The sequence below is a fragment of the Acidovorax sp. FG27 genome, from assembly GCF_040365715.1.
In the GTDB taxonomy this organism is placed as follows: Bacteria; Pseudomonadota; Gammaproteobacteria; order Burkholderiales; family Burkholderiaceae_C; genus Paracidovorax.
In genome coordinates this window covers 1-109,386 of the sequence record NZ_BAABVY010000004.1, presented here as the reverse complement: position 1 = coordinate 109,386, position 109,386 = coordinate 1, and the positions used below count along the sequence as shown (strand labels likewise).

Here is a 109,386-nt window from a genome sequence, read left to right as displayed (position 1 = left end):
CGCCGCAGGCCGGGGCCGATCCGCCGCCGGCCCCTGGCCCGGGCGATGTCAGCGCACCGGCTGGGTGACGACGCCAGCGGCGGGCGCGGGCTGCGCCGCCGGCAGCGGTGCCAGCGGCGCGGACTGCACGCCGGCGGCTGAGGGCGCGGTGGCGGCCGGCGGATAGCTGGCGGCGGCCGGGTCCTGCACCACCGGGGCGGGCTGCTGCTGCGCCCTGACCGCCGCACGCGCCAGTTCCTCTTCCGACACGATCTCGAACACGCGCACCACCTTGCGCACGCCGTTCACACTGCGGGCGATGTCGGTGGCGCGGGTGGCCTCGCGCTGCGTGACGCGGCCCATCAGGTAGACGATCTCGCGCTCGGTGACCACCTTGAAGGCGTTGGCCACCAGGTCCTTGGCATCCACCAGGCTGGCGCGCACCTTGCCGGTGATGAAGGTGTCGTTGGAGCGCTGCGTGAGCGAGGACGGCGCACCGATGCCCACCTCGTTCACCACCGACCGCACGTTTTCGACGCCCAGGGCGATCTGCTCCAGGCGCTGGCGGTCCTCGGCGCGCGGCGCCTCGCCGGTCAGCAGCACCTGGCGATTGAAGCTGGTGACGTTGACGTGCACGCGGTCGCCTAGGGTGTCGCGGATGCGGTTGGCGGTGCGCAGCTCGATCCCTTCGTCTTCCACCTGCGCGCCGGTGGTGCGCCGGTCCGTGGCCACCATCGCGCCCACGACGGCGCCGCCGCCGATCAAAATGGGCGCGCAGGCCGACAGGCTGGCCGCCACGGCGGCGGTGGCGCAGAGCACGCAGGTGGTGCGGCGCAAGGTCTTGAAAGTCATAGCGGTATCTCCTGTTCACCAAGTAACTGGGCGTCCACCCCGTCGCAGAGGCAATGCAGCACCAGGGCGTGGACTTCACGCACCCGGGCGGCGCGGTCATGGGGCACGGCGATCTGCACGTCGGTCTCGCGCAGCACCGCCGCCAGGGTGCCGCCGGTCCGGCCGCAGAGCGCGATCACCGTCATGTCCCGCTCGTGCGCGGCCTGCACGGCCTCCAGCACCACGGCGTCTTCCCCGCTGACGGAGAGCGCCACCAGCACGTCGCCCGCCTGGCCGAGGGCGCGCACCTGGCGCGCGAGCGCCGCGGCGTCGGGCTCGCCCGGGCCGGCGCCCATCCAGGCGTTGCCCGGCACCAGCGCCAGCGCGGCCAGTTCGGGCCGTTCGCGTTCGAACCCGCCCACGCACAGCGCGGCGAAGAGTTGGGCATCGGCAGCGGAAGGCCCGCTGCCGCAGGCCAGCACCTTGGCCCCGCTGGTCACGCAGGCGAGGATGGCCTGGATGGCGGAACCGATGGGATGGCTGAGCGCCTGGGCGGCCTGGTATTTCAGGTCGGCGCTGTCGATGAAGTGCTGTTGGATGCGTTGCTCGAGCATGGGGCGTGGATGATACCCAACGGTGTAGCGGGCGGTTCGAGAGGCCATTTCACCCCAACCCGGCACGCCGCCGCCGAAAGACCTGGGGCGGGTGCTTGGAATTTTGTAGCAAAGGGTTGCGCTGGCGCCGGGCCCGCCACGGGATCGGCTCGGCAGGGCACCGCCATCCGCCGCGGTTCATTCAACCGGCGTCGAAGGCGCCGCGCAGCCATTCGATGGATGCGCCGCCGCCCACGCCCTCCACCAGCACCGCGTCGAACCGGCAGGGCGGCGGCGCGGGCCAGCGCATCAGGTAGTGGCGTGCCGCGAGCACGACGCGTTGCTGCTTGATGGCGCCGATGCTGCCGCCCGCGCCGCCGAAGCCCCGGCCGGCGCGGCTGCGCACTTCGACGAACACCAGCGTGCCGTCGCGCTCGCGCATGATCAGGTCGATTTCGCCGCCGCCGCGGCCCGGCGTCCGATAATTGCGCTCCACCAGCATCAGCCGGGCGGCCAGCAGATGCGCAAGCGCCCGGTCTTCCGCCGCGTTGCCCTGGTCCCGCGTGGTGCGCGCCGCCTTCTTCGCCGGCCCGTCCGCCGTGGCGGCCCGGTCCGCCCCCCTACCGAAGTTCTTGCCAAGGAATCCCATTGAGCGCCTCTTTCGCTTCAGCCCTGAGTGCCGCGCGCGATGCGGCGGCCAGCCAGCATTATCCGCAGGGCACGCTCTACGTCGTCGCCACGCCCATCGGCAACCTGGCCGACATCACCCTGCGCGCGCTGCACGTGCTGCAACTGGCGGACACCATCGCCTGCGAGGACACCCGCCACACGCAGTCGCTGCTGCGCGCCTACGGCATCGACAAGGCCGGAGCCCAGCTGCTGGCCGTGCACCAGCACAACGAGGCCGAGGCGTCGGACGGGGTGGTGGAGCGGCTGCGCGCCGGCCAGCGGGTGGCCTATGTCAGCGACGCCGGCACGCCGGGCGTGAGCGACCCGGGCGCCCGCCTGGCCCACGCCGTCGCCGCCGCCGGCCTGCGCTGCCTGCCCCTGCCCGGGGCCAGCAGCGTGACCACCGCGCTGAGCGCGGCGGGCGCGGTGGCCCATGCCCCTGGCGCCGGCGGGTTTCTGTTCGCGGGCTTTCTGCCGACCCGGGGTGCGGAGCGCTCCGCCGCGGTGCAGGCGCTGGCGCTCGAGCCGCGCTGCGTGGTGCTGCTGGAGGCCCCCCACCGCATCGAGGAACTGGGCCGGGCGCTGGCGGTGCTGGGCGAGCGGCCCGTGACGCTGGCGCGTGAGCTCACCAAGCAGTTCGAGGAGATTACCACCCACCCGGCCAGCGCGCTGGCGCAATGGCTGGGCGGCAACCCGCAGCGCGCCCGTGGCGAATTCGTGGTGCTGGTGCACCCGGCGCAGGCGATGGAAAGCGACGGCGACGCCGAAGGCCGGCGGGTGCTGCGGCTGCTGCTGGCCGAGCTGCCGCTCAAGACCGCCGTCAAGGTGGCGGCCGACCTGACCGGCCAGCCGCGCAACGCGCTCTACGAACTCGCGCTGCAACTGCGGCGGGAGGGGGACGGCGCGGACGACACCGATCAGTAGGCAGGCTGTCGGCTGTCGGCTGTCGGCTAGTGGCTGGGAGTCGGGGGATCGGGGGTCGGGGGTCGGGTCTCCGCCCTGCACCTTCTCAGATGATTTCATGCCCTCGCGCCCGCCGCACCAGGGCCTAATGCTATAAATCCAATAGCAAGGACCCACTTCCCGCGGAACGCATGCATGGCGCCCCCGGCACCGCACGCTTCAGCCCCGGCTGTAGGCCAGCCCCGTCGCCACGCCGCCGAACAGGTCGCCTTCGACCTGCGGCACGCCAGGAAGCGCCTGCGCCAGCACCTCGCGCAGCGGCCGCAACGCGGACGATCCACCGGTCAGGTAGATCGCGCCGATGTCCTGCTGCCGCAGCCCGGCGGCTCCCACGCAGGCCACCGCGCAGCCGGCCACCTGGCGCAGCAAGCCGTCCAGATGCCGTGCCAGGTCGTCGGGCGTGACCGCTGCGGTCAGCTCCCGTTCCAGCCAGTCCAGTGCGATGGTCGCCGTGGCATCCGAGCGCGAGGCGCCGATCTTGGCCTGCTCCACCGCATTCGCGAGCCGGTGCCCCCAGCGCTCGTTCAGCACCGTCATCAGCCGGTCGTGCAACTGCAAGTCGGCGTAGTCGGAACGCAGCTGCTGGGCCTCGCGCACCGACTTCTGGGCGTATTGCCACTGGATCAGATGCCAGGTCGACAGGTCGAAGAACACGCGGCTCGGCACCTCGCGCCCGCGGGGGCCGATGTGGCGAAAGCCCAGGTAACCCATGACCTGCTCGAGGTTCAGGCGGCGGTCGAAGTCGGTGCCGCCGATGTGCACGCCGGTGGTCGCCAGCACGTCGCCGCTGCGGTCGGCCGCCTCGCGGCGCCCGGGCCCCAGCCGCACGACGGTGAAGTCGGAGGTGCCGCCGCCGACGTCGACCACCAGTACCAGGGACTCCCCGGCCATGCGCTGCTCGTAGTCCAGCGCGGCGGCGATCGGCTCGAACTGGAAGGTCACCTGGGTGAAGCCGGCATCCGCGGCGGCCCGGCCCAGGGCTTCCTCGGCCATGCGGTCGCGCGCGGGGTCGTCGTCGACGAAGTGCACCGGCCGGCCCAGTACCACGCGCTCGGGCATCTCGCCGTGGAGGGCGCTGCGCACTTGCACGGCGATGTGGCGCATGAACATCCCGATGATGTCCTGGTAGCTCACCAACGTGTCGTGCACCGAGGTCTTGTCCTGCAGCAGCGTGCTGCCCAGCAGGCTCTTGAGCGAGCGCATCAGCCGCCCCTCGGCCCCGTCGAGGTATTGGTGCATCGCGTCGCGCCCGTAGTGGGTGGTGCGGTCTTCCGTGTTGAAGAAGAGCGCCGTGGGCATGATGGTGGCGCCCTGGCCGTCGAGCGGAATCAGCCGCGCGCCGCTCGAATCCGCCGTCTGCAGGGAGGCCGCGGAATTGGAAGTGCCGAAGTCGATACCGAGGATGGAGCCGGGGAGAGTCGCCATGGAAAAACGGAAAGGATCTGGTGGTGAACGAAGGTGGATCGGCCGGGACGGGAGGGGCCATCAGGGCCGCCGTCGATGCAGGGCCGACCAAGGGGCACCAGGGCTCGCGGCATCGCCCGGACGCCGGTGCAAGTTCCGCATCCGCTCATGGCTGCGCAATGCCTCCCGCGATGGCTCGGCGCATTCCAGGAATGCGTCACCCCAACCCCGTCGCGGCAGAACCGCGGCAACGGCCGGTAGCGGCATGCGCGCCACGGATGCTCCTTGAGCATCCTGATCTGCTCAACTACCAGTGCCCGAGGCCGCCATCGGCAAAAACAAAAACGCCCACTGAAGAGTGGGCGTTTTCGTCGTGGTAGCAAACTACCGATGTTGGTTGCGCGAGAAGGATTTGAACCTCCGACCTTTGGGTTATGAGCCCAACGAGCTACCAGACTGCTCCATCGCGCGGCAAGATTGAATTATAGCTTACTTTGCGGCTTCTGCGGAAGAATCTGCATTTTCTTCTGCAGCACGTTCCACAAGCTCGACGAATGCCATCGGGGCGTTGTCGCCCACGCGGAAGCCCATCTTCAGAATGCGGGTGTAGCCGCCTGGACGCGCCTTGAAGCGGGGGCCCAGGTCGTTAAACAGCTTGGTCACGCTGTCACGGTCGCGCAGGCGGTTGAAGGCCAGGCGGCGGTTGGCCAGGGTGTCTTCCTTGGCGAGGGTGATCATGGGCTCGATCACGCGGCGCAGTTCCTTGGCCTTGGGCAGAGTGGTCTTGATGGCCTCGTGCTCGATGAGCGAGTTCATCATGTTCTGCAGCATCGCCAGGCGGTGCGAAGAAGTGCGGTTGAGTTTGCGAAGGCCGTGTCCGTGACGCATGGTGCTGTTTCCTTGTCTGTAATTAAAACGGGCAGCCGTATCAGGTACTGCCCGGTGCACTGCTCTTTTCTTGAAAGAGCCAAAAATTATAACTTAACGCTTGTCCAGGCCGGCTGGCGGCCAGTTTTCCAGCTTCATGCCCAGCGTCAAGCCGCGCGAAGCCAGGACTTCCTTGATCTCGTTGAGCGACTTGCGACCCAGGTTGGGGGTCTTGAGCAGTTCGTTCTCGGTACGTTGGATCAGGTCGCCGATGTAGTAGATGTTCTCGGCCTTCAGGCAGTTGGCCGAGCGCACGGTCAGTTCCAGCTCGTCCACCGGACGCAGCAGGATCGGATCGAACGTGGCATTGCCGCGTGGGCCGGCCGGCGCATCGAAGGCCGCCAGTTCGCCGCCTTCCAGCTGTGCGAACACCGCCAGTTGCTCGACGAGGATCTTGGCCGAGGCACGCACCGCATCTTCCGCGGTGATGGCGCCGTTGGTTTCGATCTCGACCACCAGCTTGTCCAGGTCGGTACGCTGTTCCACACGGGCGCTTTCGACCGTGTAGCTCACGCGCTTGACCGGCGAGAACGAAGCGTCCAGCACGATGCGGCCGATCGACTTGGTCGATTCATCGGCATAGCGGCGCAGGTTGCCGGGCACGTAGCCACGGCCCTTTTCGACCTTGATCTGCATGTCGAGCTTGCCGCCGGCGGACAGGTGAGCGATCACGTGGTCCGGATTGACGATCTCGACGTCGTGCGGCGTCTGGATGTCGCGTGCGGTCACGACGCCTTCGCCGTCCTTGCGCAGGCTCAGGGTCACTTCGTCACGGTTGTGGAGCTTGAACACCACGCCCTTGAGGTTCAGAAGGATGTTGACCACGTCTTCTTGAACGCCGTCGATCGACGAGTACTCATGCAGGACCCCTGCAATCGTGACTTCAGTTGCTGCGTAACCCACCATGGACGACAGCAGCACACGGCGGATGGCGTTACCCAACGTGTGGCCGTAGCCCCGTTCGAACGGCTCCAGTGCGACCTTGGCACGGTTGTGGCCAAGCTGCTCGACATTGATTGCTTTGGGCTTCAGCAAATTGGTTTGCATGCAAACTTCCTCTCAATACCCCCAGCTCGTTACACCGGTAAGGCTGTGAAGCGCCTAAACCGCGATGCCTCGCGGTTCAGGAACGGATTTCTCGAAATCGGAGATCAGTGCGGATTAACGCGAGTACAACTCGACGATCAGCGATTCGTTGATGTCGGCGCCGAATTCATCACGATCCGGCACCTTCTTGAAGACGCCTTCTGCCTTGTCGGCATTGACTTCCACCCAGGCGGGCAGGCCGACTTGCTGTGCCAGCTGCAGGGCTTCGACGATGCGGTTCTGCTTCTTGGACTTTTCGCGCACGGCCACGACGTCGCCGGTCTTGACCAGGTACGACGCGATGTTGACCGACTGGCCGTTCACGGTGATCGCCTTGTGCGACACCAGCTGGCGTGCTTCGGCGCGCGTGGAGCCGAAGCCCATGCGGTACACGACGTTGTCCAGGCGCGATTCCAGCAGCGACAGCAGGTTGGCGCCGGTGTTGCCCTTGCGGCGGTCGGCGGCTTCGAAGTAGCGGCGGAATTGCTTTTCCAGCACGCCATACATGCGCTTGACCTTCTGCTTTTCGCGCAGTTGCAGACCGTAGTCGGAGGTACGCTGACCTGAGGTGCGGCCGTGCTGGCCTGGCTTGGAGTCGAACTTCGACTTGTCCGCGATGGAGCGGCGCGCGCTCTTCAGGAACAGGTCGGTGCCTTCACGACGGGAGAGTTTGGCCTTGGGGCCGAGGTAACGTGCCACTTGAGCTTCCTTGTGTCATCTTCCGCAACAGCATTGCGGGAGCCACCGCGGCGCCAGGCCTGCGGTGGCGGTGGGCTTCAGAGAAAAGACTTAGATACGACGGCGCTTCTGAGGGCGGCAGCCGTTGTGGGGAACCGGGGTCACGTCGGAGATGGACGTGATGCGGATGCCCAGCGCGCCCAGGGCGCGAACCGACGATTCGCGGCCAGGACCGGGGCCCTTGATCTCGACGTCGAGGTTCTTGATGCCCTGTTCGATCGCAGCGCGACCGGCGACTTCCGATGCCACCTGGGCTGCGAAAGGCGTCGACTTGCGCGAGCCCTTGAAGCCTTGGCCACCGGAGGAAGCCCAGGACAGTGCGTTGCCCTGGCGATCGGTGATTGTGATGATGGTGTTGTTGAACGAAGCATGCACGTGGGCGATGCCGTCCGACACGTTCTTGCGAACCTTTTTGCGAACACGCTGTGCAGCGTTATTGGCAGGAGACTTGGCCATAGTGATCTCTCAGTCTTTACTTCTTGAGTGCCGCTGCGCCCTTGCGCGGACCCTTGCGGGTGCGGGCGTTGGTACGCGTGCGCTGGCCGCGCATCGGCAGGCCGCGACGATGGCGGAAGCCGCGATAGCAGCCGATGTCCATCAGGCGCTTGATGTTCATCGTCGTTTCGCGACGCAGGTCGCCTTCGATCGTGAACTGAGCGATCTGATCGCGAATTTTTTCCAGGTCGCTGTCCGTCAGATCCTTGATCTTCTTGGAGTAAGCGATGTCGCATGCTTCGCAGATCTTGCGAGCACGGGTGCGACCGATGCCAAAGATGGCGGTCAAGCCGATTTCAGCATGCTGATGCGGCGGAATGTTGATGCCAGCGATACGTGCCATGTGCGTCCTCTAATACTTTCCAGTCAACCTTGGCGCTGCTTGTGACGCAGATCCGTGCAGATCACGCGCACCACACCCTTGCGGCGGATGATCTTGCAGTTGCGGCAGATTTTCTTGACCGAAGCCGAAACTCTCATTTCATTCTCCTAAAACTTGCCATTCGTCCCGGCCACAGCGCGGAACACAAAAATTTTGCGCCCGCGATGATCGAAGGCATCAATAACCGTAACTTGCTCAGGCGAACCCGCGACTATAGCGCAGTTCTCTGAAACACCCCAGACTCACGTTCCGGGCGTCGCTTTGAAGTTCGCCTTTTTGAGGAGCGATTCGTACTGCTGCGACATCATGTAGTTCTGGACCTGGGCCATGAAGTCCATGGTCACCACCACAATGATCAGGAGCGACGTGCCACCGAAATAGAACGGAACGTTGTATTTCAGGATCAGGAACTCCGGCAGCAGGCAGACGAACGTGATGTACACGGCGCCCGCCAACGTGAGGCGAACCAGAATCTTGTCGATGTAGCGGGCGGTCTGTTCGCCAGGACGGATCCCGGGGATGAACGCGCCACTCTTCTTCAGGTTGTCGGCGGTCTCGCGGCTGTTGAACACGAGGGCCGTGTAGAAGAAGCAGAAGAACACGATGGCCGCGGCGTAGAACATCACGTACACCGGCTGACCGGGGGTCAGGGCGCTCGAGATGTCGCGCAGCCAGCGCATCGACTCGCCCGCGCTGAACCAGTTCACCACCGTTGCGGGCAGCAGGATGATCGACGACGCGAAGATCGGCGGAATCACGCCAGCCATGTTCAGCTTCAGGGGCAGGTGCGACGACTGACCGCCGTAGACCTTGTTGCCGACCTGGCGCCGCGCATAGTTCACGAGGATCTTGCGCTGTCCACGCTCCACGAACACCACGAAGTACGTCACCAGACCGACCACGATCACGATGAAGATGGCAGCCAGGATGCTCATCGCACCGGTACGCACCAACTCCAGCAGGCCACCGATCGAGCTGGGCAAGCCAGCGGCGATGCCCGCAAAGATCAGGATCGAGATGCCGTTTCCCAGGCCGCGTTCGGTGATCTGCTCGCCCAGCCACATGAGGAACATGGTGCCGGCCGTCAGGCTCACCATCGCCGTCATGCGGAAGCCGAAACCTGGAGAGAGCACCAGGCCGGCCGAGCTTTCCAGCGCCACGGCGATGCCGAGCGACTGGAAGATCGCCAGGCCCAGCGTGCCGTAGCGGGTGTACTGCGTGATCTTCCTGCGGCCCGACTCGCCTTCCTTCTTCAACTGCTCGAACGTCGGAATGACGTAGGTCATCAGCTGCATGATGATCGATGCCGAGATGTACGGCATGATCCCCAGAGCGAAGACCGTGAAGCGCGAGAGCGCCCCACCCGAGAACATGTTGAACAGATTCAGGATGCCGCCTTGCTGGCCACTGAAAAGCTGCTGCAGCTGCGCCGGATCGATGCCGGGCACTGGGATGTGCGCGCCAATGCGATACACGACCAACGCCAGCAGCAGAAAAACCAGCCGGCGACGCAGGTCGCCGAACTTACCGGTTTTCGCAATTTGAGCTGCGTTCGTAGCCACGGGTGCCTTCCTTCAGAACCGAATCAGGCCAGGCTGCCGCCGGAGGCTTCGATCGCCGTCTTGGCAGCGGCGGTCGCGCCGATGCCCGTCAGCTTCACAGCCTTCGTCAGGGAACCGGTGTTGATCACCTTCACGACCTTGGCGCGTTGGCCCACCAGACCGGCGCTCTTGAGCGCCAGCAGGTCGACTTCGGCCAGGCCGAGCTGTTCCAGGGCGGCCAGCGTCACTTCTGCATTGAACTTCAGCAGGTGCGACTTGAAACCCCGCTTAGGCAGACGGCGCTGCAGAGGCATTTGACCGCCTTCGAAGCCCACCTTGTGGTAGCCGCCCGAACGCGACTTCTGACCCTTGTGACCACGACCGGCGGTCTTGCCCAGACCGGAGCCGATGCCACGGCCGACGCGGCGCTTGGCGTGCTTGGCTCCAGCTGCGGGCTTGATGCTATTGAGTTCCATCATCAACCTCTCAGAGGACCTTGACCAGATAGCTGATCTTGTTAATCATGCCGCGCACTTCGGGGCTGTCCTGCAGTTCGCTGACGCTGTTCAGCTTGCGCAGGCCCAGGCCGCGCACGGTGGCACGGTGCGATTCCTTGGTGCCGATGGGGCTGCGCACCAGTTGAATCTTGACGGTTTGTTGGGTAGTCATTCCAGCTTCCTATCAGGCGAAGATGTCTTCGACCGTTTTGCCGCGCTTGGCCGCCACGTCCGCAGGAGTGGTCGACTTGATGAGCGCGTCAAAGGTCGCACGGACCATGTTGTAGGGGTTCGACGAACCATGGCTCTTGGCCACGATGTCGGTGATGCCCACCACTTCGAACACAGCGCGCATCGGGCCGCCAGCGATGATGCCGGTACCCTTGGGAGCTGGGTGCAGTTCCACCGATGCAGCGCCGTGATGGCCCTTCACCGAGTGGTGGATGGAGCCGCTCTTGAGCGAGACCTTCACCAGGTTGCGACGGCACTCTTCCATCGCCTTTTGCACGGCTGCCGGCACTTCCTTCGACTTGCCCTTGCCCATGCCCACGCGGCCGTCACCGTCGCCGACCACCGTCAGTGCAGCGAAGCCGAGGATACGGCCGCCCTTCACGACTTTGGTCACGCGGTTGACCGCGATCATCTTCTCGCGCATTCCGTCGTCTTGGCCTTCGGTCTGCACTTTGGGTTGAAATTTAGCCATTTTGTGTATCGCTCCGCTTAGAACTGCAGGCCGGCTTCACGAGCGGCGTCGGCCAGAGCCTTGACGCGGCCGTGGTAGGCAAAGCCTGCACGATCGAATGCAACCTTCTCGACGCCGGCGGCCTTCGCCTTTTCAGCGATGCGCTTGCCGATGGCCTGGGCCGCGGCGGCATTGCCACCCTTGCCCGAGCCGCCCAGTTCCTTGCGCACGTCGGCTTCGGCCGTGGAAGCGCTGGCCAGCACCTTGGTGCCGTCGCCGGAGATCACAGTGGCGTAGATGTGGAGGTTCGTACGGTTCACGGTCAGACGCGCGATGCCTTGCTGGGCAATGCGGATGCGGGTCTGGCGGGCACGACGAAGACGCTGCTCTTTCTTGGTCAACATGTTGCAGCTCCTTATTTCTTCTTGGTCTCTTTGATCGTGACTTTTTCGTCCGCATAGCGGATGCCCTTGCCCTTGTAGGGCTCGGGAGGACGAACGGCACGGATCTCAGCAGCCAATTGGCCGACGCGCTGGCGGTCGGCACCCTTCACCACGATTTCGGTCGGGGTGGGGGTAACGACGGTGATGCCAGCAGGCATCTCGAAGTTCACGGGGTGCGAGTAGCCGACGTTCAGGTTCAGCTTGGCGCCGGAAGCCGCCGCCTTGTAACCCACGCCGATCAGGCTCAGCTTCTTCTCGAAGCCCTTGCTCACGCCCACCACCATGTTGTTCACCAGCTGACGGATGGTGCCGCTCATGGCGTTGGCTTCACGCGATTCATTGGCAGGCTCGAAAGCGAGCTTGCCGTCGTTGTTGGTGACCTTGACCAAGGCGTTCTGGGTCAGGGACAGCGTGCCGCCCGAGCCCTTCACGTTGATCTGGTCGCCATTGATGGACACATCCACGCCAGCGGGGATGGTCACCGGCATTTTTCCTACGCGGGACATTTCAGTTTCTCCTCGATGCCACGGTTAAGCGACGTAGCAAAGCACTTCGCCGCCGACACCGACAGCGCGCGCCTTGCGATCAGTCATCACGCCTTGCGGGGTCGTGACGATGGCAACGCCCAGGCCGTTCATGACCTGCGGGATGGAGTCGCGACCCTTGTACACGCGCAGGCCAGGACGGCTCACGCGCTCGATGCGCTCGATCACCGGACGACCGGCGTAGTACTTCAGTGCGATTTCAAGTTCGGACTTGTTGCCTTCGGTCTTCACTTCGAAGCCGTCGATATAACCTTCGTCCTTCAGCACTTGTGCGATGGCAATCTTCACCTTGGAAGAAGGCACCAGCACGGTGGCCTTGGAGACCATCTGCGCGTTACGGATGCGGGTCAGCAAGTCAGCGATGGGATCACTCATGCTCATGTTGTATCTCTCCTGCCTGCTTACCAGCTGGCCTTGGTGACACCAGGGATGTCGCCGGCAAAAGCCAGTTCACGGATCTTCGCGCGAGCCAGACCGAACTGGCGGAACGTGCCACGTGGACGGCCGGTGATTTCGCAACGGTTGCGCTGACGCGTGGGGTTCGCATTGCGTGGGAGCTTCTGCAGGCCCAGGCGGGCTGCATCACGCTCTTCGTCGCTACGCTTGGCATCGCCAGCGATAGCCTTCAGCTCCGTGTACTTGGCAGCGTACTTGGCGGCCAGTTTTTCGCGCTTCAGTTCGCGCTGGATCAAAGCTACTTTAGCCATACGCCGCCTCAGTTCTTGAACGGGAAACGGAAGCCAGCGAGAAGCGCCTTGGCTTCTTCGTCGGTCTTGGCCGTCGTGGTGATGCTGATGTTGAGACCGCGCAAGGCGTCGACCTTGTCGTACTCGATCTCAGGGAAGATGATCTGCTCTTTGACGCCGATGTTGTAGTTGCCACGGCCATCGAAGGCGCGGCCGGAAATACCACGGAAGTCACGGACGCGGGGCAGGGCCACGGTCACGAAACGGTCCAGGAATTCGTACATCTGAACGCCACGCAGCGTGACCATGCAGCCGATGGCCTGGCCTTCGCGGATCTTGAAACCGGCGATGGCCTTCTTGGCCTTGGTGACCACGGGCTTCTGGCCGGCGATCTTGGTCAGGTCGGCCACGGCGTTGTCCATGACCTTCTTGTCGGAGACGGCTTCGCTCACACCCATGTTCAGGGTGATCTTCGTCAGGCGAGGAACTTCCATCGTCGACGTGTAGCCGAACTGCTTGGTCAGCTCGGGAACGATCTTGTCGCGGTATTGTTGTTGCAGTCGTGCCATGTTGACTCCTTACGCCGCCTTGATTTCAGCGCCGCTGGACTTGAACACGCGAACGCGCGAACCATCCGCCTGCACCTTGATACCAACGCGATCGGCCTTGCCGGTGGCCGCATTGAAGATGGCCACGTTCGATTGGTGGATCGGCATGGACTTTTCCACGATGCCGCCGGTCGAACCCTTCATGGGGTTCGGCTTGACGTGCTTCTTGACCGTGTTGATGCCGTCGATGACCACATGCGAGTCATCGTGGCGCAGCGTCACAGTGCCGCGCTTGCCCTTGTCGCGCCCGGTGAGCACGATCACTTCATCGCCCTTGCGAATCTTGTTCATCGCGAGTCCTTAGAGAACTTCAGGAGCCAGGGACACGATCTTCATGAACTTCTCGGTACGCAGTTCACGCGTCACGGGCCCGAAGATGCGGGTGCCGATGGGCTCCAGCTTTGCATTCAGCAACACTGCAGCGTTGCCATCGAATTTGACGAGCGAGCCGTCGCCGCGGCGAATGCCCTTCGCCGTGCGCACCACAACCGCGCTGTAGACCTCGCCCTTCTTGACGCGGCCACGGGGAGCGGCTTCCTTGACGCTCACCTTGATGATGTCGCCCACGCTAGCGTAGCGACGCTTCGAGCCACCCAGCACCTTGATGCACAGGACGGACTTCGCGCCGGTGTTATCGGCGACGTCTAACCGAGTTTCTGTCTGGATCATTTCAATATTCCCAACTTGCACCAGCAAAAGCGACAGCCCCAGAGAACCTCTCAAGGGCTGAAATCAGCCAGTCAGTCTTGGGCCCGTCGTCCATGCCGCAAACCATTTGCAGCACTTCCGTCTGGGCAGAAACTTCACGCTAATTAACGCGAAGCCCTCGATTGTCGAAGAATTCGGCAGCCGAGTCAAGCGCCCCGTCAGGCGGGAACGGTGGCGTACTGTTGCGCCAGCGCCAAGAAGGCCTCCAGCTGCGGGTCGGCGCCCAGTTCCTCGCGCAGCAGCGCGGCGACGGCGGGCGCCACCTTCGCGGCCAGGCGCGCGTCGAGGAACAGCAGACGGCAGCGGCGCGCCAGCACGTCTTCCACGGTGCGGGCGTACTCGTGGCGGATGGCGAAGCGGACCATGGCCTCGGTCAACCCCGGCGCCAGCTCCACGCCCGCCCCCGGCAACGCTGCGACCGCGGCCGCCTCGGTGCCATAGGAATGCAGCCCCTGGGGGTCGCACAGGCGATGCTGCACGCCGGCTGCGGGAGCGCCCACCACCGGCAGGTCGCTCGTCCTGGACCGGGTGCCGCCAGCCAGCAAGCCCTCGCCGATGCATTTCTGCAGCACGTCCTCGGCCATGGCGCGGTAGGTCGTCCATTTGCCGCCCGTCACCGTGACCAACCCGCTGCGGCCCACCGCCACGGTGTGCTCCCGACTGATGGCCTTGGTGTTGCCGTCGTCGTCCTGCGGCTTGACCAGGGGGCGCAGGCCGACCCAGATGCTGCGCACGTCCGCCGCCGTCGGCGCACGGCGCAGGTAGCGCGCCGACTCTTCCAGGATGAAAGCCACCTCTTCGCGCAGCGCCAGCGGCTCGCGCGCCAGGTCCTGCCGGGGGCTGTCGGTCGTGCCCAGGATGAGCTTGCCCAGCCACGGCACCGCGAACAGCACACGGCCGTCCGCCGTCTTGGGCACCATCAGGGCGTGGTCGGACGGCAGGAACTCGCGGTCCACCACCACGTGCACGCCCTGGCTGGGCGCCACCATGGCCCGCACCGGGTGGCCGGTGGCCTCGCCGTCCTGCTGGCGCAGGCCGTCCACCCAGACCCCGGTGGCGTTGACCACGCAACGGGCGCGAATCTCGAAGCGCCGGCCCGTTTCCGAGTCCTCGCAGACCAGGCCAGCGACCTTGCCGCCCTCGTGGATCAGTTCGCGGGCCGGGCAGTAGTTGACCAGCAGCGCGCCCTGGAGAGCGGAGGTGCGCGCCAGCGCCAGCGCCAGGCGGGCATCGTCGAACTGCCCGTCCCAATATTTCACGCCGCCCTTCAGGCCGTCGGGCCGGGCGGTGGGCAGGCAACGCAAGGCTTCCGTGCGGCCCAGGAACTGGGTGGAGCCCAGGCCGGCCTTGCCGGCGAGGGCGTCGTACATCTTCAGTCCCACGCCGTAGAACGGCGTTTCCCACAACTTGTAGGAAGGCATGACGAAGGCCAGCGGCTGCGCCAGATGGGGGGCGTTGTGCAGCAGCGTCGTGCGTTCATGCAGCGCTTCGCGCACCAGGGCGATGTTGCCCTGGGCCAGGTAGCGCACGCCGCCATGCACCAGCTTGGTCGCGCGCGACGAGGTGCCCTTGGCAAAGTCGTGCGATTCGACCAGCACCACGCGATAGCCGCGCGCCGCCGCGTCCAGTGCCACGCCCAGCCCCGTCGCCCCGCCACCGATCACCGCAAGGTCGTAGGTCACCGGCTCGGCAAGGCGGGCAAGCAGATCGGCGCGGAGGGTGGGCTGTGGGGCGGCAGATACGGTCGTCATGGCGTGCTTTCGAAAAGTGCAGGCAGGCACCGGGCGGTAGGCCTGGCTTTGAATAAGTTCGATTGTGATCTTTTTGATTCCTTTTTGCTCGTTTTTCTGCGCACGGCCACCACTGCCGCGGTGGCTTGCGCAAAAGTAGGCCCTTCCGCCGACGCCCCAGGGTTAGTACCGAGACCCGAAAACGACACCTCCCCTCCCCCGCGCTTTACCTTCAGAAACAACCCGCTTAGGCTCACGACCGATCCGAAAGCCTTCTGGCGCCGCCTGATTCCGGACCGAGCCGGACCGGACCGGCATTGCCGCGAACCTCCCTTGAAAGACCCGTTATGAAGAAAATGCGCACGCTGTCCCTCGCCGCCCTCGGCAGTCTGTCGACCCTTGCCATGGCCCAGACGGCCATGGGCGGCAGCAGTGTCACGATGTACGGCCTGATGGACCTGGGCGTGGCCCACGTGACCGGCCTGCCCGGCGGCAGCCTCACCAGCCTGACGAGCGGCAACATGGAAGGTTCGCGCCTGGGCTTCAAGGGCAATGAAGACCTGGGTGGCGGCTACCGCGCCATCTTCACGATGGAAGCGCGGATCGAGGCCGACAACGGCACGCTCAGCAACCGTCCGCCCTCGCAGGGCCGGCTGCCCGACCGCCTGAGCACGGCGACGTCGCTGGGCCTGCCCGCGGCCCTGCAGCCCGCCGTGTCGGCCGTGGCGGCGCAGATCGGCTCGTCGGTGGGCGTGAACCTGGGCAACAACTTCTTCGACCGGCAGATCTTCACCGGCCTGGTGACGCCCTTCGGCGCCTTCACCGTGGGCCGCCAGTACACGCCCGGATACCTGGCCACCGCCAGCTTCGACGTGATGAAGACCGAGTCCAGCCTGTCCCTGGGCCAGCTGGTGGCGATTCCCGCCTCGTTCGACATCCGCGTCAGCAACTCGCTGCAGTACGGCCTGCAGAAGGACGGCATCACGGCCACCGCGATGTACGCCGCCGGCGAAGTCGCCGGCCGCCCGAGCGCGCGCCGCCTGTGGGGCCTGATGGCCATGTACAAAGGCAACGGCTACTCGTTCGGCGGCGGCTACAACACCCGCAACAACGAGCTGGGTCAGAAGTCGCTGACCAACGCCATCGTCGGCGCGACCGTGGATGTCGGCCCCGGCACTCTGTCGGGCCAGTACGCCACCATCAAGGACGACCACCCCACCGACCTGTCCAGCATCGGCGCGGCCCTGTCGGCCAACCCGGCCACTGCCCCCGTCGCCGGGCTGGTACAGAACGCGTTCATCCAGGGCTTCCGGCAGGACGCGCGGCTCTTCCAGGTGGGCTACCGCATCACCAGCGGCGCGCACACCGTGGCGGTGGCCTACAACAACATGAACGACCGCCGGCCGTTCAACGCCGACCGTTACTCCTACGGCGCGGCCTATACCTATGCGCTGTCCAAGCGCACCGACCTGAACGCCGTGCTGACGCACCTGGAGAACAAGAACACCTCGCAGGACGCGCTGGGCGGCAACGGCTACATCGGCGGCGTGGCCGCGGCGCCGGGCAAGGACGTCAACAGCCTCGCGCTGTCGATCCGCCACCGCTTCTGACCCGGCTTGGCGCCCGGGCCACACGGCCAACCCCCTCCCCCGCAAGGGGGATTTTTTTTGCCCGCCGGAGGTCACAGGGTTACCGTGCCCGGTTCGTTTCTTTTCGCTTTAGAGTCGGAACGTTGCGGCGACAGGCCGCCGTGAACCCGCACCGCCCTGAAGGACCCCGACCCCGTGAACACCAACCCCCGCCAGTTGCGCCTGCTCGATGAAGTGCGCACGCGCCAGTCCGCCACGGTCGAGGACCTGGCCGAGACGCTCGGCGTGGCGCTGCAGACCGTGCGGCGCGACGTGCAGCGGCTGGCCGAGCTGGGCCTGGTGCGGCGCTTCCACGGCGGCGTGCGCATGCCGGTGTCCACCGTCGAGAACATCGCCCACACCCAGCGCGAGACGCTGCATGCCGACGGCAAGGCCCGCATCGCCCGCGCCGTGGCCAGCCAGGTGCCCAACGACTGCTCGCTGATCCTCAACATCGGCACCACCACCGAGGCCATCGCCCGGGCGCTGCTGCAGCACCGGGGGCTGCGCGTCATCACCAACCACCTGAACGTGGCCGCCATCCTGAGCGGCAATCCCGACTTCGAGGTCATCGTGGCCGGCGGCGTGGTGCGCTCGCGCGACCGGGGCATCGTGGGCGAGGCGGCGGTGGACTTCATCCGCCAGTTCAAGGTGGACATCGCGCTCATCGGCATCTCCGGCATCGAGGCGGACGGCACGCTGCGCGACTTCGACTACCGCGAGGTGAAGGTCGCGCAGACCATCATCGCCCAGGCCCGCGAGGTGTGGCTGGCCGCCGACCACAGCAAGTTCAGCCGCGCCGCCATGGTGCAGGCCGCCACGCTGTCGCAGATCCATCGCCTGTTCACCGACGCGCCACCGCCCGAGCCCTTCCCTGCGCTGCTGCGCGACGCCGGCGTGGACTGCATGATTGCATGTACATCCCCCTGAGGCGCTGCGCGCCTTCCCCCTTCTCTCGCCGGGCTGCGCCCGGCGGGAAGGGGGACACCGCCAGCGCGGCGGGGCGGCCCTTGCGCGGCGGTTGCTGGCATTGCGCCGCGCGTGTATCCAGCGCGGCGCCCCATGCCAGCAGTACAACGCAAATCCAACACCTTCTCTCACCATGACCTACCTTCTCGCACTCGACCAAGGCACCTCCAGCTCCCGCAGCATCGTCTTCGACGAACGCGGCCACATCGTGGCGCAGGCGCAGCAGGAGCTGCAGCAGATCTACCCGCAGCCCGGCTGGGTGGAGCACGACCCGCATGAGATCTGGCGCACGCAGCTGGCCACGGCCCGGCAGGCGCTGGCCGACGCCGGCATCCACGCCCGCGAAGTGCACGCCCTGGGCATCACCAACCAGCGCGAGACCACGGTGCTCTGGAACCGCCGCACCGGCCAGCCCGTGCACCACGCCATCGTCTGGCAGGACCGCCGGGCAGAGCCCGCCTGCGCGCAGCTGCGCGAGCAGGGGCATGAAGCCACCATCCACGGCAAGACCGGCCTGCGCGTGGACGCCTACTTCTCGGCCACCAAGCTGCAATGGCTGCTGGACCACGTGCCCGGCGCCCGCGAGCAGGCCGAGCGCGGCGACCTGGCCTTCGGCACGGTGGACAGCTGGCTGATCTGGCAGCTGACCCATGGCCAGGTGCATGCGACCGACGTGACCAACGCCGCGCGCACCATGCTCTTCAACATCCACACCAACCAGTGGGACGACGAGCTGCTGGCCCTGCTGCGCATCCCGCGCGCGCTGATGCCCGCCGTGCAGCCCTCGGCCAGCCACTTCTGCGACGTGGCGCCCGACCTGCTGGGCCATGCCATCCGCGTGGGCGGCGTGGCGGGCGACCAGCAGAGCGCCCTCTTCGGCCAGGCCTGCTTCTCCGCCGGCATGGCCAAGAACACCTACGGCACCGGCTGCTTTTTGCTGATGCACACGGGCGATCGCTTCCAGGCCTCGGCCAACGGGCTCATCACCACGTCGGCCGCCCAGCCCGGCGACCGGCCCGAATACGCCATGGAAGGCAGCGTGTTCGTGGGCGGCGCCGTGGTGCAGTGGCTGCGCGACGGGCTGCGCGCCATTGCGTCGAGCAACGAGGTGCAGTCGCTGGCCGAAAGCGTGCCCGACTCCGGCGGCGTGATGATGGTGCCCGCCTTCACCGGCCTGGGCGCGCCCTACTGGAAGCCCGACGCGCGCGGCACCATCACGGGCCTGACGCGCGGCACCACCCTGGCGCACATCGCCCGCGCATCGCTGGAAAGCATCGCCTACCAGAGCGCCGCACTGCTGCAGGCCATGAGCCGCGACGCCGTGGCCGCCGGCGGCGCGCCGGTGAGCGAGCTGCGCGTGGACGGCGGCGCCTGCGTGAACGACCTGTTGATGCAGTTCCAGGCCGACCTGCTGGGCATTCCGGTGGTGCGGCCGGCCGTGGTGGAAACCACCGCCCTGGGCGCGGCCTACCTGGCGGGCCTGTCCAGCGGCGTCTATGGCGGCACGGGCGACCTGTCGGCGCTCTGGCGTGCCGAGCGGCGCTTCATCCCCACGCTGGGCCAGGCGCGGGCGCAGGAACTGATGGCGCGCTGGGACCACGCCGTGCGCCAGGCCACGCTGGACTGACGAGGCCGACCGGGGGGCGAAGGCTGGCGCTACCATCCGGCGTCTTCCTCCAACCCACCGCAGCGCACCATGACCGACTCCCGCTCCGCAGCCCCATCCACCCACCCCGCCATCGCCTTCATCGGTGGCGGCAACATGGCCAGCGCCATCATCGGCGGGCTGATCCGCCAGGGCGTGCCGGCCGACCGCATCGACGTGGTGGAGCCTTGGGACCAGGCCCGCGCCGCGCTGCTGCAGCACCACGGCATCACCGCGCTGGAACAGGCCGGCGCGGCGCTGGAGCGCGCCGAGCTGGTGGTCTGGGCCGTCAAGCCGCAGACCTTCAAGGAAGCCGCCGCCGCCGTGCGCCCCTTCACCAGCCGTGCCGTGCACCTGAGCGTGGCGGCCGGCATCCGCTCGGACAGCATCGCCGCCTGGCTGGGCACCGAGCGCATCGTGCGCACCATGCCCAACACACCCGCGCTCATCGGGCGCGGCATGACCGCCCTCTTCGCCCGCCCCGCCGTCACGCCGCCCGACCGGGCGCTGGTGGAGCGCACGCTCGAAAGCACCGGCGACCTGTTGTGGGTGGAGCAGGAGGCGCAGCTGGACGCGGTCACCGCGCTCTCGGGCTCGGGCCCGGCCTATGTGTTCTTCTTCCTCGAAGCCATGACGCAGGCCGGCGTGGAGATGGGCCTCGCGGCCGAGCAGGCGCACCGCCTGGCCGTGGGCACCTTCACCGGCGCGGCCGAGCTGGCGCGCCGTTCCGACGAATCGCCCGCCGTGCTGCGCCAGCGCGTCACCTCCAAGGGCGGCACCACCTATGCGGCCATCACCTCGATGGAGCAAAGCGGCATGGCGCAGAAGTTCGCGCAGGCGCTGCATGCCGCAAAGGACCGCGCCAAGGAACTGGGCGACGAATTCGGCGCCTGAGCCTTCAGGCGACACCTTCTCGGCGGTCCAGCAGTTCCGCCAGCCGGCGCACCGCATGCGCCACGGTCTGCGCCCGCACCGCCGCGCGGTCGCCGTCGAAGCGGCACCGCTGCGTGACGGTTTCGCCGCCCACGCACCAGCCGAACCACACCGTGCCGACCGGCTTGTCGGCACTGCCGCCGCCCGGCCCCGCCACGCCGGTGACGGCCACCGCCACCGAAGCGCTCGACCGGTCCACGGCCCCCTCGGCCATGGCGCGGGCCACCGGCTCGCTCACCGCGCCGTGGGCGGCGATGAGGTCGGCGGGCACACCCAGCAGTTCGGTCTTGGCGTCGTTGGAATAGGTGACGAAGCCGCGCTCGAACCAGGCGCTGGAGCCGGCCAGGTCGGTGCAGGCGGCGGCGATCAGCCCGCCGGTGCAGCTCTCGGCCGTGGCCAGCATCCAGCCCCGGGCGGCCAGCCGGGCCGAAACATGGGTCAAATCAGCCTCCAGCGCTTGATATTCCTGCACATTCAGCTCACTTTTTAATAGCAAACATCACCAGAACCAGCGCCAGAGCGCGATGACCAGCAGCGTGCAGAACGCCGCCACCAGGTCGTCGAACAGGATGCCGAAGCCCCCGCGCCAGCCGAAGCCTTTGAAGCAGCCGTCGGCCCAGCGCACCGGGCCGGGCTTGGCGGCGTCGAAATAGCGGAAGAGCGCGAACGCCGCCATTTGCCCCCAGAAGCCCATGGGCATGGCCAGCCAGAGCACGAGCCAGATGGCGACGATCTCGTCCCACACGATGCTGCCCGGGTCGGCCACGCCCATGTGGCGCGCCGCCACCGTGCAGGCCCACCAGCCCACCAGCAGCGACACGGCGATGACGACGCCGATGGCCAGGGGCGGCAGCCACGCCTGCAGCACCAGATAGGCCAGCCAGCCCCAGGCCGTGCCCACCGTGCCCGGCGCCACGCGCGACAGGCCGCTGCCGAAACCCAGGGCGATGAAATGCGCGGGGTGCGACAGCAGGAAGCCGCGCAGCGCGTGCGGCGCCATGCGGGGAGCGGAATCGGAGGAAGGCATGGATGGCGGGAAGGAGGGGTGGGGATGAAGGTCGATGGTAGCCCGGGCGCGCCCGTCAGCTTCCGGTGGAGGCATGCCGCCTGAGCCCCGCGCCCCACGCCGCGAAGGCCAGCGCCAGGAAGGCGAAGCCCGCCAGCGGCGACAGCCAGCCGACCCAGCCCGGCGCGCCCAGAGGGTCGGGCCGCTGCAGTATGGCCAGGGCCGGGTAGTAGCTCACCGCCGCCAGCGGCACGGCGAAGGTCAGCAGCCGCCGGAACCAGCGGGCGTAGATGGCCAGCGGGTACTGGCCGGCCTCCACGCCGCCATAGGTGAAGACGTTGGCAATCTCCAGGCTCTCCACCGTCCAGAAGGCCAGCGTGCCCTGCAGCACCAGAATGCCCAAAAACAGCGCCACGCCGCCGGCCAGCGCGAAGAGCGCCAGCGCGATGGTGGCGGGCGTCCACGCGATGCCGGCCTGCGCCGTGGCGAAGGCGATCACCAGCGCGGCCTGCAGCAGCCGGCCCAGCCGGCTCAGGCGCACGTCCTGCCCCATGAGCTGCAGCGCCAGCGGGCGCGGCCGCAGCAGCAGCCGGTCGAAGGCGCCGGTGCGCAGCAGCTCGGTGCCCAGCACGTCGAAGCCGCGCCCCAGGCCGTCGGCCACGGCGAACATGGCGTTGACCAGGCCGTAGAACAGCGCCACCTCGCCGATGCCCCAGCCCTGCACCGCGCCGAAGCGGTTGAATAGCGCCCACACGGCGACCACCTCGATGCCTGTGGCGAGGAACTGCCCCACCGTCAGCAGCAGCGCCGAGCCGGGATAGCGCATCTGCCCGGAGAGCGACGCGCCGGCCAGGCGGATGAACAGCGCGAAGGAGCCCATGCTCAGCCGCCCTGGATGTCGAGCCGCGCCAGCGTGCGGGCCAGCGCCACCCGCCCGAGCGTGACCAGCGCGGCGACCCAGAAGGCCTGCAGCGCCAGCCCGCCCAGGGCGTCCCACCCCGCCAGGCGGCCGAAGTAGAGGCGCACGGGAATGTCCAGCAGCCCGGCCAGCGGCTGCACCAGCAGCGCGGCCTGCCAGGCGTCGGGCATGAGCGCCAGCGGCAGCAGGTTGCCCGACAGCACGACCACCGCCGGCACGGCGAAGGCGTTGATGCCCCGCGCATCCAGCGCCGCCGTGGCCGCCACGTTGAGCAGCATCACCAGCGCGGTGGAAAGCCACAGCGCCAGCAGCAGGGACGCGGCGAACAGCACCCCGGCCAACGCCCCGGCCGGCGGCTGCCAGCCCCATTCGGCATGGCCCGCCAGCGGCAGCGCCACGGCGGAAAAGCCCAGCATCAACGCCACACGCGGCAGCACGCGCGCGGCGATCCAGCCGGCCGTGCGCGCAAACCAGAAGGCGTAGGCGTCGACTGGGCGCAGCCGGTCATAGGCCACCGCGCCGGTGCGCACGGCCTGCGCCACTTCGGGGTCGCCGCCCCAGGGCAGCAACGCCAGCAGGCCCTGGGCGATCCAGGTGTAGGTGATGGCCTGCGCCAGCGGCATGGCGCTGCCTCCCCCCTGCCCGCCCGCATAGAACGCGGCCAGCACCATCACCTTGATGCCGCCCCACCAGCACTGGGTGACGAAGCCGGCGAGCGCGGCGGAGCGGTACTGCAGCATCTGCAGAAAGCGCGAGCTGAACGCGGCGGCGTAGGGGCGCCAGCGGGCCGCCGCCCCGGCGTGCGCCGGCCTCATTCGTGCGCTCCGTGCAGGGCGTAGAAGCGCGTGATGACCTCCTCGATGGGCAGCGCCTCCAGGCGGATGTCTTCCACCGCATGGGCCGCCGCCACCTGGGCGATCAGCACGGGTGCGGCCACCACCGTCGGGTCGAACGCCAGCACCAGGCGCTGCGCCTCGCGGGCGTGCACGGCCACGCCCGGCAGCGCCAGGTCGTGCGGCGCGGGGCCGGCGAAGTCCACCACCAGCCGGCGCTCGGCCAGCACCTCTGCGCGCAGCGCATCGACCGGCGCATCGGCCAGCACCCGGCCGTGGCCGATCACGATGACGCGGCTGGCCAGCGCCTCGATGTCGTGCATGTCGTGCGTGGTCAGCAGCACGGTGGTGCCGCGCTCGCGGTTGGCGCGCAGCACGAAGTCGCGCACCGCCAGCTTGGAGGGCGCGTCCAGGCCGATGGTGGGCTCGTCCAGGAACAGGATGGCGGGCTCGTGCAGCAGCGCCGCCGCGATCTCGGCCCGCATGCGCTGGCCCAGCGACAGCTGCCGCACCGGCTGCGCCAGCACGCCTTCGAGCCGCAGCAGCGCGACCAGCTCGTCGCGGGTGGCGCGAAAGCGCACCGGGTCGACGCGGTAGATGTCGCGCAGCAGCGCGAAGCCGTCCTCCACCGGCAGATCCCACCAGAGCTGGCTGCGCTGGCCGAACACCACGCCGATGCCGGCCACGTGCCGCTCCCGGTCGGCAAACGGGTCGCGGCCATCGACCCGCACCGTGCCGCCGTCGGGCCGCAGGATGCCCGAGAGGATCTTGATGGTGGTGGACTTGCCTGCGCCGTTGGGGCCGACGAAGCCCAGCAGCTCGCCACGCTGCAGCGCGAACGTCACGCCCGAGAGCGCCTGCACCGTGCGGTGGCGGCGGTGGACCACACCGCGCACGGCGCCCCAGAGGCCGGGGGCGCGCTCGGCCACGCGGTAGGTCTTGACGAGGTTCTGGACGGCGATGTGCGGCTGCGGCATGGGGGCGCGATGATAGTGCCGGCGGCGGCCGCCCCGGGGGGTCAGTGCCCCCGGCGCGCCAGCACCTCGTCGCGCGGCCCGGCATCGACCACACGCCCGGCCTCCACCACCACGACGGTGTCGAAGCGCGGCAGCAGGCTGGGCCGGTGCACCGAGGCCACGATGCAGGCTGCCGGAAAGGCCGCCGCCATGCGGTCGAACACGCGGGCCTCGGCCTGTGGGTCGAGCGCGCTGGTGGGTTCGTCCAGCAGCAGCAGCGAGCTGCCCTGGGCCGCCAGCGCGCCGCGCGCCAGGGCCAGCCGCTGGCGCTGCCCGCCCGACAGGTTGGCGCCGCGCTCCGTCAACGGGCTCTGCAGCCCGGCCGGCATGCGCTCCAGCACCTCGTCGAACACGCCGGCGTGCACGGCGGACCGCAGCGCGGCGGCGTCGCACGGCTCGCCGAAGGTGAGGTTCTCCTCCACGCTGGCCTCGAACACCTCGGCCTCCTGCGGGATCAGCGTGGCCAGAGTGCGCAGCTCGGCCCAGGGCACGGCGGCGCCGTCGCGCCACAGCGTGCCCTCCTGCGGCGCATAGAGCCCCGCCAGCGTGCGCAGCAGCGTGCTCTTGCCGCCGCCGCTGGGCCCGATGAGCGCCACGCGCGTGCCGCGTTCGAGCCGCAGGTCGATGCCGTGCAGGCCGCCGCGCGTCTCCCCCGCCGTGTCACCCCCTGCGCCCCCCGCTCCGCCATACCGCAGGCTCGCGCCGCGCAGCTCCAGCGTCTGCCACGGCGCATGCGGCGCCACCGTCGGCACGGCGGCGTCGGGGTCGGCGGGCGCGGCCCAGATCGGCTCGGCGCTGCCGTAGTCGGTGTGCATGCGGGCGAAGCTCTGGAAGTTGGACGCCATGCCGCCCACCACCGAGGCGGCCTGCTGCGCGTACTGGTAGATCATGAACACGGTGCCGAGCGCGATGGCCTGGCCCGGCTGCCGGTGCTGCAGCACATAGATGACGACCAGCGCCCAGGTCAGCCCCATGCCCAGCAGGTCGACGGCGAACCATTTGCCCTCGCCCACCATGACGGCGCGGCGCAGCGGCGCCATCACCGCTTGCATGCGCCGGCCCAGCACGCGGCGCGAGGCGGCCTGCAGCCGGAGGCCGATCACCGTGCCGGCGTTGCCCACGAAGTCCAGCAGCGCGGCGGCGTAGCGGCGCTCGGCGTCGTTCTCGGCGCGGGCCAGCTGCATCAGCACGCGGTCGAAGCGCACGATGATGAGCGAGATGACCACGTAGCCCGTCACCGCGATGGCGCCGCTGGTGGCCGACAGCAGCGCCAGCGCGACCAGCGGGCCGACGAAGTTGAAGGCGTTCTGCAGATAGCCGAACTGGCTCTGCGCGAAGTCGGACAGCGCCCGGCTGGCCTGCATCACGCGGTGCTGCAGCTCGCCCGAATGCCGGCCGTCGCGCCAGGCGAGCGGCGCCGCGGCGATGCGGGCGTAGAGCTGGTCGGCCAGCCGCTCGCGCACCCGCACGCCCACGTTGCGCTCCAGCACGCGCCCGGGGCCGTGCAGCAGCCACGACAGCAGGTAGATGCCCAGCAGCGCGAGGATCCAGCGGCCGGCAGCCGCGAGCTGCCCCTGCTGCAGCGCATTGATGGCCTGCGCGGCCAGCCACGGCATGGCCAGGCGCAGCAGCTGCGCGGCCGACAGCAGGCCGGCGGCGCCCAGCAATTGCCCACGCACCCCGTCGGCGTGCCGCCAGAGCGCGCGGAACAGGTCCTGCGCGGCCCGGCGCAGGCTGATGGCGGGCGGGCGGCGGGTGCCGGCGGGCTCTTTGGGGGCGGTGGTGTCGGTCATGGCGTGGGTGAAGCGGCCGGGGCGCCGGCGGCGGGGGCAACGATGCCGGGCCAGCTTTCGGCATGGCGCAGATCCACATGCGCCTGCAGAAAGTCGAGCACGGCGCGGGTGCGCGGCGGCAGCCGGTCGGGCCGGCCCAGGTAGACGGCGTGGATGGGCTCCAGCTCGCCGGTGTCGAAGGCTTCCAGCACGGGCACCAGCCGGCCGCTCTGCAGGTCGTCCCACGCATGGTAGAGCGACAGGCGGGCCAGCCCGGCGCCGTGGATGGCCAGGCGCCGCAGCGCGTCGCCGTCGTTCACCCGCACCGCCTCGCCGATCTCGACCTCCACCCGCTGGCCGGCGACGGTGAAGGGCCAGTGCGGCACGGCGCGCCGGTAGGTCCAGCCCAGGCGGCGGTGGCCGGCCAGCTCATCCGGATGCTGGGGCGTGCCGTGCCGGGCCAGGTAGTCGGGCGAGGCCACGACCAGCTGGCGGGTGCGGCCCAGCAGGCGCGCCACCATGTCGGAGGGCGGCAGCCGGCCCCAGCGGATGGCGATGTCCATTCCGTTCTCGGCCAGGTCCACCACATGGTCGGTGAAGTGCAGCTCCAGCCGCAGCCCCGGATGCGCGGCCAGCAGCGGGCCGGCGAGCGGCGCCAGCACCCGCTGGCCGACCGAGGTGCTGGCGCTGATGCGCACCAGCCCGCGCGGCACGCTGCGCACGGCGACCGCCGCCTCGGCGTCGTCCAGATCGGCCAGCACCTGCTTGGCGCGTTCGCAGAGCTGCCGTCCCTCGGGCGTGAGCTGCACGCGCCGGGTGCTGCGCTGCAGCAGCTGCACGCCCAGGCGCGCCTCCAGCCGCGACATGGTCTTGCTGACGGCCGAGGGCGACACGCCCAGCTGGCGCGCCGCCGCCGACAGGCTGCCGCGCTCGGCCACGATGACCAGCACCTCCAGCTCGCCGGAGCGGTTGGTGTCGGGGTGGGCGATCGACGGGGTGGACGGAGCGGGCTGCATGGGCGGGTGGAGCGAGGGCGCGGTGAGTACGGATGCCGTGGTGGATGCGGGATGTTGTGGCTTGTGCCGCCACGGCACAACCGCGTTGCCATTATTCCGGCTACCGCCTGCGCCGGGGATGGGCCAAAGTGCCGGCATTGCGATTTCCACGGACTTCTTCCATGCCGCTCTCCCTTCTGGCGCTGGCCGCCGGTGCCTTCGGCATCGGCACCACCGAATTCATCATCATGGGGCTGCTCAGCCAGGTCGCGGGCGACCTGCAGGTCTCGATTCCGACCGCCGGCACGCTGATCTCCGGCTATGCCTTCGGCGTGGCCCTGGGCGCGCCGGTGCTCACGCTGCTGACGCGCCGCTGGCCGCGCAAGCGGCTGCTGCTGGCGCTGATGCTGATCTTCATCGCCGGCAATGCCGCCGCGGCGCTGGCGCCCGGCTACGGCTGGCTGATGGCGGCGCGCGTGCTCACCTCGCTCACGCACGGCACCTTCTTCGGCGTGGGCGCGGTGGTGGCGACCGGACTGGTGGCGTCCGAGCGGCGTGCGTCGGCCATCGCGCTGATGTTCTCGGGGCTCACGCTCGCCACGCTGCTGGGCGTGCCGGCGGGCGCCTGGATCGGCCAGCACCACGGCTGGCGCATGGCTTTCTGGGCCGTGGTGGCGGTGGGCGTGGTGGCCCTCGCCATCCTCGCCGCCTTCGTGCCCAGGGACGCGGCCCGCCCTGCCGTGGTGCCGCTGCGCCAGGAGCTGGCGGTGCTGGCGCGCGGCCCGGTGTGGCTGGCCCTGGGTGTGACGGTGTTCGGCTTCGCCGGCGTGTTCGCGCTCTACACCTATGTGGAGCCGCTGCTGACCCAGGTGACGCGCATGGCGGGCGGCCTGGTCGCGCTGACGCTGCTGCTGTTCGGCGCCGGGCTGGCGGCGGGCAACCTGCTGGGCGGCCGGCTGGCCGACCGGGGCGTGGTGCGGGCGCTGGTGCTGTCCATCGCCGCGCTGATGGTCGTGCTGGCGGCGGGGCGCTGGGCCTTCGGCACGCCCGCCGTGGCCATGGCCTACGTGGTGCTGCTGGGCACCGTGGCTTTCGCCACCGTGGCGCCCATGCAGATGCGGGTGCTGCAGCAGGCGGGCGAGAGCGGCGCCAACCTGGCGTCGAGCCTGAACATCGCGGCCTTCAACCTGGGCAACGCGCTGGGCGCCTGGGCGGGCGGCGCCGTGATCGGCGCGGGCCTGGGGCTGCTGTCGGTCAGCTGGGCGGCGGCGGGGCTGACGGCCGTGGGCCTGGTGCTGACGCTCTGGAGCGGGCGCCAGCCGCGTGCCGCGCTCCACGGCATGCCAGGCGGCGCCGGCGCTCAGGCGAAGTGATCGAACGATGCGTAGTGCTGCACCGGCAGCGCCTGGCCGGCGGCATCCACCAGCCGCAGGCCGGGCTCGGCCTCGATGCGGCCGATGCGGGTGACCGGCGCGTCCGCCTGCCGCGCGGCGGCCCGCACCTCGGCGGCCAGGCCGGCCGGCGCGGTGAAGGCCAGTTCGTAGTCGTCGCCGCCGGCCAGGGCGCACTGGCGCCGGGTTTCCACATCGATTTCCAGGTCAAAATGGCCGCCAGCGCTTGATCCACCTGCGCATATAGCTATCAATTCAGTAGCAACCGACGCATCCAGGCGGGCGCCGACCCGCGATGCCGCGAGGATGTGCCCCAGGTCGCCCAGCAGGCCGTCGCTCACGTCGATGGTGCTGGTCGCCACGCCCTGCAGCGCCTGGCCCAGCGCCACGCGCGGGGTGGGCCGCTCCAGCCGCTGGCGGGCAGCGGCCAGGGCCGCGGCGGGCAGCCGGGCGCGGCCGCGCAGCGCTTCCAGCGCCAGCCGCGCATCGCCCAGCGTGCCGCTGACCCAGATGTCGTCGCCCACCTGCGCGCCGCTCCTCAGCAGCGCCCGGCCGGGCGGCACCTCGCCAAAGACGGTGATGCAGATGTTGAGCGGGCCGGCGGTGGTGTCGCCGCCCACCAGTTCGCAGCCGTGCGCATCGGCCAGCGCCAGCAGCCCGCCGGCGAAGGCCTGCAGCCAGGCGGGATCGGCACGCGGCAACGCCAGCGCGAGGGTGAAGGCGAGCGGCCGGGCGCCGCAGGCGGCAAGGTCGCTCAGGTTCACGGCCAGCGCCTTGTGGCCCAGGGCGGCCGGGTCCACGTCGGCGAAGAAGTGGCGCCCCTCCACCAGCATGTCGCTGGACACGGCCAGCTGCATGCCGGGCGCGGGCGCCAGCAGCGCGCAGTCGTCGCCCACGCCCAGCGCGGCGCGGCGCACGGGGCGCTGGAAGAACTGGCGGATCAGGTCGAATTCACCCATGGCGGCTGACTCAGGTACGAAAGTGGAGTGCGCGGATGGTACGGCGCGAACGCCCGTCCTTCACTGGGCCGGCGGCAACGGGGCACGGGCCCGTTGCCGAAAGGCCTCCGGCGATGCGCCCAGGTGGCGGCGGAACATGGCGATGAAGGCCGAGGCGCTGCCGTAGCCCAGGTCGAGCGCGATGGCCTGCACGCTGCGCGGGCCCTGCAGCGCGTCGAGCGCGCGCAGCACGCGCAGCCGCTGGCACCAGGCGCCGAACGACATGCCCAGGTCGCGCTGGCAGCGCCGCGCCAGCGTGCGCTCGGTGGTGTGCACCTCGCTGGCCCACTGCGCCAGCGGCTTGTCGCAGGCCGGGTCCTGCTGCAGCGCGTCGAGCACCTGGCGCAGTGCCGGGTCGGCGGAGAGGGGCAGGTAGCTCTCCTGCGGGCGGCTCTGCGCCAGCTCGTCCAGCAGCACGTCGAAGAGCCGCCCGTCGGCGTCCGTGGCCGGCACGTCGATGCCGCGCTGCTGCAGCGTGGCCAGCAGCGTGCGCGGCAGCGCGCCGAGGGCCAGCGTGCAGGGCTCGGCCGGCATGCGGGCGCTGCGGGCCGCGTCCAGGCACAGCGCGCCGAACGCGCTCTCGTGCCGCGCCGCGCCCACGTGCTCCACGCCCGGCGGAATCCAGACGCCGTGGTGCGGCGGCGCGAGGAAATGCCGGTCGGCGACGGTGATCTCGATCACGCCGCTGAAGGCGTAGATGAGTTCGCCCCAGCCGTGGCGCAGCGAGGGGTAGACGCTGTGCGCCGCGATGGTGGCGGCCCGCAGGTGCACCGGCTGCGGCTCCTGGCCGGCGAAGAGGGGCGGAATGGGCCGGGGCTGCGCGGGGCGCTTGCGGCGGGCGGGTGCGGCTTGTCGGGGTTGCGGCATGGGTTGTCTGGCGTGCTGCATCGGCATCGAGACTGCCGTCCTAGACTGGACTCCTCTTCGTTGCTTCCAGAGGAACCTCCCATGACGCGCCAACCCATTGATGCCTCCGCCGCCGCGCTCATGGTGCTGTTGTGCGGCTGCTGGGGCCTGCAGCAGGTGGCGATCAAGGTGGCGGCGCCGGCGCTGCACCCGGTGCTGCAGGTGGGCTGGCGCTCGCTGGTCGCGGCCGCCCTGCTGATGGCGCTGATGCGCTGGCGCGGGGAGGGGTTTTCGCTGCGCGACGGGCGGCTCGCGCCCGGGCTGCTGGCGGGTCTGCTGTTCGCCAGCGAATTCGTGCTGGTGGCGCTGGGCCTGCTCTACACCAGTGCCTCGCACATGGTGGTGTTCCTCTACACCGCGCCCATCTTCACCGCCCTGGGCCTGCACCTGTGGGTGGCGGGCGAGCGGCTGTCGCGCGGGCAGTGGGCGGGCGTGCTGCTGGCCTTCGCGGGCATCGCCACGGCCTTTTCCGCGGGCTGGGCCGGCAGCGGGCCGGTGGCGGCAAGGGCCCTGCTGGGCGATGCGATGGGCGTGGGCGCCGCGGTGCTGTGGGCGGCCACGACGCTGGTGATCCGCGGCAGCGCGCTGTCGGAGGCGCCGGCCTCGCAGACCCTGCTCTACCAGCTGGTGGTGGCGTCGGTGGTGGGTCTGGTCCTGGGGCTGTGGTGGCAGGGCAGCGCCCCGCGCGCGCCGATGGCGGCCATCACCTGGGCCAGCCTGGCGTTCCAGTCGGTGGCGGTGACCTTCGCCAGCTTCCTGGTGTGGTTCTGGCTGCTGCGCAAGTACCTGGCGTCGCGGCTGTCCGCGTTCTCGTTCCTCACGCCGCTCTTCGGCGTGGGGTTCGGTGTGCTGCTGCTGGGCGAGCGGCTGGCGCCGCAGTTCATCGCAGGCGGCGTGCTGGTGCTGGCGGGCATCGTGCTGGTCAACCTGCGGCGCTGAGCCGCCGGTCGGCGCCGCAGGTCAGCCGGCCATTCCGCGGAACCGTTCGGCCGCCTGGCGGCTGACCTCGGCCAGCAATTGCTCCTCGCGCTGACGCTCGCGCAGCCAGCGGGCATCGTTCTGCCCGGCGGAGGCCTCGCTGTGCAGCATGTGCAGCGCGCCCGAGGCGCCGTGCGCTCCGGCATGGCGGGCGATGTGGTCGAAGGTGTGCAGGATGTGGTCGCGCAGCGGCATGTGGTTGCCGGTGGCCGGGTCCACGTACACCGCCTCCATGCCAAAGCGGCAGGCCTGGAAACGGTTGTAGGTGTAGACCAGGTAGTCGTCTTCGCTGGGGGTGAAGGGCTGCTCGGCCAGGAACCAGGCGCCCAGCGACTGCACGAAGGCCGACAGCGCGGCAGCCCGCTCGATGGTGAGCGGGGTGTCGAAGACGCGGATCTCGATGGTGCCGAATTCGGGCTTGGGGCGGATGTCCCAGTAGAAGTCCTTCATGCTCTTGACCACGCCGGTGTGGGTCATCTTGCCGAAGTAGGTTTCGAAGTCCTTCCACGTCAGCACCATGGGCGCACGGCCCGAGAGCGGGAAGGCGAAGACCGAGTTGAGGCGCGCGGAATCGAACGCCGTGTCCTGCGCCTGCACGAACGGGCTGGAGGCCGACAGCGCGATGAAGTGCGGGATGTAGCGCGACATGCGGTGCAGCATGAGCAGCGCTTCGTCGGCGCTGGGGCAGCCGATGTGCACGTGCTGGCCGAAGATGGTGAACTGCTTGGAGAGGTAGCCGTAGAGCTGCGACAGCTCCTGGAAGCGCGGCTTGTCGTAGATGCGGCGCTCGTGCCACTGCTGGAACGGGTGCGTGCCGCCGCCGACGACGGCGATGTTCAGCTTGTCGGCGCTTTTCACCAGCGCGTCGCGGATCTGCGTGAGCTGGCCCAGCACTTCGCTGCCCGAGTGGCAGATGCCGGTCGAGATCTCGATCATGCTGTTGGTCATCTCGGGCACCACGCTGCCGGGCAGCGGCTGCCTGGCCATCAGGCGCAGCATGTCCTCGGCATAGGGCGCCAGGTCGTAGTCGTGGGTGTTGACGAGCTGCAGTTCCAGCTCGACGCCGAGCGTCAGCGGCTCGGACTGGTGGAAGGCTTCAAGACTCACGGGGGGCGTCTCCGGCGGGGGCGGCGTTCGGATGGGGGGCGGTGGCGGCTCCGGCGGAGCCGGTGCGGGTCAGCGCCGCCCAGGGCTTGGAGCTTTCGCCGGCACGGTAGATGGCGACGGTGGCGATCACCGCGCCCAGCACCTCCATCAGCAGGATGGCGGGCAGCGCCACCCGGGCGATGAGGTGCCCGGTGGAGGCCGAGGCCAGCGCGAACTGCGAGGCGATCAGCAGCGCGATGGAGGACATCGGCGTCATCGCGCAGCTCACCCAGAAGGCTTGCCGCCAGCTGGCGCCGCTGCCCACGTTGCCCACGGCCACGCCCAGCGCCTTGGCCAACAGCCGCACCACGATGAGGGCCACCACCACGCCGGCCACCGGCCCGCTCCAGTCGGCCTGCGCGGCCACGGTGGAGACCAGCACGAACATCAGCATGGTGAGCAGCGAAGACGCGGTGCCCATCTGCCGGGGCCAGGCCCAGGGGCGCGGGTTGAGCTGCTTGAGCAGCATGCCGCCCAGCAGCGCGGCCAGCGGCGCGGAGCCGCCCATGAAGCCCGCGACGGTGGTGGCGGCCGCGATCAGCGTGAGCAGCAGCATGGAGGTGTTCTCGCTGGTCGGGCTCATGAAGCGCAGCGCCATGCGCAGCACCAGCGCCAGCACCGCGCCCACGATGATCGACACGCCCAGCACCACCATCACCGGATAGATGGTGTCGGCCAGGCGCGCCGCCGGGCGATTGATGAGCTCGGCCTGCGCGCTGCCCAGCGTCAGCGCGTACAGGGTGGACAGCGTGGCCAGCACGATGGCGCGGTCGGTCACCGGGCCGGCGGCGCGGGTGTCCTGCACCACGCGGGTCAGGATGGCGGGCGAGGCGGCCAGCGCCACCAGGGCCAGCGGCCCGGCGGCGCGGGGCGGCACGTCCAGCCACATCAGCACCCAGTAGACGGCGAAGTAGGTGAAGGCGGATTCGGCCACACTCTGCACCAGCACCATGGGGTTGTGGCGGAACCAGCGCAGGGGAATGCGGGCGCCGGCCTCGAACAGCACCAGGGCGATGCCGAGCTCGAGCAGGAAGAGGCCGATGCCCTGCAGCGGCCACACCGCCCCGCTGAAGCCCAGCAGCCCCGCCACCGTGCCCACCAGCGTGTAGCCCACCACCTTGGGCAGGCCGGTGTGCCGTTGCACCAGGTAGCCGGCCATGGCGGCCCCGGCCAGCAGCAGCGACCACTGCACCGTGGGCAGCCCGGCCGAGGGGCGCAGCCATTGCGCCCAGAAGCTCATCACCTCATTCATGTCTGGATCATTCCTTGTGGCCATGACGCGGGTGTTGCACCCGCCGTGGAGTTCTCGTGGAAAAAACGATGCGCCAGCGGGCCCGAAGCCGAGCCGCCGCGAAGTCGCCCGAATCTACCCGCCGAAAGCCCTTTCGCTTGTAGGACACGGGCGGCGGCCCTGCCCGGCCCCCCGTCAGCCCGCAGCCCCGCCCGCCGGGTCAGGCCGCCCCGGGCGCGGCGGGGCGGCCGCGTACCGGCATGAAGAAGCTGAGCGGTGCGCGCCAGAGCCGCGAGCGCAGCGCGCGGTAGAGGCGCGACTTCTCGCCGCCGGTGGCGTTCTCGGCCCGCAGCGCCACGCGGAAGGCGAAGTAGAAGCTGACCGACACGTTCAGCGCGCCGATCAGCGGCAGGGAGGCGGCCGCCCACCAGAAGGCCGGCTCGTGCAGCACGCCCATGCCCAGCGACGTGGCAGCCGCGCCCATCTGCCCGGTCGACAGGGTGACGTGGCGCACGTCCAGCCCCAGGCCGAAGAAGGCCGCGAAGGCGGGCACCAGCCCCAGCATGAATCCGAGCGAGATGTTGGCCGCGAAACCCGAGAGGTTGGTGCGCATGAAGCGCGCCCAGCGCACCGCGCGCGCTGCGCCCAGCACCCGCGTGATGCGCGGGTTGAAGCGGATGGCCGAGTCGAGCCGGTGCAGCACGAACCAGTTCTCCGCCCAGCCCGCGATGATGCTGGACGAAAACAGCAGCACGCCGGTGAAGGCGGCGAACAGCAGCGACGGCCCCAGCACGTGCAGCGATTCGAGCACATGGCGGGCATGCACGTGGCTGATGGCCGGCTCGCCGGTGAAATGCGCGATGGCCAGGGTGATGCCGATCACCGCCGGGAACACCACCAGCACATTGCCCAGCACCGCCGCGACCTGCGATCGCACCAGGTGGGTGACCTCGTCCACGAAGGACTCCACCGCCGCGTCGTCCTGCAGGTCTACCAGCTTGGCGGCCATGGCCGGCGCCGTCATGGCGGGCTGCTTGGTGGCGACGGTGAAATGCAGCAGCTGGATCAGCACGAAGCTGGCCGCGTAGTTGAAGCCGGCCCAGAAGCCGCCCCAGAAGGCGGAGAGCGCCAGCGCAGCGAGCGCGAACTTCATCAGCGTGGTGAAGGCCATGACGAGGCCGCCGCCCGCCGCCTTGGCGAACATGGCGCGGTATTCGGCCGCATTGCGGGTGATGTAGTGGCTGCCCGTCTCGGCGCTGCGCTCGGCCACCTTGGCGGCCAGCAGCGAGGTGTTGGAACGCAGCAGCGCACGCAGGCTGCGACGCTCGCGCCCGACGTTCACCAGTCGCGCCATCAGCTGCGCGGCCGTCACGGCCGGCGTGGGCGAGAGCAGGCAGTCGAGCAGCGAGCGCACCCGCAGGATGCGCTCGCGCAGCTGCCGCAGGCGGAACACCAGGCCCACCGAGATGCCGTTGTCGTGGAAGTGCGAATACACCGTGAACGCCGCCGCGCGGCAGGCGTCCAGCCGGTCGCGCAGGCGCAGCACGGCCTCGTCCAGCCGGTCGCTGGTGCGCAGCTGGTGCAGCACCTCGACGCGCAGGCTCTCCACGTCGCGGATCAGCGCATGGAAGGGCTGCGCGTCGCGGGCCGAATCGGCCATGCGCAGGCGCAGCTCGGGCGCGAAGCCGGTGGAGAGGATCTGGCCCGCGCAGTAGGTGATGGCGTCGAGCAGCGAACGCTGCCAGCGCGTGGCGCCCGGCCCCTCCGAGGGCGAGAGCACGGCCAGCAGCCGCCCCAGCAGGGGTTCGTCCAGCGCCGCCAGCCAGCGGGCATCGAAATCGCTGGCCAGCGCCAGCATGAACAGCTCGGACGCGTCGATGGTCTCCGGGCTGGCGGGCAGCAGCTTGTAGCGCAGCCGCTCGCCGATCTCGCTGATGAGCGCAGTGCGGGGCGCGAAGCCAAAGTCGGCCAGCAGGGTGGTGATGTCCACCGTGTGGATCAGCGCCGTCCACCAGGCCTGCACGCGCTCCTGCAGCGAGGGGTCGGCCTCGACCCGCTCCACCAGGGTCTGCAGCCGGCTGACGGCGGCCTCGACCGATCGGCGGTCGCCGCGCACCCAGTCGAGCAGCGCGATCAGCACCAGGTGCCGGTGGGCCAGCGGCGCGGTGGGGTCAAGCGCCGCGAGCAGCGGACCCGGGTCGGCGGGACGCCTCAATGCAGCACCCGGTGGGCCAGCGGCTGGCCGGCGGAGCCATCGCCCACCGCCTCGAGCACGAAAAGGGCGATGGGGCAGCTGAACGACTCGCCGTCCTCGGCCACGCAGAAGTAGCTGCCGTGCATGCTGCCGCTGGCCGTGCGCAGGCGGCAGCCGCTGGTGTACTGGAACGCCTCGCCGGGCTTGAGCAGCGGCTGCTGGCCGACCACGCCCAGGCCCTTGACCTCCTCGGTATGGCCGCGCGCGTCGCTGATGATCCAGTGGCGCGAGATGAGCTGCGCGGGCACCTCGCCCGTGTTGGTGACGGTGATGGTGTAGGCGAAGCTGTACACGCCCTCGGCGGGCGAAGACTGCTCGGGCAAATACTCGGGCTTGACTTCGGCGTGGAACTGGTACTTCGGCATGGTGGCAATGGTAAAGGGTAAGTACCGAGAGGACGGGGCCCCGGGCGGCGGGGTGGCTGCGCGGGCGAAGGCCGGCGCGCGGTCGGGCTCCCAGCCGGCCGCCCGGCCAACTGCGACAATCGCGGCATGAGCCGCCCCTACCGCATCGCCCCCTCCATCCTGTCCGCAGACTTCGCCCGCCTGGGCGACGAAGTGAAGAACGTCATCGCCGCCGGCGCCGACTGGATCCATTTCGACGTGATGGACAACCACTACGTCCCGAACCTGACCTTCGGCCCGATGATCTGCCAGGCGCTGAAGCCCCACGCCAAGACGCTCGAGGGCGTCGCCGTGCCCATCGACGTGCACCTGATGGTGCGGCCGGTGGACGCGCTGGCAGCGGCCTTCGCCGAAGCGGGCGCCGACTACATCAGCTTCCACCCCGATGCCTCGGGCCACGTGCACCGCAGCATCCAGGCGATCCGCTCCAAGGGCGTGAAGGCCGGCCTGGTGTTCAACCCCGCCGAGCCGCTGGACGTGCTCGACTGGGTGATCGACGACCTCGACCTGATCCTGCTGATGAGCGTCAACCCCGGCTTTGGCGGGCAGAGCTTCATCGACTCCGCCCTGCGCAAGACCGAGGCCGTGCGCCGCCGCATCGACGCCTGCGGCAAGGACATCCGCCTGGAAGTCGACGGCGGCATCAAGGAGACCAACATCCGCCAGGTGGCCGATGCCGGAGCCGACACCTTCGTGGCGGGCAGCGCCATCTTCGGCAAGCCCGATTACCGGGCCGTCATCGACACGATGCGCGCCGCGCTGGCCTGAACGGCCTCCACCGGGCCGCCCAGGCCGCCCGGAAGATCAGGACGCCGGACGCGGCTGGGGCGGCATGGGCTGGGCGCCGCCTTCGGGCATGGGGCGCGGCTCGGGCTTGCCATCAGGGCCGTGCTTCGGGCCGTGCTTGTGGTGGTCCTTCCGGCCGTCCTTGTCCTTCTTCTTTTTGTCCTTCTTGTCCTTTTTCTTCTTGTCCTTGTGATCGGGATGGGGCGGCATGGGCTTGTCCATGCCGTCGCGCATGGGCATGGGCACGGCGCCGGGCGTGCCCGCCGGAACCTGGGTCTGCGCTTCCAGCAACACGCCGCCACCGCCCACCGAACCCGACATCGGGCCGCTCTTCACGCGGGCGATGCAGGCGTCACGGTCCATCGGCTCGCGGAACACCGTGCAGCGCTGCTCGGCATTGCGTTGGTAGTCCATGTCGGCAGCCGGCGCCAGCTGGCCGGAGCGCATCGCCTGCCGCGCTGCAGCCGCTTCCTGCAGGCAGGCCGAGCGGCTGTCCGGTGCGGAAAGCTGTGCGCAGGCGGCGCGGTCTTCCTGGTAGGTGCTGCCTGCATCACCCCGTGCCGGAGCGGCGTGGGTGAAGCCCGCGGCGGCCATCAGAGCGATGGCTGGCACGGCGCGAATGATCTGGTTGAAGCGCATGTCCGGTACTCCCTTGGTTGAAGACGATACGAGCGCAGACGATAGGCAGCCTGGCTCGCTGGGTCTGTCGGACAGCCTGCACGGGCGAGGTCAGCCGCCAACGGGGCCTACGACGGGCCGCCTTTCGCCACGAGGAAAGGGCGGCGCTCCGCGAACGGGAGAAGGATGATCGACGGGAGCATGCAGCGGCGCTAGCCCAGCGCCGGCAGGGAGCCCGGGGCTCCCTGTGGCGGGTGATGGAAGGGTCTCGAGCCAGTGCGTAGCGCCCAGGGAGCGGGCGCTGCAAACGAGGCGCTAGCGCCTCTGGCGGTCAGCGCGGCGAGGCGGGCACCGTGGTGACGGTTTCGCGCAGCACGCCGCCGCCGCTGACCGAGCCCTGGGTGTTGCCGCCCCGCACGCGGTCCACGCAGGCCGCCTTGTCGGCCGCGTCGGTGAACGACGCGCAGCGCTGCAGCGCGTTGTTGTCGTAGTTGCCCGGTTCGGCACTGGCCAGCTGGCCGTTGCGTGCGGCTTGCTGGGCGGCCCCGGCTTCGTGGATGCAGGCGGCCTTGCTTTCAGCCGAGCTGATCTGTGCGCAGGCGGCGCGGTCCTGCTGGTAGGTGTGGGAACGGGCGCCGTCACCCGGTGCGGCATAGGCGGCGCCGGCGGTGGCGAGCAGGACGGCGGGAAGGCAACGGGCGAGGGACAGCAGACGCATGGCGGATTCCTTGGAAGTTGGTGAAGTCGCCACCAGCGTAGGCGCGCGCCCTGCACGCCGTTGTCGGACGGATCAGACACACCGTGCCGGCCATCGTGCGCGTGAGGCGCACGCCCTGCCGCTCAGGGCCACCGCCGCGCCCGCGCCAAGTCACCGCACCATGCAGGGCCGCTTGTTGTCGAACTTCCACCCGGGGATCAGGTACTGCATGCCCTGCGCATCGTCGCGCGCGCCCAGGCCGTGCTGCAGGTAGAGCTGGTGCACACGCTCGACCGCATCCATGTCCAGCTCGATGCCCAGGCCGCCGCGCTGCGGCAGCTCGACATGGCCGCCCCGGATCTGCAGCGGGTCCTTGGTGAGGTACTGGCCGTCCTGCCAGATCCAGTGCGTGTCGATGGCGGTGACGCGGCCCGGCGCAGCGGCGCCCACGTGCGTGAACATGGCCAGGGACACGTCGAAATGGTTGTTGGAATGCGAGCCCCAGGTCAGCCCGAAGGCCTGGCAGAGCTGCGCCACGCGCACCGAGCCGGCCATGGTCCAGAAGTGGGGGTCGGCCAGCGGAATGTCGACCGATTGCAGCGACAGCGAATGCGCCATCTGGCGCCAGTCGGTGGCGACCATGTTGGTGGCCGTGGGCAGGCCCGTGGCGCGGCGGAATTCCGCCATCACCTCGCGGCCCGAGAAGCCCTCCTCGGCGCCGCAGGGGTCTTCGGCGTAGGCCACCACGCCGTGCAGGTCGCGCATCAGCCGCACCGCGTCCTTGAGCAGCCAGCCGCCGTTCGGGTCGAGCGTGACGCGGGCCTGCGGGAAGCGCTCGTGCAGCGCGCGCACGGCCTGCACCTCGTCCTCGCCGCGCAGCACGCCGCCCTTGAGCTTGAAGTCCTCGAAGCCGTAGCGCTCGTGCGCGGCTTCCGCCAGCCGCACGATGGCCTCGGGCGTCATGGCTTTTTCGTGCCGCAGGCGCTGCCAGTCGCTGGCGGCGCCGGCGTCCGACTGGTAGGGCAGATCGGTCAGCTCGCGGTCACCCACGTAGAACAGATAACCGAGCATCTGCACCGACGTGCGCTGCACGCCCTCGCCCAGCAGGGCGGCCACGGGCACGCCCAGGTGCTGGCCCAGCAGGTCGAGCAGGGCCGACTCCGCGGCGGTGACCGCGTGGATCGCCGTGCGCAGGTCGAACGTCTGCAGGCCGCGCCCCCCACTGTCGCGGCCTTCGAAGGCCTGGCGCATGGCGTTCAGCACCGCGTTGTAGCCGCCGATGGGTTGGCCGACGATGAGCGGGCGCGCGTCTTCCAGCGTCTGGCGGATCTTTTCGCCGCCCGGAACCTCGCCCACGCCCACACGGCCGGCGTTGTCGGTGAGCACCAGCAGGTTGCGCGTGAAGAACGGGGCGTGCGCACCGCTCAGGTTGAGCAGCATGCTGTCGTGCCCCGCGACGGGGATGACGCGCATCTGGGCGACGACGGGTGTGGCGGACGGAGAGGAAAGGGAGTGCGGGGACGTCATGGTGCAGCCGGACGATGTCGAAGAAAAAAAGGGGGCGGTGGAAAACGCGGGTCGATCAGTTGGCCGTGATGCCGCCGGTGTCGATCACCTGCTTCCACCGGGCGAATTCCTTGGCCTGGAACTGCGTGAACTGTTCGGGCGTGTTGCCGACGATCTCCAGCCCCGCGTCGGTGAACTGCTTGGTCAGGGCCGGGTCCTTCAATGCCTTGATGATGCCCGCATGCAATTGGGCCCGCACGTCGGCCGGCAGGTTCTTGGGCGCCGCGATGCCCTGCCACGCATAGACGTCGACGCCCTGCACGCCGGCCTCGGCCATGGTGGGGACGTCGGGCAGCACGGGCGAGCGCTTGTCGCCCGTCACCGCGATGGCCTTGAGCTTGCCCGAGCGGATGTGCGCGATGACGGTGTTCACGTTCTGGAACGACATGTCCACCTGGCCGCCCAGCAGGTCGGTCACGGCCGGGGCGCCGCCCTTGTAGGGAATGTGCAGGCCCTTGGTGCCCGTCTTCTGCCAGAAGAGTTCGGCCGTGAGGTGGTCCGAAGAGCCCGCCCCGGAGGTCGCGAAGCTGACCGTGCCAGGCTTGGCCTTGAGCAGGGCGATGGCGTCCTGCACGCTGTTCACCTTGGACGCCAGGGGCGGGCTGACCACCAGCACGTTGGGCGTCTGCACGGCGATGGTGAGATAGGTGAAGTCCTTGAGCGGGTCGTAGGGCAGGCCCTTGATGAGGTGCGGCGCCACCACGAACGGGGCCAGCGACGAGACCAGCAGCGTGTATCCATCGCCCGGCGCGCGCGCCACCTGCGCGGCGCCGATGCTGCCCGTGGCGCCCGCCTTGTTGTCCACCACGAACGGCTGCTTGAACTGTTCGCCCAGGTGGTTGCCCACCGCGCGGGCAATAGTGTCGGTGGAGCCACCCGCGGGGAACGGAACGATGATTGTGACGGACTTGTCGGGCCAGGCCCAGGCGGACGTCGCCAGGCACAGGGTGGCCAGTCCCGCGCACAGGGCGTTCCGGGCGGCTTTGAGGGTGTTCATTGGAGGTCTCCTTGATGTGGAAGGCACGGCCATCTCAGGAAACCGCACCAAGATAACGATAACAATCGAACAAGACGCCATTGTTAACGTGAACATTCAACCGATCATGGGTACTTACCCGCATGGCCGCCGCATCGCCATTGCACACGCCCGGGTCGATAGGCAGGCGGCTGCCTTTCTTACAATGGCACGGCCCGGTGCCGGCGCTTTCGACACAGGGACGTCCACCGCTGGCAGCGCCTTCGCCCACTCTTCGCCCGCTCCTTTCACCGTTACCTCCCCCGGCCCCTGCCCCGACGCAGCGCCCGCCATGAAACCCATCAGCAAGCCCGCCACCGTGCAGGACGTCGCCGCCCTGGCCGGCGTGTCGGCCATGACCGTTTCCCGGGCACTGAACACGCCGGACAAGGTGACGCCTGCCACGGCCGCCCGGGTGCGCGCGGCCGTGGACGCGCTGGGCTATGTGCCCAACGCCATGGCCAGCGGCCTGCGGCGGGCGCGGGCCCGCATGGTGGCGGCCCTGCTGCCCACGCTGGTCGGCCCGGTGTTCCAGGAACTGGTCGAGTCGCTGGCCGCGTCGCTCAACCGCCACGGCTATCAGCTGATGATCGGCCAGGCGGGCTATGACGCGGCGCAGGAAGAAGCCTGGATCAAGGCGGTCATCCAGCGCCGCCCCGACGGCATCGTGCTGGTGGGGGTGGTGTCGTCGCCCGGCGCCCGCAGCGCGCTGCTGGCCTCGCACATTCCGGTGGTGGAGACATGGGACTTCACCGACGACCCCGTGGACATGCTGGTCGGCTTCTCGCACGTCGCGCTGGGCGAGCGGGTGGCCCAGTTCCTGCACGACCAGGGCCATCGCCGCGTGGCCATCATCACCGGCGACGACGCCCGCGCGCGCGCCCGGGCCGAGGCCTTCATCGCCCGCTCCAAGGCGCTGGGCGCGGCGTCAGCCCAGTGCTTTTTCACCTCCGCGCCCAGCACCCTGGGCGCGGGCCGCAAGGGGCTGGCCCACCTGGTGCGCACGGCGCCCGGCCTCTCCGGCGTGTTCTGCAGCTCCGACAGCCTGGCCCTGGGCGCATCGATCGAAGCACAGCACCAGGGCATCGCCGTGCCCGGCCAGTTGGCCATCATCGGCATGGGCGACCAGAGCTTCGCCCAGGACGCGCAGCCTGCGCTCACCACCGTGCGGCTGGACGGCACCCGCATCGGCGAGCTGGCGGCCGAGCTGATGATGGCCCGCGCCGAGGGCCGGCCCGTCGCACAGCGGGTGGTGGACGTGGGCTTCGACATCGTGGTGCGCAGCAGCACCTGAGGGCATGCCGCCCCGGGGCCCGCCCGCTGCCGGCGCGGGCGGATGGGCTCCGCACCGTGCCTGCCAACGATCCCTCCGCCCCTCCCCCGCCCCGCGAGGGGCCGCCAAAGCACGCTCAGCGCAGCTTGATGCCGATGGCCTGGTTCCGGTCCGCCACCTGCACCGCTGCCGCAGGGAAGTCGGGCGGCCCGAAGAGACCCATCACGTTGTTGGAAAACCCGTAGCGCTCCGTCGGCATGCCGACGAGGTTGGTGTCGAGCTTGCCGTTGGAATTCTCGTCGGCGAACGCGACGAAGGCATACGTGCCGGCGGCCAGATCCTTGAACGAGACCACCGTGGGATCGCCCTGCGCGGCCGCGATCTCGGTGCGCGAGGGCTTGTTGGCTTTCATCGCCTCAGCGCTCGGGTAGACGGCGACGAAGACGCGGCTGGGCGCTGCCGGCAAGTTTTCGATGCCGATCGAGATATCCGCCGCCTCGGCGCCCGCCAGGGCCCACAGTGACACGACAAGAGTGGAGAGCTTTTTCACGGCAGGAGGTGTTTCATTGAACATGGCATCCCGCATGATTGCATCGATCACCCGCGCGATCCAACTCTGCACGGCGCTTGCGGCTCGCAAGGGAGCAGAGGATCCGGTCACTCCGCTACGGTGGGATAGCCGCTGGCGCCGCCTCTCTGCGACCCTCTCCACGGCCTCGGACCCCACCAATATTCCGCCTGACGGAATCAGCCAGGCGGTTGCTGATGGCGGAAATGACGACAATTCGTGCCTTTTGCCGCCCCATGGCAGCCAGGAATGAATGGATGAACCGGTTCAGTATTTCCGCACGCCTGATGGCGCTGCTAGCCGCTCTGTGCGCGATCGTGGCCATCGTGGGGGCGATCGGCCTTTCAGGGCTGGGCCGGGCCAACGAAGGGCTCAAGTCGGTGTATGACGACCGAGTCGTGCCCCTCAACGAGATCAAGATCGTCGCGGACCGGTACGCGGTCAACATCGTCGATACCGCCCACAAGGTGCGGGATGGCTCGATGACCTCCGAGCAAGGCGTCCGTTCGATCCAGGAGGCGCGCAAGGACATCGACGCGCAATGGGGCACGTATCTGCAGACCAGGCTGCTGCCTGAAGAGGTGCGGCTGGTCGAGCAGTTCAAGCCCCTGCGCGCCAGGGCTGACGCGGCCACCGAGACCCTGCTGGGGCTCGTGCGGGCGAGCGATCAGGCCGGCGTCGCTGCCTTCGCAGCGAAGGACATGTATCCGGCCATGGATCCGCTGCAGGATGTATTGGGCCAGCTCATGCGCATACAGCTGACCCAGGCCAAGGCCGAGTACGACACCGCCGCCGCCAGTTACCGCAAGATCCAGACGATCACCATCTTGTCGGTCGCCGCCGCCGTACTGCTCGCGGCCCTCATTGGCGGCGCGATGATCCGGCAGATCTCCCGCTCTCTGAACAGCGCCGTGGACGTGGCGGCCACCGTGGCGCGCGGAGATCTCACCCCCGAAATCGCGGTGAGCGGGCGCGATGAAATCGCACGGCTGATGACAGGGCTGGCCTCGATGCGGGACAACCTGGCCGCCGTCGTTGCCGGCGTGCGCGGCAACGCCCAGGGCGTTGCGTCGGCCAGCTCGCAGATCGCGGCGGGCAACACCGATCTCTCCAGCCGCACGGAGGAGCAGGCCAGCGCGCTTCAGCAGACCGCAGCGTCGATGGAAGAACTCAGCTCCACCGTGAAGCAGAACGCCGAACACGCCCAGAAGGCCAACCAGCTCGCCCAGGAGGCCGCGACCGTCGCCGGCGAGGGGGGCAAGGTGGTGTCGGAGGTGGTGGAGACCATGCAAGGCATCAACGACAGCAGCCAGAAGATCGCCGACATCATCGGCGTCATCGACGGGATTGCGTTTCAGACCAACATCCTGGCGCTGAACGCGGCAGTGGAGGCGGCCCGCGCGGGCGAGCAGGGACGCGGGTTCGCAGTCGTCGCCACCGAGGTCCGCACGCTGGCCCAGCGCAGCGCTACCGCCGCCAGGGAGATCAAGGAACTGATCACCGCCAGCGCGCAGCGGGTGGAGCGAGGATCGGCATTGGTGGGCAAGGCCGGGACGACGATGACTCAGGTGGTCGCCGCGATCAGGAGCGTGACCGACATCATGGGAGAGATCAGCGCGCAAGCACGGAACAGAGCCAGGGGGTGTCCCAGGTCGGAGATGCGGTCACGCAGATGGATCAGGTCACCCAGCAGAACGCCGCGCTGGTGGAAGAGATGGCTGCCGCGGCCGGAAGCCTCAGCCATCAGGCGAGAGCGCTGGTCGCGGCCGTGGAGGTGTTCAGGCTGCCCGGTGCGCCCATGGCCCATCGGCTCATCGCAACGCCAGCCCAGCCGTCTTGATGGCTTGCGCATAGCGCGGTTGCTCCGCCTGAAGGCTGGCCGCCAGGTCGGCCGGGGAGCCACCCGCCACCTTGAAGCCTTGCGCTTCCAGCTGAGCGCGGACCTCGGGCGACTGCAGTACCGTCGCGATGTCTCGGTTGATCTTGGCGACGACGGCCGTCGGCGTACCCGCCGGAGCGAAATAGCCTTGCCAGCTTTCCACGGAAAACCCTGACGGCCCCCCTGCCTCGGCCACGGTCGGCACATCGGGCAGCGCCGGCGAGCGGTAGGAGGTCGTCACCGCCAGCGCGCGCAGCTTGCCGGCGCGCACATAGTCGGTCACCGCCGCCAGCGTGATGAGCGTGGCGTTGGTATGGCCAGCCAGCACGTCCAGCGTGGCGGGCCCGCCGCCGGGGTAAGGGATGTAGTTCACCTTCGCCCCCGTTTCCTGCGCGAGGATTTCGTGCGCCACGTGGGCGATGCCGCCATTGCCCGGCAGGCCCAGGCTGATGCTTTCGGGTTGGCTCTTCGCGCGCGCCACGTAGTCGGCCAGGCTGGTGATCCCGGTGCCCGGATGCACTACCAGGATCTGCGGATTCACCACCGCCTTGATGACGGGAACAAAGCTCTTTTGCGTGTCGTAAGGCAGATCGCGGAACAGGATGCCGTTGAGCGTGATGCCTTCCCCCTGCTGCAGCAGCGTATAGCCGTCGGGCGCGGCCTTGGCCACGCGCCCTGCGCCGATGGTGCCGCTGGCTCCGGCGATGTTCTCCACGATCACGCTTTGGCCCCAGAGCGCCCCGAGCTTGTCGGCCAGCGTGCGCGTGAGTTTGTCCGCGCTGCCGCCGGGCGCCACGGGCACCACGATGCGCACCGGCTTGGACGGAAAGCCTGCGGCGGTATCGGGTGCCGCATGCGCGCTGGCGGCGTAGGAGCCCAGTCCCGCCAGTGCGGCGAGCACGAGTGCTGCGTTGGTTGCGGTGGTCGCGTTGACGAGGGGGGTGAAACGAAAAGAGAGCATGGCGTGGGTCTGGGCAGCCGCAGCCACCGGAGTGGAGGGAGGGCACGGAGAAAAGAAGACCCGAGCTTAGGAATCGCGCCGCTGGTTCGGAACGAAGGTTTGTGGATATCGATAGACGCAAAGCGCACGACGGCCGAGGCGCCCCACCCCCGACCCCACGGCCGTGCCCCGCCGTGCATGCGTCAGCGCATATGCATACACGGTTTCCTTCGTTGGCAGGTGCTGAGCGTCTGCGTACGGTGACTGGTTTCCTGCTCCGAAATCACCGCCATGACCCAACCCCACATCTCCCTTGAATTCAGTGGCAGCGACATCGCCAGCCGCCGCAGTGCCGCCGTGGCCCGCTTCATTGCGACCGCGCGCCGCCTGGCGCCCGATGCAGAGAATCCGACACCGGATCAGCTCCGCGCCGTGGCTTCGGCGCTCGAGCAGTTGGGTCTGCAGCGCGAGCTGTTCCCGCACGCGCACTTCCCGGTCTCCGCCGGGAATCCGGCCCAGGTCTACCGGTTGAGCGAAGAGCCCGGAGGGCACTACGCGCTCTACCTGTCAGCTGGCCTGCCCGGCAAGGCCCAGCCGCCCCATGACCACACCACGTGGGCCATCATCGCCGGCGTCTCGGGCAACGAGCGGAACGTGTTCTACCGCCGCGCCACAACCGCCGACGCCGGACGCGACACGCTGGACGCCGGACGCACCGTCGACGTCGTGCCTGGCACCTCGGTCGTCCTCTCTCCCACCGATGTGCACACCATCGAACTGGTGGGCGAAGAGCCCGGCCTGCACCTGCATTTCTACGGGCGGGGTCTGGAGCGCCTGTCCGAGCGGGTGGTGTTCGAGTCGAAGACCGGCGGCACCTACCGCACCTTCGGGCCGCCCAGGTTCATCGCGCACGCGCTGATCCAGCCACACGACCTGAAGGCCGCGCTTCACGACGGCGAGGAGATCGCCGTGCTGGACGTGCGCGAAACAGGCGTCTTCGCCCACCGCCACATCCTGTTCGCCGCGTCGGCCCCGCTGTGGCGCCTGGAGCTGCTCATCGACCGGCTGGTGCCACGCCGCAGCACGCGCATCGTGCTGGTGGACGCGAACGAAACCCTGGCGCACGAGGCGGCCGCCAAGCTGTTGCGCCTGGGCTGGCGCAACGTGTCGGTGCTGGCGGGCGGAACCGATGGCTGGGCCGCTGCCGGGCTGGAGATCTATGAGGGCACCAACGTGCCGAGCAAAGCCTTCGGCGAAGTGATCGAGCATGAAAAGCACACGCCCTGGATCACCTCGGACGACCTGAAGGCCCGGGTAGAGCGCGGTGACAACATCGTGGTGGTGGACAGCCGCACGCCGGAGGAATTCGCCGCGTTCAGCCTGCCATTCGCGCACAGCCTGCCCGGGGCCGAACTGGTCTACCGCATCGGCGAGATCGCGCCCGACCCCGACACCTTCGTGGTGGTGAACTGCGCCGGCCGCACGCGCAGCATCGTGGGCGCTCAGACGCTCATCGACGCGGGCATTCCCAACCCCGTGGCATCTTTGCGCAACGGCACCATGGACTGGTTGCTCACCGGCCGGACCCTGTCGCATGGCCGGAGTACGGCGCTGCCCGAGCCGACGCCCACCACGCTCGCCGCTGCGCGGGAGCGCGCCGCCGCCGTGGCCCAGCGTGCCGGCGTGCAGCGCATCGGTGACGCCGAGCTGGCGCGTTTCGAATCCGAGACGCAGGAGCGTACGCTGTACCGATTCGACGTGCGCACCCGGGAGGAATACGAGGCCGGCCATCTGGAAGGCTGGCGCTGGGCGCCCGGAGGCCAGCTGGTGCAGGCCACCGACGAGTACGCCGCCGCCAAGGGCTTTCGCATCGTGCTGGCCGACTGGGACGGCGTGCGCGCCCTGACCACCGGCGCGTGGCTCGCCCAGCTGGGCGGTTATGAGGTCTTCCTGTACACCCCGCCCACGCTGCCTGTCCTGGCTACCGGTCCGGAGCCCGTGCGCGTGCTGGCGTCGCATGCAGCCGCGCCGCTGGTGTCGCCAACGCAGGCCGATGGGCTGATCCGCGCCGGCAGCGCCGTAGTGTTCGACGTGGACCGCCGCGCCGCGTTCGAGAAGCAGCACATCGAAGGCGCTCGCTTCGCCGTGCCCGACCGGCTGGCCTCCTTCGTGGCGGAGCTGCCGGCAGACCGGTCCATCGTGCTGACATCACCCGATGGGGTGCTGGCCCGCGGGGTCGCGGCCGAGCTGGCAGCCCGCACCGGCCGCGACGTGCGCGCCCTCGCGGGCGGCACGGCGGCCTGGGTGGCGGCCGGCCTGCCGGTGGCGCAGGGCGATGCCGACGTGCTGACCGGGGACGACGACCACTGGTACAGCCCCTACGCGCACCGCGACCTGCGGTTGCGCGACGCTGGCTTCCAGGCCTATCTGGACTGGGAACTGGGCCTGGTGGCGCAGCTGGAGCGTGAAGGCGCGACGGGCATCCGCCTGCTGCCCTCCGCCGGTGCGGCCGCATGAGCCGCGCGAAGGAGATGCCGATGTCGGAGACCTGGGCAGGTGTTTCGCGCCGGACCGTGCTGGGCAAGGGCGTGGGCCTGGCCGCGCTGGCCGCCACTTCCACCGCGCGCGCCGCACTGGGTCCGGCGACGGACGCCCGCAGCGCGCGGCTGGTGCTGCCGCTGGCGCCGGGCGGTGCCATGGACGTGCTGGGGCGCAGCCTTGCGGCCGAACTGGGCCAGCGCCTGGGCACGAGCTTCGTGGTGGAGAACCGCGCTGGTGCGGGCGGCAACCTGGCCCATGAGTGGGTCGCCGGCGAGCGGCCCGACGGCCAGACGCTGCTGCTGACCAGCAACGCGCTGGTGGCCAACGTCACCCTGTTCGCGGGCCGCGTGCGCTACGACCCGCAGCGCAGCTTCGCACCCGTGAGCATCGTCGCCAGCTCGCCCACCGTGGTGGTGGTCCATGGCGATGCTCCATTCCGCACCATGGGCGCATTGGCCGCGCAGGCGCGCAGCGGCGCCGGCATCAGCGTGGGCACGCCGGGGTTCGGCAACGGCAACCACCTGGCACTGGTCAAGCTGCACCGCGCGCAGGGGGGCGACTGGCGGCACATTCCGTACAAGGGCGCCGGCCCCGCGCTGGTCGGACTGCTGGGCGGGGAGACCGACGCCGCCATCGTCGCGCTGCCCGCCGCGCAGGCGCACCTGCAGGCGGGCCGACTGCGTGCTCTGGCCGTGGTGCAGGAGCGGCGCAGCAGCCTGGCACCCGAGATTCCCACGCTGGCCGAGGCCGGCATCACCATCGCGCTCGACAGCGGCTGGTTCGGACTGCTGGCCCCGGCCGGCACCCCGCAGGCCGTGGTGGAGCGGGTGCACGGCGCCGTCACCGGCGCGCTGGCTGATGAAGGCTTTCGCAGGCAGCTGGCACGCCAGGGCTTCGAGCCCGTGGGCAGCACGTCGCAGGCGTTCGCGCAGCAACTGGCGCGCGACGTAGCCGCCTTTCCGCCGCTGCTGCAGAGCATCGGCGCGCGGGTGGAGTAGCCGCCATGCCCATCGTGTCACTGGGTGCGCAGATCCACTACGAAACCTACGGGCCCGGCCCCGACGCCGTGCCGCGCCTGCCCGTGCTGCTGCTGGCACCCGGCGGGTTGCGCTCGCGCATCGGTCTGTGGCGGCACACGCACGACGGACGGCCGCGCGACTGGCCCGATCCGACGGTGGAGCTGGCACGCCGGCGCCGCGTGGTCGCCATGGACCAGCGCAACGCCGGCCAGTCGTTCGCCCCGGTGGGACCGCGCGACGGCTGGGACACCTTCGCGGCCGACCATCTGGGCGTGATGGACGCCCTGGGCATCGAGCGCTTTCACGTGCTGGGCGCTTGCATCGGAGCGTCGTTCGCGCTGCGCCTGGCCGAGATCGCGCCGCACCGCGTGGCTTCGGCCGTGCTGCAGCAGCCCATCGGCTGGACGCCACGCAACGCGCCGCTGCGCAAGGAAAACTTCCAGGCCTGGGTGGACAGCGCCGCGGGCAGGCTGGCAGCCACGCCGCCCGCGCACCTGCACGCGCTGGAACACAACCTCTTCGGCAGCGAAGACTTCGTCTTCAGCGTGTCGCGTGACTTCGTACGCCGCAGCAGCACGCCGCTGCTCATCCTGGCGGGCAACGACGTCCATCACCCACCGGAGACCTCGCGCGAGCTGGCGGCGCTGGCCCCCCGCGCGCAGCTCGTCGAGGCCTGGCGAGGAGAAGCGCACCGCAGCGCCTATCTGGGCAGCGTGCTGGACTTTCTGGAAGGGGCTGAGCATCCGCACTGACCTGGCTCTGCGGCGGCTCCCGTCGCTGGCCGCTCCCGTGGGCCCGGCCAGCGTCCCCAGCCGCGCTGCCGGCACGGGGATGGCAGGAGCAGCTCATGCCGCCTGGCCCCAGGCGGTCGCGGACATGACCTCGATGGAGCTACGCGGCCAGACGCTCACGCTCCGCCACGCGCGCGAATGCGTTGTGCAGATCCGCGATCAGGTCTGCCGGATCTTCCAGCCCGACGTGCAGTCGCACCACGGGCTGCGTGCCCTGCCACGCGCTGTGCTCCCGCAGGCGTTCGGGCTGGGCGACCAGCGCCAGGCTTTCGTAGCCGCCCCACGAGGCACCCAGGGCAAAGTGCCGCAACGCATCGACGAAGGCTTCAGCGCTGCGCGCATCCACGCCCTCGGCGAACGCGAACGACACCAGCCCGTTGGCGCCGCTGAAGTCGCGCTTCCACAGCGCATGGCCGGGGTCGGACGCCAGCGCGGGGTAGAACACCCGCGACACCTGCGGCTGTTGCTGCAGCCACAGTGCGACCTGCGTCGCGTGGCGCTGGTGCTGCGCCAGCCGCACGGGCAGGGTGCGCAGGCCGCGCAGCGCCAGGTAGGCGTCGTCCGCACCGATGGTCAGGCCCAGCGCTTCATACGTCTTGGCGATCTTCTGCGACAGCGCGGGCGTATCGGTCACGACGATGCCCTGCATCACGTCGGAATGCCCTGCGATGTATTTCGTGGCGGCCTGGATGGACAGGTTCGCGCCCAGCGCCAGCGGTTGGTGGAACCAGCCGCCGCTCCAGGTGTTGTCGGTCGCCAAGGCAATGCCGTGCTGGCGCGCGATGGTGGCCAGCGCGGGCAGGTCCAGCACTTCATACAGCAGAGAGCTGGGCGACTCCACGTATAGCAGCCTGGTCTGCGGCCGGATCAGCGAGGCCACGTCGCCCTGCCCGGGCGAGAAGTACTCGAGCGTGATGCCCAGGCGCTGCAGGAGGCTGTCGTCCACGCGGCGCACCGGGGAATAGACGCTGTCGGCCACCAGGGCGTGGTCGCCCGGCGACAACAGTGCCACCAGCACCAGCGCGATGGCCGAAAGGCCCGAGGGGGTGAGGAAGGCGCGGTGCCCGCCCTCCAGCGCGATGACGGCGTCTTCCAGCGCGCGGTGCGTGTCCAGCCCGTGGCGGCCATACGAGGCCACGCGCTCGCCCGCGACGCGGCGGTGGTGCAGGTCGGCATAGGCGGCACTGTCTTCGAAGCGCACGGTGCTGGTGCGCACCACGGGCACGTTGACGGGGCCGGAGCCCCCTTGCAGCGCGGGCGTGCCGGCATGCAGCAAGCGGGTGGCAGCACCCGGTGCGGTGGCGGGGTGCTGGCTCATGCCACGGCCTCGCTGGGGCGGAAATAGGCAGCGTTGTAGTTCTTCACCGCTCCGGTGTCCGGATCGATGGCCACGCGGCCGGTCAAGGTCTCCAGCGGCTGGCCGTAGAGATGGAAATGCAGTGTGGGCTCGGAGCCCACGACGGCGATGCTGTGGACGTCGTCCCCCAGGAATGCGATGGACGTGCCCGGCTGCACGGTGACTTCACGCGCCAGGTGGATGCGGGCGCGTGCCGGATCGCTGCGGTCGTCCGCACGCTCATAGATCCGGTTCACCTCCTGGCCCTCCACCGCCACGATCACGGCCCAGGTGGTGTGGTCGTGCGGCGCGGTGGTCTTGCCGGGGTTGATGGAGTTCAGGTACAGCGCCAGGCCCGCGTCGCCGTCATCGGGGTTCAGCCGGTAGCGGGTGGAGGCGCCGACGCCGGCCGTCTCGGCGGGGGGCGGAAAGTCTGCGCGGCTGAAAAGGTCCTTGCGGGTCGCCAGCGCTTCCAGCCGGGCGGTGATGGCTGCGAGCTGGGCGCGGTCGGGCGTGCCGTGCGCGATGAGGCGGCGGACGTCGTCCAGGGCGGCATCGACGGCTTGGCGCCGCTGTGTGGAAATGGTGGGCAGTGACGTGGTCATGGGAGAAGGCTCCTGGGGAAAAAGGGTTCAGAGGGCGAAGCGCAGCTGGTTGAACGCCAGCGGCGCGGCCGGCTGCGGCGGGCGCGCACGGGTGCCGTCGCCCAGCGCACGCTGCAGGAATTCGCGGGTGCGCTCGCTGCGCGGTCGGCCGAAAATCTGCCGGGCCGGGCCGTGCTCGACGATGCGGCCGGCTTCCGTGAAGTACACGTGGTCGCTCACCTCTTCGGCGAAGCGCATCTCGTGCGTGACCAGCACGCAGGTCATGCCGCCTTCGACCAGGTCGCGGATCACGGTCAGCACTTCACCGACGGTTTCCGGGTCCAGCGCGGACGTGACTTCGTCGAACAGGATCAACTCCGGCCGCATGGCCAGCGCGCGGGCGATGGCCACGCGCTGCTGCTGGCCGCCCGACAGCTCCCCGGGGTAAGCGCCCGCCTTGTGGCCCAGCCGCACCTGGTCGAGCAGCGCCCTCGCCTCCCGCTCAGCCGTGGCCTTGTCGCGGCCCACCACGCGGGTGGGGGCGATCACGAGGTTCTCCAGCACGGTGAGGTGCGGGAACAGGTTGTACTGCTGGAACACGAAGCCCACCCGCTTGCGCAGCGCGATGAGCTCGGCCTCGGTCCTGAGCGTGTCCACCCGCGTGCCGCCCACCGCGATCTCGCCGCTTTGCGGGCGCAGCAGGCCGGTGATGCACCGCAGGATGGTCGATTTGCCCGAGCCGGACGGGCCGATGATGGACACGGCCTTGCCGCGGTGCACGTCGACCTCGATGCCCTTGAGCACCTGGTTGTCGCCGAAGGACAGGTGCACGTCCTTCAGACGAACGAGCGGTGCTGCGGATGGCGCAGCCAGATCGCTCAAGGAAATGTCATCGCGTTTCATGTTGTCGCTCCAGGGCGCGCGTGGCGCGGGCAATCGGGTAGCAGTAGGCAAAGAACAGCAACAGCAGCGTGAAATAGACGAGGATGGTGAAGTCGGTGCGCGCCACGGTGTTGCTGGCGATCTGCGCGGTGTCCACCACGTCGTGCACGCCCACCAGCGAGGCGAGCGAGGTGCTCATGGTGATGCTGGCGTAGAGGTTCATCCACGGGGGCAGCATGCGGCGCACGCACTGCGGCAGCACCACCCACCGGAATATCTGGCCGCGCTTGAAGGCCAGCGACTGCGCGGCCTCCCACTGCGCGCTGGGTATGGACTGGATCGCCCCGCGGAAGATCTCGGCCACGTTGGCACTGGTGGGCAGCGCCAGGCCCAGCACCACCTTCACCCAGTCGGGGAACGGGAAGGTCCATTGCACGATGTTGACCTCGAACGGGAACACGTAGGTGGTGAAGTAGATGAGCACCAGAATGGGCGCATTGCGAAACATCTGCACGTAGCAGCGCATGATGACGCGCACCGCGTGCACGGGCGACAACGACAGCGCGCCGATGACCAGCCCCACGGCGGTGCCGAGGGCCACGGCCAGCACGCTGATCTCGATGTTCACCCAGAGGCCGCGCAGCAGCGCGGGCAGCCAGCGCCACAGGTGCGTGAAGGCGGCCGGCGTGGAGCCGGTGGCGTTCCATGCCAGCCCCACCGCCAGCGCGGCCAGGGCCGCGATCCACCAGGGGCTGCGCAGGGCGGACAGCAGCGCCGCCGGCCCCCGGGGCGCGTTGGCTGCGCGCAGCAGCGTGGCTTCATTGGCCATAGCCGGGCATCCTCCAGTGGTGTTCCAGCCAGCGGCCCGCGCGGCTGACCAGCCATGTCAGCAACCCGAACCAGAGCAGGATGAGCAGCAGCAGCTCCAGCACGTTGTCACGCTGTGACCAGATCATGATGGACTCGTAAGTCACGTCGCCCACCGCGATGGCGGACGCCACTGCCGTCATCTTGACCAGATCGACGAGGTTGTTGACCAGTGACGGCAAGGCAAAGCGCACGGCCAGCGGCAGCTGCACGCGGGCCAGCAGCTGGCGCTGCGAGAAGCCCAGAGAGCGTGCGGCCTCCAGCGTGGTGGCGGGAACGGCCTCGATGCCGGCGCGCAGCGCCTCGGCATGGAACACGCCCTTGTGCAGCGAGACGACCACCACCACCCAGACGAACGGCGTGAGCGGGTTGTTGCCCGCACCCCAGTCGCGCAGCTGCTGCGTGATGAGCATGTTGAACACCAGGAACGCGCAGTACAGCTGCACCAGCGTGGGCGTGTTGCGCGTCACCTCCACGAAGGCGCGCGCCGGACCTGCCAGCCACGCTCGGCCGGAGGTCATGAACGCGGCCAGCACCACGCCGGCCGCCAGGCTGCAGGGAATGGTCAGCAGCGCGAGCTGCACCGTCACGAAGAGGCCGCGCACGAAGGCCTGGCGCTCGCCCGCGTCGAGCACGAAGGCGTAGTTCAGGCCCACTCCCTTGAGCGCGTCCACGCCTTGCACGAGCAGGCTGGCGTCGCTCATGCCGCCGCCTCGGCTTCGCGGACCCGTGCGCCGGCGGCCTGCGGCGGGCGCAGTGCCGCCACGGCGCGGGCGATGCGGGCGGTGGCATCGCGCAGCACGGCATCGCTGGCGGCCGTGGAGATGCGGAAGTACGGCGACAGTCCGTAGGAAGGCCCGTCCACCGCCGCCACGCCCTCGGCATCGAGCAGCCATTCCGTCAGGTCCGCGTCGGAGCGGATCGCCCGGCCGTCCGGTCGCACGCAGCCGATCAAGGGGCCGCAGTGGACGAAGGCGAAGAACGAACCGCCGGGCGGCAGCAGCGTCAGTCCAGGGACGGCGTTGATGGCTTCGGTGACCAGCGCAGCCCGGCGTGCGTAGGCGGCACGGGCCTGTGCCACGAAGGACTGGTCGGGCGATTCCAGCGCGGCCGTCACGGCTGCCTGCGCCACCGAGTTGGGGCCGGACGACGCCTGCGACTGGATCACCACCATGGCCTGCACCAGCGCAGCGGGGCCGGCGCCCCAGCCGATGCGCCAGCCCGTCATGGCGTAGGTCTTGGAGGCGCCGCCCACCAGCAGCGTGCGGTCCTTCAAGTCTGGCGCCACGTGCAACCAGTGCGCGGGAGCCTCGGGCGTGAACCAGATGTGTTCGTACAGCTCGTCCAGCATCACCAGCACCTGCGGATGGCGGCGCAACACGGCGGCCAGCGCGCCCAGCTCCGCGGCGTCGTACACCGCACCCGAGGGGTTGCCTGGCGTGTTCAGCACCAGCCAGCGCGTCCTCGGGGTGATGGCAGCCTCCAGCGCAGCCGGCGTGAGCTTGAAGCCCGCGCCGATGTCGCAAGGCACGATGACGGGCGTGCCGTCGTTCACCAGCACCATGTCGGGAAAGGATGGCCAGTACGGCGCGGGAATGATGACTTCGCTGCCCCCATCCAGCGTGGCGGCGAAGGCGTTGTGGATCACCTGCTTGCCGCCGTTGCTCACGATGATCTGGCGGGTGGGGTAGTCCAGAGCGTTGTCTCGTGCGTACTTCGCCTGGATCGCCTCGCGCAGCGCCGCCGTGCCGGGCGTGGGCGTGTACCTGGTCTCGCCGCGCGCCAGGGCGGCGATGGCGGCCTGCTTGATGGGCTCGGGCGTGTCGAAGTCCGGCTCGCCGGTGGTAAGGGCGATGACGTCGCGCCCCTGAGCGGCCAATGCGGCGGCGCGGGCGCTGGCAGCGGCGTTGGGCGAGAGCTTGACGCGCTGCACACGCTGCGACAGCGGAAAGGTGGTGGTCATGGATGGGGGCTTTCTTCGTGCGGGCGCAGGCTGGCAGGCGCCAGCACCTTGCCGGGGTTGAGCAGGCCGAGCGGGTCGAGCGCGGCCTTCAGGCGGCGCATCAGGTCCAGCTCGACGGGGCTCTTGTAGCGAGGCAGCACGTCGCGCTTGGTCTGGCCGATGCCGTGCTCCGCGCTGATGGAGCCCCCGTGGGCGTGCACGCTGTCGTGCACCACGTCGTGGATGGCGTCTTCGTGGGCGAACAGGTCGGCTGGCGTGCCGCCGAGCGGGTGCGAGACGTTGTAGTGCAGGTTGCCGTCACCCAGGTGGCCGAATGCGACCGGCCGCACGCCCGGGAACCGTGCCTGCAGCGCCGAGGCCGTGGCGGAGAGAAATTCAGGAATGCGCGAAATGGGCACCGACACGTCGTGCTTGATGTTGCGGCCGTCGCGCCTCTGCGCTTCGCCCAGGGCCTCGTCGCGCAGGCGCCAGAGCGCTTCGCTCTGCTGCAGGCTCTCGGCGATGGCGGCGTCGCTGACGAGCCCGTCCTCGAACGCCTGGCTCACCACGGTCTCGAAGCGTTCGCGCGCGTGCTGCTCGCCCTCGCTGTCCGACAACTCGATCAGTGCATACCAGGGCGCCTCCAGCGCCAGCGGAACCGGTTGCTCCGGCACATGCCCCGCGATCAGGCCCAGCACGGTGTCTGACATCAGCTCGAACGCCGTGAGGCTGGCACCGAAGCCCGCACGCGCCACGCCGAGGAAGGCGATGGCGTCGTGGATGCAGCCGAAGGCCAGCAGCGCCGTGTGCTGCGTCTTTGGCAGTGGGTACAGCCGGAGCGTGGCTGCCGTGATGATGCCCAGCGTGCCCTCGCTGCCCACGTACAGGTCACGCAGGGCGTATCCGGTGTTGTCCTTGCGCAGGCCGCGCAGGCCATGCCAGATCTCGCCCTCGGCCGTGACCACCTCCAGGCCCAGCACCAGCTCGCGCGCGTTGCCGTAGCGCAGCACCTGCGTGCCGCCGGCGTTGGTCGCCAGGTTGCCGCCGATGGTGCAGCTGCCCTCCGAGCCCAGGCTCAGCGGAAACAGGCGGCCCGCCTCGCGCGCGGCCTGCTGCACGGCGGCCAGCACGGCACCGGCCTCCACGGTCAGCGTGTCGTTGTCGGCATCGATGGCCCGCACCCGGTTCAGCCGCGCCAGCGACAGCACGACCGCCCGGCCGCTGCCGTCCGGCGTGGCGGCGCCCATCAGCCCGGTATTGCCGCCCTGCGGCACGATGGGCGCTCGGTACTGTTGGCACAAGCGCACCACCTGGGCGACCTCGACCGTGTCGGCCGGGCGCAGCACGGCCAGCGCGCGGCCGGTCAGGCGGCGGTGCTGGTCGGTGAGATAGCCCTCGGCATCGCTGCCGGTCAGCACGTGGCTGGCCCCCAGCGCGGTGCGCAGTGCGTCCAGCAGGGCGGCGCTCATGCGGGCGTCCTCTTGAACTTCTCGTGCAGCTGGTGGAGCAGCGGCGTCGGCTTCATGCCGTTGCGCTTTTCCACTTCGATCAGCCAGCCGGTGCGGTGCCAGCCCTGCACGATGCGGTCGATGGCAGCCTGCGTGTCGGTCTCGCCTTTGCGCAGCCAGATGACGGAGGGCGATGGGATCAGGTCGGCGGGCGAGACGATCTCGTAGTCCTTCCAGTCGGCGTTGTCGGCCACCAGCTCGCGCAGCGTGGGGCTGACGTGCACGGCGGCCGTGCAGTTGCCGCCGCGCAGCGCCAGCAGCGACTCGGGCTGCCCCCGGAAGGCCTTGATCTGCGCGCCATGCCGGTCGGCCAGAGGCTTGGTGAAGTTGCTGCCCTGCGAGACGCATACCGGCTTGCCGCGCAAGTCCTCCCAGGCCTTGATGCCGGTGCCCTTCTTGGCGATGGCGGCGCCGCCCACTTCCTCGAACGGCGTGGGTACGAAGTCGAGGATCTCGCTGCGCTCCTGCGTCCACTGCATGTTGGCGATGAGGACGTCCACCTTGCCTTGCTGCAGGAACTGCACACGATTGGAGGGCTGCACCTGCACGGTCTCCACCGCCACGCCCAGGCCCTTGGCGACGCCTTCGGACAGCTGCACGTTGTAGCCGACGTGCTGGTGCGTCACGGGGTCGATGGTGCCGAACGGCGGGCCGGAGAGGATCACGCCGACGATGAGCTTGCCGCGCTGCTGGATCTTGTCGAGTGTGACGTCCGCATGCGCGGGGCCGCCGGTGGCCAGGCACAGCGCGGCCAGGGCCGAGGCGGCGCCGCGAGCGGTCAGGGTGCGGCTCATGGCTTCTTGGTATCGGTGGCTGCCGCGGCGGTGGCCCGGGCTTCGGCGTACACGGCGAAGTCGTACGGCGCACGGTCGAACCGGCCCTGCAGGGCGCGCTGGTGGCGCTCGGCGATCCACGCGTCGGCCACGCCGTTCTGGCGCGCGGTCTTCAGCAGGAAGCCGGAGCGGTGCCAGTCCTGGATGGCCTTGTCCAGGAAGGCCTGCGTGTCGGCCTCGCCCCGGCGTGTCCACACCACGGTGGGCGACGGGATCAGCTGGTCCTGCGTGCCCAGTTCGAAGTCCTTCCACTCGGCGGCGCTGGGGCCGGTGAGCTTTTCATACAGGGCCGGCTGGATGTGAACGGATGCGGCGCAGGTGCCGCCCTTCAAGGCCAGCAGCGACTCGGGTATGCCTCGCAGCCCCTTGACGACCGCGCCGTAGGTCTCGGCCAGCGGCTTGGCGAAGTTGCTGCCCTGCGACACGCAGGCCACCTTGCCGCGCAGGTCTTCCCAGCGCCTGATGCCGCTGGCCTTGGCCACCAAGGCCCCGCCGCCGATCAGGTCGTAGGGCGTGGGCGCGAACGAGAGGATCTCGCTGCGCTCCTGCGTCCACTGAATATTGGCGATCAGCAGGTCCACCTTGCCGCTTTGCAGAAACTGCACGCGCGTGCTGGCGGTGACGGGAACGGTCTCCAGCGCCACGCCCAGGCGCCTGGCCAGGTCGGTGGCCAGCTCGGTCTGGTAGCCACCGGTCTTGCCGGTGGCCGGGTCGAGCACCCCGAACGGCGGGCTGGCGCCGTCGATGCCCACGGAGAGCTTGCCGCGTTGCTGGATCTTGTCGAGTGTCGCGTCGGCGTGGGCACCCGAGGTGCCCAGGGCCAGTGCCAGGGCAGCGGTGAAGAGAGGGAAGAAGCGGGGCATGCGAAATCCGGTCGAATCCGTTCGGGAAAGGCCCAGCCGGCCCCATGCGGGCCTGCCGGAAAAAAGGAAGGGCCGTCGGCGGCGTCAGGTCACTGCGCCGCGTCCTTGAACCGGGCCTGCAGCTCGGGCAGCAGCGGGTTGGGCGGCTCGATGCCGACACGCTTTTCGGTGGCGATCAGCCAGCCGGTGCGGTGCCAGTCCTGTACCACCTTGTCCACGGCGGCGATGGTGTCGGCCTCACCCTTGCGGGTCCACACCACCGAAGGCGCGGGCAGCAGTTCGGTGGTGATCGGCGCTGCGTACTGGCTCCATTCGGCGTTGGTGCGCAGCAGCGGGTGGATGAGCGTGCTGTCGTGCACGGCGGCCACGCAATTGCCGCCCTTGAGCGCCAGCAGCGAATCGGAAGAGCTCTTGAAGCCCTGCACCGTGGCGCCGTAGTCGCTCGCCAGGGGCTTGGCATAGCTGCTGCCCTGCGAAACGCACACGGGCTTGCCGCGCAGTTGCTCCCACTTCGTGATGCCGCTGTCCTTTCGGACGGCAGCCGTGCCGCCCACGCGGTAGAACGGGGTGGGTGCATAGCCCAGGATCTCGGCGCGGTCGGGGTTCAGCTCCATCGAGGCGATCAGCAGGTCGACCTTGCCGGCCTGCAGGAACTGCACGCGCGTGGCCGTCTGCACCTGCACCAGGTCGGCCTCCACGCTCAGGCCCTTGGCCACCGCACGTGCCAGTTCGGGGTTCCAGCCCACGAGCTGCTGGTTGGCGGGGTCGATGGAGCCGAAAGGCCCCCCGTTGACCAGCACGCCGATGCTGACCTTTCCGCGCTGCTTGATCTTGTCCAGGGTGGCATCGGCGTGCGCGCCGGTGCTCGCCAACAGGGGCAGCAGCGCGGCGACGAGGCCGGCGAGCGGCAGGGATGGAGAACGGAGAAACACTGGGGCGTGGCGCATGGCGTGGAGTGGCATGGAGGCAGGAAAGCGGGAGGTCGAAGTGCGAAGCGAGAACAGGCCCTGATCTTCCGCCCCGCCTCGCCACGCGACAACGACCGTTTCCGAGGATCGATATGCGGCCAGCGCGCCAGCCGCGGGATCAGGCAACGCGCGACTGCACCGGCGGCAGGCGGAAGGCAGCCAGCTCGTCGGGTGCGCACTGGGCGATGAGGCCCGTCTCCCAGGCCAGGTACCGGCGTGCCGCGTCCAGGTTGCCGTCGTGGCGGTCGTGCACGAAGAACAGGTAGTCGATGGCATCGGCATCGGCCGGGTGGTCGGGGGAGCTCTGCACGGGCAAGCCGGCCGCCACCCAGTCGGCGGCCAGCGCCCAGTGCACGCTCGCCACGGCGCCGGTCACGATTTCGCTGGCGGCCGCGGCTGCGCTGGCCGCATCGGCGGCCAGGATGAGCAGCGGCGCGAGCGCGCCCGATGCGGCGTCGCGCACTGCGGCGGCCACGCGCGGCCGTACCGACCAGCGCGCGCCCCGGGCATGCTGGCGGCGGTAGGCCAGCGAGGGTTGCACATCCAGCAGCAGGGGCGGCGTTGCCTGCGACGACAGCCAGCCGGGCAATTCCAACGGACCCACTCGCGGGGGCGGGGCAGGAGGGCGCGCCCACTCCGAGCCGGGCACGGTGAGCGCCGCATGGATGCCACCCTCGACGGTGGCCGTCCCATAGCCCAGGCGCGCCAGCCAGGCCGCCACCACGGGCGCTCGCACACCGTCGTCGTCCAGCAGCAGCACGCGGCTGCGGCGCACACCGATGGTCTGGTCCGTGGCCTGCAGCAACTGGCCGCCCGGCGCGTGCCGGGCACCGGCCAGCGTGCCGGCCGCGTACTCATCGGCGGTGCGCACATCCAGCACGTAGGTGGTGCGGGCCGGGTCGTCGATCCAGGCCTGCGCCTGTACGGCCGTCAACACCGCCACGCCTGCGTCGGCCGCCACGCTCGCCGCGCGGGCCTGATCCACAGCCTGCGCGGGGTTTGGTGCCGGACTGCGGCGCTGGCTCCCCTGTTCGAGGGCCTGGCCGGACAGCGCCCAGCCCTGCGTCCCGTTCTCCAGCGCCAGCACGGGATTGGGAACACCCAGGCCGCGCAGGATCTGCGCGCCGATGATGCTGCGCGTGCGGCCCGCGCAGTGGATGACGATGGGCGTCTCCGGGTCGGGAGCCAACGCGCTCCAGTGCCGCGCCAGCTCGCCGTTGGGTACGGGGATGGCGCCGGGGATGGTCATTTTCTGGTGCTCTTCCAGCGTGCGGCCGTCCAGCAGCACCAGCGGCTCGCCTGCCTGCTGCCTGCGCTGCAGCTCCGCCGCGCTCACGTGCGGTGTGCCGAAGGCGTGCTCGACCAGTTCTCCGAAGGTCTTCGACGGCAAATTCACCCCTTGGAACAGCGTGTAGCCAGCCTCGGCCCAGGCAGGCGCTCCGCCCTCCAGCACCATCAACTCTTGGTAGCCCAGCGCAGCCAGGCGCTGCGCCGCGCGCACGGCGACCCCGTCGCCGCCATCCAGCAGCACGGTGCGCGTGCTGCGACGGGGCACGAGGCGAGGCACGTCCCACTCCAGGCGGCTGTAAGGCGCCGGGACGGCGAAAAAGGGGTGGCCTTCGCCGAACTGACCCGCCTCGCGCACGTCGAGCAAGGCGATTTCATCGCCGCCGTTGAGCCAGTCGCGCACGGCGCGGGCGCTGACCGGCGGGTAGGAGAAGGAGGTGGAAGTGGATTCACTCGATGCAGACATGGCAGATCGCCCTGCGTCGGGAGGGCGTTGAACAAAGCTGCCACCATATGCCCGCGAGGCTGCATCGCCTTGCAGCGCGTGAGAAGGATTTCGCCTATGCATAGTCGTTTTCCAAGCTACGCCCCGGCCGCGGTACCCTCCAACGACTGACCGGTGGGTTCTCCACCTGGGTCCCAGATTCCCGACGTCCAGCGCGTCAACCATCCAGCCCTGTTTCACGATGTCCCACGTTATTCCGCTCCGCCACGGCGCCTTCGACGCCGTCATCGTCGACCTGGACGGCACCATGGTGGACACCATGGGCGACTTCGCGGAGGCGATCCGGCGCATGCTTGGCGAGCTGAAGTTGCCCTCCATCGAGGCCGCGCAGATCGAACCCATGGTCGGCAAGGGCTCCGAGCACCTGCTGCGCTCGGTGCTGAAATACGTGCTGGCGCCCATGGAACAAGCGCCTGATACTACGAAAATTGAAGCGCTCTACCCTGCCGCGTGGGACGCCTACCAACGCCACTACCTGCAGACCAACGGCCAGCATTCGGCCGTGTACCCGGGGGTGGTGCAGGGCCTGCGCGGGCTGCGCGGCGCCGGCCTGCGGCTGGCGTGCCTGACCAACAAGCCCGGCGACTTCGCCCGGCCGCTGTTGCGGGCCAAGGGGCTCGACGGCTTCTTCGACCAAGTGTTCGGCGGCGATGCGTTCGAGCGCAAGAAGCCCGATCCGCTGCCGCTGCTCAAGACCTGCGAGGCGCTGGGCACGGCGCCTTCGCGCACGCTCATGATCGGCGACTCCAGCAACGACGCGCAAACGGCGCGCGCCGCGGGCTGCCCCGTGGTGCTGGTCACCTATGGCTACAACCACGGCCGGCCGGTGCGGGAGGTGGATGCCGATGGCTTCATCGACTCGCTGGAGGACTTGGGCCGCGGGGGCTGAGCGCGGGCGGCACCCGCCCCCGGGCGTCGCCGCAGCGATGGGCCGGCAACGCTCGCTGCCGGCGATGCAGCGCCTGGCCGGTGGCGCTTCACCGAGCCGGCCGGGCCGCTCCAGGCGGCCCGAAGCCGATCACTGACGACGGATGCCGCCCTGGGGCGAAGCCGCGGCGGCGACGCCGACAGGTGCATTGGGCCGCAGCGGGGCCATGTCGTCGCCCCGGTCCAGCAGGGCGTCCTTGAGCTTCCAGTCGGCCGGGTGGTGGCCCAGCCAGATGCGCATCAGGACATTGAAGAACTCGGGCTCCTTGAAGGCCTCGCCCTGCTGCTTGCCCTTGACGGTGATGATGGTGCCGGTGCCCGGCACCCAGTCGACCACGAAGGTGTCGCCCTTGGCGAGCATCTTCTGCTCGGAAAAGATCTGCCCCATGCGCACCAGCCCCGCCATGAGCCGGTACATGTCTTCCTTGGAGGTGTTGTCCTCCACCCCGCGGATGAACAGCTTGCCCAGCTCGGTGGCGTCGATCGGGCGCAGCATGCTGACGGCGATGCGCTTGGGGCCGGGGGACGACAGGGCCTCTTCCGGCGTGTGGGCCTTGCGGGCCAGGTAGAGGCCTGCCGTGTAGACCTGGAACACGGCCTTGTAGCGCACGCCGGTGCCGTTGAGCAGCAGCTTGGTGTTGCCGACTTCGGCGACGCTGGCGTACTGGACGTCGGCCACGTCGACGGACTGGGCCTGTGCGCCGAGGCAGGCCAGGCCCAGCATGCCGGCGGTAAGGAGGGGTGCGACGAATTTCATGCGGATCTCCGACTCGCTGTGTGTCCGAGGCAGTCTAGGGATCCGGCTGATTTTTTACTGTTAACTACTGTTCTTGCGCAATCGATTAATTTCAACAATCGTTGAGGCCGCCCGCGCCCTGGTGGCGCGGAGTCGCCGGCAGGGCGGGCCGGCCGGGAATTTCTGCCGCGCCGCCGCGCCGGGCTTTGCTACACTTTGCCGATGTTCATTCACCGCGTTTTCATTACAGGTTGCAGCGACCGGGGAGCCTGGCCCTGGCGTAAGCCAATCCTGCCGCTTAACGCTTGACAGCACCTGGGCCGCGTCCCAGCGTGCGCCCGTGGCCCCACCCGGTGGGCGCCGAATCTTGGAATGAATGAACTGCGGCACGGTCCTTGGCACCGTCGTCATCGCGCACCGAAGCTGCGAGCCGCAGGCGCTGGGAACTCTCCGTGATCACAGAACTGGAATTCAAAAGCCTGGCCGGTGAAGGCTACAACCGCATCCCGCTGATGGCGGAAGCCTTCGCGGACCTCGAAACCCCCCTGTCCCTCTACCTCAAGCTGGCCCACAGCAAGGAAGGCGGCAGATACAGCTTCCTGCTGGAATCGGTCGTCGGCGGCGAGCGCTTTGGGCGCTACAGCTTCATCGGCCTGCCCGCGCGCACCCTGCTGCGCGCCAGCGGCTTCGGCGACGCCGCCAGGACCGAGGTGGTGACCGACGGCCAGGTGGTGGAAACCGCGGCGGGCAACCCGCTGGACTTCATCGCCGCGTACCAGAAGCGTTTCAAGGTGGCCTTGCGCCCCGGCCTGCCGCGTTTTTGCGGGGGGCTCGCGGGCTACTTCGGCTACGACGCGGTGCGCTACATCGAGAAAAAGCTCGAGAACACCTGCCCGCCCGACACGCTGGGCTGCCCCGACATCCTGCTGCTGCAATGCGAGGAGTTGGCCGTCATCGACAACCTCTCTGGCAAGCTCTACCTCATCGTCTACGCCGACCCGGCCCAGCCCGAGGCCTACGCCCGCGCCAAGAAGCGCCTGCGCGAACTCAAGGAGCAGCTGAAGTATTCGGTCAGTGCCCCCGTGGTGCGCCCCACCGAGAGCCACCCCGCGCAGCGCAGCTTCGCCAAGGCCGACTACCTGGCCGCCGTCGACCGCGCCAAGGAGCTCATCGCCGCCGGCGACTTCATGCAGGTGCAGGTGGGCCAGCGCATCCACAAGCGCTACACCGAAAGCCCGCTCAGCCTCTACCGCGCGCTGCGCTCGCTCAACCCGTCGCCGTACATGTATTACTACGACTTCGGCGGCTTCCAGGTGGTGGGCGCCAGCCCGGAGATCCTGGTGCGGCAGGAAAGCACGCCCGAAGGGCAGAAGGTCACCATCCGCCCGCTGGCCGGCACCCGCCCGCGCGGCGCCACGCCCGAGCGCGACAAGGCCACCGAGGTCGAGCTCATCAACGACCCCAAGGAGCGCGCCGAGCATGTGATGCTGATCGACTTGGCGCGCAACGACATCGGCCGCATCGCCCGGACCGGCACCGTGAAGGTGACCGAGGCCTTCGCCGTGGAGCGCTACAGCCACGTGATGCACATCGTGAGCAACGTGGAAGGCATCCTGAACGACGGTATGACCAGCATGGACGTGCTGAAGGCGACCTTCCCGGCCGGCACGCTGACCGGCGCGCCCAAGGTGCACGCGATGGAGCTGATCGACCAGCTCGAGCCTTCCAAGCGCGGCCTCTACGGCGGCGCCTGCGGCTATCTCAGCTACGCCGGCGACATGGATGTCGCCATCGCCATCCGCACCGGCATCGTCAAGGACGGCACGCTCTACGTGCAGGCCGCGGCCGGCGTGGTGGCCGACTCGGTGCCCGAGATGGAATGGAAGGAAACCGAGCACAAGGCCCGCGCCCTGCTGCGCGCTGCCGAGCTGGTCGAGGAGGGGCTGGAATGACCCGCGCCATCGACAGGACCGAGCCCTGCGCCAGCATGGCCGAGGTGCGCGCCCGCGTGGACGCGCTCGACGATGTGCTGGTGCCGCTGCTGGTCGAGCGCGGCGGCTACATGACGCAGGCCGCGATCAACAAGCCGCTGCAGTCGCAGGTGCGCGACGAGGCCCGCATCGAGGCCATCGTGGCCCGGGTGCGCGCCCGCGCCCAGGCCGAGGGCGGCCAGCCCGACGTGATCGAGGCCATCTACCGCAGCATGATGGAGGCGTACATCGCCTACGAACATCGCGAGTTCGACCGGCTGGTGGCCGCGGGCCGCAAGCGCAACGAGGAGCCCACGCCATGACCCGCCTGCTGATGGTCGACAACTACGACAGCTTCACCTACAACATCGTCCAGTACTTCGGCGAACTGGGCGCCGAAGTGGAAGTGTTCCGCAACGACGAGATCACGCTCGAAGGCATCGCCGAGCGCCGGCCCGACCGGCTGGTGATCTCGCCCGGGCCCTGCTCGCCCGCCGAAGCCGGCATTTCCGTCGCGGCGATCCGGCACTTCGCCGGCAAGCTGCCCATCCTGGGCGTCTGCCTGGGCCACCAGAGCATCGGCGCGGCCTTCGGCGGCAACATCATCCGCGCGCAGGAGCTGATGCACGGCAAGACCAGCGTCATCACCACCACGCGGCAGGGCGTGTTCGCCGGGCTGCCCGAGCAGTTCACCGTGAACCGCTACCACTCGCTGGCCATCGAGCGCGGCAGTTGCCCCGACGTGCTGGCCGTGACGGCGTGGACCGATGACGGCGAGATCATGGGCGTGCGCCACAAGGAGCTCGACATCGAGGGCGTGCAGTTCCACCCGGAGAGCATCCTCACCGAGCACGGCCACGCCATGCTGAAGAACTTCCTGGCGGAGTCGCGGCCGTGAGCCTCGCACTGCTGGGCATCGACGGCCACCAGCTGGTGCTGTTCGTGGTCGCCGGCTGGCTGCTCAACCTGACTCCCGGGCCGGATGTGTTCTACATCGTCACGCACGCGCTGCGCTCCGGCGCGCGCGCCGGCATCTTGGCGGGCCTGGGCATCGCTGCCGGCTGCTGCGTGCACGTGGTGGCCGCGGCCCTGGGCGTGGGCGCGCTGCTGGCCGCATCGGCCACGGCGTTCACGGCGCTCAAATGGCTGGGCGCGGCCTACCTGCTCTGGATGGGCGTGCGCATGCTGCGCGCCCGGCCCGGCACGGGCCTGGCCGCCGTGGCGCGCGATGCGCGGGCCGGCACGGTGCCCGCCGCCGCCGCGCCCGCGCTGCGCGAGGTCTGCCTGGGCGGCTTCTGGACCAACGTGCTCAATCCCAAGGTCGCCCTCTTCTTCCTGGCCTTCGTGCCGCAGTTCATCGCGCCGGACGCGCCGCACAAGACGCTCGCCTTCCTGCTGCTGGGGCTGCTGTTCACCGTCAACGCGCTGCCGGTGTGCGCGGCCTGGGCCTTCGGCTCGGCATGGATCGCCCGCCGGATGGGCGCGCTGCAGCACTGCATGCACTGGGTGGACCGCACGGCCGGCGCCGTCTTCATCGCCTTCGGCATCAAGCTGGCGCTCACCGACCGCCCCGGCGCCTGACCGGCGCGCCTCCCCTTTTTTCTGTCCCCGCTTCGACCCGAGACTTCGCCATGTCCATCACGCCCCAGGAAGCGCTGCAGCGCACCATCGAGCACCGCGAAATCTTCCACGACGAGATGCTGCACCTGATGCGCCTCATCATGCGCGGCGAGCTCTCGCCCGTGATGACCGCTGCCATCGTGACCGGCCTGCGCGTCAAGAAGGAAACCATCGGCGAGATCACCGCCGCCGCGCAGGTGATGCGCGAGTTCTCCACCAAGGTGCACGTGCAGGACGCGCGCCACCTGGTGGACATCGTGGGCACCGGCGGCGACGGCGCCAACACCTTCAACATCTCGACCTGCGCCATGTTCGTGGCCGCCGCGGCGGGCGCCAAGACGGCCAAGCACGGCGGGCGCGGCGTCTCCAGCAAGAGCGGCAGCGCCGACGTGATGGAGTCGCTGGGCGTGCACATCAACCTCGCGCCCGAGGCCATCGCGCAGTGCATCGCCGAGGTGGGCATCGGCTTCATGTTCGCGCCCAACCACCACCCCGCCATGAAGAACGTGGCGCCGGTGCGGCGCGAGCTGGGCGTGCGCACGCTCTTCAACATCCTCGGGCCGCTCACCAATCCGGCGGGCGCGCCCAATATCCTGATGGGCGTGTTCCACCCCGACCTGGTCGGCATCCAGGTGCGTGCGCTGCAGCGCCTGGGCGCAGAGCACGCGCTGGTGGTCTACGGCCGCGACGGCATGGACGAAGTCAGCCTGGGCGCCGCCACGCTGGTGGGCGAGCTGAAGGGCGGCCAGATCACCGAGTACGAGATCCACCCCGAGGACTTCGGCCTGGCCATGGCCAGCAACCGCACGCTGAAGGTGGAAACGCCCGAGCAGTCGCGCGAGATGCTGATGGACGTGCTGCGCGGCCAGCCCGGCCCGGCGCAGGACATCGTCTGCCTGAACGCCGGCGCGGCCTTGTACGCGGCCGGCGTGGCCGGCTCCATCGCCGACGGGCTGGACAAGGCGCGTGCGGCCATCGCCAGCGGCGCGGCGCTGGCCAGGCTGGAGCAGCTGGTGGCGCGCACGCATGCACTGGCGTCCTGATCTGGGCTTACCGGCACATCGCAACTGAGCCACTCCTCCCAGTCACGCCCCCGCATGACCATTCGTTCAGCCCTGGATCGGCGGCGCTCGCCCCTGCTGGAAGAGATCCGTCTCGCCGCCAGCCAGGCACCCCGGCTCTGGATGCCCGCCATGCTGCACCCGCCCGGTCCACTCAGGCAGGCGATCATGGGCGTGGCCCTGCCCGGCCTGATGCTGGGCGGAATGGCGTTCGCGCTGCTGCCGGACGGGCGCCTGCACTGGATCGTCATCCTGGGGCTGGCCGGGCTCATCACGGCCGGCATGGTCGCGGTGCTGCGGCGCCGGCCCTCGGCCGATGGATGCGAGATCCACTTCACGGACGGAAGAATCGACCTTCACGAATCGGGTCGCAGGGTGCGGGTGCCTCTGGACAAGCAGGCGCACAGCATCGGCTTTGGGGTCGATGTACTGAACTCGGAATTTGTCGCCTGCATCGACTTGCGACATGCCCGCCGGGGTACCGTGGCCACTCTGACCACGCTCACCACGCCCAAGCGGTCGGAGATCGCGGTGATGGACCACGTCGCCGGCGTGCTGGCCGAGCGCCTCGGGCTGCGTCGTTCGGGTCTGCCCTTGGCGGTCATCCTGCGATGACCTGTACCGCACTGACACGTTTTGTTTGACAAGAAAGAACCCGCCATGAGCGACATCCTGAACAAGATCATCGCCGTCAAGCGCGAAGAAGTCGCCGCCGCGCAAAAGAAGATGCCTTTGGCCGCGATGCGGGCCGACGCGGAAAGCCGCGTGCTGACCCGTGACTTCGAGGGCGCGCTGCGCGCCAAGGTCGCCAAAGGCCAGGCCGCCGTGATCGCCGAGATCAAGAAGGCCAGCCCCAGCAAGGGCGTGATCCGCGCCGACTTCATCCCCGCCGACATCGCGCAGAGCTACGCGGACGGCGACGGCCGGGTGAGCGCGGCGTGCCTGTCGGTCTTGACCGACCGGCAGTTCTTCCAGGGCCAGCCCGACTACCTGAAGCAGGCGCGGGCCAGCTGCCAGCTGCCAGTGCTGCGCAAGGATTTCATGATCGACCCCTACCAGATCTATGAAAGCCGGGCGATGGGCGCCGACGCGATCCTGCTGATCGCCGCCTGCCTGGACGACGCGCAGATGGCCGATCTGGAGGCGATTGCCCGCAGCCTGGACATGGCCGTGCTCGTGGAGGTGCACGACGGCGCCGAGCTGGACCGTGCGCTGAAGCTCAAGACGCCGCTGGTGGGCATCAACAACCGCAACCTGCGCACCTTCGAGGTGTCGCTGCAGACCACGCTCGACTTGCAAAAGGCGGTGCCGTCCGACCGGCTGCTGGTGGCGGAGTCGGGCATCCTGTCGCCAGCCGACGTGAAGACGCTGCAGGATGCCGGCGTGAACGCGTTCCTGGTGGGCGAAGCGTTCATGCGGTCGGAAGACCCCGGCCTGGCGCTGGCCCGGCTTTTCGGCTGAATGCTCCTATTTTCATAGCTGCTTGCGCAGATGGATCAAGCGCTGCAAGCCCTTTTGACCCTTCATCCGATGCCTGACGCCACCTCCAGCGACGCCACCCAGCTGCAATCCGCCGACCCGGCCGACTGGCCCGTCGCGCCGGGCTGGCAGCCGCTGGTCGATGCCTTCTTCGCCAGCCCGCGGGGGCAGGCGCTCCGCACCTTCCTGCGGTCGCGTCTGGAGGCCGGCGCGGTGATCTTTCCGCCCAAGCCGCTGCGTGCGCTGGAACTCACGCCGCCCGAAGCCGTGCGCGTGGTGATCCTGGGGCAGGACCCGTACCACGGGCGCGGGCAGGCCGAGGGCCTGGCGTTCTCGGTGGCGCCGGGCGTGCAGTTGCCGCCGTCGCTGCGCAACATCTTCAAGGAGATGCAGCGCGACCTGGGCCAGCCCTTTCCCGCCTGGCCCGAGCCCGGCGGCAGCCTGGTGAAGTGGGCGAAGAACGGCGTGCTGCTGCTCAACACCGGCCTGACGGTGGAAGAGGGCCAGGCCGCCAGCCACGCCGGCAAGGGCTGGGAGCAGCTGACCGACGAGGTCATCCGCCATGTGGCCGAGGGCGAGCGGCCGGTGGTGTTCATGCTGTGGGGCTCCCACGCCCAGTCCAAGCGCGTGTTCATTCCGGAGGACCGCGGCCATCTGGTGCTGACCTCCAACCACCCTTCCCCGCTGTCGGCGCTGCGCCCGCCGGTGCCGTTCATCGGCAACGGGCATTTCGGGCAGGCGCGTGAATTCCGCCTGCGACACGAGGCGCAGCAAGGCTGAGCCGGCGGCCGGCTACGCAGGCCCGGCCAGCCGCTCCTTCAGCAACTCCAGGAACGCCCGCGCCGCCACCGGCAGGCTGCGCCCGGCCAGGGTCTGCACCTCGATGTCGCGCAGATCCATGCCCACGTCGGCCAGCGGCCGCGCCAGCACCAGGCCGGCGGCCACCATGTAGCGGGCGCTCACCTCGCTGGACACCGACACCCCGCCGCCGTGCGCGACGAAGTTCAGCAGCGTCTTGGCGTGGTTCGACTCGATCACCGGCGCGAGCCGCAGGCCCTGGCGGCCACAGGCGATGTCCACCATCTGGCGCACCGCCGTCTCGGGCGGGGGCAGGCCCAGCGGGTGCTGCGCCATGCGCGCCAGGGTCACGCGCGGCGCGGCGGCCAGCGGGTGGCCGGGCGGCAGCACGGCCAGCACCGGCGCGCTCTGGCGGTATTCGACGTGGATGTCCTTCTGCGGGGCGCGGCTGAAGCACAGGCCGATGTCCACGGTGCCGGCGCGCACCGCCTCGGGCACCTGCGGCGTGGGCAGCGACTGCACGCTGAACGCGATGCCGGCATGCGTGCGCTGGAACTCCACGCACAGGCGCGGCAGCAGCTCGTTGGCGAAGGCGTCGGAGGTGGCCAGCCGCACCTGGCCGGCGCGCAGCCCCTGCAATGCGGCGATCTCGCCCAGGGCCCGGTCGGCGTCCAGCCCCGCCCGGCGGGCATGCGCGGCCAGGATCTCCCCGGCCGCCGTGAGCACCATGCCGCGCGGATGGCGCTCGAAGAGCGGCGTGCCCAACTGCTCCTCCAGCCCGGCGATCTGCCGGCTGAGCGCGGAGGCCGCCACGTGCAGGCGCGCCGAGGCCTCGGTGAGCGAGCCGCTTTGCGCCACCTCCAGGAAGTAGCGCAGGGCGGTGTCTTGAAGCAGATGGCGGCGCATGGGCGACGGGTGGAGGACTTGGCGCAACGGCGGGCGGTGCGTTGCCGCAGCAATGGCAGAAGTATGGCCTGCTTTGCCGCCATGGCAAACCGGCTTGCCCATTCGGTGGTGGTGCCGGACTGCCGGCATTCTTAAGATGGACTCCGTACCGTCCGCCACCAGCGGATCCTGCTCGCCCGGCATCGCGCCCACCCGGCCCCCGCCTTTTCGTCCCGCCCGCCCGCCACCGGTGCCGTCTCCGGTCTGGCCGCCAGGTACCCATTTCCTCTCCCGGAGTCTTCTTCGATGCGCGTCCTCTCCCTTTTGACCCTGCTGGCCGCAGCCCTGCTCGGCACCCAGGTGCCGGCCGTGGCACAACCCGCTTCCGCCGCCTCGTGGCCCCAGGGCCCCGTGCGGGTGATCGTGCCCTTCCCTGCCAGCGGGGCGACCGACCTGGTGGCCCGCGTGGTCACGCAGCGCGTGGGGCAGGAGCTGGGCCAGCAGTTCGTGGTGGACAACAAGCCCGGCGCGGGCGGCACCATCGGCGCGGCCGAGGCGGCCAAGGCCAGGCCCGACGGCATGACGCTGCTGCTGACCACCAGCAGCACGCACGCCATCTCGCCCCACCTGATGCCGAAGCTGGCCTATGACGCGCAGCGCGACTTCGTGCCAGTGGCGCATGTGGCCGACGCGCCCAGCGTGCTGCTGGTCACGCCCTCGCTGCCGGTGAAGACGGTGGTGGAACTCATCGCCTACGCCAAGGCCCACCCCGGCCAGCTGAACTACGCCACCAGCGGGAACGGCACCATCGTGCACCTGAACACCGCCGCCTTCGCCGCGCAGGCCGGCATCGAGATGACGCACGTGCCCTACAAGGGCACGGCACTGGCCATTCCCGACCTGGTGACGGGCCAGGTGCAGGTGCTGTTCGATTCGCTGCCCACCGGCATGCCGCACGTGAAAAGCGGCCGCCTGCGCGCCCTGGCCGTCACCAGCGCGCAGCGCAGCAGCCTGGCGCCGGAGCTGCCCACGCTGGCCGAGTCGGGCCTGCCCGGCTTTTCGTCGGTGACCTGGTTCGGCGTCTACCTGCCGGCCGGCGCCTCGCCCGCGCTGGTCGAACGCGTACATGCGGCTTTTGCGAAGGCCATCCAGGCGTCCGAGCTGGCCGCGAGCCTGGCCAAGCTGGGCGTGGAACCCGCCAAGCCCAGCACGCCCGCGCAGTTCGGCGCGCTGGTGCGCACCGACAGCGACCGCTGGGCCGCCGTCATCCGCCAACACAAGATCACGCTGGAATGAAGAAGGGCACGCCATGACCGCACAGAACGCATCTAACGCATCGAACGCACGGAACGCATCCTCGTCCCTGGACTGGACCCTCCCCTACGCCTCCCACCGCAGCGCGGTGATGGGCCGCAACGTCGTCTCGACCTCGCAGCCGCTGGCTGCGCAGGCGGGCCTCGCCATGCTGCAGGCCGGCGGCAACGCGGTGGATGCCGCCATCGCCGCCGCCATGGTGCTGACGGTGGTCGAGCCCACCGGCTGCGGCCTGGGCAGCGACGGCTTCGCCATCGTCTGGGACGGCAAGGAATTGCACGGGCTCAATGCCTCGGGCCGCTCGCCCGCCGCGTGGACGCCCGAATACTTCGAGAAGCTCGGCGGCGCCATTCCCGAGATGGGCTGGAACGCGGTGACCGTGCCCGGCGCCGTGTCGGCCTGGGTGGCCCTCTCTCAGCGCCTGGGCAAGCTGCCCTTCGCCCAACTGGCCCAGCCCGCCATCGACTACGCCCGCAACGGCTTTCCCGTGTCGCCGACCATCGCCCGCCTGTGGGCACTGGGCGCGCAGAAGCTCGGCGCGCAGCCCGGCTTCGCCGAGTGCTTCATGCCGGACGGCCGCACGCCGCAGGCGGGCGAGATCTTCCGCAGCGAGGCCCATGCCCGCACGCTGGAGCTGATCACCGCCACCGAGGGCGAAGCCTTCTACCGGGGCGAGTTGGCCGAGAAGATGGCCGCGCATTCCCAGGCGAACGGCGGCGCCATGACGGTCGAAGACCTGGCCGCGCACCGGGCCGACTGGGTGGGCACCGTGAGCCAGCGCTTCGGCGATTCGGTGATCCACGAGATCCCGCCCAACGGCCAGGGCATCGCCGCGCTGATGGCCCTGGGCATGCTGGACCGCATCGACGGCGGGCGCGGCGTCGGCGCGCACCCGCTGGACAGCGTGGAGACGGTGCACGCCAGCATCGAGGCCATGAAGCTCGCGCTGGCCGACCTCTACCAGCACAACGCCGACGGCGACCACCTGCAGGTGCACCCGGCCGAACTGCTGCACGCCGACTACCTGGCCGAGCGCGCCGCGCTGATCGACCCCGAGCGCGCCAGCGACCCGGTCTACGGCACGCCGCGCCGGGGCGGCACGGTGTACCTGGCGGCGGCGGACAGCCAGGGGATGATGGTCTCGTTCATCCAGTCCAACTACATGGGCTTCGGCTCGGGCGTGGTGGTGCCGGGCACCGGCATCAGCCTGCAGAACCGGGGCCACGGCTTCACGCTGCAGGCCGGACACGCCAACTGCGTGGCGCCGGGCAAGCGCCCCTCGCACACCATCATTCCGGCCTTCGCCATGCATGCCGATGGCACGCCGCAAATGGCCTTCGGCGTGATGGGCGGGCCGATGCAGAGCCAGGGCCACACGCAGATGGCGCTGCGCGTGCTGCGCTACGGCCAGAACCCGCAGGCCGCCGCCGATGCGCCGCGCTGGCGCGTGACCGGCGGCAAGGGCGTGGCAGTGGAGCCGCACTTCGACGGCGCCTTGGTGGAGGCGCTGCGCGCCCGGGGCCACGAGGTGACGGTGGAGGCCGGCAACGGTGTGTTCGCCTTCGGCGGCGCGCAGCTGGTGCTGCGCCAGGGCGGGCACTACATCGCCGGCTCGGACCCGCGCAAGGACGGGCACGCCGTGGCGTTCTGAGCGCGGCTTGCTATTGTTTCGATAGCTGCCAGCGCTGGTACATCAAGCGCTGGAGGCCATTTTGACCCTCAGCGCCGCTCCCGCACGGTGAGCCAGGCACTGGCCGCGCCGCTCAGCACGATGGCGCCGATGCCGGCCAGCGACCAGCTGTCGGGCACGTGCCGGTACACCAACCAGCCGGCCAGCATGGCAAAGCCGATCTGGCTGTAGAGAAACGGCGCCAGCGTGACGGGCGTGGTGCGCGCGTACGCCTGCATCAGCAGCATGTGGCCGCAGGCGCTCAGCAGCCCCATCAGGAACATGCCCAGCCACAGCCAGGGGTCGTGGATGCTCACCCAAGCGAAGGGCATCACCAGCGACACCAGCGCGGTGGCGATCCAGCCGGTGTAGAGCTGCGTGGTGGCCGGACTTTCGCGCCCGGCCATGCGGCTGCTGATGACCTGGTAGCCGGTGCCCGTGGCCAGCAGGCACAGCGGCCAGACCAGCGCCCAGCCGAAGGCCTGCCCGCCCGGGCGGATGATGGCCAGCGTGCCGGCCAGGCCCACCGCCACCAGCACCCAGCGCGCCGGGCTCACGCGAAAGCCCAGCCAGAGCGCGGCCACCACCGTCACGCACAGCGGCGTGGTGGCGACGATGGCGGTGAACTCCGCCAGCGGCATGTGCAGGATGCTCAGCAGAGCGAAGAGGCTCATCGCCACGAACAGCACCGCCCGCAGCGCCTGGAAGCGCGGCTGCGTGGTGCGCAGCGCCTGCCGCCCCTCGCGGTGCAGCACGAAGGCGGTGGTGAGCAGCGTGTGGAAGAGATAGCGCGCCCACAGCATCATCAGCACCGGCAGGTCGCTGCCGATGGCCTTGGTGGTGAGGTCGAGCAGCGCGAAGCAGGCGCAGGCCGCCACGACCAGCGCGATGCCCGCCAGCGCCCCGCCCGCGCGCGGGCCGGGGGCGGCGCCGCCAGGGCCGGGGCGGGGGCCGCCCGGCGTCATTCCGCACGCGGCGTGCTGCGCTCCAGCAGCATCGAGTCGCCGTAGCTGAAGAACCGGTAGCGCTGGGCGATGGCGTGGCGGTAGAGGCCCATGACGTGCGCATAGCCCGCGAAGGCGCTGACCAGCATCATCAGCGTGCTCTTGGGCAGGTGGAAGTTGGTGACGAGCAGGTCCACCACGCGAAAGCCGTAGCCGGGCGTGATGAAGATGTCGGTGTCGCCCGAGGCCTGGCCCGAGCGCGCCCACGATTCGAGCGTGCGCACGGTGGTGGTGCCCACCGCCACCACCCGGCCGCCGCGCTGGCGGCAGCGCTCGAGCGCTGCCAGCGTGGCGAGCGGCACTTCATACCACTCGCTGTGCATGCGGTGCTCGGCCAGGTTCTCGGTCTTGACGGGCTGGAAGGTGCCGGCGCCCACGTGCAGGGTGACGCTGGCACGCTCGATGCCGCGCGCGGCCAGGTCGGCCAGCACGGCTTCGTCGAAATGCAGCGCGGCGGTGGGCGCGGCCACCGCGCCCGGGGCGCGGGCGAACACGGTCTGGTAGCGCTGGCTGTCCTCGGCCGCGTCGGGGTCGTGCTCGGCGTTCTGCTGGCGCTCGATGTAGGGCGGCAGCGGCAGGTGGCCGTGCCGCTCCATCAGCTCCCAGGGGGTTTCGCCGGCGGGGCCCTGCAGCGCGAAGCGGAACAGCGGGCCGTCTTCGCCCGGCCAGCGCGACAGCAGCGTGGCGTCGAAGCCGCCGGCCTGCCGCCCGCCCGCCATGCGCACGGTGCTGCCGGGCAGGGGCTTCTTGCTGACCTTCATGTGGGCGACGACTTCGTTGCCCGCGCCGGCCTCCGCAGTCAGCACCCGCTCGATCAGCAGCTCCAGCTTGCCGCCGCTGGCCTTCTCGCCGAAGACCCGGGCCTTGACCACGCGGGTGTCGTTGAACACCAGCAGGTCGCCTTCGCGCAGCAGGCCGGGCAGCTCGCGGAATATGCGGTCGGCCGGCTCGCGGGCGCGGCCGTCGAGCAGGCGCGAGCCGCTGCGCTCGGGCGCGGGGTGCTGGGCGATCAGTTCGGGGGGCAGGGCGAAATCGAAGTCGCCGAGGGTGAAGGGGCGCTCAGGAGCGCCCGAGGATTCAGGAGAGAGGGAAGAAGGCGTCTGCATGTCGCTTGAGGGCCTGACAGGCCCGTGCCAAGGAGGGGAAGGAGGGAGAAAAAGGGATAACGGCTACGAAAAGCGCAAGGATAGCGCGCAGCCCCGCGCCGCAGGGCTTAATCGACGATCGAGCCCGCCCACAGCTGGTTGAGGTCGGTGAAGTTCCAGCGCGCGGGGTCTTCCCGCGCCACGATCTTCTCGGTGCAGCCGGGCGCGGCCAGGCTCACCCGCTCGGGCGGGATGCGCAGGTCGGACCTGGTGGAGAAGAACACCTTGACGATGGGCGTGGTGAGCGATTGGGGAGACTGCTCCACCACCACGCCGATGCGCCCGGAGGTCAGCCGCACCAGCGAGCCCACCGGGTAGATGCCGATGCTCTTGACGAAGGCCTGAAAGAGGCGCTTGTCGAAATGGCTGCCGCTCCACTCGGCCATGCGCCGCAGCGACTCGGCCGGGTCCCAGCCGCGCTTGTAGGGCCGGTCGGAGGTGATGGCGTCGTACACGTCGCAGATGGCGGCCATGCGGGCGATCACGCTGATCTCTTCGCCGTGCAGGCGGTGCGGGTAGCCCGTGCCGTCCATCTTCTCGTGGTGGTGCAGGCAGGCGTCGAGCACCGCGTCGGACACGCCGCCGGCCTCGCGCAGCATGGCGTGGCCCTTGTCGGGATGGCCGCGCACCACGGTGAATTCTTCATCGGTCAGCTTGCCGGGCTTGTTCAGCACCGCCAGCGGGATCCCGGCCTTGCCCAGGTCGTGCAGCAGGCCGGCCAGGCCGGCGTCCCGCGTGGCCGCCTCGTCCAGCTCGAGCTGCCGGGCCAGCGCCACCATCAGCGCGCAGACGGCGACCGAATGCATGTAGGTGTAGTCGTCGGCCGTCTTCAGCCGCGCCAGGCTGATGAGGGCGCTGGGGTGGCGGTTGACCGAGTCGGAGATCTCGTCGACCAGGTTCTGCACGCCGATGGTGTCCACCGCCCGGCCCATGCGCGCTTCGTTGAACATGCTGAACACCGCCTCGCGCGACTGGGTGCAGATGGCGGCGGCGGCGCGCAGCTCGCCGTCCATGGTGGTGGGCTCGCGCCGGCGCGGCCGGGCCGGGGCGGCGGCGGCCACCGGGGCGGCCGGGGCCGGCGCCTCCAGCCCCGCGAAGTCGGTGTCGATCTGCGCGTCGGCCTCGGCGCGGCTGGTGCCTTGCACGCCCTGGGCCACGTCGGCGCCCCGGGCGGTGTCGATCCACACCTCGCGGATGTCGGTCTCCAGGATGCGGGCCAGGTCCTTGGGGTCGGTCAGCACGAACCCGGTGCGCCAGAACGGGTGGTCCATCCAGGAGCCGCAGAACTGGTGCAGGTACATGCCCAGGGACAGGTGTTGGACGCTGATTCGCTTGAGCATGGTGGGCGGAAGACTCGATGCGTCCGAGGGAAAACGAAAAAAGGGCGGGTCCGCGCATGGTAGCCTTTTCCGCTCATGCCGGACCCGCACTTTCCCCCTGGTGGCCACCATGCCCCGCGCCCGTAGCAGCGCCGCCCCGGCGGGCGCCGAGGCCGCCCGGGTTGCCGTCGCCCCTGCATCCGCTCCGGCCCGCGCCCAGCCCAGCCCAGCCCAGAAGGCGCTGCACAAGCTCGGCCTGGTGCGCGACATCGACCTGGCCCTGCACCTGCCACTGCGCTACGAGGACGAAACCCGCATCACGCCGATCCGCAACGCCCGGGACGGCGATTCGGTGCAGATCGAGGGCACCGTCGTCGCCTGCGAAGTGCAGCTGCGGCCGCGCCGCCAGCTGCTGGTGACGGTGGAGGACGAGACCGGCAGCTGCGAGCTGCGTTTCTTCAGCTTCTACCCCTCGCACCAGAAGACCATGGCCGTGGGCGCGCGGCTGCGCGTGCGCGGCGAGATCAAGGGGGGCTTCTGGGGCCGGCAGATGCTGCACCCGGCTTTTCGCCTGGCGGGCGGCGAGCTGCCGGCCGCGCTCACCCCCGTCTACCCCACCGTCGCGCAACTGCCCCAGGCCTACCTGCGCCGCGCCGTGGCGGGCGCGCTGCTGCGGGTGGACCTGTCGGACACGCTGCCACCCGACGCCGACCCGCCGGTGCACCATTTCCATGACCAGAACGGCGTGCAGCGCTTATGGAACCTGCGCGAGGCGCTATCATTTTTGCATCACCCCACGCCCGACGTGGCGCTGGCCACGCTGCAGGACCACAGCCACCCGGCCTGGCAGCGGCTGAAGGCCGAGGAACTGCTGGCCCAGCAGCTGTCGCAGCTGCAGTCCAAGCGCGAACGCGCCCGGCTGCGCGCGCCGGTGCTGCGTGCAGGCGGCTCGGCCGGCGCGCCGCTGCACGAGCAGCTGCTGGCCGTGCTGCCCTTCGCCCTGACCGGCGCGCAGCGCCGCGTGGGCGAAGAAATCGCCCGCGACATCGCCCGGCCCGTGCCCATGCACCGGCTGCTGCAGGGCGACGTGGGCTCGGGCAAGACCGTGGTCGCCGCGCTGGCCGCCGCCGTGTGCATCGACGCCGGCTGGCAATGCGCGCTGATGGCGCCCACCGAGATCCTGGCCGAGCAGCATTTCGCCAAGCTGATCGGCTGGCTGGAGCCGCTCTTGGCCGCGCGCGGGCAGCGCGTGGCCTGGCTGGTGGGCGGGCAAAAGAAGAAGGAGCGGGCCGCCATGCTGGCGCTCATCGCCAGCGGCGAGGCGACGCTGGTGGTGGGCACGCACGCCGTGATCCAGGACAGCGTGCAGTTCCGCAACCTGGCGCTGGCCGTGATCGACGAACAGCACCGCTTCGGCGTGGCCCAGCGGCTGGCGCTGCGGCAGAAATTGGCCGACCACGGTATGGAGCCGCACCTTTTGATGATGAGCGCCACGCCCATCCCGCGCACGCTGGCGATGAGCTATTACGCCGACCTTGACGTCTCCACCATCGACGAGCTGCCGCCCGGGCGCACGCCCATCGTCACCAAGCTGATCGCCGACAGCCGCAAGGACGAGGTGATCGGGCGCATCGGCGCGCAGGTGGCCGCCGGCCGGCAGGTGTACTGGGTGTGCCCGCTGATCGAGGAGAGCGAGGCGCTGGATCTGTCCAACGCCACGGCCACGCATGCCGACCTGAGCGAGGCCCTGCCCGGCGTGATGGTCGGCCTGCTGCACTCGCGCATGCCCGGCGCCGAGAAGAAGGCGGTGATGGACCTCTTCAAGAGCGCCCAGATGGGGGTGCTGGTCAGCACCACCGTGATCGAGGTGGGCGTGGACGTGCCCAACGCCTCGCTGATGGTGATCGAGCATGCCGAGCGCTTCGGCCTGAGCCAGTTGCACCAGTTGCGCGGCCGGGTGGGGCGCGGTGCGGCGGCCTCCGCCTGCGTCTTGCTGTATTCCACCAATGACAGCGGCCGCCTGGGCGAGACCGCGCGCGACCGGCTCAAGGCAATGGCCGAGACGAACGACGGCTTCGAGATCGCCCGGCGCGACCTGGAAATCCGCGGCCCGGGCGAATTCCTGGGCGCCCGGCAGTCGGGCGACGCGCTGCTGCGCTTTGCCGACCTGGCCACCGACACGCTGCTGCTGGACTGGGCGCGCGAGCAGGCCGTGGCGATGCTGGACCGCCACCCCGCGCTGGCCGAACGCCACGTGCAGCGCTGGCTGGGCGGCAAGTCCGACTACCTCAAGGCGTAGGCGGGCCCGCCGGCGGGGCTGCCTCGAAAGCCAGGTGGCCGGGCGCAGCCCGCGGCGGGGAAAAGCGGGCCGCCATATGGCCCGCTGCCGCCTGGTGGACTCCGAAAGCGGTTACCCTTATCCTTTTGCCTCCCAGGGCCGCCCGCCGCCACGCAGCCGGCCTGCCAGGCGCCCACCGCACGCAGCCACCGCGGCCTGACGCAGACCCTTGGCGCCGCTTTCCCGCTCCATCCGATCCATGACCCTCACCGAACTCAAGTACATCGTCGCCGTCGCCCGCGAAAAGCACTTCGGCCGTGCCGCAGACGCCTGCTATGTCTCGCAACCCACGCTGTCGGTGGCCGTCAAGAAGCTGGAAGACGAGCTGGAGATCAAGCTGTTCGAGCGCAGCGCGGGCGACGTGTCGGTGACGGCGCTGGGCGAGGACATCGTGCGGCAGGCGCAGAGCGTGCTGGAGCAGGCCGCCGCCATCAAGGAAATCGCCAAGCGCGGCAAGGATCCGCTGGCCGGCGTGCTGACCCTGGGCGTGATCTACACCGTGGGCCCTTACCTGCTGCCCGAGCTGGTGCGCCACGCCATCGCCCGCACGCCGCAGATGCCGCTGATGCTGCAGGAGAACTTCACCGCCCGCCTGCTGGAAATGCTGCGCACCGGCGAGATCGACTGCGCCATCATGGCCGAGCCGTTCCCGGACACGGGCCTGGCGATGGCGCCGCTCTACGACGAGCCCTTCCTGGCCGCCGTGCCCAGCAGCCACCCGCTGGCCCAGCAGACCTCGGTGTCGGCCTCGCAGCTCAAGAGCGAAACCATGCTGCTGCTGGGCACCGGCCACTGCTTTCGCGACCACGTGCTGGAGGTCTGCCCCGAGTTCGCGCGCTACGCGAGCAATGCCGAGGGCATCCGCCGCACCTTCGAAGGCTCGTCGCTGGAGACCATCAAGCACATGGTGTCCGCCGGCATGGGCGTGACGCTGGTGCCGCGCCTGTCGGTGCCGCGCGACGCCCTGGTCACCGGCACGCGCCGGCGCAAGAGCGACGACAACCACATCCGCTACCTGCCCATCGCCGAAGACGACGGCAGCGCGCCGCCGATGCGCCGCGTGGTGCTGGCCTGGCGCCGCAGCTTCACCCGGTATGAAGCCATCGCCGCGCTGCGCAACGCCGTCTACGCGTGCGAGCTCCCGGGCGTGACGCGCCTGTCCTGACGAGGCCGCCGGCGCCGCAAGAGGGCAAAAGCCCCGCCGGCATGCGCTAGAGTGCCGGCACCGTGCGCCCCGAGCGCCTGGCAGCGCCGCGAGACTGCAGCGCCAGGCTCCGTCGTCTGGCAGACAGCGCCCCGCCGCCGCCGTAGAGTCAGCAGTCCAGTTTTCGTCAACGAAGGAGTTCCTCCATGGCCAAGGCCCCCGTCACCACCAAGCCCGCCGTCAGCAAGACCGGCGCGCCCCGCATCAACATCGGCATCAGCGACAAGGACCGGGCCGCCATCGCCCAGGGCCTGTCGCGCGTGCTGGCGGACACCTACACGCTCTACCTCACCACGCACAACTTCCACTGGAACGTGACCGGCCCCATGTTCAACACGCTGCACACCATGTTCATGGGGCAGTACACCGAACTCTGGAACGCCGTGGACCCGATCGCCGAGCGCATCCGCTCGCTGGGCCACCCCGCCCCCGGCTCGTACGCCCAGTTCGGCAAGCTCACCTCGCTGCCCGACGTGCCCTCGGAGCCGCCCTCGGCCCTGGAAATGGTGCGCATCCTGGTCGAAGGCCATGAAGCCGTCGCCCGCACCGCGCGCGAGCTGTTCCCCGTCGCCGACAAGGCCAGCGACGAGCCCACGGCCGACCTGCTGACCCAGCGCCTGACGGTGCACGAGCAGACCGCCTGGATGCTGCGCGCCCTGCTGGAAGAGTAAATTCCGCAGGCGCTGCTGCGCCCCGCGCACCCCGGAAGAACGCCCGCAGCCGCGGGCGTTTTCACTTGCCAACGCCCGTCTCCCGCACCATGCACCCGCCCACGCCCCGCCGTTCACGCCTCTCGCTGTACCTCGACCTGATCCGCTGGAACCGCCCCGCCGGCTGGCTGCTGCTGCTCTGGCCCACGCTGGCGGCGCTGTGGATCGCGGCGGAGGGCTTTCCCGGCTGGCACCTGCTGGCCGTGTTCACGCTCGGCACCGTGCTCATGCGCAGCGCCGGCTGCTGCGTGAACGACGTGGCCGACCGCGACTTCGACCGCCACGTCAAGCGCACCGCCCAGCGCCCGGTGACCAGCGGCGCCGTGTCGCCCCGCGAGGCCCTGGCCGTCGGCGCCGTGCTGGCCCTGGCGGCCTTCGCCCTGGTGCTGACGACGAACGCGGCCACCATCGCCTGGTCGGTGCCTGCGCTGGCGGTGACGCTGGCTTATCCGTTCGCCAAGCGTTTCGTTTCCATGCCCCAGGCGGTGCTGGGCGTGGCCTTCAGCATGGGCATTCCGATGGCCTTCACGGCAGTCGGCCGCGACGTGCCGTGGCTTGCGCTGTGGCTGGTGCTGGGCAACCTGTTCTGGGTGCTGGCCTACGACACCGAGTACGCCATGGTGGACCGGGACGACGACCTGCGCATCGGGATGAAGACCTCGGCCATCACGCTGGGGCGGTGGGACGTGCCGGCGGTGATGGGGTTCTATCTGCTGCTGCTGGCCATCTGGGGGGTGGCGCTGGCGCCGCTGGGGCTGGGGGTGGCCTGGTATCTGGGGCTGGGGGTGGCGCTGGCGCAGGTGGGGTGGCACTGGACGCTGATCCGGGGGCGGACGCGGGAGGGGTGTTTTGTGGCGTTCAGGGCGAATCATTGGGTGGGGTTCGCCTTGTTTGCTGGGGTGGTGCTGGGGTTTGCTTTGCGGTGATTTTGCTACCTTTTTGGTAGCTTTATGTGCTTGATTTGATTGGGCTGTGGGCGGATTCGAGGCTTGTGGGGTGATTGCTTTCCGGGGCCGGGATTTCGCCCCGGCGGCGAGTAACTTTCTTTCGTCTCGCCGAAAGAAAGTCACCAAAGAAAGGGCGACCCTGCTGTGCGTGTCCCCTGCGCTGCGCTCCGGGGCAACCTGCGATGCTCGCGCGTGGAGGGCTGCCGCAGAACTCACTGCGCTGCTTCGCAGCTCCGTTCAAACAGCTGCGGCAAGTCAGAGCTTGAAGCATGCGTGTCCTTCGGCACGCATGCGCCCTCCACGCGCTGCGCTTCTCGGCACGCACAGAAGGGAACCCAACCGCCCGACCCGGGCCATCGCTGCGCTCGGCCTGGAGCGCAGCGCGCAGCGCGCGCGTTGGGGGCCGAGCGCAGCGATGGCCCGTGCGGGCTGTCCCACCCCTGCTGGCTGCGCCTGCGGCGGGGCGCTTGCGGGGTGCGCATGCGCGTCGGAGCGCGCATGCCTCGTGCTCTGACTCGCCGCAGCTGTTTGAACGGAGCGCGCCAGCGCAAAGTGAGTTCTGCGGCGGCACCCCGCAAGCGCCCCGACGCAGGTCGCCCCGTAGCGCAGCGAAGGGGTCGCAGACTGGGGGTCGCCTTTTCTTTGCTTACTTTCTTTTGGCGAAGCAAAAGAAAGTGAGTGCGCCGCCGGGCGCACATCCCGGCCCCGGGAAGCAACCACTCAGCAATGGCCAGCACCGCCTACAGACCCCGAAACCAATCACCCCACAGACAAAGCCCCCCCTACCCCACCCCACCCAACCGATCAATCAACACCTCACTCGCCACCCCCAACCCCACCACCTCCACCCCACACCCATGCCCCTTGAGCCGCTGCACCACCTGCTCCAGCGCCCCCACCGCCGTCACGTCCCAAAAGTGCGCCTCTGACACGTCGATCCGCACCGCCTGCCCCCGCACCGACAGCACATCGAACGCCTCGATGAACGCGTCGGCCGACGCGAAGAACACCTGCCCCCGCACCCGCCAGGTGTGCAGCCCGGTGGCGGCGTCCACCCCGGCCTGCACGCTCAGCATGCGCGAGACCTTGAAGGCGAAGAACACGCCGCTCAGCAGCACGCCCACGGCCACGCCGGCGGCCAGGTTGTGCGTGGCGATGGTGACCGCCACCGTGGCCAGCATCACCGTGCTGGACAGGCGCGGGTGCCGCACCAGCTGGCCGAGCGACTTCCAGTCGAAAGTCGATGCCGACACCATCACCATGATGGCCACCAGCGCGATCACCGGCACGCGCGAGACCCAGTCCTTGAGCGCTACCATCAGGATCAGCAGGAAGACACCCGCGAACAGCGTGGACAGGCGCCCGCGCCCGCCGTACTTCACGTTGCTGACCGCCTGGCCGATCATTCCGCAGCCGGCAATACCGCCGAAGCAGCTGGCCGCGATGTTGGCCAGGCCCAGGCCCGTGCATTCGCGGTTCTTGTCGCTGGGGGTGCCGGTCATCTCGTCCACCACCGCCGCCGTCAGCACCGACTCCAGCAGGCCGACCATGGCGATGGCCAGCGCCGGCAGCACGATGATGCGCAGCGTGTCCAGCGACGCGGGCACGGCCGGCAGGCCGAAGAAGGGTAGGCTCTCGGGCAGGCGGCCCAGGTCGGCCACGGTGGGCACCGGCAGGCCCAGGGCCGAGGCGAGCAGCGTGAGCGCCACCACGCAGATCAGCGGCGACGGAATGGCCGTGAGCGCGCGCAGCCCCAGCCGGCGGCCCAGCCAGGGCAGGCCGTAGATGATGGCCAGCCCCAGCGCCAGCAGCGCCCAGGTGGCGGGGCCCGCCCCGCGCAGGTGGGGCAGTTGCGCGGCGAAGATCAGGATGGCCAGTGCGTTGACGAAGCCGGTGCGCACCGAGCTGGAGACGAACCGCATCAGCACGCCCAGCTTCAGCAGCCCGAACACCACCTGCACCGCCCCCGCCAGCAGGCCTGCGGCCAGCAGGTAGCCCACGCCGTGCGACGCCACCAGGGGCGCCGCCACCAGCGCCACCGAGCCCGCCGCCGCCGACACCATGGCCGGCCGCCCACCCGCGAAGGCGATGACGATGCTGATGACAAAAGAAGCGAACAGCCCCACCGACGGATCGACACCGGCGACGAAGCTGAAGGCGATCACCTCGGGGATCAGCGCGAAGGTCGCCACGGCGCCGGCCAGCAGTTCACGCGGAATGCTGGGCGCCCATTCGGCGCGCAGGCGCGAAAGGAAGGAAACGGCGGTCATACGTCGAGGGAGTGGATGCGGGTGGCGGCACTGGGCGACCACAGGAACGGCCGAGGGGGCCGATGCCCGCAGGGAATTTTCGGAAAGAAAGTGGGTCCAGCGCCCGACCCACAAGCGCATGCAGCTATCAATTCAGGAGCAAAACGATCGAGCGCGGCTTCCGACCGGCCCCAGGGCGGCGGCTCCGGAGCGCAGCGCCTCAGGCAGAGGCCATCAGGCCCCGTGGCACTTCTTGAACTTCTTGCCGCTGCCGCAGTGGCACGGGTCGTTGCGGCCGGGCGTGTCGGCGCGGCGCACGGCTTCGACGCGGGGGCCCATGCTCTTCCAGAGGCGGCGCAGGTCGTACACGGCCCAGATGGCTTCGCCGAAGGCTTCCACCCGCGCCTGGCTGGTGCTGGGCGGGCCGTCTTCCGAATACATGCAGACCTCGGGCTTGCCGGTGTCGTCCTCGGTCAGCGCGACGATGCCGTCCAGCGCCTCGTTGAGCCACTCGGCCGCTTCGCGGTCGCGCGGCGCCGCCCATTCCTCGGGCCAGTTCTCCACGGCGAACATGAAGCCCAGCGCCCACACCTGGCCGAAGGACGGGATCTCCCGGCCTTCCATGTCGGCGCGCTCTTCCTCGGGCAGGCTGGCGATGGCGCCGCGCATGTCCATGGCCTCGGGCTGGAAGGCGTCGTCCTCGTCCAGCGACTGCACGTCGGCGTCGAGCTGGGCCACCACCTCGTTCCAGCGCAGGCTCCACAGCTCCAGGAACCGGGCCTGCTGCGCGGCGTCGGTGAAGGCGGGCAGCACCGGCAGCGAGCCGTCCTCGGCGGGCTCCAGCTCGGCGCCGTCGCCCAGCAGCATCGACAGCCATTCGGCGGTGGGCACCTCGCGGCGGGTGCAGGCCAGCGCGGTCAGAAAGCCGTCGCAGAACTCCCACTGCGGGATTTCCTCGGCGCGGGTGCGCAGATCGTCCAGCAGGGTGTCGAGTTCGTCGAGCTGGTCCGCGCCCAGGGCGGCGGAAGGTTCTTGGGAAGGCGTGTCGGCGGCTTGGGACATGGCGGGTGCTTGCGAATTCGGGGGCAGGTGAAGGGCTTTTATGATGCGCGGGCCGGCGGGGCCGTCTGCAATGGCCGCGTGATGGGGATGCGAGGCGAAGCAAAGCGCCGTTGGCGCTTCCACGCGGCCCGTGGAAAGCCGGCCAGTTTATCCGCCCCCCGCGAAAGCCGCTCGCCCCCGCACCCGCCCTGCCCGCCCAGCCCGCTGCCCTGCCATGCTCCAGCCCCCCGCCACCGCGCCCGACTACGCTGCCTTTCTCGACGAGCGGCTGCCGCTGCAGGCGCCGCCCATCGCCAGCTACCCGCTGGGCGATCAGCAGGTGTGGATCAAGCGGGCCGGCCCCGGCATCGGCCCCTGGCGCTACCGCGGCCTCGCGCTGCTGGCCGGGCTGCTGCGGCTGCCGGCCCTGCGCCCCGTGCCCAACCCGGGCGGCACCCAGGCGGTCGCCACCGAAGTGCGCCGGCTGCGCGACTTCGAGGCGCGCGGCCTGCGCGCCCCGGAGGTGCTGGCGGCACGCCGCGACGGCTTTCTGATGCGCCACCTGGGCCGGCCGGGGCAGGACATGCCCTCGCTCGGCAACGAGATCCACCGCGCCGTGCCGCAAGGGGCCGCGCCGGTGCTGGCGCTGTGGCGCCTGGGGCTGGACGCCATCGCCCGGGTGCACGGCGAGGGCACGTGCCTGAGCCAGGCCTTCGCCCGCAATCTGGTGCGCGACGCCGCGGGCGTGGTGGCCTACGTCGACTTCGAGGACGACCCGGCCGCCGCGCTGCCGCTGGCCACCTGCCAGGTGCGCGACGCGCTCTGCTATGCGCATTCCACCGCCATCTACCTGGCGGAATGCGGCGCGCTGGAAGACGCGCGTGCGCTCTGGACCGCTTGGCTGATGCAGCCCGGCCGCGCCGAGGGCTTCGGCGCCGAGCTGGCCACCACCGTGCGGCGGCTGGGCTGGCTGCGCCATCTGCCGCAGGACCGCCGCTGGGGCCGGGACGCGCAGCGCCTGCGGGCGGCCTACGACCTGATGGCGCCCCAGCCGCCCGCAGGCTGACGGGCGGCCGCGCTCACTCTTCGCTGGTCCACTCCACCTGCACGCCCAGGCTGCGCAGGTTTTCCACGAAGCGCGGATGCGCCCGGCGGATGGGCGCGGCGTGGCGGATCTCCGAGCGGCCCGGGATGCTGGCCGCCACCATGAAGAGCGCGATCGCCACGCGGATGATGTAGGGGCTCTCCACCACGGCCGGCGTGAGCGGCCCGCCGCCGAAGGTGACGATGCGGTGCGGGTCGGACGAGAACACGTGGGCGCCGAATTTCGACAGCTCGCCCGTCCAGCTCAGGGCGCCGTCGTACACCTTGTTCCAGAACATGGCATTGCCCTCGGCCCGCACGCCCAGGGCGATGAAGATCGGCAGCAGATCGACCGGAAAGTACGGCCAGGGCGCCGCCTCCACCTTGGTCAGCACGTTGCTGGTGAAGGGCGTCTGCACCTTCAGCGGGCCGCCCGGCACCGCGCGCGACCAGCCGCCTTCATGCACGATGCGCACCCCGAACTTGGCGAAGGTGCGGTCGATGAGCGGGAAGTTCTCCGGCGCGCTGTTCCTGACGACCACCTCGCCGCCGGTGATGGCGCCCAGCGCCAGGAAGGTGGTGATCTCGTGGAAGTCTTCGTCGAACCGGAATTCGCCGCCGCCCAGCGCCGCGCCGCCATGCACCGTCAGGCGCGAGGTGCCGATGCCGTCGATGCGCACGCCCAGCAGGGCCATGAAGCGGCAGAATTCCTGCACGTGCGGCTCGCACGCGGCGTTGGTGAGCGTGGACACGCCCTTGGCGCCGGCAGCGCAGAGCACGAAGTTCTCGGTGGTGGTGACGGATGCGTAGTCCAGCCAGTGGTCGGTGGGCTGCAGCGCCGCGGGCGCGCCCGCGGGGCCGCGCACCAGCAGCGAGCCTTCTGCCCGCTCCACGCTGGCGCCGAAGCTGCGGAACACCTCCACGTGCGGGTCGATCTCGCGCACGCCCAGCGTGCAGCCCTTGACGTTGTCTTCCAGCCGCGCCACGCCGAAGCGCGCCAGGAGGGGCGGCACCAGCATGATGGACGAGCGCATCTCCTCGGGCAGGCGGTGGCTGGCGGCGTCGAACCGGGTGGCGTCGTGGTGCAGCTCCAGCGTGCCCTGGACGTGGTCCCACTGCACATGGCTGCCCAGGGTGCGGAAGATGTCCAGGATCTTGCGCACGTCGGTGATGTCGGGCACGCCCAGCAGGCGCAGTGGCGCGCGGGTGAGCAGCGTGGCGCAGAGCACCGGCAGCACGGCGTTCTTGTTGGCGGACGGAATGATGCGGCCGCGAAGCGGCGTGCCGCCGTGCACGATGAGGTTGGACATGGGTGGCGAGGAATGCGGGAGGTGGGCGGAACGGGGCGCAAAAAAGACGAAGCGCCAGGACCGCGCGAACGGTCCTGGCGCCGGAACGCCGCCCTGGCGGGCCGCGTCACGAACCGCGCACTTTACCCCTGCCGGGCCACGCCCGCCGTGGAGGCCGCCGCGGACTGCGCCAGCGCCTCGCCGCGCAGGCGGTGGTATTCCTGCTCCGGCACCGGCACGGCGTTCGGGTCGCCCAGGTCACGCATGGGCACGCGGAAGGTCTCGCGCGCCGAGAAGGCGGCCACCGCCGAGATCACCGTGATGCCGAAGGCGATGGCGCCCACCGTCAGCCAGATGTTGGTGGAGCCGGGAGGCGCCACGGCCGTGAACAGCGCGGGCAGCATGGCTGTGATGGCCGTGCCCACGTTCTGCGAGATGGCCATGGCCGACACGCGGGTGCGGGTGGGGAACAGCTCGGGGTAGAACGAAGGGAACACTGCGTTGTAGCCCTGGTACACCACGCCCCACATCAAGAGCGACATGCAGATGGCCAGCGGCACGTTGCGGATGCTGATGGCATAGAGGTAGCCGAACGCCAGCAGGCCCGAGAGCAGCGCGCCGACGATGATGGGCGGGCGGCGGCCGATCTTGTCGGACAGGTTGCCGACGAAGGGGATCACCAGCACGGCCAGGATGTTGCCCAGCACCGGAATCCACAGGTAGATGTCCTTGGCGAAGCCGATGCCGTAGGCCGGCTGCACCGCGTAGGCGGCGCCGAAGATGGTGGCGACCACGGGAATCACGTTCATCAGCGCCATGCAGACCACGCGCAGCATGTCGGCCAGGTTGTACTTGAAGGCATCGACGACGGGCGAGCGCGCGCGCTGCTTCTGCTCCGTCTTGTCGGTGAAGGCCGGCGTCTCGGAGACTTCGCGGCGGATGATCCAGCCGGCGATGATGACGATGAAGCTCAGCAGGAACGGAATGCGCCAGCCCCAGCTGTTGAACTGCTCGGTGGGCATGTAGTGCGCCAGCGGCAGGAACACGGCGGCGGCCAGGATCTGGCCCGCCTGCACGCCCTGCAGCGTGAAGCTGGCGAAGAAGCCGCGCCGCCCGAACGGCGCGTGCTCCAGGATCATCGAGCTGGCGCCCGAAATTTCACCGGCCACGGCGAAGCCCTGGATCAGGCGCATCAGCACCAGCAACGCGGGCGCCCACAGGCCGATCTGGTCGTAGGTGGGCAGCAGGCCCACGGCGATGGTGGAAAAGCCCATGAGGAACATGCACCACACCAGCACCTGCTTGCGCCCGTGCGTGTCGCCGATGTGGCCCAGCACGAAGGCGCCGATGGGGCGCGCCACGTAGCCCACGCCGTAGGTCGCCAGCGACGCGATGATGGCGATCGCCGGGTCGCCCTTGGGGAAGAAGATCTGCGGAAAGATCAGCGCCGCCGCGGTGGCGTAGATGAAGAAGTCGTAGTACTCCAGCGCGGAGCCGATCCAGCCGCTGGCGGCGGCCTTCTTGGACTGGTGCCGGCCTTGCGGCTCGGCGGGAGTGGGATGGGCCATGGTTTGTCTCCAGTGTTGGACGAAGGAATCGTTGTGCTCGGGATGGGGCGGGGGGTGCGGTCAGCGCCCGGCGGACTGCGCGTTCTGGGCCTCCGACGCGAAGCGGACCGCCGCGTTGGGGGCGCCCCAGCCGTCGTAGCCGCCGGTGCGCTGCGCGATCTCGAAGAAGAGGCCGCCCGCCACGCGCTCGGTATAGGCATGCAGGTAGTCGCCGGCCGCGGAGCGGTCCAGCAGCACGCCGGCCGACCGCAGGCGGGCGAGCAGGCCCGGCGGCAAATCGAGCCGGCTCGCCAGGTCGTCGTAGTAGTTGCCCGACACCGGCACGAAGCGCACGCCCCGCGCCCGCAGGGTGGCGACCGAGGCGAAGATGTCGTCGCTCTCGAAGGTGATGTGGTGCACCGCGCCGCCGCCCGTCAGGCCCAGCTGCCGCGCCGTGGCGGTGCGCTGGCTGAGCGGCACGTTGAGCACCAGGCGCACGCTGCGGTCGGCATTGGCCGCGCCCTGGCTGCGCACCAGGCCGAACGGGTCGGTCAGGTTCTGGCTCTCCAGCACCTCCAGCCCCAGCACGGCGCGGGTGAACAGCGCCCAGGTGTCGCGCTGGTCCTGCGCCAGCCCCAGGGTGACGTGGTCGATGCGGCGCAGGCCGGCGGCGGCTTCGCCCGGCTCGCCGTCCAGGATGAAGTCCGCCTCGAACAGCCCGTGCGCGCCGAGCGAGGCCGGCACGAAATGCAGCAGATTGCCGCCGGGCGCCACGATGGCGGGCACCCGCTGCTCGTGCGGGCCGAGCGGGCTGTCGTAGGGCTGCGAGCGCATGGCCTTGGCGCGGCCCAGGGCCGCCACCGGGTCGGCGCAGTGCAGGCCCAGCGCGCAGACCGACAGGCCGTGCGCCTCGAAGCGGCCGCGCGCGAACGAATCGGGCTGGGCGTTGACGATGAGGTGGATGCCGCCCTGCCGGTAGAGGCTGACGGCCTTGGAGCGGTGGCGGCCGGCGTGCACGAAGCCCAGCTGCCGCAGCACCGCGTCCAGCGCGGCGGCGCCGGCCTCGTCCGCCGCCCATTCGATGAACGAGATGCCGGACAACGCCGGCACGGCGGGCGGGTTGAACAGCTCCACCCGCAGCGGCGGGGCCGGCGGGGACGCCTCGCCGGCCGCAGGCGCCAGGCGCTGGCGGGCCTCGCTCTCCAGGTACAGCAGCGAGCGCATGGCGTCTACCGCCGTGCGGCGGTTGGGCGTCTCGCGGAACAGGTCGTTGAAGATCTCCAGCGACAGCGGCCCGGTGTAGCCGGCGCGCAGCACCTGCTCGAAGAAGCCGATCACGTCGAAGTCGCCCTGGCCCGGGAACACCCGGTGGTGGCGCGCCCACTGCAGCACGTCCAGCGACATCAGCGGCGCGTCGGCCATCTGCACGAAGAAAATGCGGTCGCCCGGAATGCCGGCGAGGGGCGCGGGGTCGTCGCGCAGCGACAGGGTGTGGAAGCTGTCGAGGATCAGCCCGAGGTGCGGATGGTCGGCGCGGCGCACGATGTCCCACGCCTGGCCGAAGCGCGAGGTGTGGCGGCCCCAGGCCAGCGCCTCGTAGCCCACGCGCAGGTTGCGCCGCGCTGCGCGCTCGGCCACGACGTGCAGCTGGGCGGCGGCCCGCGCCGGGTCATCGATGGCCTGCGGCAGCGCGTTGGAGCAGCACAGCACCAGCGGCGCGCCCAGCTCCTGCATCAGGTCGAACTTGGCCTCGGCGCGCTCCAGCGCGCGGGCGAAGTCGGCGTCGCTCAGCCCCTCCATGTCGCGCAGCGGCTGGTAGAGGTCGATGGACAGGCCCAGGTCGGCCACGATGCGGCGCAGCTCGGCCGCCGAGCCGTTGAAGTGGATGAAGTCGGCCTCGAACAGCTCGACACCGTCGAACCCGGCGGCGGCGATGGCTTCGAGCTTCTGGCGCAGGGTGCCGCTGAGCGAGACGGTGGCGATGGAGCGATGCATGGACTACGAAAAAGGCGTGGGCGCGGGCAGAGCCGGTCAGGCGTGAAGCGGCGTGGCGCCGGCGTGTGGGGGGGCGCCGCAGCCGCTGGCCGGCAACGAAGCGACGGCGCGGAGGAAGGCACGGGATGGGAGGGCGAAAACCATGGCCGCAATGTAGGAGCCGGCCTGCGCGCCAGCAATCCACGTGCCCACCACCGCGTTCGATGATCGATCAACTGCGTTCGACATTCGCACGGATTGCGGGATTGACCTAAGTCAGCACACGTCGAGCCGCGCACGCAGGGCCGGCACCTGCGCACGCGCCAGGGCGCCCGCCTCGGCCGCCAGCGCGGGGGAGAACCATTCGTCGGCCGCGCAGCGCTCCAGGCCGCTGCGCACGCGGTCGATGTTCTCGCGCATGCGGCCGGCGTCGATGCGCAGGCCCGGCAGCGCGGTGGCCAGCGCCCGGGCGCTGCCGTGCGCGCTCATCACCAGTTGCGGCCATTCGGCGATCTCGGCCTGCAGCGGCCCGAGGGCCCGCTCCTGCTGCTGCACCATGGCGGCCAGCAGGCCCGCCACCCGCTGCGGCGCCCGCTGCGCGGCGGCCAGCGCCACCATCGACGCGACCGGGTTGCGCTTGTGCGGCATGGTGGTCGCCTCGCCCCGGCCCGGCTCGTCGGGCTCGCCCACTTCGCCCACTTCCCCCTGGCCCAGCAGGGCGATGTCGCCCGCGATCTTGCCCAGGCTGCCGGTGACCACGCCCAGCTCGCAGCCCAGCGCCACCCATTCGTCGCGCTGGGTGTGCCAGCTGCCGCCGGGGTCGGCCAGGCCCAGGTCCTGCGCCATGCGGCGGCGCACGGCGGCGCCCCGGCCGCGCATCTGCGCCAGCGTGCCGACCGGCCCGCCCAGCTGCAGCTGCAGTGCGCGGGCAGCCGCGGCGCGCAGGCGAAGGCGCCCGCGCACGAGCGGCGCCGCCCAGTCCACGCATTTCAGGCCCAGGCTAGTGACCGAGGCGGGCTGCATCAGCGTGCGCGCCAGCATGGGCTGGTCGGCATGCGCCTCGGCCAGCGCCAGCAGGGCCTGGATGGCGCGCACGAGGTCGGCGTCGATCCAGGCGAGGGCGTCGCGGGTGGCTAGCGCCATGGCCGTGTCCACCACGTCCTGGCTGGTGCTGCCGCCATGCACGTGACGGGCGGCGGCGGGGTTGAACAGGCCCACGGCCTCGGTCAGCGCGCGCACCAGCGGAATGGCGACGCTGCCGGCCCGGGCGCTGTCGCGCACGATCTTGGCCACGTCGAACAGATCGACCTGGCAGCTGGCGGCGATGGAGTGCGCCGCCTCGGCCGGGATCAGCCCCTCGGCCGCCTGCGCGCGGGCCAGGGCGGCCTCGAAGCGCAGCATGCCCGCCACGATGCCGTGGCCGCCGAACGCCGCCAGCGTCTCGGGGGTGGAGAGGAAGCCTTCGAAGATGCTCACGGCGGGCGGCGCTGCGGTGCGCGGGGCCGTTCAGAAGGTGTGATGAATCCGGCGCGCCCGAGGGGGCCGCACAAACGCGTCCCGTCAAGGCGCAAAGCGGAGCCATGGCTCGGGCTATGGCGAGCATTTGCAACGCCGACGGGGCGTGTTTTTGCGGTGCGAGCGGGCATGGCGGGTTCTTTCACACCTTCTCAGTAGTGCAGGCGCGCCACGGCCCGCAATTCCTCGGGGGAGGCCGATCCGAAGCCGAAGAACTCCAGGTACGCCGGGATCATCTCGAACAGCATGTCGGTGCCCACCTGCACCGCGCAGCCCTTGGCGCGCGCGGCCTCCAGCAGCGGCGTGTATTCGGCCTTCATCACCACCTCGCCCACGAAGGTGGATGGATCGATGCGCTCGACGTCGAAAGGCAGCGGGTCGCCCTCGCGCATGCCCAGCGGCGTGGCGTTGACCACCACGTCGAAGCCCGCCGGATCGTTGGAGCCGGTGCGCACGTCGAGCCGGGGGTAGTGCGCGCGCAGCCGCGCGGCCAGCGCCTCGGCCGAGGGGGCGTGCATGTCGAAGAGCATCAGCTCGGCCGCGCCGGCCGCCGCGGCCGATGCCGCGATGGCCGAGCCCACGCCGCCCGAGCCCGACACCAGCACCCGGGCGCCGGCGAACGGCCGGCCCTTGCGCTCCACGCCCCGCACGAAGCCGGCGCCGTCGAACTGGTCGCCCAGCAGCGTGCCGTCGGGCCGCAGCAGCACGGCATTGCAGGCACCGGCGATGCGGGCGGTCGGCGTGACTTCGTCCACGAGGGACATGGTGACCACCTTGTGCGGCATGGTGATGAGCGCGCCGCGCAGGTTGGTGAAGCGGAAGATCTGCCGCAGCGATGCGACGAAGTCCTCGGGCCTGACGCCCATGGGGATGACCACCGCGTCGATGCCCCGGCTGTCGAACCAGGGGTTGTAGATCATCGGCGCCTTGAAGGTTTCAGTGGGAAAGCCGATGTGGGCGATGAGCGTGGTTTTGCCGGAGATCATGGACGTTGCGCAGCCGAAGAAAGGAAAGGGACGAAGGGACGGCGCCACGGCGGGGCGGCACCGGGCGGGCCGGGGTGGCGGAGAAGCTCGGAAGGTGTGAATGCATCCGGCGCGCCCGGGCGGGCCGCACCCACGCGTTTCGTCAAGGCGTACAGCGCAGCCATGGCCCGGGCTATGGCGAGCATTTGCAACGCCTAAGGGGCGTGTTCTGGCGGTGCGCGTGGGCCATGGCGGGTTCTTTCGCACCTTCTCAGGCCACGTTGGCCGAGCGGTAGCGGATGGGCTGCGCGATCTCGTCCTGCATGGCCGGCGGATAGATGGCTTCGCGCAGGAAGGTGAGGTCCTCGCACAGGGCATCGGCCACCTCGGGGTGGCCGAAGTAGCGCAGGTAGTGCGGCATCTGCTGGATCAGCATCTCGAAGCCGGCCTGCGCGTGCAGGCCCCGCGCCCGCGCGGCGCGCACCAGCGGCGTGGGCTGGTTGCGCAGCAGGATGTCGAAGAGCGCCGCGTGGCTGTCCATGCGCTGCACGTCCACCGGGCTGGCATCGCCGTCCGTCAGGCCCAGCGGCGTGGCGTTGATGACCAGATCGAAGCCCTCCGGCGCGTTGCTGTCCACGGCCACGGTGGTGGCGTCGAAGAAGGCGTCGAGCTGCGCCGCCACGCCGGCCGCCTTGCCCGAGACGGTGTCGTGGAAGGCGATGTATTCCGCGCCGTTGACCGTGCCGCCCTCGGCCAACGCCAGGCCGATGGCGGCGGCGCTCACGCCCGCCCCCAGGATCAACACCCGCTTGCCCCGGAAGGGAATGCCGTAGTAGTCGAGCGCGTCCAGCAGGCCGTCGCCGTCGAACAGGTCGCCCTCGAGCTGCCCGTCGTCGGTGCGGCGCACCACGTTCACCGACTCGGCCACGCGGGCGCAGAGGCCGCAGCTGTCCAGCAGATCGACCACGCGGGGCTTGTGCGGCGGTGCGATCACCATGCCGCGAACGTTGCGCGCCAGGAAGGCCGAGCGGAAATGCACGGCGAAGTCGCGTACCGGCACCTGCACGGGCAGCATCACCGCGTCGATGCCGAAGCGCTCGAACACCGCGTTGAACATGCGCGGCAGGCGCACGTTGCGCACGGGGTCGCCCGGCAGCAGGTAGAGCTGCGTGTCTCCAGCGATGGGTTGGCTCATGGGCTTTGCCTCCAGTGTCCGTGCGCGGCATGCCCACCCGGGCGGCCGCTGCATGCGCCGGGTTATAGCGTCGGCGGCCGGCCACGCCGTGCCTCGCTCTCGCACAACGATCGATCATCGAACCGAATCGTTCGTTCATCGATCAAATTAAGGGTTTCCACGTAATCCGCGCCAGGGGTTCCGCCAGACGGCACACGGCAAACTCGGTGGATGGACGCAGAAGAGACGACCGCGCCGGCGGGGCTGGACAAGCGCGACTGGATCGCGGGGCTGGAGCGCGGCGTGAGCATCATCGAGGCCTTCGACGACGCGCACCCGCGCATGACGGCCAGCCAGGCCGGCCAGCGCACCGGCATGACGCGCACGGCCGCCCGCCGCTACCTGCTCACGCTGCAGCACATGGGCTACGTGGCCAGCGACGGCAAGCTGTTCTGGCTCACCCCGCGCGTGCTGCGCCTGGGGCGTTCCTATCTCGAATCGGCCCGGCTGCCGCGCATCGTGCAGCCCTTCCTGCAGCGCGTGGCGGCGGGCACCAGCGAGATCGCCTACCTGAGCGTGATGGACGGCGACGAAGTGGTGTACGTGGCCCGCAACGGCCCCAACCGCAGCATGAGCACCGGCTACGTGCTGGGTGCGCGGGTGCCGGCCCAGGTCACCGCCGCCGGCCTCCTGATGCTGGCGCTGCGCAGCGACGAGGAACTGGCGCAGTGGCTGGCGAGCCGGCCGCTGCAGGTGTTCACCCCGCACACCATCGCCAGCACCGAGCGCATGCAGCTGGAGATCGCCCGCATCCGCGCGCAGGGCTGGTCGCTGTCCGAGCAGCAGCTGGACCTCAATTCCCGCGGCATCGCCGTGCCGCTGCGCGACCGCCACGGCGTGCTGGTGGGCGCGCTCAACATCACCATGCCGATGGGCCACGAGAGCTCGGAAGACGCGGTCGCCCGCGTGCTGCCGGTGCTGCGCGAGACGGCGCAGGCCATGCGCAACATGATCTGACGCCGCCTCGCGCGGGTTGCGCAGGCAGGCGGGGCGCGCCCTTCGCCCGCTGGCTGCGGAAAACGCGAGCACGTCCGTAGCGGCGCGTGGGCGGCGTCCGACAGGGCCGGCGCGGGGCGCCGCATATCGTCGTTACCCAAGCGCTTCCGCTTGGCTCAGATCGCTCCGCATGCCTTCCACCGCTACCGCCGCGGCCCCCTTGCCCGTGGCCGCAGACAACTCTTCCGGCGCCCCCGATTCGTCCCGGCATGCCCCCTCGCTTTCGATGGCCGCCTGGCGCCAGTTCATGAACGTGGCCAAGCCCTACTGGCAGGGCGACAAGAAGTTCGCCGCATGGTCCCTGATGGGCCTGCTGGTGCTCTTGATGCTGCTGGAGACCCACCTGGCCGTGCTGCTCATCGACCGCAGCGGCGAGATGACCTCGGCCCTCGCCGCGCAGGACCGCGACCGCTTCTGGGATGCCGTGCGCACCTGCCTGATCGTGCTGGCCTTCGCCGTGCCGGTGTACGCCTTCTACTACTACATGCGCGACGCTTTCGCCAACCACTGGCGGCGCTGGCTCACCCACCGGTTCCTCGACGGCTACCTGGGCAGCCGCCGCTACTACGACCTGAACGCGCAGGGCACCATCGACAACCCTGACCAGCGCATCAGCGAAGACATCAACAGCTTCACCGGCCGGTCCACGCACTTCCTGCTGATCTTCATCGGAGCGGGGATGCAGCTGGTGGCCTTCAGCGCCGTGCTGTGGTCGATCTCGCAGGTGCTGGTGGCGTTCCTTGCGGTGTACGCGCTGCTGGGCACCGTGGTGGCGCTCTACGTGTTCGGCGCGCCGCTGATCCGGCTCAACTTCTGGCAGTTGCGGCGCGAGGCGGACTTTCGCTTCGGGCTGATGCGGCTGCGCGAGAATGCCGAGTCCATCGCCTTCTACCGGGGCGAGGCGCAGGAGCGTGCGCAGCTGGACCACAGCTTCCAGGCGGTGTTCAACAACTACGCACGGCTCATCAAGCGCCAGCGCTCGCTCAACCTGTTCCAGCGCGCCTTCAGCCAGTTGACGGTGGTCATCCCCAGCATCATCCTGGCCGACGCGGTGCTGTCGGGCGACATGGAAGTGGGCCGCGCCATCCAGGCGGCCGGCGCCTTCGCGGCGGTGCTGGCCTCGGTGTCGCTGATCGTGGACAACTTCGAGAGCCTGAGCCGCTTCGTGGCCGGCATCGGCCGGCTGGACACCCTGCGCCAGGCGCTGATGGGCGAGACCGACAGCCGCGAGCCGCCCGACCAGGAGGCCCTGATCGCCGCCCGCCGCGCCCACCGGCAGGAACGCCGCGCGCAGCGGCGCGCCCGCCGGCAGGAGGGCAGCGCCGCCGACACCCCAGCCACCGCTGCGGGCGCGACCGCCGCCACCGCCACCGCCACCGCCAGCGTGGCGCCCGCCCCTTTCCCCGTCACCTCCGGCACCGGCGCCACCCCGGACACCGCCGCGGCCCCGGCACCGGTCGCGTCGCTGTCGCCGCCTGCCGCCGCCGTGCGCCGCAGCGAGATCGAAGCCCGCCCCGGCGAGCGCTTCGCCATCGAGGGCATGACGCTCTACACCCCCGGCTACGCCCGCCTGCTGGTGCGCAACCTCACGCTGGAGCTGCAGTCGGGCGACGCCCTGCTGATCACCGGCGCCAGCGGCTGCGGCAAGAGCTCGCTGCTGCGCGCCATCGCGGGGCTGTGGCGCACCGGCGAGGGGGTGGTGCACCACCCGCCGCTGGAGGACGTGTTCTTCCTGCCGCAGCGCCCCTATATGCAGCCCGGCACGCTGCGCAGCCAGATGATCTACCCGGCGCAGAGCACGGACCTGACCGACGCCGAGCTGCTGCAGTTGCTGCGCGACGTGCAGTTGCCCGACCTGGCCGAGCGCGTCGGCGGGCTGGAGGCGCGGCGCGACTGGGAAAAGCAGCTGTCGATGGGCGAGCAGCAGCGCCTGGCCTTCGCCCGGGTGCTGGTGCGCCAGCCGCGCGTGGTCATCCTGGACGAGGCCACCAGCGCCCTGGACAGCACCAATGAGGCGCTGCTCTACGCCCGGCTGCGCGGCAGCGGCGCCTCGCTCATCAGCATTGCCCACCGGGCCGCCGTGCTGGCGCACCACACGCACGTGCTGCAGCTGACGGGCGATGGCAACTGGTCGCTGCACCCGGCAGAGGGGTTCCAGTTCGAGCGGGAATGATCGATCGACGGCCGGAGCAGCCGCCTCGCCCGTCAGGCGGCGGCCGCGGGCTCCGGCGACGGCTCCAGCACGATGGCTGTCGCCACCTGGGCGCCCAGCGTCATCAGCCGCTTGCGCATGCAGAGCACGGCCTTGTCCTTGCTGAGCAGGATGGCGCGGTGCTGCGCGGCCAAGTCGATGAACTTCTGGTCGTCCGCGTCCTTGCACACGTAGGCCACCCTGGGCGCGACCGCCACCAACTCCACCCGGGCGTCAAACGCGGCCAGCACCCGGGGCGCGTCCACCTGGTAGAAGTCCATGCGCTCCACGATGTGCGGATAGGCCAGCACGCGCTCGAGCTCGTCGCGCATGACCGGGGTGGCGATCCAGGCCAGGCGCCCTTCGGCCAGCAGTTGGCGCAGCGGCGCGGTGCGCGGGTCGGAAAAGATCATCAGGTCGAGCGCGACGTTGGTGTCCACCACCACCGGCCGCACGGGCTCGCCCGGCGCCGCCACGGCGGGCAGCGGCAGTTCAACCGGCATGGGCTGCGCCGTCCGGCGGCGACGTCGGTGGCGTTCCCCGGGGGCCGCGCTCGCGGGCCGTGCCCTTGACCATGTCGAAGCGGAACAGCCGGCACTCGATGGGGCCGTTCCACATCGGCACCCGGCGCGACTCCTTCAGCCGCATCTGGCTGGGCAGCTTCAGGTCGGGCGTGAGCATCCAGGCGGTCCAGCCGCTGTAGTGCTTCTTCCAGTGCGAGGCGAGCTGGCTGAAGAACTCGCCGCCGTCCTCGGTCTGCGCGGTCTCGCGGCCGGCGCGGTCCAGGTGGGCCATGCGCTCGGCGGCGTTGCGCCCGGCCGAGCCCGCGGCGGCGATGCGCTCGCCATAGGGTGGGTTCAGCAGCAGCACGCCGGGCTGCTCGGTGGGCGGCATGCGCTGCAGGGCGTCGCCGCCGCGCAGCTGCACGGCCCCGGCCACGCCGGCGCGCTCGGCGTTGCGCTGGGCGAAGTCCACCATGCGGTGCGACACGTCACTGCCAAAAATGGGCGCAGCGCTCGTCGTTATCGCACTTTCCGCTTCGCTTTTGATAGCAGACCAGACATGGGCCTGGAACGGCAGCAGCTTCTCGAAGGCGAAGCGCCGCTGCAGGCCGGCGGGAATGTTGCAGGCCATCTGCGCGGCCTCGATGGCGATGGTGCCGCTGCCGCAGCAGGGGTCGTAGAGCGGCACGGGCGCGTCGCCCAGCGGGTCCCAGCCGCTGGCGGCGATCATCGCGGCGGCCAGCGTTTCCTTCAGCGGCGCATCGCCCTTGTCCTCGCGCCAGCCGCGCTTGAAGAGCGCCTCGCCCGAGGTGTCGATGTAGAGCGTGGCCTCGTCGGTGGTCAGGTGCAGGTGGATGCGCACGTCGGGCCACTGCGTGTTGACGTCGGGCCGCGCGCCGCTCTTGTGGCGGAAGCGGTCGGCCACCGCGTCCTTCACCTTCAGCGCCGCGAAGTTCAGGCTAGTGAGCGGGCTGTGCTGGGCGGTGACGTCGATCTTGAAGCTCTGGCGCGTGGTGAACCAGATCTCCCAGGCCACCTCGCTCGCCAGGCCGTAGAGGTCGTTTTCGTTGCGGTAGTTGCGGTGGGCCAGCTGCACCAGCACGCGTTGCGCGAGGCGGCTGTGCAGGTTCAGGCGCAGGGCGTCGCGCCAGGCGGCGCGTGCCAGCACGCCGCCGCGCCCGACCAGCAGGTCGTGGCCGGTCAGGCCCGTGATGGCGTGGACCTCGTCGGCCAGGTAGCCCTCGACGCCGGCGGCGCAGGGCAGGAAGAGTTGCAAATGGTTCATAAGGAAGGTGCCAAGGATAAGCGCTGCGGGTTGTCCGCCCGCGCCGCGCCCTCGCCCCGGCCTTGGGCCGGCGCACCCGGCGCTTCGTGGCGGGCGGGGCACACACCTGCCGCATGCAGGGGCGCACCGCTTTGATATGGATCAAACAGCCGTCAGAATGGATCACCTATTTGTATCTTTTTGCAAAGCCCCCGTCATGTTCCAAAGCCTGCGCGCGCGCCTCATCGGCATCTGCATCGCCATCACCGTCTTTTCGCTGCTGGCGCTGGCGCTGGCCACGTTCTACGTGGTGCGCCGGGACACGATGGCCGACCTGGACGGCCGCATCGGCCAGTTGACCCGCGACCGCGCCGGCGAGGTGGCCGAGTGGGTCAAGGACAAGCAGCGCATCACCGGCTCGCTGAAGGTGGCGGTGGACCAGGCCGATCCGCTGCCCTTCCTCAAAGCGGCGGAGCAGGCCGGCGCCTTCGACGCGGCCTATTTCACCTATGCGGACAAGCGCAGCGTCTCGCTCACGCCGCTGCCCGACGGCTATGACGGCACGGCGCGCCCCTGGTACCGGCAGGCGGTGCAGGCGGGCGGCCCGGCGGTGACGCCGGCCTATGTGGACGTGTCCGGCAAGCTCACCATCAGCTTCGTGGAGCCGGTCCAGGTGGCCGGCCAGGTCACCGCCGTGGTGGCCAGCGACATGTTCCTCGACTCGGTGAACCGCATCGTCGGCGCCATCCGGCCCTTTCCCAAGAGCTTCGCGGTGCTGCTGGACGGCGAAGGCAAGATCCTCGCCCATGCCAGGCCGGAACTGGCGCTCAAGCCCGTCTCGGCCATCGCCAACACGCTGGACGCCCCGGTGATCCAGCGCCTGGCCGAATCGGGCGGCCGGGCGGACGTGCAGGTGGATGGGGCCGACCAACTGCTCTATGCCGCCAAGGTGCAGGGCACGCCCTGGACGCTGGCCATCGCCATCGACCGCGCCGAGGCCACGCAGTCCGTCACCGCGCTGCTGAAGGTGGCCGTCGTCATCACGCTGCTGAGCGTGCTGGCCGCCGTCGTGCTGGTCACCGCCGCCGTCAGCCACCAGCTGCGCCGCCTGGGGCTGGTGCGCGACGCGCTGGAAGACATCGCCTCGGGCGACGGCGACCTGACGCGGCGCCTGTCCACCCACGGCAGCGACGAACTCACGCAGATCGCCAGCGCCTTCAACCGCTTCGTGGACAAGATCGCGGCGGTGCTGGTGCAGATCCGTGCCTCGTCCGAATCGGTGCGCCTGTCGACCAGCGAGATCGCCAGCGGCAACCAGGATCTGTCGGCGCGCACCGAGCAGCAGGCCAGCTCGCTGGAAGAGACGGCGGCGGCGATGGAGCAGCTCACTGCCACCGTGCAGCAGAACGCCGAGAACGCGCGCCAGGCCAATCAGCTGGCGACGGGCGCCTCCGACGTCGCCACGCACGGCGGCGCCGTAGTGGGCCAGGTGGTGCAGACCATGGGCGGCATCGAGGCCTCGTCGCGCAAGATCGCCGACATCATCGGCGTGATCGACGGCATCGCCTTCCAGACCAACATCCTGGCGCTGAACGCGGCGGTGGAAGCGGCCCGCGCCGGCGAGCAGGGCCGGGGCTTCGCCGTGGTGGCGTCGGAAGTGCGCACGCTGGCCCAGCGCAGCGCCACCGCCGCCAAGGAGATCAAGGCGCTGATCGACGATTCGGTGGCGCAGGTGGCCGCCGGCAGCCGGTTGGTGCAGGACGCCGGCGCCACCATGGACAAGGTGGTGGACAGCGTGCGCCGCGTCACCGCCATCGTGGCGGAGATCAGCAACGCCAGCCAGGAGCAGAGCACCGGCATCGCCGAGATCGGCGGCGCCGTGAGCCAGATGGACCAGGCCACGCAGCAGAACGCCGCGCTGGTGGAAGAAGCCACCGCCGCCGCCCAGTCGCTGCAGCAGCAGGCCGCGCAACTGGCCGACGCGGTTGCGGGCTTCAAGCTGGAAGCCGCCGCCCTGGCGGGGGCGGCCGCGCTGCCGGCGGCGAGCCGACACGGTGCAGCCACACAGCGTGCGCTACCCGGGCGATGACGGGCCGCTGAGCGGCCGATGGCGACACCCTGCGCTGCGGACGACCAGGGACCTGCGACCTGCGGCCGTGCCTCGAAATGGAGGATTGAGGATCTTTTAGGCCTCCCGCGCCCATCCCGCAAGGATATCTTGCTATTAATTCAATAGCATATCCTGGGCAACCTTCGCAGAGGGCCGCACACTCGGGGCGCCGTCTGACAGCCGCCGCCGCGTGCGGCAGCGCCGCCGGGCGAGCCCTTGCAAGATCATCGCGGGATGACCAAGCACACCCACCCTGCCACCCACTCCTCGCGTGCGCCCCATCCCCTGCGCGATGGGTCGGCGCCCACGGCCTCCACCGCCGTCGCCCCCGCTCCCACGCGTTCCCCGGCGCGCCTCTGGCTCGGGCTGATCGGCTGGCTGGCCCTGGCATTTCTCACCGCCGGCATCGGCAGCATCGCCTCGGTGCAGGCGCCGCAGTTCTACGGCCAGCTGGCGCAGCCCGGCTGGGCGCCGCCGCCCTCGGTGTTCGGGCCGGTGTGGACGGCGCTATTCGCCATGATGGGCGTGGCCGCCTGGCTGGCGTGGCGCCAGCCGGCCAGCCCCTTGCGCCGCCGGGCGCTGGCGCTCTTTGGCGTGCAGCTGGTGCTGAACGCGCTCTGGAGCTGGCTCTTCTTCCAGTGGCATCAGGGCGGCTGGGCGCTGCTCGACATCGCCGCGCTGTGGCTCGCCGTGGCCGTGACGCTGGTCGCCTTCTGGCGGCTGCGGCCCCTGGCGGGTGCGCTGCTGGTGCCGTACCTCGCCTGGATCAGCTTCGCGGCGGCGTTGAATTTCACGCTCTGGCGCATGAATCCGCAGCTGCTGGGCGGCTGACGCGTCCGGCTCCGCAAGGGGGGGTCACAAGGCCTTGCGCAGGTTGGCCGGCGCGATCTTGAGCGCCTCGCGGTACTTGGCCACCGTGCGGCGGGCGCATTCGATGCCCTGCTCCTTCAGCATGGCGGCGATCTGGCTGTCCGACAGCGGCTTGGCCGGGTTCTCGGCCGACACGAACTGCTTGATGAGCGCGCGTACCGCCGTGCTGGAAGCATTGCCGCCCGTTTCGGTGCCCAGGCCCGAGCCGAAGAAATACTTCAGCTCGTAGGTGCCCTGCGGCGTGGCCATGTACTTGGCGGTGGTCACGCGGCTGATGGTGGATTCGTGCAGGCCCAGTTCGTCGGCGATGTCGCGCAGCACCAGCGGGCGCATGGCCAGCTCGCCGTGCACGAAGAAGTTGCGCTGCCGGTCGACGATGGCCCGCGACACGCGCAGGATGGTGTCGAAGCGCTGCTGGATGTTCTTGATGAACCAGCGCGCCTCCTGCAGCCGCTGCTGCAGCGCCTGGTGGCCTTCGCCGCCCCGGTTGCCGCGCAGGGCGCCGGCGTAGACGTCGTGCACCCGCAGGCGCGGCATCACGTCGGGGTTGAGCTGCACGCTGAAATTCTGCTGCGCGCCGCGCCCGGTCTTCCTGACGATGACGTCGGGCACGACGATGTTGCGCTCCACGTTGGCGAAGCGCCGGCCGGGGCGCGGCTCCAGCCGTGCGATCAGCGCCATGGCGGCCCGCGTGCATTCCTCGTTGCCGCCGCCGCAGGTCTGCGTCAGCCGGCGCACGTCGCGCTTGGCCAGCATCTCCAGCGGCTGCCGGCAGATGCGCAGCGCGGTCTGCAGCACGTCGGCATCGGCCTCCTTGTCGGCCGCCAGGGCGCGCAGCTGCAGCGTCAGGCATTCGGCCAGCCCGCGGGCGCCCACGCCGGTGGGCTCCAGGCTCTGCAGCAGGCGCAGCGCCACGGTGAAGCGGTGCACCAGCTCCTCGATCTGCTCGGCGTCGTCGGGCCCGGCCAGGCTGGCGGCCAGCGATTCGAGCGGATCTTCCAGGTAGCCGTCGTCGTTGAGCGACTCGATCAAGAAGCGCAGGGCGGCGGTGTCCACGGCGGAGAGCCGCAGCGACAGCGCCTGGCGGTGCAGGAAGTCGGTGAGCGACTGGTGGCTGCGCGCCAGTTCGGTGGCGTCGGTCTCGCCGTCGCCTTCGCCGGTGCGGTTGCGCGCCGGCGCGTCGCCACCCCACTCGCTGTCGTCGGCGGAGAAATCCACCGTGCCGTCGCCCTCCCAGTCGGGCGCTTCGGCCGCGCCCGCCGCATCGGCCCCCGCGTCGGCCGGGGCCGGCGCGTCGGAATCGCCCGCGCCCTCGGTGCCGCTGGCCGCCGCGCCGGGCGCCGCGCCGTAGAGCGATTCATCGGCGTGGCGGTCGTCGTCGGCCACGGGCGTGTCGGCCTGCGCCAGCCCGAACTCCTCGCGCGGCGCCTCTTCGAGCGTGCGCTCCAGGAACGGGTTCTCGTCGAGCATCTGCTCGACCTCCTGCGACAGCTCCAGCGTCGACAGCTGCAACAGCCGGATCGACTGCTGCAGCTGGGGCGTGAGCGCCAGGTGCTGCGAGACGCGCAGGGAAAGGCCGGGCTTCATCGCTCGAGCACCGCCGGGCCGCCCCAAGGTGCGAGCGCCCCCCTGGGGGGCAGCGAACCACGAGAATCGGGAAGCGTGGGGGCCATGCTCACATCCTGAAGTGCTCGCCGAGGTACACCCGGCGTACTTCGGCGTTGTCCACGATGTCGGAGGGCGTTCCCTGCGCCAGCACGTTGCCGTCGCTGATGATGAAGGCGTGGTCGCAGATGCCCAGGGTCTCGCGCACGTTGTGGTCGGTGATGAGCACGCCGATGCCGCGCTCCTTCAGGAAGCCGATGATGCGCTGGATCTCGATCACGGCGATGGGGTCGATGCCGGCGAAGGGCTCGTCCAGCAGGATGAAGCGCGGCTGCGTGGCGAGGGCGCGGGCGATCTCGACCCGGCGGCGCTCGCCACCGGAGAGGGCCAGCGCGGGCGAGGCGCGCAGGTGCTCCACGCGCAGCTCCTGCAGCAGCGCCGTCAGGCGCTCCTCGATCTCGGCGCGGGGCAGCGGCTTGCCGTCTTCGCCTTTTTGCAGCTCGAGCACGGCGCGCACGTTCTCTTCCACGTTCAGCTTGCGGAAGATGGACGCCTCCTGCGGCAGGTACGACAGCCCCAGCCGCGAGCGGCGGTGGATCGGCATGTTGGCCACGGACTGGCCGTCGATGAGGATGTCGCCGCCGTCGCTGCGCACCAGCCCGACGATCATGTAGAACGACGTGGTCTTGCCCGCGCCGTTGGGGCCCAGCAGGCCGACGACCTCGCCCTTTTGCACGGTGAGCGACACGTCCTTGACGACCTTGCGGCTGCCGTAGGACTTCTGCAGGTGCAGCGCCTGCAGTCGGCTGCCGCCAGTCGGCGGGCTCGCCGGGGCGGCGGACGCAGCGGCGGACGGGGTGGAAAGGGACTCGCTCACTTGCTGGCGCCGCCGTTGCCGAGATCGGTGCTGGGCCGCAGCGCCGGTGCGGGCGATGCCGCCGGAGCCGGAGCCGGGGCCGTGGGCCGCGCGGCGCCGGCCGCCGGCTCCTTGGGCGCCAGCACGGCGCGCACGCGGCCGCCGGGGGTGCCGGATGCCGTGCCGTTCGGCGCGGTGCGCTGGCCGTCCACGGTCAGCACGTCGCTCACGCTGTTGTAGAAGATCACGGCGCCCGCCATCTCGTCGGTCAGCGTGGCTTCGCGGTAGCGGCGCAGTTCGGCCCGGCCGATGAGCTTGACGGTCTCTGCGCGGCCGTCGTATTCGATCGTCTGGCCCTCGCCTTCGACGAATTCGTCGGGCGCGCCGGCCACGGTGTCGCGCTTCTGGCGGAAGAAGGCGCGCTTGCCGGGCTCGGCGGTCACGACGCCGTACTGGAAGCCGTCGGGGTCCTGCCGCACGTCCAGCCGGGCGCCGCGCAGCACCATGGTGCCCTTGGTCAGCACCACGCGGCCGGTGAAGACGCTGGTCTGCTGCAGTTCATCGTGGCGCAGTGCGTCGGCCTCGATGTTCATGGGCTTGTTGCGGTCGGCCTTTTCGGCACGGGCGCCCCACGAGGCCAGGGCCAGCGCGGAGAGCACAATCAGCGGGAGGAGTCTGTTTCTCATAGGGCACGAATCTTGCAGACATTGTACCGACCGTTTACCGACCGTTCGCGGGTGGGGCGGCGCTGGTGGCGGGAAGGGCCCTTCGGCCGACCCGCATCATGCACGCGCCGCCACCCGACCGCGCGGCATACGACCCCACGCGCCGGCCCGGCATGGCGCACGAAGCGGCCAGATTCCCTGTCAAAACAGCCTCCAGCGCTTATCCGATAAGCGCCAGTAGCTATTGAAATAATAGCAATGATGATGGTGCGCCGCATGGGGACGACGGCTCGCAGGCGCCCATGAAAAAGCGCGCCCGGGGGCGCGCCGATGGCCGGTAAGGCCGCATGGAGCACGGGGGCGGCCGGGCCTGCCGCCCGCCCGGCCGCGGCCTATCAGCCCTTGCGCGCCACGCCCGCCAGGTAGTCCACCACCTGCAGCACGCTCTGCATGTTGCCAGCCATGGTGCCGTCGGTGTAGTAGCGGCCGGCCACGCCCATCGAGGGCACGCCTTCCACGCCATAGGCCTCCTGCAGCTGGGAGGCCTTGCGCACCTGGCTGGAGACGCCGAAGGAGTTGTAGGTTTCCTTGAACTTGGCGACGTCCACGCCCTGCTTGCCGATCCAGTCGAAGATCAGCTCGTCCTTGTTGAGCGGCAGGCGCTCGACGTGCACGGCGCGGAACACCTTGGCGTGCACCTCGGGCAGCTTGCCCATGTTCTCGAGCGCGAAGTAGAGCTTCTGCTGGGGCACGAAGCTGGCGTTGAACGCCACCGGGATGCGGCGGATCAGCAGGTCCTTGGGGGCCGCCTTGATCCAGGCCTCGAGCGCGGGCTCGAAGGCATTGCAGTGCGGGCAGCTGTACCAGAAGAACTCGATCACCTCGACCTTGCCGGCGGGCGCATCGACGGGTGCGGGCTTGGCGAGCTTGGTGTAGTCCTTGCCTTCCTTGAACTGGCGGGCCTGCGCGAAGGCGGGCGTGGCCAGCGGCAGCGTGGCGGCGGAAGCGGCCAGGGCCGTGGCGGCGGACAGGGAGAACTCGCGGCGTTTCATGAAGATTTCACTCCTTGGTCGATCAGAAGGTTGTGAGCAGCCGGGGGCCGCAAAGTTTCGTCGGCAGGTGGCGCGGACTGTGCGCCCGCGCACACTTTTCGGCCGTCAGCGCTGCACGCGCACCAGGGCGGATTCGACGCCCGCGCCGTCGAGCTTGTCTTTCAGCGACTCGGCGTCGTCGCGCTTGGCGAACGGGCCGACGCGCACGCGGTACACGGTGCGGCCGTTCTGCTCGCGCTCGCTCACCCGGGCCTCCCAGCCCAGCATGGCCATCTTGGCGCGCTGGGCGTCGGCGTCGCCCTGGGTGCGGAAGGCACCGGCCTGCACGAAATAGTCGAACGGGTCGGCGCCGCCGGCGGCGGCAGGCGCGGCCACGGCGGCCGGGCTGGCGGCCGAGCGCGCCTTGGCCAGGTCGCCCAGCGGATCGGCGCTGGTGCCGGGCTTGCCGGCCGTGGCCGGCTTGCTGGCGGCGCCCCGGGGCGTGGGCGCCGTGGTGGCAGCGGTCACCGGCGGCGCGGTGACGGTGCCGGTGGCGGGCGTGACCGCCGCCGGGTCGGTGCCGGCGGCACTCGGCGCGGCAGAAGCTGCCGGCCGCGCCGGGTTCTTGCCGTACAGGGGCGAATTCGGGTCCCAGTTCTTGTTGCGCTGGGCCTCGTCCTGGTCGGAATTGCGCGAGCTGCCCTTGTTCAGGAAGGGCACGGGCACCTTGGTGACGTACACGGCCACGCCCAGCGCGGCGCCCAGGCCGATGATCATCCCGACGATGAGCCCGACGGCGGTGCCTCCGCGCTGCTGTTTCTTCATTTGGCTAGCCATGGGTTGTTTCACATTCTGGCGGGCGCGCTCACGCCCAGCACCTTCAAACCATTGTGCAGCACCTGTGCGGTGGCGGCGACCAGCGCAAGCCGCGCCTGCTTGACGGCCTCGTCCTCCACCAGGATGCGCTCGGCGTCGTAGTAGCTGTGATAGCTGGCGGCCAGGTCGCGCAGGTAGAAGGTCACGTCATGCGGGGCCTCGCCCTCGGCGGCGGCCGTCAGCATCTCGGGGTACTTGGCCAGCTGCAGCATCAGCGCCTGGGCCTGCGGGCCCTCCAGCGCCGACAGATCCACGGTGCCCAGCGCCGCCAAGCCGGCGCCACCGGCCTCTGCCCAGGCGCGCAGAACCGACTGGATGCGCGCATGGGCGTACTGCACGTAGTAGACGGGGTTGTCGTTGTTCTGCGCCACGGCCAGGTCGATGTCGAAGGTGTATTCGGTATCGGGCTTGCGGCTGAGCAAAAAGAACCGCACGGCGTCCTTGCTGGTCCACTCGATCAGGTCGCGCAGGGTGACGTAGCTGCCCGCGCGCTTGCTGATCTTGACCTCTTCGCCGCCCTTGACCACCCGCACCATGGTGTGCAGCACGTAGTCGGGGTAGCCCTGCGGAATGCCGGCATCGGCCGCCTGCAGGCCG

The 109,386-nt window shown here is 70.0% G+C and carries 105 protein-coding genes, 1 tRNA gene and 1 pseudogene; 33 read left to right on the top strand and 74 right to left on the bottom strand.

Translation table 11 applies throughout. From position 1 onward, the window contains the following. Positions 1–48: 48 nt before the first annotated feature. From ABWV53_RS03505 to ABWV53_RS03495, 3 genes are all read right to left on the bottom strand, one after another. The gene (locus tag ABWV53_RS03505; protein WP_353362999.1) at positions 49–831 is read right to left on the bottom strand and encodes a BON domain-containing protein; all 783 of its coding nucleotides are present in this window, start codon (positions 829–831) and stop codon (positions 49–51) included. Then, positions 828–1,424 carry an SIS domain-containing protein gene (locus ABWV53_RS03500; RefSeq protein ID WP_353362996.1) on the bottom strand — a complete coding sequence of 199 codons (597 nt, stop codon included), beginning with the start codon at positions 1,422–1,424 and terminating at the stop codon, positions 828–830. Before ABWV53_RS03500 ends, ABWV53_RS03505 begins: the two co-directional genes overlap by 4 nt. Before the next feature lie 181 nt (positions 1,425–1,605). After that, positions 1,606–2,052 carry a YraN family protein gene (locus ABWV53_RS03495; protein ID WP_353362994.1) on the bottom strand — a complete coding sequence of 149 codons (447 nt, stop codon included), beginning with the start codon at positions 2,050–2,052 and terminating at the stop codon, positions 1,606–1,608. On the opposite strand from ABWV53_RS03495, the gene rsmI reads away from it, so the two are divergent. Beyond that, complete coding sequence (rsmI, locus tag ABWV53_RS03490; RefSeq protein ID WP_353362992.1) at positions 2,052–2,996, top strand: 16S rRNA (cytidine(1402)-2'-O)-methyltransferase; 945 nt, start codon at positions 2,052–2,054, stop codon at positions 2,994–2,996. The genes ABWV53_RS03495 and rsmI overlap by 1 nt on opposite strands. A gap of 198 nt (positions 2,997–3,194) precedes the next feature. Here the strand turns inward: rsmI and ABWV53_RS03485 are convergent, their stop codons facing one another. From ABWV53_RS03485 to ABWV53_RS03390, 20 genes are all read right to left on the bottom strand, one after another. Continuing rightward, entirely contained in the window at positions 3,195–4,460 is a 1,266-nt protein-coding gene (locus tag ABWV53_RS03485; RefSeq protein WP_353362990.1) for an Hsp70 family protein, read from the bottom strand. A 373-nt stretch (positions 4,461–4,833) separates the two neighbouring features. Then, positions 4,834–4,910, bottom strand: a tRNA-Met gene (locus ABWV53_RS03480). 18 nt (positions 4,911–4,928) lie between these two features. After that, positions 4,929–5,327: a 50S ribosomal protein L17 gene (rplQ, locus tag ABWV53_RS03475; RefSeq protein WP_353362988.1), complete on the bottom strand. Its 399-nt coding sequence runs from the start codon at positions 5,325–5,327 to the stop codon at positions 4,929–4,931. A gap of 93 nt (positions 5,328–5,420) precedes the next feature. Further along, positions 5,421–6,413, bottom strand: a complete 993-nt coding sequence (locus tag ABWV53_RS03470) for a DNA-directed RNA polymerase subunit alpha (RefSeq protein WP_311222959.1) — start codon at positions 6,411–6,413, stop codon at positions 5,421–5,423. Positions 6,414–6,527: 114 nt separating this feature from the next. Then, positions 6,528–7,151 carry a 30S ribosomal protein S4 gene (gene rpsD, locus ABWV53_RS03465; RefSeq protein ID WP_056670930.1) on the bottom strand — a complete coding sequence of 208 codons (624 nt, stop codon included), beginning with the start codon at positions 7,149–7,151 and terminating at the stop codon, positions 6,528–6,530. A gap of 90 nt (positions 7,152–7,241) precedes the next feature. Further along, positions 7,242–7,646 (bottom strand): 30S ribosomal protein S11, encoded by a 405-nt coding sequence (gene rpsK / locus ABWV53_RS03460; protein WP_011793799.1) that lies wholly within the window; start codon positions 7,644–7,646, stop codon positions 7,242–7,244. A gap of 16 nt (positions 7,647–7,662) precedes the next feature. After that, on the bottom strand, positions 7,663–8,028 hold the full coding sequence (rpsM, locus tag ABWV53_RS03455) for a 30S ribosomal protein S13 (protein WP_353362982.1): 366 nt from the start codon (positions 8,026–8,028) through the stop codon (positions 7,663–7,665). Positions 8,029–8,051: 23 nt separating this feature from the next. Further along, positions 8,052–8,165 carry a 50S ribosomal protein L36 gene (rpmJ, locus tag ABWV53_RS03450; RefSeq protein ID WP_005793651.1) on the bottom strand — a complete coding sequence of 38 codons (114 nt, stop codon included), beginning with the start codon at positions 8,163–8,165 and terminating at the stop codon, positions 8,052–8,054. A 144-nt stretch (positions 8,166–8,309) separates the two neighbouring features. Then, positions 8,310–9,629, bottom strand: coding sequence for a preprotein translocase subunit SecY (gene secY / locus ABWV53_RS03445; RefSeq protein WP_353362978.1), 1,320 nt, complete (start codon positions 9,627–9,629; stop codon positions 8,310–8,312). A 23-nt stretch (positions 9,630–9,652) separates the two neighbouring features. Beyond that, a complete protein-coding gene (gene rplO / locus ABWV53_RS03440) occupies positions 9,653–10,084 on the bottom strand; it encodes a 50S ribosomal protein L15 (RefSeq protein WP_353363093.1) in 432 nt (143 codons plus the stop codon). A gap of 10 nt (positions 10,085–10,094) precedes the next feature. Beyond that, complete coding sequence (gene rpmD / locus ABWV53_RS03435) at positions 10,095–10,277, bottom strand: 50S ribosomal protein L30 (protein ID WP_007861725.1); 183 nt, start codon at positions 10,275–10,277, stop codon at positions 10,095–10,097. Between the two features lie 12 nt (positions 10,278–10,289). Further along, positions 10,290–10,808 (bottom strand): 30S ribosomal protein S5, encoded by a 519-nt coding sequence (rpsE, locus tag ABWV53_RS03430; protein WP_353362975.1) that lies wholly within the window; start codon positions 10,806–10,808, stop codon positions 10,290–10,292. Positions 10,809–10,825: 17 nt separating this feature from the next. After that, a complete protein-coding gene (gene rplR / locus ABWV53_RS03425; protein ID WP_056670948.1) occupies positions 10,826–11,191 on the bottom strand; it encodes a 50S ribosomal protein L18 in 366 nt (121 codons plus the stop codon). An 11-nt stretch (positions 11,192–11,202) separates the two neighbouring features. Beyond that, positions 11,203–11,736 (bottom strand): 50S ribosomal protein L6, encoded by a 534-nt coding sequence (gene rplF, locus ABWV53_RS03420; protein ID WP_353362972.1) that lies wholly within the window; start codon positions 11,734–11,736, stop codon positions 11,203–11,205. Between the two features lie 24 nt (positions 11,737–11,760). Next, the gene (rpsH, locus tag ABWV53_RS03415) at positions 11,761–12,156 is read right to left on the bottom strand and encodes a 30S ribosomal protein S8 (protein WP_056670953.1); all 396 of its coding nucleotides are present in this window, start codon (positions 12,154–12,156) and stop codon (positions 11,761–11,763) included. Between the two features lie 20 nt (positions 12,157–12,176). Next, positions 12,177–12,482, bottom strand: coding sequence for a 30S ribosomal protein S14 (gene rpsN / locus ABWV53_RS03410; RefSeq protein WP_056670956.1), 306 nt, complete (start codon positions 12,480–12,482; stop codon positions 12,177–12,179). An 8-nt stretch (positions 12,483–12,490) separates the two neighbouring features. Further along, on the bottom strand, positions 12,491–13,030 hold the full coding sequence (gene rplE, locus ABWV53_RS03405; protein WP_353362969.1) for a 50S ribosomal protein L5: 540 nt from the start codon (positions 13,028–13,030) through the stop codon (positions 12,491–12,493). A 9-nt stretch (positions 13,031–13,039) separates the two neighbouring features. Further along, complete coding sequence (rplX, locus tag ABWV53_RS03400) at positions 13,040–13,360, bottom strand: 50S ribosomal protein L24 (protein WP_353362967.1); 321 nt, start codon at positions 13,358–13,360, stop codon at positions 13,040–13,042. Positions 13,361–13,369: 9 nt separating this feature from the next. Next, on the bottom strand, positions 13,370–13,738 hold the full coding sequence (gene rplN, locus ABWV53_RS03395) for a 50S ribosomal protein L14 (protein WP_056670966.1): 369 nt from the start codon (positions 13,736–13,738) through the stop codon (positions 13,370–13,372). A gap of 197 nt (positions 13,739–13,935) precedes the next feature. Continuing rightward, a complete protein-coding gene (locus ABWV53_RS03390; protein WP_353362964.1) occupies positions 13,936–15,528 on the bottom strand; it encodes a glycerol-3-phosphate dehydrogenase/oxidase in 1,593 nt (530 codons plus the stop codon). 326 nt (positions 15,529–15,854) lie between these two features. Between ABWV53_RS03390 and ABWV53_RS03385 the strand changes: the two genes are divergently transcribed. The 4 genes from ABWV53_RS03385 (at position 15,855) to proC (ending at position 20,643) form a co-directional block, all read left to right on the top strand. Then, entirely contained in the window at positions 15,855–17,117 is a 1,263-nt protein-coding gene (locus ABWV53_RS03385; protein ID WP_353362962.1) for a porin, read from the top strand. Positions 17,118–17,291: 174 nt separating this feature from the next. Further along, on the top strand, positions 17,292–18,065 hold the full coding sequence (locus ABWV53_RS03380; protein WP_353362960.1) for a DeoR/GlpR family DNA-binding transcription regulator: 774 nt from the start codon (positions 17,292–17,294) through the stop codon (positions 18,063–18,065). Positions 18,066–18,237: 172 nt separating this feature from the next. Beyond that, positions 18,238–19,731 (top strand): glycerol kinase GlpK, encoded by a 1,494-nt coding sequence (gene glpK / locus ABWV53_RS03375; RefSeq protein WP_353362958.1) that lies wholly within the window; start codon positions 18,238–18,240, stop codon positions 19,729–19,731. A 69-nt stretch (positions 19,732–19,800) separates the two neighbouring features. Continuing rightward, complete coding sequence (proC, locus tag ABWV53_RS03370) at positions 19,801–20,643, top strand: pyrroline-5-carboxylate reductase (protein WP_353362956.1); 843 nt, start codon at positions 19,801–19,803, stop codon at positions 20,641–20,643. A 4-nt stretch (positions 20,644–20,647) separates the two neighbouring features. Here proC and ABWV53_RS03365 read toward each other — a convergent pair whose 3' ends face one another. The 7 genes from ABWV53_RS03365 to ABWV53_RS03335 are packed head-to-tail and all read right to left on the bottom strand — an operon-like array spanning position 20,648 to position 27,244. Beyond that, on the bottom strand, positions 20,648–21,124 hold the full coding sequence (locus ABWV53_RS03365) for a CinA family protein (protein WP_502903826.1): 477 nt from the start codon (positions 21,122–21,124) through the stop codon (positions 20,648–20,650). 57 nt (positions 21,125–21,181) lie between these two features. Continuing rightward, positions 21,182–21,709 carry a phosphatidylglycerophosphatase A family protein gene (locus tag ABWV53_RS03360; protein WP_353362954.1) on the bottom strand — a complete coding sequence of 176 codons (528 nt, stop codon included), beginning with the start codon at positions 21,707–21,709 and terminating at the stop codon, positions 21,182–21,184. Between the two features lie 55 nt (positions 21,710–21,764). Then, positions 21,765–22,568, bottom strand: a complete 804-nt coding sequence (locus ABWV53_RS03355; protein WP_353362952.1) for an ABC transporter permease — start codon at positions 22,566–22,568, stop codon at positions 21,765–21,767. Between the two features lie 2 nt (positions 22,569–22,570). After that, complete coding sequence (locus ABWV53_RS03350; RefSeq protein WP_353362950.1) at positions 22,571–23,422, bottom strand: ABC transporter permease; 852 nt, start codon at positions 23,420–23,422, stop codon at positions 22,571–22,573. Then, positions 23,419–24,417, bottom strand: coding sequence for an ABC transporter ATP-binding protein (locus ABWV53_RS03345; protein ID WP_353362948.1), 999 nt, complete (start codon positions 24,415–24,417; stop codon positions 23,419–23,421). Before ABWV53_RS03345 ends, ABWV53_RS03350 begins: the two co-directional genes overlap by 4 nt. 41 nt (positions 24,418–24,458) lie before the next feature. After that, positions 24,459–26,249, bottom strand: coding sequence for an ATP-binding cassette domain-containing protein (locus ABWV53_RS03340; RefSeq protein ID WP_353362946.1), 1,791 nt, complete (start codon positions 26,247–26,249; stop codon positions 24,459–24,461). Beyond that, the gene (locus ABWV53_RS03335; protein ID WP_353362943.1) at positions 26,246–27,244 is read right to left on the bottom strand and encodes a LysR family transcriptional regulator; all 999 of its coding nucleotides are present in this window, start codon (positions 27,242–27,244) and stop codon (positions 26,246–26,248) included. Before ABWV53_RS03335 ends, ABWV53_RS03340 begins: the two co-directional genes overlap by 4 nt. Before the next feature lie 161 nt (positions 27,245–27,405). On the opposite strand from ABWV53_RS03335, the gene ABWV53_RS03330 reads away from it, so the two are divergent. Further along, entirely contained in the window at positions 27,406–28,596 is a 1,191-nt protein-coding gene (locus tag ABWV53_RS03330) for an MFS transporter (RefSeq protein WP_353362941.1), read from the top strand. Here ABWV53_RS03330 and thiL read toward each other — a convergent pair. Both thiL and ABWV53_RS03320 read right to left on the bottom strand, forming a co-directional pair. After that, positions 28,584–29,573, bottom strand: coding sequence for a thiamine-phosphate kinase (gene thiL / locus ABWV53_RS03325; protein WP_353362939.1), 990 nt, complete (start codon positions 29,571–29,573; stop codon positions 28,584–28,586). The two genes, ABWV53_RS03330 and thiL, sit on opposite strands and share 13 nt — an antisense overlap. A 60-nt stretch (positions 29,574–29,633) precedes the next feature. Then, positions 29,634–30,479, bottom strand: coding sequence for an AraC family transcriptional regulator (locus tag ABWV53_RS03320; RefSeq protein WP_353362937.1), 846 nt, complete (start codon positions 30,477–30,479; stop codon positions 29,634–29,636). Between the two features lie 81 nt (positions 30,480–30,560). Here ABWV53_RS03320 and ABWV53_RS03315 point away from each other — a divergent pair, with 81 nt between their 5' ends. Then, positions 30,561–31,457 (top strand): DMT family transporter, encoded by an 897-nt coding sequence (locus ABWV53_RS03315; RefSeq protein ID WP_353362934.1) that lies wholly within the window; start codon positions 30,561–30,563, stop codon positions 31,455–31,457. Between the two features lie 21 nt (positions 31,458–31,478). Here ABWV53_RS03315 and ABWV53_RS03310 read toward each other — a convergent pair whose 3' ends face one another. The 4 genes from ABWV53_RS03310 to apaG form a co-directional block, all read right to left on the bottom strand. After that, positions 31,479–32,603, bottom strand: coding sequence for a YbdK family carboxylate-amine ligase (locus ABWV53_RS03310; protein ID WP_353362932.1), 1,125 nt, complete (start codon positions 32,601–32,603; stop codon positions 31,479–31,481). Beyond that, positions 32,593–33,894, bottom strand: a complete 1,302-nt coding sequence (locus ABWV53_RS03305) for a cation:proton antiporter (RefSeq protein ID WP_353362930.1) — start codon at positions 33,892–33,894, stop codon at positions 32,593–32,595. Before ABWV53_RS03305 ends, ABWV53_RS03310 begins: the two co-directional genes overlap by 11 nt. 199 nt (positions 33,895–34,093) lie before the next feature. Then, positions 34,094–36,088, bottom strand: a complete 1,995-nt coding sequence (gene tlpB / locus ABWV53_RS03300) for a transporter-like protein TlpB (RefSeq protein ID WP_353362928.1) — start codon at positions 36,086–36,088, stop codon at positions 34,094–34,096. After that, positions 36,085–36,492: a Co2+/Mg2+ efflux facilitator ApaG/CorD gene (apaG, locus tag ABWV53_RS03295; protein WP_353362926.1), complete on the bottom strand. Its 408-nt coding sequence runs from the start codon at positions 36,490–36,492 to the stop codon at positions 36,085–36,087. Before apaG ends, tlpB begins: the two co-directional genes overlap by 4 nt. Positions 36,493–36,618: 126 nt before the next feature. Here apaG and rpe point away from each other — a divergent pair, with 126 nt between their 5' ends. Continuing rightward, positions 36,619–37,299 carry a ribulose-phosphate 3-epimerase gene (gene rpe, locus ABWV53_RS03290; RefSeq protein ID WP_353362924.1) on the top strand — a complete coding sequence of 227 codons (681 nt, stop codon included), beginning with the start codon at positions 36,619–36,621 and terminating at the stop codon, positions 37,297–37,299. A 36-nt stretch (positions 37,300–37,335) separates the two neighbouring features. Here the strand turns inward: rpe and ABWV53_RS03285 are convergent, their stop codons facing one another. The 4 genes from ABWV53_RS03285 to ABWV53_RS03270 all read right to left on the bottom strand — a co-directional run bounded on the left by ABWV53_RS03285 (position 37,336) and on the right by ABWV53_RS03270 (position 41,195). After that, positions 37,336–37,956, bottom strand: coding sequence for a hypothetical protein (locus ABWV53_RS03285; RefSeq protein ID WP_353362922.1), 621 nt, complete (start codon positions 37,954–37,956; stop codon positions 37,336–37,338). 310 nt (positions 37,957–38,266) lie between these two features. Next, positions 38,267–38,653, bottom strand: a complete 387-nt coding sequence (locus tag ABWV53_RS03280; RefSeq protein WP_353362920.1) for a hypothetical protein — start codon at positions 38,651–38,653, stop codon at positions 38,267–38,269. Positions 38,654–38,803: 150 nt separating this feature from the next. Next, the gene (gudD, locus tag ABWV53_RS03275; protein ID WP_353362918.1) at positions 38,804–40,159 is read right to left on the bottom strand and encodes a glucarate dehydratase; all 1,356 of its coding nucleotides are present in this window, start codon (positions 40,157–40,159) and stop codon (positions 38,804–38,806) included. A gap of 55 nt (positions 40,160–40,214) precedes the next feature. Then, positions 40,215–41,195 (bottom strand): Bug family tripartite tricarboxylate transporter substrate binding protein, encoded by a 981-nt coding sequence (locus tag ABWV53_RS03270; protein WP_353362916.1) that lies wholly within the window; start codon positions 41,193–41,195, stop codon positions 40,215–40,217. A gap of 310 nt (positions 41,196–41,505) precedes the next feature. Here ABWV53_RS03270 and ABWV53_RS03265 point away from each other — a divergent pair, with 310 nt between their 5' ends. Beyond that, the gene (locus ABWV53_RS03265) at positions 41,506–42,507 is read left to right on the top strand and encodes a LacI family DNA-binding transcriptional regulator (protein ID WP_353362914.1); all 1,002 of its coding nucleotides are present in this window, start codon (positions 41,506–41,508) and stop codon (positions 42,505–42,507) included. 115 nt (positions 42,508–42,622) lie between these two features. Here the strand turns inward: ABWV53_RS03265 and ABWV53_RS03260 are convergent, their stop codons facing one another. Next, entirely contained in the window at positions 42,623–43,108 is a 486-nt protein-coding gene (locus tag ABWV53_RS03260) for a DUF2141 domain-containing protein (RefSeq protein WP_353362912.1), read from the bottom strand. A 203-nt stretch (positions 43,109–43,311) separates the two neighbouring features. Here ABWV53_RS03260 and ABWV53_RS03255 point away from each other — a divergent pair. Further along, a pseudogene (locus ABWV53_RS03255) lies at positions 43,312–44,894 on the top strand (methyl-accepting chemotaxis protein). On the opposite strand, the gene ABWV53_RS03250 reads toward ABWV53_RS03255, so the two are convergent. Then, on the bottom strand, positions 44,866–45,894 hold the full coding sequence (locus ABWV53_RS03250; RefSeq protein ID WP_353362910.1) for a tripartite tricarboxylate transporter substrate binding protein: 1,029 nt from the start codon (positions 45,892–45,894) through the stop codon (positions 44,866–44,868). The pseudogene ABWV53_RS03255 and the gene ABWV53_RS03250 sit on opposite strands and share 29 nt — an antisense overlap. Positions 45,895–46,164: 270 nt before the next feature. Between ABWV53_RS03250 and ABWV53_RS03245 the strand changes: the two genes are divergently transcribed. The 3 genes from ABWV53_RS03245 to ABWV53_RS03235 are packed head-to-tail and all read left to right on the top strand — an operon-like array spanning position 46,165 to position 50,185. Next, complete coding sequence (locus ABWV53_RS03245; protein WP_353362908.1) at positions 46,165–48,390, top strand: rhodanese-like domain-containing protein; 2,226 nt, start codon at positions 46,165–46,167, stop codon at positions 48,388–48,390. A 20-nt stretch (positions 48,391–48,410) separates the two neighbouring features. Beyond that, positions 48,411–49,412: a tripartite tricarboxylate transporter substrate binding protein gene (locus ABWV53_RS03240; protein ID WP_353362906.1), complete on the top strand. Its 1,002-nt coding sequence runs from the start codon at positions 48,411–48,413 to the stop codon at positions 49,410–49,412. A 5-nt stretch (positions 49,413–49,417) separates the two neighbouring features. Continuing rightward, on the top strand, positions 49,418–50,185 hold the full coding sequence (locus ABWV53_RS03235) for an alpha/beta fold hydrolase (RefSeq protein WP_353362904.1): 768 nt from the start codon (positions 49,418–49,420) through the stop codon (positions 50,183–50,185). Positions 50,186–50,324: 139 nt separating this feature from the next. On the opposite strand, the gene metC is transcribed toward ABWV53_RS03235, so the two are convergent. The 11 genes from metC to ABWV53_RS03180 all read right to left on the bottom strand — a co-directional run bounded on the left by metC (position 50,325) and on the right by ABWV53_RS03180 (position 61,760). Continuing rightward, positions 50,325–51,542 carry a cystathionine beta-lyase gene (gene metC, locus ABWV53_RS03230; RefSeq protein ID WP_353362902.1) on the bottom strand — a complete coding sequence of 406 codons (1,218 nt, stop codon included), beginning with the start codon at positions 51,540–51,542 and terminating at the stop codon, positions 50,325–50,327. Beyond that, positions 51,539–52,165: a cysteine dioxygenase family protein gene (locus ABWV53_RS03225; protein WP_353362900.1), complete on the bottom strand. Its 627-nt coding sequence runs from the start codon at positions 52,163–52,165 to the stop codon at positions 51,539–51,541. The genes metC and ABWV53_RS03225 overlap by 4 nt, the downstream gene beginning before the upstream one ends. A gap of 27 nt (positions 52,166–52,192) precedes the next feature. Further along, on the bottom strand, positions 52,193–53,047 hold the full coding sequence (locus ABWV53_RS03220) for an amino acid ABC transporter ATP-binding protein (protein ID WP_353362898.1): 855 nt from the start codon (positions 53,045–53,047) through the stop codon (positions 52,193–52,195). Next, positions 53,034–53,855: an amino acid ABC transporter permease gene (locus ABWV53_RS03215; protein WP_353362896.1), complete on the bottom strand. Its 822-nt coding sequence runs from the start codon at positions 53,853–53,855 to the stop codon at positions 53,034–53,036. The genes ABWV53_RS03220 and ABWV53_RS03215 overlap by 14 nt, the downstream gene beginning before the upstream one ends. After that, the gene (locus tag ABWV53_RS03210) at positions 53,845–54,597 is read right to left on the bottom strand and encodes an amino acid ABC transporter permease (RefSeq protein WP_353362894.1); all 753 of its coding nucleotides are present in this window, start codon (positions 54,595–54,597) and stop codon (positions 53,845–53,847) included. The genes ABWV53_RS03215 and ABWV53_RS03210 overlap by 11 nt, the downstream gene beginning before the upstream one ends. Next, positions 54,594–55,856 carry an aminotransferase class I/II-fold pyridoxal phosphate-dependent enzyme gene (locus ABWV53_RS03205; RefSeq protein ID WP_353362892.1) on the bottom strand — a complete coding sequence of 421 codons (1,263 nt, stop codon included), beginning with the start codon at positions 55,854–55,856 and terminating at the stop codon, positions 54,594–54,596. The genes ABWV53_RS03210 and ABWV53_RS03205 overlap by 4 nt, the downstream gene beginning before the upstream one ends. After that, entirely contained in the window at positions 55,853–57,304 is a 1,452-nt protein-coding gene (locus ABWV53_RS03200) for an FAD-binding oxidoreductase (protein WP_353362890.1), read from the bottom strand. Before ABWV53_RS03200 ends, ABWV53_RS03205 begins: the two co-directional genes overlap by 4 nt. Next, the gene (locus tag ABWV53_RS03195) at positions 57,301–58,137 is read right to left on the bottom strand and encodes a transporter substrate-binding domain-containing protein (protein WP_353362888.1); all 837 of its coding nucleotides are present in this window, start codon (positions 58,135–58,137) and stop codon (positions 57,301–57,303) included. Before ABWV53_RS03195 ends, ABWV53_RS03200 begins: the two co-directional genes overlap by 4 nt. Next, on the bottom strand, positions 58,134–59,039 hold the full coding sequence (locus ABWV53_RS03190) for a transporter substrate-binding domain-containing protein (protein WP_353362886.1): 906 nt from the start codon (positions 59,037–59,039) through the stop codon (positions 58,134–58,136). The genes ABWV53_RS03195 and ABWV53_RS03190 overlap by 4 nt, the downstream gene beginning before the upstream one ends. A gap of 89 nt (positions 59,040–59,128) precedes the next feature. Beyond that, on the bottom strand, positions 59,129–59,986 hold the full coding sequence (locus tag ABWV53_RS03185) for a transporter substrate-binding domain-containing protein (protein WP_353362884.1): 858 nt from the start codon (positions 59,984–59,986) through the stop codon (positions 59,129–59,131). A 139-nt stretch (positions 59,987–60,125) separates the two neighbouring features. Beyond that, on the bottom strand, positions 60,126–61,760 hold the full coding sequence (locus ABWV53_RS03180; protein WP_353362882.1) for a rhodanese-like domain-containing protein: 1,635 nt from the start codon (positions 61,758–61,760) through the stop codon (positions 60,126–60,128). 220 nt (positions 61,761–61,980) lie between these two features. Here ABWV53_RS03180 and gph point away from each other — a divergent pair, with 220 nt between their 5' ends. After that, the gene (gene gph / locus ABWV53_RS03175; protein ID WP_353362880.1) at positions 61,981–62,688 is read left to right on the top strand and encodes a phosphoglycolate phosphatase; all 708 of its coding nucleotides are present in this window, start codon (positions 61,981–61,983) and stop codon (positions 62,686–62,688) included. A 129-nt stretch (positions 62,689–62,817) separates the two neighbouring features. On the opposite strand, the gene ABWV53_RS03170 is transcribed toward gph, so the two are convergent. Continuing rightward, a complete protein-coding gene (locus ABWV53_RS03170) occupies positions 62,818–63,483 on the bottom strand; it encodes a chalcone isomerase family protein (RefSeq protein WP_353362878.1) in 666 nt (221 codons plus the stop codon). 431 nt (positions 63,484–63,914) lie between these two features. On the opposite strand from ABWV53_RS03170, the gene trpE reads away from it, so the two are divergent. The 8 genes from trpE (at position 63,915) to ABWV53_RS03130 (ending at position 70,372) form a co-directional block, all read left to right on the top strand. After that, a complete protein-coding gene (trpE, locus tag ABWV53_RS03165; RefSeq protein ID WP_353362876.1) occupies positions 63,915–65,414 on the top strand; it encodes an anthranilate synthase component I in 1,500 nt (499 codons plus the stop codon). Then, positions 65,411–65,755 carry a chorismate mutase gene (locus ABWV53_RS03160; protein WP_353362874.1) on the top strand — a complete coding sequence of 115 codons (345 nt, stop codon included), beginning with the start codon at positions 65,411–65,413 and terminating at the stop codon, positions 65,753–65,755. The genes trpE and ABWV53_RS03160 overlap by 4 nt, the downstream gene beginning before the upstream one ends. After that, positions 65,752–66,330, top strand: a complete 579-nt coding sequence (locus ABWV53_RS03155) for an aminodeoxychorismate/anthranilate synthase component II (RefSeq protein WP_353362872.1) — start codon at positions 65,752–65,754, stop codon at positions 66,328–66,330. The genes ABWV53_RS03160 and ABWV53_RS03155 overlap by 4 nt, the downstream gene beginning before the upstream one ends. Next, positions 66,327–67,013: a LysE family translocator gene (locus ABWV53_RS03150; RefSeq protein ID WP_353362870.1), complete on the top strand. Its 687-nt coding sequence runs from the start codon at positions 66,327–66,329 to the stop codon at positions 67,011–67,013. Before ABWV53_RS03155 ends, ABWV53_RS03150 begins: the two co-directional genes overlap by 4 nt. A gap of 50 nt (positions 67,014–67,063) precedes the next feature. Continuing rightward, on the top strand, positions 67,064–68,095 hold the full coding sequence (gene trpD, locus ABWV53_RS03145; protein ID WP_353362868.1) for an anthranilate phosphoribosyltransferase: 1,032 nt from the start codon (positions 67,064–67,066) through the stop codon (positions 68,093–68,095). A 54-nt stretch (positions 68,096–68,149) separates the two neighbouring features. Next, the gene (locus ABWV53_RS03140) at positions 68,150–68,728 is read left to right on the top strand and encodes a hypothetical protein (protein ID WP_353362866.1); all 579 of its coding nucleotides are present in this window, start codon (positions 68,150–68,152) and stop codon (positions 68,726–68,728) included. Positions 68,729–68,773: 45 nt separating this feature from the next. Next, a complete protein-coding gene (gene trpC, locus ABWV53_RS03135) occupies positions 68,774–69,574 on the top strand; it encodes an indole-3-glycerol phosphate synthase TrpC (RefSeq protein WP_353362864.1) in 801 nt (266 codons plus the stop codon). A 69-nt stretch (positions 69,575–69,643) separates the two neighbouring features. Further along, entirely contained in the window at positions 69,644–70,372 is a 729-nt protein-coding gene (locus ABWV53_RS03130) for a uracil-DNA glycosylase (RefSeq protein ID WP_353362862.1), read from the top strand. Between the two features lie 12 nt (positions 70,373–70,384). On the opposite strand, the gene ABWV53_RS03125 is transcribed toward ABWV53_RS03130, so the two are convergent. Further along, positions 70,385–71,296 (bottom strand): LysR family transcriptional regulator, encoded by a 912-nt coding sequence (locus tag ABWV53_RS03125; RefSeq protein WP_353362860.1) that lies wholly within the window; start codon positions 71,294–71,296, stop codon positions 70,385–70,387. 285 nt (positions 71,297–71,581) lie between these two features. Between ABWV53_RS03125 and ABWV53_RS03120 the strand changes: the two genes are divergently transcribed. Both ABWV53_RS03120 and ABWV53_RS03115 read left to right on the top strand, forming a co-directional pair. After that, positions 71,582–72,571 (top strand): Bug family tripartite tricarboxylate transporter substrate binding protein, encoded by a 990-nt coding sequence (locus tag ABWV53_RS03120; RefSeq protein ID WP_353362858.1) that lies wholly within the window; start codon positions 71,582–71,584, stop codon positions 72,569–72,571. 13 nt (positions 72,572–72,584) lie between these two features. Beyond that, complete coding sequence (locus ABWV53_RS03115) at positions 72,585–74,240, top strand: gamma-glutamyltransferase family protein (protein ID WP_353362856.1); 1,656 nt, start codon at positions 72,585–72,587, stop codon at positions 74,238–74,240. A 68-nt stretch (positions 74,241–74,308) separates the two neighbouring features. Here ABWV53_RS03115 and ABWV53_RS03110 read toward each other — a convergent pair whose 3' ends face one another. From ABWV53_RS03110 to ABWV53_RS03100, 3 genes are all read right to left on the bottom strand, one after another. Further along, positions 74,309–75,223 carry a DMT family transporter gene (locus ABWV53_RS03110; RefSeq protein ID WP_353362854.1) on the bottom strand — a complete coding sequence of 305 codons (915 nt, stop codon included), beginning with the start codon at positions 75,221–75,223 and terminating at the stop codon, positions 74,309–74,311. Further along, positions 75,220–76,368 carry a tRNA preQ1(34) S-adenosylmethionine ribosyltransferase-isomerase QueA gene (gene queA, locus ABWV53_RS03105; RefSeq protein ID WP_353362852.1) on the bottom strand — a complete coding sequence of 383 codons (1,149 nt, stop codon included), beginning with the start codon at positions 76,366–76,368 and terminating at the stop codon, positions 75,220–75,222. Before queA ends, ABWV53_RS03110 begins: the two co-directional genes overlap by 4 nt. A gap of 107 nt (positions 76,369–76,475) precedes the next feature. Then, the gene (locus ABWV53_RS03100) at positions 76,476–77,747 is read right to left on the bottom strand and encodes a cyclic di-GMP phosphodiesterase (RefSeq protein ID WP_353362850.1); all 1,272 of its coding nucleotides are present in this window, start codon (positions 77,745–77,747) and stop codon (positions 76,476–76,478) included. Between the two features lie 109 nt (positions 77,748–77,856). Between ABWV53_RS03100 and recG the strand changes: the two genes are divergently transcribed. The 4 genes from recG to ubiA all read left to right on the top strand — a co-directional run bounded on the left by recG (position 77,857) and on the right by ubiA (position 82,904). Further along, positions 77,857–80,025 (top strand): ATP-dependent DNA helicase RecG, encoded by a 2,169-nt coding sequence (gene recG / locus ABWV53_RS03095; RefSeq protein ID WP_353362848.1) that lies wholly within the window; start codon positions 77,857–77,859, stop codon positions 80,023–80,025. Between the two features lie 238 nt (positions 80,026–80,263). Then, on the top strand, positions 80,264–81,229 hold the full coding sequence (locus tag ABWV53_RS03090; RefSeq protein WP_353362846.1) for a LysR substrate-binding domain-containing protein: 966 nt from the start codon (positions 80,264–80,266) through the stop codon (positions 81,227–81,229). A gap of 185 nt (positions 81,230–81,414) precedes the next feature. After that, positions 81,415–81,939, top strand: a complete 525-nt coding sequence (locus ABWV53_RS03085; RefSeq protein ID WP_353362844.1) for a Dps family protein — start codon at positions 81,415–81,417, stop codon at positions 81,937–81,939. Positions 81,940–82,028: 89 nt separating this feature from the next. Beyond that, entirely contained in the window at positions 82,029–82,904 is an 876-nt protein-coding gene (ubiA, locus tag ABWV53_RS03080; RefSeq protein WP_353362842.1) for a 4-hydroxybenzoate octaprenyltransferase, read from the top strand. Between the two features lie 803 nt (positions 82,905–83,707). Here the strand turns inward: ubiA and ABWV53_RS03075 are convergent. Together ABWV53_RS03075 and ABWV53_RS03070 are read right to left on the bottom strand one after the other, a co-directional pair. Continuing rightward, positions 83,708–85,195, bottom strand: a complete 1,488-nt coding sequence (locus ABWV53_RS03075; RefSeq protein ID WP_353362840.1) for a SulP family inorganic anion transporter — start codon at positions 85,193–85,195, stop codon at positions 83,708–83,710. Between the two features lie 213 nt (positions 85,196–85,408). Further along, a complete protein-coding gene (locus tag ABWV53_RS03070; RefSeq protein WP_353362838.1) occupies positions 85,409–86,236 on the bottom strand; it encodes a UPF0149 family protein in 828 nt (275 codons plus the stop codon). A gap of 214 nt (positions 86,237–86,450) precedes the next feature. Here ABWV53_RS03070 and ABWV53_RS03065 point away from each other — a divergent pair, with 214 nt between their 5' ends. After that, on the top strand, positions 86,451–87,281 hold the full coding sequence (locus ABWV53_RS03065; protein WP_353362836.1) for a BUD32 family EKC/KEOPS complex subunit: 831 nt from the start codon (positions 86,451–86,453) through the stop codon (positions 87,279–87,281). A gap of 13 nt (positions 87,282–87,294) precedes the next feature. On the opposite strand, the gene ABWV53_RS03060 is transcribed toward ABWV53_RS03065, so the two are convergent. From ABWV53_RS03060 to ABWV53_RS03035, 6 genes are all read right to left on the bottom strand, one after another. Next, complete coding sequence (locus tag ABWV53_RS03060) at positions 87,295–88,608, bottom strand: UDP-N-acetylglucosamine 1-carboxyvinyltransferase (protein WP_353362834.1); 1,314 nt, start codon at positions 88,606–88,608, stop codon at positions 87,295–87,297. Between the two features lie 122 nt (positions 88,609–88,730). After that, the gene (locus ABWV53_RS03055) at positions 88,731–90,155 is read right to left on the bottom strand and encodes an MFS transporter (RefSeq protein WP_353362832.1); all 1,425 of its coding nucleotides are present in this window, start codon (positions 90,153–90,155) and stop codon (positions 88,731–88,733) included. A 60-nt stretch (positions 90,156–90,215) separates the two neighbouring features. Further along, entirely contained in the window at positions 90,216–92,129 is a 1,914-nt protein-coding gene (locus ABWV53_RS03050) for a bifunctional sugar phosphate isomerase/epimerase/4-hydroxyphenylpyruvate dioxygenase family protein (RefSeq protein WP_353362830.1), read from the bottom strand. Between the two features lie 255 nt (positions 92,130–92,384). Next, positions 92,385–93,584, bottom strand: coding sequence for a lyase family protein (locus ABWV53_RS03045; protein WP_353362828.1), 1,200 nt, complete (start codon positions 93,582–93,584; stop codon positions 92,385–92,387). A gap of 191 nt (positions 93,585–93,775) precedes the next feature. Then, positions 93,776–94,609 (bottom strand): shikimate dehydrogenase family protein, encoded by an 834-nt coding sequence (locus ABWV53_RS03040; RefSeq protein WP_353362826.1) that lies wholly within the window; start codon positions 94,607–94,609, stop codon positions 93,776–93,778. Positions 94,610–94,859: 250 nt separating this feature from the next. Continuing rightward, positions 94,860–95,783 carry a shikimate dehydrogenase family protein gene (locus ABWV53_RS03035; protein ID WP_353362824.1) on the bottom strand — a complete coding sequence of 308 codons (924 nt, stop codon included), beginning with the start codon at positions 95,781–95,783 and terminating at the stop codon, positions 94,860–94,862. A 210-nt stretch (positions 95,784–95,993) separates the two neighbouring features. Between ABWV53_RS03035 and ABWV53_RS03030 the strand changes: the two genes are divergently transcribed. Together ABWV53_RS03030 and ABWV53_RS03025 are read left to right on the top strand one after the other, a co-directional pair. Next, entirely contained in the window at positions 95,994–96,779 is a 786-nt protein-coding gene (locus ABWV53_RS03030; RefSeq protein ID WP_353362822.1) for an IclR family transcriptional regulator domain-containing protein, read from the top strand. A gap of 169 nt (positions 96,780–96,948) precedes the next feature. Then, positions 96,949–98,991: an ABC transporter ATP-binding protein/permease gene (locus tag ABWV53_RS03025; protein WP_502903823.1), complete on the top strand. Its 2,043-nt coding sequence runs from the start codon at positions 96,949–96,951 to the stop codon at positions 98,989–98,991. 32 nt (positions 98,992–99,023) lie between these two features. On the opposite strand, the gene ABWV53_RS03020 is transcribed toward ABWV53_RS03025, so the two are convergent. Beyond that, positions 99,024–99,512 (bottom strand): putative toxin-antitoxin system toxin component, PIN family, encoded by a 489-nt coding sequence (locus tag ABWV53_RS03020; protein WP_353362820.1) that lies wholly within the window; start codon positions 99,510–99,512, stop codon positions 99,024–99,026. Continuing rightward, positions 99,502–100,797 (bottom strand): THUMP domain-containing class I SAM-dependent RNA methyltransferase, encoded by a 1,296-nt coding sequence (locus ABWV53_RS03015; RefSeq protein WP_353362818.1) that lies wholly within the window; start codon positions 100,795–100,797, stop codon positions 99,502–99,504. Before ABWV53_RS03015 ends, ABWV53_RS03020 begins: the two co-directional genes overlap by 11 nt. A 196-nt stretch (positions 100,798–100,993) precedes the next feature. Here ABWV53_RS03015 and ABWV53_RS03010 point away from each other — a divergent pair, with 196 nt between their 5' ends. Together ABWV53_RS03010 and ABWV53_RS03005 are read left to right on the top strand one after the other, a co-directional pair. Then, the gene (locus ABWV53_RS03010; protein WP_353362816.1) at positions 100,994–102,865 is read left to right on the top strand and encodes a methyl-accepting chemotaxis protein; all 1,872 of its coding nucleotides are present in this window, start codon (positions 100,994–100,996) and stop codon (positions 102,863–102,865) included. A gap of 255 nt (positions 102,866–103,120) precedes the next feature. Next, positions 103,121–103,717 carry a TspO/MBR family protein gene (locus ABWV53_RS03005; protein ID WP_353362814.1) on the top strand — a complete coding sequence of 199 codons (597 nt, stop codon included), beginning with the start codon at positions 103,121–103,123 and terminating at the stop codon, positions 103,715–103,717. 24 nt (positions 103,718–103,741) lie between these two features. Here the strand turns inward: ABWV53_RS03005 and ABWV53_RS03000 are convergent, their stop codons facing one another. The 6 genes from ABWV53_RS03000 to ABWV53_RS02975 form a co-directional block, all read right to left on the bottom strand. Beyond that, a complete protein-coding gene (locus tag ABWV53_RS03000) occupies positions 103,742–105,343 on the bottom strand; it encodes an RNA polymerase factor sigma-54 (RefSeq protein WP_353362812.1) in 1,602 nt (533 codons plus the stop codon). Positions 105,344–105,431: 88 nt separating this feature from the next. Beyond that, positions 105,432–106,163 (bottom strand): LPS export ABC transporter ATP-binding protein, encoded by a 732-nt coding sequence (lptB, locus tag ABWV53_RS02995; protein ID WP_353363087.1) that lies wholly within the window; start codon positions 106,161–106,163, stop codon positions 105,432–105,434. 71 nt (positions 106,164–106,234) lie between these two features. Then, positions 106,235–106,903, bottom strand: a complete 669-nt coding sequence (gene lptA / locus ABWV53_RS02990; protein WP_353362810.1) for a lipopolysaccharide transport periplasmic protein LptA — start codon at positions 106,901–106,903, stop codon at positions 106,235–106,237. A gap of 374 nt (positions 106,904–107,277) precedes the next feature. Then, the gene (locus ABWV53_RS02985) at positions 107,278–107,934 is read right to left on the bottom strand and encodes a thiol:disulfide interchange protein DsbA/DsbL (RefSeq protein ID WP_353362808.1); all 657 of its coding nucleotides are present in this window, start codon (positions 107,932–107,934) and stop codon (positions 107,278–107,280) included. 105 nt (positions 107,935–108,039) lie between these two features. After that, entirely contained in the window at positions 108,040–108,738 is a 699-nt protein-coding gene (locus ABWV53_RS02980) for an SPOR domain-containing protein (RefSeq protein WP_353363085.1), read from the bottom strand. A 20-nt stretch (positions 108,739–108,758) separates the two neighbouring features. Continuing rightward, on the bottom strand, positions 108,759–109,386 hold a 628-nt coding region (locus ABWV53_RS02975; RefSeq protein WP_353362806.1), incomplete at its 5' end, for a DALR anticodon-binding domain-containing protein.

What these genes read in the sequence shown, in the direction of transcription:
- ABWV53_RS03265 (WP_353362914.1), top strand. Translation starts at nt 41,506, where the DNA reads ATGAAACCCATCAGCAAGCCCGCCACCGTGCAGGACGTCGCCGCCCTG.
- ABWV53_RS03140 (WP_353362866.1), top strand. Translation starts at nt 68,150, where the DNA reads ATGACCATTCGTTCAGCCCTGGATCGGCGGCGCTCGCCCCTGCTGGAA.
- ABWV53_RS03470 (WP_311222959.1), bottom strand. Translation starts at nt 6,413, where the DNA reads ATGCAAACCAATTTGCTGAAGCCCAAAGCAATCAATGTCGAGCAGCTT.
- rplR (WP_056670948.1), bottom strand. Translation starts at nt 11,191, where the DNA reads ATGTTGACCAAGAAAGAGCAGCGTCTTCGTCGTGCCCGCCAGACCCGC.
- trpD (WP_353362868.1), top strand. Translation starts at nt 67,064, where the DNA reads ATGTCCATCACGCCCCAGGAAGCGCTGCAGCGCACCATCGAGCACCGC.
- ABWV53_RS03070 (WP_353362838.1), bottom strand. Translation starts at nt 86,236, where the DNA reads ATGTCCCAAGCCGCCGACACGCCTTCCCAAGAACCTTCCGCCGCCCTG.
- rpmD (WP_007861725.1), bottom strand. Translation starts at nt 10,277, where the DNA reads ATGACTACCCAACAAACCGTCAAGATTCAACTGGTGCGCAGCCCCATC.
- lptA (WP_353362810.1), bottom strand. Translation starts at nt 106,903, where the DNA reads ATGAGAAACAGACTCCTCCCGCTGATTGTGCTCTCCGCGCTGGCCCTG.
- ABWV53_RS03160 (WP_353362874.1), top strand. Translation starts at nt 65,411, where the DNA reads ATGACCCGCGCCATCGACAGGACCGAGCCCTGCGCCAGCATGGCCGAG.
- ABWV53_RS03385 (WP_353362962.1), top strand. Translation starts at nt 15,855, where the DNA reads ATGAAGAAAATGCGCACGCTGTCCCTCGCCGCCCTCGGCAGTCTGTCG.
- rpsN (WP_056670956.1), bottom strand. Translation starts at nt 12,482, where the DNA reads ATGGCTAAAGTAGCTTTGATCCAGCGCGAACTGAAGCGCGAAAAACTG.
- ABWV53_RS02980 (WP_353363085.1), bottom strand. Translation starts at nt 108,738, where the DNA reads ATGAAGAAACAGCAGCGCGGAGGCACCGCCGTCGGGCTCATCGTCGGG.
- ABWV53_RS03010 (WP_353362816.1), top strand. Translation starts at nt 100,994, where the DNA reads ATGTTCCAAAGCCTGCGCGCGCGCCTCATCGGCATCTGCATCGCCATC.
- ABWV53_RS03315 (WP_353362934.1), top strand. Translation starts at nt 30,561, where the DNA reads ATGACGCGCCAACCCATTGATGCCTCCGCCGCCGCGCTCATGGTGCTG.
- rplN (WP_056670966.1), bottom strand. Translation starts at nt 13,738, where the DNA reads ATGATCCAGACAGAAACTCGGTTAGACGTCGCCGATAACACCGGCGCG.
- ABWV53_RS03485 (WP_353362990.1), bottom strand. Translation starts at nt 4,460, where the DNA reads ATGGCGACTCTCCCCGGCTCCATCCTCGGTATCGACTTCGGCACTTCC.
- ABWV53_RS03305 (WP_353362930.1), bottom strand. Translation starts at nt 33,894, where the DNA reads ATGAATGAGGTGATGAGCTTCTGGGCGCAATGGCTGCGCCCCTCGGCC.
- ABWV53_RS03100 (WP_353362850.1), bottom strand. Translation starts at nt 77,747, where the DNA reads ATGCTCAAGCGAATCAGCGTCCAACACCTGTCCCTGGGCATGTACCTG.
- ABWV53_RS03355 (WP_353362952.1), bottom strand. Translation starts at nt 22,568, where the DNA reads ATGGGCTCCTTCGCGCTGTTCATCCGCCTGGCCGGCGCGTCGCTCTCC.
- rplF (WP_353362972.1), bottom strand. Translation starts at nt 11,736, where the DNA reads ATGTCCCGCGTAGGAAAAATGCCGGTGACCATCCCCGCTGGCGTGGAT.
- thiL (WP_353362939.1), bottom strand. Translation starts at nt 29,573, where the DNA reads ATGGGTGAATTCGACCTGATCCGCCAGTTCTTCCAGCGCCCCGTGCGC.
- ABWV53_RS03155 (WP_353362872.1), top strand. Translation starts at nt 65,752, where the DNA reads ATGACCCGCCTGCTGATGGTCGACAACTACGACAGCTTCACCTACAAC.
- ABWV53_RS03210 (WP_353362894.1), bottom strand. Translation starts at nt 54,597, where the DNA reads ATGAGCGACGCCAGCCTGCTCGTGCAAGGCGTGGACGCGCTCAAGGGA.
- ABWV53_RS03225 (WP_353362900.1), bottom strand. Translation starts at nt 52,165, where the DNA reads ATGACCACGTCACTGCCCACCATTTCCACACAGCGGCGCCAAGCCGTC.
- ABWV53_RS03360 (WP_353362954.1), bottom strand. Translation starts at nt 21,709, where the DNA reads ATGCCTTCCTCCGATTCCGCTCCCCGCATGGCGCCGCACGCGCTGCGC.
- ABWV53_RS03115 (WP_353362856.1), top strand. Translation starts at nt 72,585, where the DNA reads ATGACCGCACAGAACGCATCTAACGCATCGAACGCACGGAACGCATCC.
- rpsM (WP_353362982.1), bottom strand. Translation starts at nt 8,028, where the DNA reads ATGGCACGTATCGCTGGCATCAACATTCCGCCGCATCAGCATGCTGAA.
- rpe (WP_353362924.1), top strand. Translation starts at nt 36,619, where the DNA reads ATGAGCCGCCCCTACCGCATCGCCCCCTCCATCCTGTCCGCAGACTTC.
- ubiA (WP_353362842.1), top strand. Translation starts at nt 82,029, where the DNA reads ATGCACCCGCCCACGCCCCGCCGTTCACGCCTCTCGCTGTACCTCGAC.
- ABWV53_RS03195 (WP_353362888.1), bottom strand. Translation starts at nt 58,137, where the DNA reads ATGAGCCGCACCCTGACCGCTCGCGGCGCCGCCTCGGCCCTGGCCGCG.
- ABWV53_RS03185 (WP_353362884.1), bottom strand. Translation starts at nt 59,986, where the DNA reads ATGCGCCACGCCCCAGTGTTTCTCCGTTCTCCATCCCTGCCGCTCGCC.
- ABWV53_RS03245 (WP_353362908.1), top strand. Translation starts at nt 46,165, where the DNA reads ATGACCCAACCCCACATCTCCCTTGAATTCAGTGGCAGCGACATCGCC.
- ABWV53_RS03000 (WP_353362812.1), bottom strand. Translation starts at nt 105,343, where the DNA reads ATGAAGCCCGGCCTTTCCCTGCGCGTCTCGCAGCACCTGGCGCTCACG.
- ABWV53_RS03215 (WP_353362896.1), bottom strand. Translation starts at nt 53,855, where the DNA reads ATGGCCAATGAAGCCACGCTGCTGCGCGCAGCCAACGCGCCCCGGGGG.
- rpsE (WP_353362975.1), bottom strand. Translation starts at nt 10,808, where the DNA reads ATGGCTAAATTTCAACCCAAAGTGCAGACCGAAGGCCAAGACGACGGA.
- ABWV53_RS03495 (WP_353362994.1), bottom strand. Translation starts at nt 2,052, where the DNA reads ATGGGATTCCTTGGCAAGAACTTCGGTAGGGGGGCGGACCGGGCCGCC.
- rpsK (WP_011793799.1), bottom strand. Translation starts at nt 7,646, where the DNA reads ATGGCCAAGTCTCCTGCCAATAACGCTGCACAGCGTGTTCGCAAAAAG.
- ABWV53_RS02985 (WP_353362808.1), bottom strand. Translation starts at nt 107,934, where the DNA reads ATGAAACGCCGCGAGTTCTCCCTGTCCGCCGCCACGGCCCTGGCCGCT.
- ABWV53_RS03505 (WP_353362999.1), bottom strand. Translation starts at nt 831, where the DNA reads ATGACTTTCAAGACCTTGCGCCGCACCACCTGCGTGCTCTGCGCCACC.
- ABWV53_RS03020 (WP_353362820.1), bottom strand. Translation starts at nt 99,512, where the DNA reads ATGCCGGTTGAACTGCCGCTGCCCGCCGTGGCGGCGCCGGGCGAGCCC.
- ABWV53_RS03220 (WP_353362898.1), bottom strand. Translation starts at nt 53,047, where the DNA reads ATGAAACGCGATGACATTTCCTTGAGCGATCTGGCTGCGCCATCCGCA.
- ABWV53_RS03090 (WP_353362846.1), top strand. Translation starts at nt 80,264, where the DNA reads ATGACCCTCACCGAACTCAAGTACATCGTCGCCGTCGCCCGCGAAAAG.
- ABWV53_RS03110 (WP_353362854.1), bottom strand. Translation starts at nt 75,223, where the DNA reads ATGACGCCGGGCGGCCCCCGCCCCGGCCCTGGCGGCGCCGCCCCCGGC.
- ABWV53_RS03015 (WP_353362818.1), bottom strand. Translation starts at nt 100,797, where the DNA reads ATGAACCATTTGCAACTCTTCCTGCCCTGCGCCGCCGGCGTCGAGGGC.
- rpsH (WP_056670953.1), bottom strand. Translation starts at nt 12,156, where the DNA reads ATGAGCATGAGTGATCCCATCGCTGACTTGCTGACCCGCATCCGTAAC.
- ABWV53_RS03025 (WP_502903823.1), top strand. Translation starts at nt 96,949, where the DNA reads ATGCCTTCCACCGCTACCGCCGCGGCCCCCTTGCCCGTGGCCGCAGAC.
- ABWV53_RS03055 (WP_353362832.1), bottom strand. Translation starts at nt 90,155, where the DNA reads ATGGCCCATCCCACTCCCGCCGAGCCGCAAGGCCGGCACCAGTCCAAG.
- rplO (WP_353363093.1), bottom strand. Translation starts at nt 10,084, where the DNA reads ATGGAACTCAATAGCATCAAGCCCGCAGCTGGAGCCAAGCACGCCAAG.
- ABWV53_RS03250 (WP_353362910.1), bottom strand. Translation starts at nt 45,894, where the DNA reads ATGCTCTCTTTTCGTTTCACCCCCCTCGTCAACGCGACCACCGCAACC.
- ABWV53_RS03240 (WP_353362906.1), top strand. Translation starts at nt 48,411, where the DNA reads ATGTCGGAGACCTGGGCAGGTGTTTCGCGCCGGACCGTGCTGGGCAAG.
- ABWV53_RS03500 (WP_353362996.1), bottom strand. Translation starts at nt 1,424, where the DNA reads ATGCTCGAGCAACGCATCCAACAGCACTTCATCGACAGCGCCGACCTG.
- ABWV53_RS03345 (WP_353362948.1), bottom strand. Translation starts at nt 24,417, where the DNA reads ATGCCGCAGCCGCACATCGCCGTCCAGAACCTCGTCAAGACCTACCGC.
- ABWV53_RS03035 (WP_353362824.1), bottom strand. Translation starts at nt 95,783, where the DNA reads ATGAGCCAACCCATCGCTGGAGACACGCAGCTCTACCTGCTGCCGGGC.
- ABWV53_RS03180 (WP_353362882.1), bottom strand. Translation starts at nt 61,760, where the DNA reads ATGTCTGCATCGAGTGAATCCACTTCCACCTCCTTCTCCTACCCGCCG.
- ABWV53_RS03120 (WP_353362858.1), top strand. Translation starts at nt 71,582, where the DNA reads ATGCGCGTCCTCTCCCTTTTGACCCTGCTGGCCGCAGCCCTGCTCGGC.
- metC (WP_353362902.1), bottom strand. Translation starts at nt 51,542, where the DNA reads ATGAGCCAGCACCCCGCCACCGCACCGGGTGCTGCCACCCGCTTGCTG.
- gudD (WP_353362918.1), bottom strand. Translation starts at nt 40,159, where the DNA reads ATGACGTCCCCGCACTCCCTTTCCTCTCCGTCCGCCACACCCGTCGTC.
- glpK (WP_353362958.1), top strand. Translation starts at nt 18,238, where the DNA reads ATGACCTACCTTCTCGCACTCGACCAAGGCACCTCCAGCTCCCGCAGC.
- rplE (WP_353362969.1), bottom strand. Translation starts at nt 13,030, where the DNA reads ATGGCACGACTGCAACAACAATACCGCGACAAGATCGTTCCCGAGCTG.
- ABWV53_RS03280 (WP_353362920.1), bottom strand. Translation starts at nt 38,653, where the DNA reads ATGCGTCTGCTGTCCCTCGCCCGTTGCCTTCCCGCCGTCCTGCTCGCC.
- ABWV53_RS03320 (WP_353362937.1), bottom strand. Translation starts at nt 30,479, where the DNA reads ATGCCGCAACCCCGACAAGCCGCACCCGCCCGCCGCAAGCGCCCCGCG.
- ABWV53_RS03270 (WP_353362916.1), bottom strand. Translation starts at nt 41,195, where the DNA reads ATGAACACCCTCAAAGCCGCCCGGAACGCCCTGTGCGCGGGACTGGCC.
- ABWV53_RS03335 (WP_353362943.1), bottom strand. Translation starts at nt 27,244, where the DNA reads ATGCAGCCCGCTCCGTCCACCCCGTCGATCGCCCACCCCGACACCAAC.
- ABWV53_RS03200 (WP_353362890.1), bottom strand. Translation starts at nt 57,304, where the DNA reads ATGAGCGCCGCCCTGCTGGACGCACTGCGCACCGCGCTGGGGGCCAGC.
- ABWV53_RS03330 (WP_353362941.1), top strand. Translation starts at nt 27,406, where the DNA reads ATGCCGCTCTCCCTTCTGGCGCTGGCCGCCGGTGCCTTCGGCATCGGC.
- gph (WP_353362880.1), top strand. Translation starts at nt 61,981, where the DNA reads ATGTCCCACGTTATTCCGCTCCGCCACGGCGCCTTCGACGCCGTCATC.
- ABWV53_RS03390 (WP_353362964.1), bottom strand. Translation starts at nt 15,528, where the DNA reads ATGACGACCGTATCTGCCGCCCCACAGCCCACCCTCCGCGCCGATCTG.
- ABWV53_RS03050 (WP_353362830.1), bottom strand. Translation starts at nt 92,129, where the DNA reads ATGCATCGCTCCATCGCCACCGTCTCGCTCAGCGGCACCCTGCGCCAG.
- rplX (WP_353362967.1), bottom strand. Translation starts at nt 13,360, where the DNA reads ATGAACAAGATTCGCAAGGGCGATGAAGTGATCGTGCTCACCGGGCGC.
- trpC (WP_353362864.1), top strand. Translation starts at nt 68,774, where the DNA reads ATGAGCGACATCCTGAACAAGATCATCGCCGTCAAGCGCGAAGAAGTC.
- ABWV53_RS03085 (WP_353362844.1), top strand. Translation starts at nt 81,415, where the DNA reads ATGGCCAAGGCCCCCGTCACCACCAAGCCCGCCGTCAGCAAGACCGGC.
- ABWV53_RS03170 (WP_353362878.1), bottom strand. Translation starts at nt 63,483, where the DNA reads ATGAAATTCGTCGCACCCCTCCTTACCGCCGGCATGCTGGGCCTGGCC.
- apaG (WP_353362926.1), bottom strand. Translation starts at nt 36,492, where the DNA reads ATGCCGAAGTACCAGTTCCACGCCGAAGTCAAGCCCGAGTATTTGCCC.
- ABWV53_RS03060 (WP_353362834.1), bottom strand. Translation starts at nt 88,608, where the DNA reads ATGTCCAACCTCATCGTGCACGGCGGCACGCCGCTTCGCGGCCGCATC.
- ABWV53_RS03125 (WP_353362860.1), bottom strand. Translation starts at nt 71,296, where the DNA reads ATGCGCCGCCATCTGCTTCAAGACACCGCCCTGCGCTACTTCCTGGAG.
- recG (WP_353362848.1), top strand. Translation starts at nt 77,857, where the DNA reads ATGCCCCGCGCCCGTAGCAGCGCCGCCCCGGCGGGCGCCGAGGCCGCC.
- ABWV53_RS03350 (WP_353362950.1), bottom strand. Translation starts at nt 23,422, where the DNA reads ATGAGGCCGGCGCACGCCGGGGCGGCGGCCCGCTGGCGCCCCTACGCC.
- ABWV53_RS03235 (WP_353362904.1), top strand. Translation starts at nt 49,418, where the DNA reads ATGCCCATCGTGTCACTGGGTGCGCAGATCCACTACGAAACCTACGGG.
- ABWV53_RS03040 (WP_353362826.1), bottom strand. Translation starts at nt 94,609, where the DNA reads ATGATCTCCGGCAAAACCACGCTCATCGCCCACATCGGCTTTCCCACT.
- ABWV53_RS03205 (WP_353362892.1), bottom strand. Translation starts at nt 55,856, where the DNA reads ATGACCACCACCTTTCCGCTGTCGCAGCGTGTGCAGCGCGTCAAGCTC.
- ABWV53_RS03340 (WP_353362946.1), bottom strand. Translation starts at nt 26,249, where the DNA reads ATGACCGACACCACCGCCCCCAAAGAGCCCGCCGGCACCCGCCGCCCG.
- ABWV53_RS03005 (WP_353362814.1), top strand. Translation starts at nt 103,121, where the DNA reads ATGACCAAGCACACCCACCCTGCCACCCACTCCTCGCGTGCGCCCCAT.
- ABWV53_RS03285 (WP_353362922.1), bottom strand. Translation starts at nt 37,956, where the DNA reads ATGCGCTTCAACCAGATCATTCGCGCCGTGCCAGCCATCGCTCTGATG.
- ABWV53_RS03030 (WP_353362822.1), top strand. Translation starts at nt 95,994, where the DNA reads ATGGACGCAGAAGAGACGACCGCGCCGGCGGGGCTGGACAAGCGCGAC.
- ABWV53_RS03075 (WP_353362840.1), bottom strand. Translation starts at nt 85,195, where the DNA reads ATGACCGCCGTTTCCTTCCTTTCGCGCCTGCGCGCCGAATGGGCGCCC.
- ABWV53_RS03190 (WP_353362886.1), bottom strand. Translation starts at nt 59,039, where the DNA reads ATGCCCCGCTTCTTCCCTCTCTTCACCGCTGCCCTGGCACTGGCCCTG.
- ABWV53_RS03130 (WP_353362862.1), top strand. Translation starts at nt 69,644, where the DNA reads ATGCCTGACGCCACCTCCAGCGACGCCACCCAGCTGCAATCCGCCGAC.
- queA (WP_353362852.1), bottom strand. Translation starts at nt 76,368, where the DNA reads ATGCAGACGCCTTCTTCCCTCTCTCCTGAATCCTCGGGCGCTCCTGAG.
- ABWV53_RS03065 (WP_353362836.1), top strand. Translation starts at nt 86,451, where the DNA reads ATGCTCCAGCCCCCCGCCACCGCGCCCGACTACGCTGCCTTTCTCGAC.
- rpmJ (WP_005793651.1), bottom strand. Translation starts at nt 8,165, where the DNA reads ATGAGAGTTTCGGCTTCGGTCAAGAAAATCTGCCGCAACTGCAAGATC.
- proC (WP_353362956.1), top strand. Translation starts at nt 19,801, where the DNA reads ATGACCGACTCCCGCTCCGCAGCCCCATCCACCCACCCCGCCATCGCC.
- rplQ (WP_353362988.1), bottom strand. Translation starts at nt 5,327, where the DNA reads ATGCGTCACGGACACGGCCTTCGCAAACTCAACCGCACTTCTTCGCAC.